This window comes from Aeromicrobium sp. UC242_57 (assembly GCF_044452305.1).
In the GTDB taxonomy this organism is placed as follows: Bacteria; Actinomycetota; Actinomycetes; order Propionibacteriales; family Nocardioidaceae; genus Aeromicrobium.
In genome coordinates this window covers 53,097-157,899 of the sequence record NZ_JBIOAM010000003.1, presented here as the reverse complement: position 1 = coordinate 157,899, position 104,803 = coordinate 53,097, and the positions used below count along the sequence as shown (strand labels likewise).

Genomic DNA, 104,803 nt, shown 5'->3' with positions numbered 1-104,803 from the left:
GAGCGATTTCGAGACGACCGTCACCGTCACCCCGCCGTCCGGCGCCCAGACGTCCGGCACCTTGGTCGGTCCCTTCGTGGTCCACACCAATCAAGCCACCGCCAGCGTGACCGTCGCGCCGGGGATCGACCTGGTGAACGCTTCTGGCGACCCGATCAACGCCGCCGCCGTGACCGATGGGCAGGAGCCTTCCTCGATCTGAGGAACACGACATCGGCCGGGAACGCCACGATCACCGCCACTGCCAAGGGCTCGAGCGGCAACGGCCTCGTGGTCTCCGTCCCGAACACCGCAGGCGGCACTCCCACCGCTGGCAATCATGCTCAATCCATCATCATGGTCGCGGCCGGCAAGGGAACGACCACCGCCGAGGCTTCCACCCAGTGGTCCGCCCAGGCTGTGAACGAACGAAGCATCGGCACGACCTTGACCGATGACGCCGACGGCGACAAGCACATCGTCCAAAGCGGCGGGACCGTGACCGACACCGTCGCCTACGAGAACCTCGAGCCCAACACCGAGTACACCGTGTCGGGTGAGCTGTGGGACAAGGCGACGAACAAGGCAACGGGCATCGTCGGAAGCACGACGTTCACGTCCTCTGCGACGGGCAAGGGAACGGCGAAGGTGACCTTCGACATCCCTGCGAAGTGGGCCGGAAGCACCCTGACGGCTTTCGAGGTCCTGTCCCTTGACGGCGCAGAGGTGGCCTCGCACGAGGACATCAACGACGTCGCGCAGACCGTCTACGTCGCCGACCTCGGCACGACGCTCGTCGATGAGGCAGATGGCGACAAGCAGATCGCTGCTGAGGGCGGGGACAGTCATCGACACCGTCGAGTACACCAACCTGCTGCCCAGCACCGAGTACACCGTCTCTGGTGAGCGTGGACAAGGCCACCGGCGACAAGACCGGCATCGTCGGCACGAAGACCTTCACCACGTCGGAGTCCGGCAGTGGCACCGTCGAGGTCGAGTTCACGATCACCGCGAGATGGGCCGGGCACACCCTGGTCGCCTTCGAGACGGTCACCGAGACGATGTAGAAGTCGCGAGCCATGAGGACATCAACGACGAGGCGCAGACTGTTGTCGTCGACGATTCTGACGACGACGTGACCACGCCGTCCGACAACGACTCGGACTCCGACGAGCAGGGCGCTCTCCCCGACACCGGGATGAGCTGCACAGTTCTGCCGCTGGCCGCTGGTGGAGTGCTGATCCTGCTGCTCGGCGCAGGACTGGTGTGGTGGAGCCGCCGACGAGGCGCACTTCCGCAGAACTAGCCCACCGATACTGAGCGCCCTCTCGAGAAGTCTCGAGGGGGCGCTCAGTACGCCGGGGTCAGGCCGAGGCCCGGCCGATCGCTGAGCACCGCACGCCCGGCGACGTAGTCGGGCCCTCCCGTGAACAGCTCGTGCGCCGGATCAAAGCGGTTGCCAGTCACGTCGAATGTCTCCACCGCCGTGATCGCGGGGTGGGCACCCGCCAGGTGCACCGAGACCTCGGGCAGATGTGCGTCGAGACCGAGACGCCCGTCGGCTCGAGGCGGTCGAGCAGCCGGACGGCGGCGGTGATCCCGCCGATCGTGGCGACGTCGATCCGGAGCAGGTCCATGCGGCTGTGCTCCACGAGCCGCACCAGCGTCTCGGGGTCGGTGACCTCGTCGCCGGCCGAGACCGGGACGGGCGACCGCTCGACGAACCGCCGGTACTTCTCGGACGCCTCGGCCGGGAACGGGTCCTCGATCCAGGCGACTCGCTCTCGCGGCCACCGGCTGACCTCGGCGAGCGGCTCGTCGACCAGGCCGAAGGCCCACGAGCCGTCAACGATCACCCGGGCCCGCTCGGGCAGCACCCGATCGACCTCGGCCAGCACCCGCGCGGTGACCTGCGGATCAGCGCTGCGAGCGATCTTGATGGCTCCAATCCCTGCTCGCCAGCACTCGTCACAGCGGCGACGGTCTCGTCGACGTCATCAAGGATCGACGGGTAGCCAGCGACGAAGATCGCCGGCACCTCGTCACGCATCCCGCCCAGCAGCCGATGCAGAGGCAGTCCGGCCCGCTTGGCCTGGATGTCCCACAGGGCGATGTCGACCAGGCTGATCGCCCGCATCACCAGACCGGTGCGCCCCACCCCCAGGTCGATCCGAAGCACTGCTGCCAGCGTGCCTTGATCGATGCGGAGTCCCGACCGACCAGCACGGGCGTCAGCAGCCGTTCGATGATCTCGGCGACCGGTGCGCCCCTGGTCTGCGAGTACGCGTAGCCCGTCAGTCCCGACTCGGTCTCGATGCGGACCACCGCGTAGGTACGTCGGGCGACCGTGAAGGGCCCCAGCCGCAGCTCACGCGGCAGGGTCTTGTCGACCAGGTCGACGTAGACGGCGACGATCGGATCAGAGGTGCTCATAGGTGTCCTCGGGTGCTCAGTAGAGAGTGCTCAGTAGAGGGTGTTGCCGCCGGAGACGTTGATCGTCGCCCCCGAGATGAACGAGGCGCGGTCCGAGCACAGGTAGACCGTCGTGTCGGCGATCTCCTCGGGCCGGCCGAACCTCCGCAACGGTGTGGCCGTCTCCATCGCGAGTCGTTGGTCGGCAGCCAGGCCCTCGCGCATCATCGCCGTCTCGATCAGGCCCGGCGCGATCGAGTTGACACAGATCCCGTCAGGGCCGTACTCCTTGGCCAGGCTGCGGGTCATGGTGGTGACCGCCCCCTTGGTCGTCGCATACGGCAGTCGGGTCGGCATGCCGCCAGACAGCCAGGCACCCGACGACATGACCAGGATGCGTCCGCGTGTCCCGGCTGCCCGCATCGCCTCGGCGGCGGCCCGCGTCAGGAAGAACGTCGCGCTGACGTTGACGCTCATGTGTTGGTCCCACTGCTCCTCCGTGACGTCAGCCACGGCCACCGTCTCGAGCATCGCGGCGAGGTGCGCCACGACGTCGACGCGACCGTGCACCTGCAGCACCTCGGCGATCACCGCCTCTGCCGTGGCCCGGTCGGACAGCGTCGCCGCGACCTGGCTGTGGCCGGTGCCGGGCAGCTGCCTCCAGCAGCGCTTCCAGCGCGGCTGCGTCGCGATCGACGGCAACGACCGTGGCGCCCTCCTCTGCGAACCGGAGCGCCGTGTGGCGACCGATGCCGCCCGCCGCGCCCGTGAGCACGACGACTTTGCCGCTGAGTCCAAGATCCATGGTGTCAACCTAACTTTCTAGCGTGGGGGGTTCACGGCTGCGTCGCAGCGGGCGAAGCAGCACGTCGCAGCAGCGAGTCGAGCTCGTCGATCTTCGACGTGACGTCGGAGACGTCGACGTCCTTGACCACGAACCAGCGGTCCTGCACGAAGATGCCGAGCGCGCGGGCCCGCGCATCCTCGTCAGGCGTCAAGGATCGGGAGACCAGGTAGGCCAGCTCGCATAGCGACGGGTCGTCGGGATGGACGCAGAGACTCTCCTCGTCCCAGCCGATGACAGTCAGCGCCCTCGGCGCACCTCCCGGAGCCTGGTCAGGCATCGGCCTGCTCCAGGGCGACCAGCGCACGGACGAAGGACGAGTCCTCCAGCAGAGTCTTGACCGTCGTCAGGAACCGGGCCGCATCCGCGCCGTCGACCAGGCGATGGTCGTACGTGAGCGCGAAGTAGGCCATCGACCGGATCGAGATCGACTCGTCCCCGCTGGGCAGGCTCACGACGACAGGACGTCGTGTGATGGTTCCGGTCGCCAGGATCGCCACCTGCGGCTGGTTGATGATCGGGGTGTCGAACAACGAGCCACGGCTTCCGGTGTTGCTCAGGGTGAACGTGCCACCGCCTGCTCGTCTGCCGTCACGACACCGTCACGCGTGCGGGTCGCGAGGTCGTCGATCGCCCGTCCGAGCGCGTCGACCGTCATGTCGCCGGCGCCGCGGACCACAGGTGCCAGCAGGCCACGCTCGGTGTCGACGGCGATGCTCAGATCGACGACCGGATGGTACGTAGCGGTCTTGAGATCGTCAGCAATCGACGCGTTCAGCTGCGGGTGCGAGGCCGAGTGCCCTGACCACCGCAGCGGCGAAGAACGGCATGAACGACAAGCTTCACGCCATTGCGCGCCAGGTACGACGCTCCTGCCTTCTTGCGGGTGTCGGCGACGACGCTCACGTCGATCTCGATGACGGACGTCAGCTGAGCCGAGGTCTGCAGCGACTCGACCATCCGGCGGGCGATCGTGCCGCGCAGCCGGGACAGCTTCGATGCCTGCGGCAGTGGACGGCTCGACCTCCGAGACGGCTGGCAGCGACGCAACGCTCCCGTCCGGCAGCACCAGTGCCGGCAGCGGCGCCAGCTCGGGAAGCTGCACGACGAATGGCGGCCGTGGCGGCTGGGCCGTCAACGTCGACTGCGCACCCTCGACATCGGCCAGCCGGATGCGGCCACCCACGCCCGTCCCGGCGACCTTCGCGAGATCGACGCCTCGCTCTGCTGCCCGACCCGCGACCAGAAGGCTGACCGGCACCTCGCCCTGCGTCTCGAACGCCGAAGTAGGCGCCTGCGGCTCGACGACAACGGGAGCAGCGCCGGATCCGACCGTGGCGAGCACGGCGCCGACGGCGACGACGGTGTCCTCGGCGGCCACGATCGACAACACGGTTCCCGTGACCGGTGACGGCACCTCGGTGTCGACCTTGTCGGTCGACACCTCGACCAGAGCCTCACCTTCGGCGACCTCGTCACCCACCGCTTTCAACCACACGCTGATGGTCGCCTCGCTGACGCTCTCGCCGAGCTCAGGCAGCGTGATCTCAGTGGTCAAGGGTCGTCTCCTTCGACGTCGTGGCCGGCGATCCGGGATCGCTGGGGTGCGGATCGAGACGGTGGACCTCGATCTCCATGTAGGGATGCAGCGGCAGGCTCGCCAGGGCATCCATCAGGCTCGGCTCGTCGGGAGCCGTCCACAGCCCCCAGTTGGCCCACTGTCCGGGAACCCGCCACACCCGGTTCAGGAAACCGCTCTCGGCGAGCTCAGCGGCGCGAGTTGCTTCACGTCGACGCAGCTCGTCGACGTCGGCCGCCGCCATCGTGTCGGGCGTGGCGATCGAGATGTTGACGAGGAACTCCATCTTCAGCGCCCGACCAGCTTGCGGGCCGCGTCGACGACGTCGCCGCTGGTGGGGAGCAAGGCTTCCTGCAAGACCGGCGCCGACGGCATCCGGACCTCAGGCGTTCCGATCCGGACGACCGGTGCGACGAGTCGGTCGAAGTGCGACTCGGTGATGCGTGCGGCCACTTCGGCACCGAGACCGCCGGACAGCGTGGCTTCGTGCACCACGACGACCCGGCCGCTCGTGGCGGCGACGACCCGCGCGATCGACGCGTCGTCGAGGGGGCGCAGCCAGCGCAGGTCGAGCACCGTCGCCTCGATCCCGGCTGCTGCCAGCTCGTCGGCGGCGGCCAGCGAGGGCTTCAGCATCGAGCCCCACGTGATGATGGCGACGTCCGCACCTTCCCGGCGCACCCGGGCGCCCTCGGCCCGTTCCATCTGTCCACCGAGCACGACCTGGTCGCTGTCCTGGTACATCGCGCGATGCTCGATCAGGATCGTCGGATCCGGGTCGTCGATCGCGGCCCGCGTCATGGCGTACCCGTCCTGCGGGGTGGCCGGCATGCCGACCTTGATGCCGGGGATGTGGGTCAGGATCGCCTCGATGCTCTGCGAGTGCTGCGCGCACGAGCCGGGCGTGACGCCCTGCTGCATCCGGATCGTGAGCGGTGCCGTGGCTTCGACCGGCTGACGTAGCGGACGTTCGAGGCCTGGTTGATGATCTGGTCGAGAGCCACGAAGACGAAGTCGGCCCACATGATCTCGACGACCGGGCGCATGCCCTCCATGGCGGCACCGACGGCGGAGCCCAGGATCGCCGCCTCGGCGATGGGCGTGTCGAACACCCGATCGGCGCCGAACGTCTTCTGCAGACCTCGGGTGACACCGAAGATCCCGCCAGCGAAGGCGACGTCCTCGCCGTAGACCAGCACCTCGGGACGCTCCTCCAGCGCTTCCTTGAGCGCCGCGTTGATCGCACGCAGGTAAGCTAGGTCCTTGGCCGGCTCGACGGCACGCGCCAGATCGGCGACCTGGTGGTCGAGGTCGTAGACGTGGTCGTGCGCCGTGGCCGGGTCAGGAGCCGGCATGGCTCGCACCTCCGCGGCGATGCGCGCGATCTCCTCGAAGACCGACTCGTCGAGCGCGTCGATCTCCGCCTTGGACAGGCGGTCCTGGTCGGCGTACCGGGTCAACGGGTCGGCGGCGCGCGCGTCGTCGGCATCCCCCTCGGGCCGGTAGTGCTGGACGTCCTTGTTGTAGTGGCCCGAGAGCCGCACGGTCTTGCACTCCAGGAAGACCGGTCCCTCTCCGCGGCGGCAGGTCTCGGCGGCTGCCCTGACCGCAGCCTCCACGGCGAACGGGTCACCGCCGTCGACTAGGTGGCTCTCGATGCCGATGCCCTGGGCTCGCTGGGCGACGTGCTCGTGCTTGATGGTCTCGACCGTCGGCGTCATCTCGGCCCAGCCGTTGTTCTCGCACAAGAAGATGACCGGGAGACGTCGCGCCAGCGCGAAGATCATGCCCTCGGTGGTGCTGCCCTGGTTCATGGCGCCGTCACCGATCGACGTCAGCACGACCCGGTTGGTCCCCTGCGCCTTCGACGCGAGCGCCACGCCGTCGGCAATCGGCACGCCCGCGCCGATGATCGAGTTCTCACCGAGGAAGCCCACCTCGGGATCGCTCAGCAACGGCGAGCCGGCCCGGCCACCGTTGACGCCGGCGGCCCGCTGGGCGATCTCGGCCAGCAGCGCCAGCGGATCGGATCCGGCTGCGAGCGCCCATCCGTGACCCCGGTACGTCGACAAGACGCGATCCTGCGGCTGAAGCCCCGCGACCGCACCGACGGGGATGGCCTCCTGGCCGAGGCACAGGTGGACGGAGCCGGCGACGTGCCCTTCCCGTCCGAGCTCGAGGCACTGCTCCTCGAAGCGCCGGATCAGGGCCATGCGGCGGTATGCCGATGAGTTGGTCAGGGAGCCGGTGTTCATGAGCGCATTTCCTTCTGTCGTGGGTGCGAGGTGCTGCTGGTGCCAGAGAGGACGTCGGTGGCCTCGGCGGCGACGGTGCGCACGTCGTCGACGAGCGAGTCCTTCGACGTCGTGAGTCGTTGCATGGGGACGGAGACGGAGATCGCTCCGAGCAGGTGCCCGTCGACGAAGATCGGGGCGGCGATGCAGCCGACGCCCGACTGGTACTCCTCGGACTCCAGGGCGTACCCCTGGGTCCGGACGTCGTCGAGGACCTGCACCAGCTCGCTGTCGTCGGTGATCGTCCGCTCGGTGACGGCGATCAAGGGGTGGCGTTGCAGGTACAGGTCGCGTGCCTCGTGCGTGCTGTGGGCCAGCAGCACCTTGCCGGTGGCCCGTGCGTGCGCGTGGGAGTAGTCGCCCGTGGAGACCGAGACGCGCACGGGACGGGTGCCCTCGACGATCTTCAGCATCCTGATCTCGTCACTTCGCCACGCGGCGAGGTACGTCGTCTCCCCCGTCGCGCTCGACAAGCTTGCGAAGCGGCTCGTCGAGGTAGGCGGGCGCCGCCGTGGCCCGCAGGTGAGCCTCGGCCACGATCGCGGCCCGCGGGCCGACGTAGTACCGCGACGACTCGCTCTTGGCCAGCAGGCCCTCGGCGACCAGCGTGCTGAGGATGTGGTGCGCGGTCGGGACGGCTAGTCCGAGTGCTTCAGCCAGCGCCTTGCCGCTGCCGTCGGTCTCGCCCGAGGCGACCGCGATCAGGAGCCGGGACGCCCGTGCGACCGAGCGCACTTCGGTGCTCGCCCTGCCCTCGACTCGCTCCGTCATCACGCCTCCATGATTTCACCATCTGAATCCCAATTTCAAATAGCATCACTTGCATGGCGGATCGCTGTCAAGTCCGAAGGACTGACAGGGACGTGCGGGCGGGGCGACTCAGGTCAGCCGAGGTGCTGCTGGGCGACCTGCCGCAGGACGGCGACGACGTCGTCACGACGCTCGTCGAACCGCTGGGACGGGATCGAGACGGTGATGCAGGCCTGCACCCGGCCGTCGTCGAAGATCGGCACCGCGATGCAGTCGATCCCGATCTCGAACTCCTGGCGATCGAAGGAGAGCTGGGCCTCGCGGATGGTCTCGGAGCTCAGCCTGCAGCCGCTCGAGGTCGGTGATCGTGTGAGGTGTCCGCGCCACGAGCGGCTGAGCGGCGAGAGCCGCCTCGCGGTGCTCGTCCGTCGCCAGGGCCAGCAGCAAGCTGCCCGCTCGCCCGGGCATGCAGGTCGCCGGAGTAGCCAGCGCCGAGTGCTGCCACCCGTACGGTCTGGCTGCCCTCGACGGTGTCGAGCACCCGCACGGAGACCCGTGCCACGCACTCAAGTAGGCCGTCTCCCCCGTCAGGTTGACGACCTCACGCAGGGCAGCGCGGTACGACAACGGCACCGCCGCCATGCGGTCGTAGGCCCGGGCGACGACACCGGCCTGCGGGCCGAGGCGGAACACCTTGCCCTCGTCCTTCGACAGCATCCCGTCGGCCCACAACGTCGTGAGCAGGTGATAGGTCGTCGGCAACGACAGTCCGAAGCGTTCGGACAGCTGCTTGGCCGTCGCGCCGTCCTCGCTCTCGGCCACGGCCATCAGCAACGACATGGCGCGAGAGCCGACTGAATGCGGGTCTGCGAGCGCGGTTCGCTTCCTGTGTCGGCCATCGGCCCCACTCTAGCGACCAGCGGGCCGACCCCGGCTCCTAGCCTGACAGCGCAGCATCGGCAGCATCGGCGGCGGCCGACTTCAGCAAGGCGAGCAGCTCGGTCTTGGTGCGGTCGAAGCGCTCCTTGGGGCACGAGACGGTGAATGTGCCCAGCACGCGACCCGCCACGATGATCGGCGCAGCCACGCAGCACACTCCGAGGTTGAACTCCTCCTCCTCCACCGCATGCCCGCGTCGACGAATCCGGTCGAACTCCTCGCGCAGGTCGTCGTGCGTGACGATCGTCATCGGGGTGAGTTGCTCGGCCGTGGGCTGCCAGGTACCGCTCTCGCTGCCCGTCGAGGGCGAGGGCCAGGAGCACCTTGCCCGAGGCACGAGCATGAGCCTGCCCGTACGCCCCGCGCTTCAGGCTCCCCACCCGGACGGCATGACTGCCCTCGGCGGTGGCCACGACCTCGATCTCGCCGTGGCGCCACGTCGACAGGTAGGCGGTCTCTCCCGTCGCCTCCGCGAGGTGGTGCAGCGGCGCCAGCAAAGCCTCGGTCGGCTCGCCCTGCTCGCGGTAGGCATCGCTGAGCGCACCGATCCGAGGCCCGAGGCGGTACCCCCGGTCCCGACCCTTGACGAGTGCGCCCTCGGCCACCAGCGTGCCCAGCAGGTGGTACGTCGTGGGAAGCGGCTGGCCCAGGAAGGTGCTGACGTCCTTGGCCGTCACCCGGAACTCCTCAGCCTGCGACGTAGCTGAGGACGGCCAGCGCCTTCGAGACCGAGGCGACCCTCCGTTCGGACGAGTCGCCGCGCGCCGGCGGCGAGCCTGGAGCCGACGTCATTCGTCAGTCGGGGGCAGCGCGGCCGACGCTGCCCCCGCGATGGTGCCTCCGAAGCGCGGCTCCGGCACCCCACCGATGCCGAGCCCCGTGATCGCGAACAGGCTGCCTCGCGCGACAGGGTCACCCGGAAACCGCGGGAAGCGGCGGCTCGGCCATCGACGTGACGTACAAGACGTCCAGGTCGGGTCCACCGAACATGACGCTCGTGACCTTCTTGACCGGCATGTCGATGACACGGTCGAGCGTGCCGTCGGGCGCGAACCTCGCCAGCTTCCCCTCGTAGACGAAGGCATTCCACACGAATCCCTCGGCATCGACCGTCGAGCCGTCATGGGCGCCGAGCCCCTCGGCTTCGACCGCCGCGAACCGCCGCCGGTTGGCGACGCCGCCGGTCTCGATGTCGTAGTCGTACGCCCAGATCTCGCCCGACCAGGAGTCACAGAAGTAGAAGGTCTGGTCGTCCGGCGACCAGCACGGACCGTTGGAGCAGATGATCCCCTGATCGAGCACGGAGAGCTGCCAGTCAGGACTGAGGCTGTACAGCCGGCCCGTCGCATCGGTCTCGGCCGTGTTCATCGAGCCGAAGACGAAACGTCCGCGTCGATCGACCTTGCCGTCGTTGAGCCGGTTCTCGTCGAGACCGGGCTCGGGATCCATGACCGGGACGATGTCTCCGGTCCGGAAGTCGATCGTGTGGATGCCGGTGGAGAGCACGATGACCGCGCCCTCGCCATCGCTGGTCAAGGCCATGGAGCCGATCGGCGCGGGGACGGTCCACGACCGCAGCTCCGTGCCCTGGGCCGTGCAACGGAAGATCCGCATGCCGAGGCTGTCGATGAAGTAGAGGCGTTGCTGCTCGACGTCCCAAAGAGGACCCTCGCCAAGCAGAGGCTTCACGTCGAGCAAGATGTCGATGTTCATGGATGAGCTCCCGTGTTCGTGTGGTCGTCGAGCGCCTGGTCGGACGCCGGCCGTGTCCCACGGTGCGCAGCGCACCGTGGGACACGACGTCGTCAGGAGGCAGTCTTGCCGGAGATGACCTCGTCCAGCGTGATGCCCGTGGTCCACTTCTCGTTGTACCAGTCGGCGAAGAAGCCGGCCGAGACCTTGTCGCTCGTGAAGGCGTTGCAGCCTGCAGCGAGCTCTTCGGCCGTGCCGTCGGCGCGGCTTGATCTCGTCCTGCGTGAAGTAGTCGTAGCCGATGTCGATCGTGCTCTCGAGCTTCGTGCCGTTGGCCAGCGAGTCCACGGCCAGGTGCAGGGCAGCTGCACCCTGGTACGGCGGGGATCCGTAGGAGACGCCCTTCAGGCCCTTGGCGACGTACTTCGGGTTGATCAGGTCGAGACGCCACTGGTTCTCCGACTCGCCGACGATGGGCATGTAGTCCTTGCCCTTGGCGTCGAGCGCCTCGAGGATCGCCGGTCCGCCAGCCTGCGCCCAGACGCCCTCGATGTTGTCGAACGAGGCCAGGAACTGGCTCATGCACTGACCCGACGGCCCCTGCGCCCAGTCGCCGGCGCACTTGCCGAGGACCTTGATCCCGCGCTCCTTGAAGACGGCCTCTGCGGCCTTGGTGCGCTGCTCGTCGGCGTACGTCCCGGCCACGCCCGTGATCATCACGATGTTGCCCTTGTCGCCCATCAGGTCGGCCAGCGCCTCAGCCGTGGTCTTGCCGGCGTCGGCCTGGTCGAAGGTGACGTTGTGCGCGCACGGCTCGGTGACCTGCGAGTCGTAGGTCATCATCGTGATGCCGGCATCGCAGCCCTGCTTGATGACGCCGTTGAGCGCAGTCGTGGAGATGGGGTAGATCAAGATGATGTCGAAGCGCTGGGCGATCATCTGCTGGATCTGAGAGATCTGCTTCTGCGCCTCGGTGCCCGCGACGAACACCTTGACCTCGTCGACCTTGTCCTTCAGCGGAGCCTTCTTGGCGGCGACCTTGATCAGGTTCGTCGCCTCGCCCTGCCAGTCGTTGCCGGAGTAGCGCATGCTCAGCGCGACGCGGTACTTTCCGTCGGCCTTGCTGGAAGCGCCACCACTGTCGCTGCTCGCGCAAGCGCTCAGCGCGTGAGCGCGAGGGCCAGCCCCACGGTCGCGACGAGACGGGTCTTGATACTCATGTTGCCTCTTTCCTTGTGCGGTTCTTGCAGGGGTTCATCTGCGGTTGGTCCCGGCTTGGCTGCGATGACAGCGAGGAGGATCACGACGCCTTGGACGATGACGCGCCATCCTTCGGCCAGGTGATAGGTCGTGAGCAGGGTGGCGAGCAGGCTCAGGAGCAGTGCGCCCCCGAGGGTTCCCAGGAAGTTTCCGTGCCCTCCGGCGAAGGAAGCACCTCCCAGGGCGACGACCGCCACCGACGTCAGCAGGTAGGGATCGCCCATCGCGAGGTAGCTCTGGCCGGCGAGACCGGCGACCATGACACCGCCGAGGGCTGCGCACAGCCCCGAGATGACGTACGTGCTCGTCGCTGTCGCGGTGGAGCTCACGCCGCCGAGGCGGGCCGCGACGGGGTTGAGCGCCACGGCCTGCAGCCGCCGACCGTAGGTCGACTGGCGCATCACGAACGTGACCACGATGGCGAGCACCACCAGGGCGACGAGGACCATCGGGAACGACCCGCCTGATCCGCGCATGAAGTGGCCGACCGACTTGGGTGGCGACCCCGTGACGAGTCCGCCGGTGTAGCCGAGCGTCGCCCCGGAGATGATCGCGCTGGACGCGAGCGTCATGACCACGGGATGGATGCCGAGGACGACGCTGCCGAGCCCGTTGGCCAGGCCGGCGACGATGCCGACGGCGACCGACACCAGCAGGGCGATGACGAGCCTGCTGGGCTGGCCGTCCGCCGTGGCGGCGAACAGGACTCCGCTGACCGTCATGACAGCTGGGATCGACAGGTCGATCCCGCCGACGAAGATGACGGCAGACTGACCGAGGCCGACGACCGCGGTGACAGCGGCGACTGAGCGATGATCTGCAGGCTGGACAGGCTCGCCAGGGCGGGGCGCAGGGCAACCGTGAGCAGCAGCAGGACGGCCAGCGCGATCCACACGCCGTAGACGCCGCGGCGGACGTCTCCCAGGTCGACGATTCCTCGCCGCACCGCGCGGGGTGCCGGACGAACGATCTGGCTGGTCATGACAGGTCCCCGATCTGGATAGGCCTGGTGCGTCGCGAGGCGCGCACGAGACAGACGATGAGTGCGGCTTGCGCTCCGATCGCGAGCAGCAGGAGCAGCCCCCGGGCGATCGTCGACCAGTAGGTGCCGAAGCCGAGCGACAGCAGGACGCCGTCGCTGATCGCGATGGCCATGGCTCCGAAGATCACCCCGATGACCGATCCGGACCCGCCACCGAGGCGGACACCGCCGACCACCACGACCGCGAACGAGGCGAGCAGGTAGCTGGCTCCGAGCTGGGCGTCGCCGCCAGCGGTCTGCGACGTGACGACCACACCGGCCAGGCCGTACAACGCCCCCGCCATCGCGAACGCGACTATGCGGGTGCGCCCGACCGGGACCCCGGTGTAGGCAGCGCCGTCGCGGTCACCACCCACCGCCATGATCCAGGTGCCGAGCCGACTGCGGCGCAGGACGACCCACGCTGCTGCGACGAGCAGGATGATCAGGAGACTGACCGGGACCCCGGCCAGCGTCGAGGTCAGCCGAGCACGATCGACGTGCCCGGCACCGACTGCAGACCACCCGGCTGCGGAAGGATCAGCAGCGCCGCTCCGGTGAGGATGAATCCGCTGGCCAGCGTCACCACGACGGGCTCGAGCTCGAACCGGTGGATGATGTAGCCGTTGGCGGCGCCGAAGGCGGCACATGCTGCGACGGTCACGAGCAGCCACATCAGCCAGTGCCGACACCTCCCCCGTAGTGCACGGTCAGGAAGGCGTTGACGACCGCGACGACGCCGCCTGACGACAGGTCGAGACCGCCGACCATGACCACGAGCGCGAGACCTGCGGCCACCAGGACAAGCGCGACGCTCGCGTTGAAGAGCGTGTAGCGCAGCTGGTCCGGGTCCAGCGCGCCCGGCGTGCGGGCGGCATAGACGGCGAGGAGGGTGACCAGGAAGACGGCGGGAACGACGATACCGTCCTCGGCCACCCGCCGGAGCCAGGCCCCAGCCTGGGCCTGACGCCCTGTCGTGCTCACGGTGGTCATGCGGACTCCTCCAGGCCGATGGCGGCGCTCATCGGCTCGGACTCGGACAGCCGTCGGCGGCGAACTCCCGCACGACGCGTCCGCCGTACCAGGCCACGGCGCGATGACACAGGTTGACGATCTCGGGGATCTCGGTCGAGTACAGGAGGACGGCTGTTCCTCAGCCGCGGCCTGCTGGATGAGCTTGTAGAGCTCGAACTTGGTGCCCACGTCGACGCCGCGGGTGGGGTCGTAGAGCAGCAGCGCTGGCGATCCGCTGGCGAGTGCCCGCGCGAAGGACACCTTCTGCTGGTTGCCGCCGCTCAGGGACCGGACCGGATGGTCGAGACGGACGCGTTCGAGGGTCACCATGTCCATCAGCGCGTGGACGGCAGACTCCTCACGCCGATCGTCGACGATCCCGCCGGTCGAGACCCGGTCGAGCACGGGCAGGCTGATGTTCTTGCGGATCGTCATGTCGAGCACGGTGCCGGACGTCTTGCGATCTGCTGGCACGAAAGAGATGCCAGCGCGGATCGCCCGGCGCGGCGATCCGAGACGGATGGGCCGCCCCTCGAGCTCCACGGCACCAGACGACGGCCGGATGTCGCCGGCGAGGGCTGAGAAGAGCTCGGCCTGCCCCTGCCCGTCGAGCGCGGCGATGCCGACGATCTCACCGGGCCGCACCGCCAGGTCGACACCCCGAACGGCGTCGCCCACGGTGAGGTCGCGGGCCCTCAGCGTGACCTGGTCGGTCGTCGGCATGACTGCTCGCTCGGGGAACGCAGCGTCGAGGGATCGACCGATCATCTGCTCGACGAGGGCCTTGCGGTCGAGCCCGGGCGAGGTGTGCGAGGCGACGATGCGTCCGTTGCGCTGGACCGAAACCTCGTCGCAGAAGTCCTCGACCTCGTCGAGCATGTGGGAGATGAACAGGACCGATGCCCCATCGGCGATGCGACGGCGCGTGACGGCGTGCAGCCAGCGGGTGTCCTCGGGGAGGAGCGAGGAAGTGGGTTCGTCGAGGACGAGGAGCCGGTGGGGCCGGTCGATCGCACAGAGGATCTCGAGGATCTGCCGGTCGCGCAACGTGAGCGCGCCGACCTTGACGTGAGGGTTGATCGCGTCGATGCCCACCGCTGCGCCAGGTTGGCGACGCGGCGGATCCGCTGGCGGCGGCCGCGTTCCCACGGGTCGCGTGACTGCAGCGCGACGTTCTCGGCCACGGTGAGGTCGGGGATCAGCGTCAGCTCCTGGAACACCGTGCTGACTCCGGCGACCCGAGCCACTTCTGGCGTGGCGAGCATCGTCTCGACGCCATCGACGCTCAACGCGCCGCTGTCAGGAGCGGTCACCCCCGAGAGGATGCGCACGAGGGTCGACTTGCCGGCGCCGTTCTCTCCCACGAGACCGTGGACGGTCCCCGGTCGGAGAACCAGGTCGACGGCGACCAGCGCCTGGGTGTGCCCGTAAGCCTTGGCAACTCCCGACAGCTCGAGCAGGGCCGGGCTGGAACCAGCGTCGACACGGCCCTTTTCGTACACCTGTTGCTGCATGTGGACTGCCTTCTCTCTCACGATCAACTGCAGAGGAAGTGTGCCAAGCGCCACATCAAAATGTCAACTATATGAAAGGTTCTTTCACATAGCGATAATTTTAGGTGGTGTGTCATCGTCGTGATCGCGGCCTCGAAGTGATGCCCGCCGAGCCGTGGCCGAGCCCTGATGCTCCTATAGATCGTCAAGCGGCGATCGGGGTTGGTTGGTCCTGGTCCTGCTGATGCGGGGCGGGCTGGGCGAGTGCTTCGCGGATGACGGGGAGGAGCTCGCGGGCTATGTAGCGTTTGAGGCAGCGCATGATTTCGGGTTTGGTCAATCCCTGCGTGGTGCGTCGTTGGACGTAGGCGCGGGTGCGCTCGTCATAGCGCATGCGGACCATGGTCACGGTGTAGAGCGCGCAGTTGGCGGCCCGGTCTCCCCCGCGGTTGAGGCGGTGGCGGTCGGTGCGGCCTGAGGAGGCGGGCAGTGGTGAGACCCCACAGAGCGCGGCGAATGAGGCTTCGGACTTGAGCCGGTCGGGGTTGTCACCAGCGCTGACCAGGAGGCTGGCCGGCGACTTCAGGGCCAACTCCGATCTGTTCGAGTAGTCGGGGCGCGGCCAGCGTGATCAGTGTCTTGAGGTCAGTGTCGGCATCGTCGATTTCGTCGGCCAGATATTGGCAACGTTTGGCCAGTCGACGCAGCGCCAACTTGAGGGCTTGGTGTGGGTCGTGTAGGTCTGTTGTCGGGCGTAACCGCGCACAGGTTTCTACCAGCATTTTGCTGCGCATCGAGGTCAGCTTTCCCCGCTCGAGCTCCGGGGCGGTGATGACCATCTGGTGCAGCGTGTTGACTGCGGCGGTATGTGCTTTGAGCGCGCCGCGTCGTGCTACCCGTAGTGCGCGGATCGCCTCGACGATGCCGTCGCGGGTCTTTGGTGTCCCGGTTGCGACACCGGACTGGACTGCGCGGGCTGCGGCGATCGCGTCGGCGGGGTCAGATTTGCCGTGTTTGCGGCGGGCACGACGATCGGGGCGGTCAACCTGACCAGGTTGATGCCGTGGGTCCGTAGAAACCGTGCCAGTGCGGCACCGTAGGAACCGGTGCCTTCGATACCGACCATGGCGATCTGGCCATGGTTGGCCAGCCAGGCCAGCAGGTGCGTGTAGCCGGCCCGGGTCGTGGGGAATGTCGCCGTGTCCCAGCAGCCTTCCTCGTTCATCTAGCGCTGCCGCGGTGTGGGTGTCGGCATGGGTATCGACCCCGCCGGTGATCTCGTGCTGGACCGATTGCGTCTCTAACATTGGAAGTGATCCGTTCTCTCGTACCGATAGGACGGCACACACCGCCGGTCGGGCGGACAGCACAGTGACGAGGCGCGGCCAAGCTCCCTATCAGGTCACGCTCCGTCCGGCCGGTGCGTGCGCCCCCAGACGCCGACGGATCAGGTCAAAGACACGAAGCCAGTGGACAACAGGGTCAGACGCCCGAGGACTTCCGCACCATTCTGCCGAACTATGCGGCCCCACCATCATCACTGTGGACAACTTTGTCTGGTCGACTGGGGTGTCTGTGGCGGCTCGTAGAGTGATGGAAACACTGCAATACGAGGGGTTTCCATGCTTGGCACGACGCTCGACGACCGAGAGACGATCGATCAGATCGTCCTACGTCGCCAAGCCCTCGCCTCAGTCGAAGCAGCCGAGGCCGCCGACCTGCTCGACTACGTCGACCACGCCCGCACCACCGGCGAAGAACACGGCGGCGTGGCCCAGGGACGACGCCGCGCCGACGCCGCAGTCCACGAGCTGTCCCTGGCACTGAAGCTCCCCGTCCCGACCGTTGAACGACAGGTCGCCCGCGCCCGCCGACTCCGCACCCAGCTCCCCACGGTGTGGCAGGCCTGGCACGACGGACACCTGGCCACCACCACAGTTGAGGCCATCGACCGGGCAGCCCGCCGCCTCACCCGGCCCGAATCCTTCGGACTGCTTGACGACGTCGCCGTTGACCGTGTGGGCACCCTGACCCCCGGGCAGGCTGTCCGGTGGCTCGACCGGTGGGTCGACCGCACCGAACCCGATGCCGCGGCCGACCGCCCTAAGGCCGCCTTCGCTGACCGCAGCGTGACCCTGCGTCCGGCCGGGGACTCGATGACCCGCCTCACCGCTGTCCTGTCCGCCGCCGACGCCGCAGCGATCATGCAATCACTCACCGGCGCAGCCCATGCCTTCCCCGCGTCCGACCCGCGGACCATCGACCAGGCCCGAGCCGATCTGCTGGCCGACACCCTCCTGAACCGCAAGACCGGTGGGCTGGGGTACCAGGCCGTCATCGGAATCACCGTCCCCCTGTCGTCCCTCATGGGATTCAGCGATGCACCCGGTGAGCGACAGACCGGTCCGCGACCATCCCCGCCCACATCATCCGCGAAGCCATGAAAGACCCACAGTCGCTGCTCTACCGCCTCGTCACCGACGACATCGGCAACCTCATGACCATCACCTGGCTCGGCCGCTTCGCCCCCACCCGACTCAAGCAAGTCCTCGAATTCCGTGACGGAACATCAGTGTTCCCGACCAGCAGTGTGCCGGCGCGGATGTGCGACACCGACCACACCAACCCCTGGCCCGCTGACACCAACGCAGCCAACACCGGCCCACTCAACCGCAGAGCCCACAACCTCAAAACCGAAGGGCTCATCCAGCTACGACAACCCCAGCCCGGAACGTTCCAATGGACCACACACACCGGGCACACCTACACACAAACCCCAGACCCCGTACCCACCGCAGGATGGGACACCGACTGGGACACCGATCGAGAAGTCCCGATCTAGTCGCGCCGGTACAACCGCCAGCGCGACCGGTCCGGGTCGACCTCGGACGCCGTCCAGCCCTCGTTGTCGAACCGCTCTCCGGGTGCCAAGGTGGCGATGTTGGAGGCGATGACGCGGTTGCTCGCACCGACCAACGCCGCCGGGCCGTCGAGCTCTCGCAGGATGCGCACGACCTGGATCTCGAACCGGTCGACCACCAGGTCGACGCCGGCCACCCCGACGAACCTCCCGCCGACCACGACCGGCTCGGCACACAGGATCACGGCTGGTTGACACCGGCGAAGTCGACGAAGGGCCCGAAGACGCACGGCCGACCGGCCTGACCGTCCCTGAACCACTGCATCGACTCGTAGGCGTAGTCCGCTCCAGCGGCTGCGGTGCGCGGCGGGTGCAGGCGCTCGACCCCACTCGGCCCTGGCGCTCGCGACCACCACTCCCAGAACCGGTGCTCGGTACCGACGGTGTCGAGCGCCGCGACGAAGCCGCCGCCACCAGTCCACGGGATGTCAGCGACCAGGTCCGTCACGACATCCTCGACCCCGGACAGCCCATCGACCGACAGGCGGGCCTCACCAGCAGGCGCCGACGCCGTCACCACGCTCCGCAACGAGTCGACGTGGACGTACACCGCGTCCAGGAGACCTTCAACGGAAGCCACAGCCACCTTCTCGGCCCCGGTCACCTTCTCACTCATACACCTATCTCCCATCGGTGCTCGACGATGAGTCGAGTGTTGTCGGCGACCTGGCTCTCCGCGAGAGCACGGGAACGTTCGGAGTCACCGGCTCGAATCGTGTCGGCCAGCGCACGATGCTGGCTCGCGCGTGTCACGGTCGACAGCCCGACAGCCGGCAGCCACAGCAAGCTCGCTGTACTCGGCCTGCAACGAGACCATGCGTCGGGTGAGCCGCTCCGACTGGCTGGCAACAGCGAGCTCGACATGGAATCGACTGTCGATCATGAGTGACAGCTCCGGCGAGTCGGCGACCTCCAACGGCTGGCCAGGTCTTCGAGCCGGACCAGGTTGTCCTCGTCGTACCGCTTGGCTGCCAAGCCGGCCACGACCCCCGTGACAGCCATCAGCCGTAGCCCAGATCGCGCAGCTGCGAGGGTCCGAGCGAGGCGAGACGTTCGGTCGACTTGACCGACGAGTAGCCGCGCGGCGCGCAGATGAAGCTTGCCACCGTTGCGACCCCTGCGCGTCTCGATCAGCCCTTCCTGCCTCAGGATCGCCAGCGCGGCACGCAGCGAGACTGTTGAGATCTCCAGCTGCGCTGCCAGGTCGGACTCGCTCGGCGAGCTGTTCGCCGTCGGCGATGAGTCCCATCGAGATCGCCTCCGAGAGCCGCTGCGCGACGGCAGAGGCTAGCGCACCACCGCCACCGATCGAGGAGAACAGGGTGACGCCGACGTTGGACGACCAGGGCTGCGTCATCGGGCTCCTTCCGGCTCGTTCAAAAGAATGTTATCTCAGGCCTTGCGCTATTACCTATAAAAACATATGTTAAAGCGCTAGCACGTGATTGGCGTCACTCCGACCCTCTCCGCGCCTCCACGAATCCCGATCAGAAGGACCCCCATGACCACGACTGCCACCCAGCTGATGACCCGCGCTCTGATCGACGGAGCATGGGTCGATGGCGAGAACGGCACCTTCACCGCCCGGTCGCCGCACTCCGACGAGGTCATCGCCGACGTCGCCCAGTGCAGTGCCGCCGATGTCGATCGTGCCGTCGCCTCGGCCAAGCGCGCACAGCCCGGATGGGCCGCGACCCCGGTCATCGAACGCGTCAAGATCCTGCGCCGCATCAACGAGCTGTTCAAGCGCGACGCCGAGAAGATCGCCCTCGTGCTCGCCAACGAGATCGGCAAGCCCATCAACGACTCACGCGAAGAGGTCATCGAGTACTCCGCCCCGTCGTGGCAGAAGGCCGGCGAAGAAGTGCTCCGCCACCGAGGGCTGTCCTTCCCCTCGACGCAGGAGCAGACGACCAACAAGCGCATCGTCATGACGCACCGACCCGTCGGTGTCATCGCGGCCGTGACGCCCTACAACTTCCCGACCGACATCTCCTCGATCGCACTCGCCCACATCATCGCCGCCGGCAACACCGCGATCTGGAAGCCGTCCGAGCATGCCGCCGTCAGCTGCACGATGGTCGCCGGCTTGTTCGACGAGGCGGGCCTCCCGCCAGGAGTCATCAACGTCGTGCACGGCGCGGGCGACGTCGGAGCAGCCCTCGTGGGGCACGACGACGTCGACGGCGTCTTCTTCACCGGCTCCACGGCCACCGGCGAACGCATCGCGTCGTCGATCCCGCTCAAGCCCATGCTGCTCGAGCTCGGCGGCGACGGCCCGTTCATCATCCTCGAGGACGCCGATGTCGACGCGGCCGTCGAAGGCGCCATCCAGGGCTGCTTCTACTACTCGGGCCAGGTCTGCACCTCGGCCGAGCGCCTCCTCGTGCACGAGAAGGTCTACGACGAGTTCGTGGAGAAGTTCCGCGCCAAGATGCTCCAGCGACGTTGGCGACCCGATGGACGAGTCGACCGACATGGGGCCGGTGTGCACGGCCGGAACACGCGAACGCATCAGCGAGCACGTCGAGGACGCTCGGGCCAAGGGCGCCACGGTCGAGCAGCACGGTCGCTCCGACGGCCTGTACTTCCCCGCGACGCTGCTGACGAACGTCACGACCGACATGCGAATCATGCGGGAGGAGACGTTCGGGCCGGTCGCCCCGATCCTGAAGGTCTCGTCTGCCGAGGAGGCAGTGGCCATCGCGAACCAGAGCGAGTCGGCCTGATCGCCTCGCTGTGGACCCGCGACCTGTCGACCGCGTGGCGAGTCGCCGAGGCGCTCCCCCACGGATCGGTCAACATCAACGAGACCAGCAACTACTGGGACCAGCCGCACCCTTCGGCGGCACCGGACGCAGCGGCGTCGGCCGCGAGCTCTCGCAGTGGTTCCTCGACTCGTTCACCGAGGCCAAGCCATCGTCTTCGACCTGGGGGACGGGGAGGTGAAGAACAACCGCCGCGCAGAGGGCGGCTGGTGACCATGACACGCCACCTCATCAACGACCCCATCAGGAGCACGACATGACGACTGCAACCCCCAACCCACCAGAATCGCAGAACGACGAGGGTCACCTCGCCTCGCTCGGCTATGCCTCGGAGTACAAGCGCGAGATGTCCTTCTGGGCAACTTCGCGCTGGGCTTCACCTATCTCTCGCCCGTCGTGGGCGTGTACTCGCTGTTCGCCTACGCCCTCGGCACCGGCGGCCCGCCGATGATCTGGGCCGTCGTCCTCGCGGCGCTCGGCCAGCCTGCTCGTCGCCCTCGTGTTCGGCGAGGTCGTCTCGCAGTTCCCGGTCTCCGGCGGCGTCTACCCGTGGGCCCGGCGCCTGTGGGGCAAGCGATGGGCCTGGATGACGGGCTGGATCTACATGCTCGCCCTCGTCGCGACGATCTCGAGCGTGACGTACGGCGCAGGTCCGTTCGTGGCCATGCTGCTGGGCATCACGCCGTCGACCCACGTCACGGTGATCTGTGCGATCGCGCTGATCCTGGTCGTCACGGTGCTCAACCTCGGCGGCACCAACCTGCTCGCCAAGGTCGCCTTCTTCGGCTTCGTGGCCGAGCTGCTCGGCGCACTCGTCGTCGGCGGCTGGCTGCTGATCGCCGAGCGCAACCACGGACTGGGCGTCATCTTCGACTCCGCCGGAGCTTGCCGGCACCGGCTCGTACCTCCCGGCGTTCTTCGCTGCAGCACTGATCGGCGTCTACCTATACTTCGGCTTCGAGGCCTGTGGCGACGTCGCCGAAGAGGTCATCGACCCGGGCACCCAGATCCCCCGGGCGATGCGCATGACGATCTACATCGGCGCCGCGGCCTCGGTGTTCATCACGCTGGCCCTGATCCTCGCCGTCCCCGACTTCGGTGCGGTCATCTCGGGCGAAGACGCCGACCCGGTCACCGCCGTGCTGTCGAACGCCTTCGGCGACGTGGGCTTCAAGGTCGTGGTCGCCGTCGTGCTGATCTCGTTCCTTTCGTGCGCACTGAGCCTGCAGGCCGCCTCGAGCCGACTGATCTACTCGTACGCTCGCGACGACATGATGCCGGGCAGCTCGAAGTTCAAGCAGTTCTCCGTCGCACGGGCCGTGCCCCCGTACGCCCTGCTCCTGTCGGCGACGATCCCGATCGTGATCATCTTGGTGTCGCAGGTCTCGGACAACGCCCTGACCCGCATCGTGTCGTTCGCCTCGCTCGGCATCTACACCGGCTTCATGATGGTCGTCATCGCGGCGCTGCGAGCCCGGCTGAAGGGCTGGGAACCGTCCGGTCGCTTCACGCTCGGACGGTGGGGACTGCCCGTGACGCTGGCGGCGCTCGCCTACCAGCTGGCCGCCGCCGTCAACATGGCGTGGCCGCGCACGCCGGACGCCGCCTGGTACGACAACTACCTCGTGCTCCTGTCGCTGGCGATCGTCGTCGGCGTGGGACTCGTGTACCTGACGGTGGTCAAGCCTCACCTGACCAGCGACGCTCCTGCTGCGGACGCCATCCCGCAGTAGGCAGGGCCCGTTCACGGCTCCTGGCTCGGTTCACCCGACCGGGAGCCGTGACTGGTTTCGGAGAAGGATTGTCACCATCGTGACGATCCTCACGACGCTCAGTTCGTCCTGACCCGTCTGCGGGTCTACCCTTTAATTTAATCGGGACACCCGAGGGAGACGTAGGAGCACCAAGGGGATGGTGGAACCTGCGGTGGACTCAGTGACCCATCGCCATTCACTTCTACGATCGATGGGTCACCGTGCACGACTTCGCGCTACAGGACAGGCAGGTGCTCCGGGACCTCGCTGACTGGATCGCTGACCGTCGAACCTCCCCCAGCCCGATCCGTCCCCCGCGCTCAGCACAGCTGCCTGAGGTCACGACAACGGGCATCGGCATCAACGCCACCTGGGCGGCACTGCGCGACGCGCTGCTGCCCACGGCCTTCCCGACCGACCACCCCCGCTACCTCGCCTTCGTCGGAGGTTCCCCGACCCCCGCCGCAGTCATCGCCGACGCGGCCTTGTCGGCGGCCTCGATCTACGGCGGCAGCGAGCTGGAGGCCGGTGACGTCGTCGCGGCCGAGCGCGTGGCGATCCAGTGGTTGTGCGACACGGTCGGCTATCCCGACACCGCCCACGGCGTCTTCGTCAGTGGCGGCTCGCTCGCCAACCTCAGTGCACTGGTCACCGCCCGGCACGGCAGAGTCGCGCCCGACGGGCGTGCCCCGGCATCGTCGTCGCCGGTGGTTCGGCCCATGCCTCGGTGGGCGCAGCCGCCGCCATCATGGGCTGCCGGGTCATCTCGGGTCGGATCGCCCGATCATCCCCTGCGAGGCAGTGACCTCGCGGCCGCCCTCGCCGACGTGGACCCCCGCGACGTCGTCGCAGTCGTCGCCAGCGCCGGCGCGACCAACACCGGCGCGATCGACTGCCTCGCCGACATCGCCGACGTGTGCGCCCAGCACGGAGTCTGGCTGCACGTCGACGCCGCCTACGGAGGCGCTGCATTGCTGTCGCCCGGCCGGCGCGCCGACTTCGACGGCATCGACCGTGCCAACTCGGTCACGATCGATCCCCACAAGTGGCTCTTCACGCCCTTCGACTGCGCAGCGGTGCTGTACCAAGATCCTCTCGTGGCTCGTGCCGCCCATCGGCAGCGCGCCGGATACCTCGACGCGGTCAACGACGCCGACGTCGACAACCCCGCCGACTACGCCGCCCACCTGTCGCGGCGAGCCCGCGGCCTGCCCGTGTGGGCCTCGCTCGTGGCCAATGGCACCGACGCCTACGTCGAGGCCGTCGAGTGCTGCCTCGCCACCGCCGAGTACGCGGCCAAGCAGATCGAGTCGAGCCCGCACCTCGAGCTCGCGAACGATCCGCATCTGTCAGTCGTGCTGTTCCGGCGACGCGGCTGGAGCGCGGAGCAGTACGCTCGCTGGTCAGAGCGAGCGCGAAGCCGTGGCATGGCACTCGTCACGCCGACGACGTTCGCCGACGAGACAGTGCTGCGGCTCTGCTTCGTCAACCCCCTGACCACGACTGCGGACGTCGACCTCGTCCTCGAGAGCCTGGAGTGCGATGCGCCCACCACTTAAGCCGACGGTCGCCTGGGTCACGCGGGCACACACCGTCGTGGCGCGGTTGTCGTGGGCCGTGCTGATCCTCGGTCTCCGGCCAACCAGTTCGCGCAGTCGGTCGCTCATCAGAGAAGCGCCGCGATCCTGCTGACCTCGCTCTCGGTCTTCTTCCCGCTGCTCCTGCTGCGCATCGCGCTGGCAGTGAGCCTGTATCCAGGACGCCGTACGGCGCTGTTGCTGCTGCTGGGTGCCGTGGCCACCTGGTCACTGGGCTCGATGTCGGTCAACGCCGCACGGATGGACGCCCAGGCTCACTTCCCGGCTCGCGGCGAATGGCTGTTCCTGGTGTCGTACCTCGGCATGGCCGGCTACCTCCTGTCGGGACGTCGATCGACGTCAGCGCCGGCCTGCCCGCAGCCGGTTGGACATCGCGATCATCTGCGGGGCGACGTCCTGTCTCGCGTCGCTGCTGCTCGTGACCCCGATCCAGCTGGCCTCCGAGCAAGAGGGACTCTCGCTTCTCCTGGCCCTGATCTACCCCATGGCCGACGTCATCTTGGCACTCGTGGTGCTCGGGCAGGCATTGCTCCTCGCGCGGACCGACCGACGCAAGTCGATCATGCTCGGCACGGCCTTCCTGCTGCTCGCCGGAGCCGACTCGGGCTTCGCCCTGCAGGTCTCGGCACGCACCTACGACTTCGGCAACTTCAGCAACGTCCTGTGGGGCGTGTCCTTCGCGATGCTGGTGGCAGCAGCGTGCCGACCCGAGCAGTCCGCGATCCGGGCCGTGCCCAAGGCCGCCGGCACCGCGATCCTGGTGACCGCCGGCATCGTGGCGCTCGCGGTGCTGACGATCCGCCCCGACGACTCGATGGCGTTCTACACGCTCCCTCCGGCGGTGCTCACGATGGGCGCCGTCGCCGCCCGCATGGCCCTGGCCCTGCGCGACGCCAACCGGGCCGAACGAGGCATTCGCCCTGTCGCAGACCGACGACCTGACCAAGCTGCCCAACCGGCGGGCCGTGCGCAGCTGGCTGGGTGATGGGCTGACCGATCGCAAGCCGTTGTCGCTGATGCTGCTCGACCTCGACGGCTTCAAGGAGATCAACGACTCGCTGGGGCACCGGGCCGGCGACACTGTCTTGATGCTCGTGGCGGTACGGATGCGGGAGGCCGTCGACCCTCACGTCCGGGTCGCCCGCCTCGGCGGAGACGAGTTCGCGATCATCCTCGACACGACCGACGAGATCGAGCTGATGGAGACGGCGCACAGCGTGCTCAGGGAACTCGCCAAGCCGATCATCGTCGACGAGATCGAGATCTGTCCCTCCGGCTCGATCGGCGTCACGATCGCCCTCAGCAGCGACGAGGACAGCAGCGACATCCTCCGACGGGCAGACGTGGCGATGTACCAGGCCAAGAACTCGGGCCTGGGCGCGGCGCTGTACGACGCCGAGCTCGACCAGTTCTCCCGCTCCCGCCTGCAGCTCGCCGAAGAGCTCCGCCGAGGAATCAGCGACGGCCAGATCGAGGTCTGGTACCAGCCGCAGCTTGACGCAGCCACGATGGAGGTGTCCGGGCTCGAGGCCCTCGTGCGCTGGCGCCATCCCACGCAAGGCCTCATCAGCCCGGTGTCGTTCCTGCCTGCCGCCCGCCGGGCCGGTCTGATGGGCCAGCTTCTCCCGACGTCGTGGCGACTCAGGCCATCAGCGACTTCCACGCACGACTCAAGGAGGGTCTCGACCTGCGGGTCGCGATCAACTGCGCCCGCCAGAGCTGCTGGGCCCAGCTTCCTGCCTCAGCTCTACGCCACGATCGCGGCGGCCGACATCCCCGTCGACCGCCTGGTCCTCGAGGTCACCGAGGACTCGTTCCTGGCCGATCCGCAGCACACCCGCGAAGTGCTCCTCGAGCCGAGGAGCAACGGCGTGCAGGTCTCGATCGACGACTACGGCACCGGCTTCTCCTCGCTCACGTACCTGCGCAACCTGCCGGTGCAGGCTAAGATCGACCGCACCCTCATCGCGAACGTCGCGACCGACGACCGCAGCCGGATGATCGTGGCCTCCACGATCCAGCTCGCGCACGCCCTCGACATGCGCATCGTCGCCGAGGGCGTGGAGAACGCCGCCGACCTTGCAGCGCTCGTGGCGATGGGGATCGACATGGTGCAGGGCTACCACCTGGCACGTCCCATGCCACCGACGCGAGTCACCCGAATGGGTGCGTGACTGGACCACCACAACGACTCGTCCGTGTCCCTGCCGCCGGCAGTAGACGCACGAGGACCTGAGCAAGACAGAGAGGAATCCCGATGACTGCTGCTCCCTTGCAGTTCGTGTTCGACCCGGTGGGCGAGCAGCTGCCGCCGCCCTGAGGTGCGAGGCCCAGGTCTTCTTGGAGACCTACGGCAACACGCCCGAGGAGTTCGACATCGAGTACGGGCCCTACGCAGACTCGACCGGCTTCATGACAGTCCTGCAGGACGATGGAGAAGCGATCGCCACGGCCCGCTTCATCGCTCCCGGATCAGCCGGGCTCAAGACGTTGAACGACGTCGGCCGCCCGCCGTGGCAGGTCGACGGCCTGCGGTCGGCACGGGCCGCAGGCGTCGATCCGGCCGTACGTGGGACGTCGCGACGATCGCGGTCCGCAAGGGTGCGGGGCGCGGCGGGCTGTGCGCCGGAGCGCTGTACCACGGGATCGTCACGGCCGCCTTCGCCAACGACATCGACTACATCGTGATGATCATGGACTCCCACGCCCGCCAGCCCTGACCGGTCTGGGCATGCAGACACAGGCGTTGCCCGGCACCAAGACCGGCGAGTACCTCGGCTCCCCCAGCAGCACCCCGTTGTGGGCCAACCTGCACCGGATGTTCGAGCGGCAGCGCATGGACAATCCCGACGCATATCGACTGATCTTCCAGGGAATCGGTTTGGACGGCATCGCCCTGCCGACCGACTGGACCTGGAATCCGGTGGCTGTGGCCACCTGACCCCTTGCGGGGGCCTGCGGCGACGCTCGGTAGTGTGCGTCGGGGCCTACGGCCCCCTATTGGGAGGTTGATCCAACGATGTTGCACGCCAGCTTGCAGGCTGTCCACGACGAGATGCTCATCCGCAATCCGGGCGAGACCGAGTTCCACCAGGCCGTGTCGGAGGTGCTCGACAGCCTCGGGCCCGTCGTCACCAAGCACCCGCAGTACGCGGATGCGGCGATCATCCGCCGCCTGTGCGAGCCCGAGCGCCAGATCATCTTCCGCGTCCCGTGGGTCGACGACGCTGGCCAGGTGCAGATCAACCGCGGCTTCCGCGTCGAGTTCAACTCCGCCCTCGGCCCCTTCAAGGGCGGGCTGCGGTTCCACCCCAGCGTCTACCTCGGCATCGTCAAGTTCCTGGGCTTCGAGCAGATCTTCAAGAACGCCCTGTCGGGTCTGCCGATCGGCGGCGGCAAGGGCGGCTCGGACTTCGACCCCAAGGGTCGCTCCGACGCCGAGGTCATGCGGTTCTGCCAGTCGTTCATGACCGAGCTCTACCGCCACATCGGCGAGTACACCGACGTCCCGGCTGGCGACATCGGCGTGGGCGGTCGCGAGATCGGCTACCTGTTCGGCCAGTACAAGCGCATCACGAACCGGTACGAGTCCGGCGTGCTGACCGGCAAGGGTCTGACCTGGGGCGGCTCGCAGGTCCGCACCGAGGCCACCGGCTACGGCCTGGTGTTCTTCGTCGACGAGATCCTGAAGGCCGGCCGCGAGTCGTTCGACGGCAAGCGCGTCATCGTCTCGGGCTCGGGCAACGTCGCGGTCTACGCGATCGAGAAGGTCCGACCAGCTCGGTGGCACCGTCATCGCGTGCTCGGACTCCAGCGGCTACGTCGTCGATCCGTCCGGCATCGACCTCGAGCTGCTCAAGGAGATCAAGGACGTCCAGCGCGAGCGCATCAGCAAGTACGCCGAGGCCCGTGGCGGCGACGTCCGCTTCATCGCCGACGGCACGATCTGGGACGTCCCGTGCGACATCGCCCTGCCGTGCGCGACGCAGAACGAGCTCGACGAGCAGCACGCCAAGACGCTCGTCGCGAATGGCTGCAAGATCGTCGCCGAGGGCGCCAACATGCCCGGTCACGCCCGACGCCACCAAGCTGCTCGTCGAGGCCGGTGTGACCTTCGCTCCGGGCAAGGCGGCCAATGCCGGCGGCGTCGCGACCAGCGCGCTGGAGATGCAGCAGAACTCGTCGCGTGACTCGTGGAGCTTCGAGCACACCGAGGAGCGCCTGGCCGACATCATGAGCGGTATCCACCAGCGCTGCCTCGAGACCGCCGACGAGTACGGCACCCCGGGCAACTACATCGCCGGCGCCAACATCAACGGGTTCACCCGGGTCGCCGACGCGATGCTGGCCCTCGGCGTCATCTGACCGACCGTCTCGTTGGTCGCGCCCTGCGTCACTCGTGGCGCAGGGCCCGGCCGAGGATGCGGAGCCGCTCGAGCAGGCGGCCGACCTCGACATGTGCCTCAGGTGTGTCGACGACCGCAGAGACCACCGCTCGCCATCGACCTCGTCGACGACCGCGAGTGCGGGATCGACTCCTTCCCGTGCCAGCGACAGCACGTCGTCACCAGCCTCGGGCGCAGGGAACCCACGCAGCCTCGTCGCCGTAACCGGCCGCGACCAGCACCGCGTCGCGCGAGCCCGAGTCCGAACAGGTCGCCGTCCTCGTCGCGGATCAGGGCCGACGCACCCGGCGCACCGGGATCGAACCACTCACGCGGCAGGCCCCGCACGATCACGACGGGCCGTCCGCCGAGCTTGCCCGCAACCAGGTCGGATGCGCTGGCGATCTCGTCGGCCACCGCGGGCGCCGTCACCGCCAGCACGTTGCCATAGGCGTCGACGACCCCGTCGAACGACAACGACGGCACGATGCCAGCCGCCCCGATCGCCAGATCGGTCTGACCGACCCGCCACGCACGCCCTGCCGTGTCGGTGATGATGACACCGACCTCGGCCCCCGTGAGCCGCTGCAGCCCCGCGCGGATGTCGCGGGCATCGCCGTCCGGATCTCGCGGCAGCGGGATGACGGTGCCGGCCTCGAGGTTCGAGGCGTCGATCCCAGCGGCCGCGAGGGTCAGGCCGCCGTGCGTGCGCACGATACGTGTCGGTCCGCGCCTGGCCACGACCCGGTCGGTCTCGGCCACCAGCAGGTCATCGCGGTTGCCCGTCGTGGCTTGCCCGGCCGCCTTGCTGACGATCTTGCTCGTCACGACGACCACGTCACCGGTCTGCAGCGGCCCGTCGAGGTGGGCGACGATGACCGCGGCCAGGTCGTCGCCGCTGCGGATCTCGCCGATTCCGTCCAGCGCCCAGATCTGCAGCGTCATCAGTCGACCAGCTCTGCGGCCAGCGCGAGCGTGTCGCGGGCCAGCTGGGCCGTCAGCACGTCGTCCGACATGTAGAGCGGAGCCGCCTGTCCCACCAGACCCGCGTCCTGCACGGCCGGCAGCTCGGCCGCATCGGCGGTGTCGAGCAACCAGCCGTCGAGCAGACCACCGGCCGACCGGGCGCCGAAGTGCCGTGCGACCCCCGAGGCGCTGATCTCGAGCCCCAGACCAGTCAACAGCTGATCGGCCATGCCGCGCACCGCGGCACCCCCGATGATGGGCGACACCCCGACGACCGGTGCCGGTGTCTCGCGCACGGCCTGAGCCACCTCGGCGACCGAGAGGATCGCCCCCGTCGACACGATCGGGTTCGACGGCGGCAAGATGACCCGGTCGGCCGTCATGATCGCCTCGACGACACCCGGCCCCGCCGTCGCCTTCTCGGCGCCGACGAACTCGAGCCCCCGCACCGGGACCGTCGCACGGAGCCGGATCCAGTACTCCTGGAAGTGCATCACGCCGTCGTCGGTCGTGATGTGGGTCTCGACCTCGTGCTCGGTCATCGGCAGCAGCCGGACTCCCGGCTGCCACCGCTCGCACAGCCGCTCGGTGACGGCGGCAAGACCGTGGCCCTCACGCAGCATCTCGGTGCGGATCAAGTGCGTCGCGAGATCGCGGTCGCCGAGACCGAACCACGTCGACCGAGCCCCCGTACGCCGTCAGATCTTCCTTGGCGTGCCAGGTCTCGTCGGTGCGGCCCCACTTGCGCTCGGGGTCGATGCCGCCGCCCAAGGTGTACATCACGGTGTCGAGATCGGGGCACACCCGCAGACCGAAGACCCAGATGTCGTCGGCCGTGTTGCCGATCACCGTGACCTCGTCGTCGGGCGCCGCCACCGCCAGCAGGCCGGAGATGAACCGAGCGCCGCCGACGCCACCTGAGAGCACCGTGATCTTCATGCGTTCATTCTGCCGGAGTGCCGCTGATGTCAGAGCGCGGACTCGATCGCCCGCCAGAACGTCGGGTAGGCGTAGATCGTGTTGCGCAGCGTCTCCACCGGGATCTCGGCGCGCACCGCGAACGCCAGCCCGGCGAGCGTCTCGCCGCCCATCGGGCCCGCGCTCGTCGCCCCCACGATCACGTCGCGCTCGGAGTCGATCACGAGCTTGACGATCCCCTCGTTGCCGACCTTGTGCAGCCACCCTCGGCTGCTCTCGGGAATCTTCGCGATGCCGATCCTGACGTCGATGCCGCGGTCGCGCGCCTGCGACTCGGTCAAGCCGACCGCCCCGATCTCCGGATCCGTGAACGTGACCCGCGGCAGGCTCGCGTCGTACGGTCCGAGCTCCTCGCCCAGGATCGATCGCGCCGCCCGCTCCGACTGGTACATCGACACGTGCGTGAACGCCCCGCGCCCCGTGATGTCGCCGATGGCCCACAAGCCGTCACGGACCTGCATCGTGTCGTCGACCTCGAGGAACCGACCCCGGCTCGACCCCGACCGTGTCGAGCCCGATGTCGTCGAGGCGTGACCTGCGTCCTGCGGCGACCAGCACCTGATCGGCCTCGAAGGTCTTGTCTTGTCCTGAGCCTGTCGAAGGGTCGCCGCAGGTCACGTGGAACCGCTGGCCGTCGTGAGCCACCGCATCGATCGAGATCCCCGCGTGCACGCCGATCCCCTCCGCCGTGAGCACGCCGGTAATCAGCCGGAGGCCTCCGGCTCTTCCACGGCGAGGATGCGTGGCGCGACCTCCAGCACCGTGACCTCGGTGCCGAACCGGGGAGAATGCCTGGGCCAGCGAGCCCGATCGCACCTCCGCCGATCACGACCATCGATGCTGGAGCCTGCTCGGCCTTCAGGATGTCGCGGTTGGTCCAGAACGGCGTGTCGGCCAGGCCCGGGATCGGCGGCGCCGAGGCCGTCGTGCCGGTGTTGAGGACGACGCCCTTCGCCGCGACGTAGGTGTCGTCACCGACGACGACCGTGCGGTCGCCGGACAGCCGGCCGTGACCGCGGACGAGACGCGCGCACCGGCCGCCGTGACCCGATCGGCGGCGACCGTGTCGTCCCAGCTGTCGGTCGCCTCGTCTCGGATCCGGCGCGCCACGACCGAGAAGTCGGGATCCACCGTCGCCGTGCCCGCCAGCTGCGCGACCCGGCGCGTCTCGGCGATGACATTGGCAGCCCGGATGATCATCTTCGACGGGATACATCCCCAGTACGGGCACTCCCCGCCACCAGCTCGGCCTCGACCGCGACGACATCGAGCCCTGCGGCAGCAAGCCGCGCCACGAGGGCCTCCCCTCCGGGACCGAGACCGACAACGACGACATCACAGGTGTGCTCAGACATGAGTTCATCGTCTGCCACGGCGCCCCTGCGCGCCAGTCATCAGCCCTCTCGAGGGCCGTGAGTCTGCAGGAACAGCACGGGGCCGTCGAGATTCGCGCCGAGGCTCCGGATCGCGCCGAGCGCCTTGGCGGTGTAGACGGGCTCCAGCTCCAGTCCGAGGCGGGCGGCCACGTCGATAGCCTCGGTGCCGGCCTGCGTCGTCGCCCCGTACGTCTCGCCCATCCACTCGTCGCTCGCCACCAGGTCGTCGGGCGTCAGCTCTGACCGGCACGTCGGCGCCACGCTCGCGCAGGAGCCTCGCAGTCCGGTTGGCCAGATCGCTGATCGTGACGGCGTCGAGCCGGAACGAGTTCGTTGACCACGACACCCAGCACCCGCGTGCTCAGCCCGGCCAGTCGCAGCCCCAGCAGCAGACCGGCCGCGGTGCCACCAGAGCCCACCGCCGTCACGATCGTGGCCGGCTCGGGCATGACCCCCGCCTCGACCTGGGCAGCGATCTCCAGCGCGGTGTCGACATACGCCAGGCTGCCGACAGGTGACGAGCCCCCTGCCGGAAGGTAGTACGGCAGGCGCCCGCGCGTCGAGTAGCGGGCGAGCAGCCACGGCGCAGCAAGCTTGAGCCTGCCGACCGTCCGGTACCGGTGCAGGACCGCCCCCGACTCACCGAGCCGGCGCAGCTGGTCGCGCACGTGGTCGTCGACCGGCTGGTCGACCAGGCCCAGCACGGTGCGCAATCCGTGCTCGCGGCCGTAGAGCGCGGCGGCGAGACCCCAATGGGTGCCGATCCCACCCACCGTGAACAGCGTCGAGCGGCCACGCCGATGGGCCTCCGGAATGATCCACTCGAGCTCGCGGACCTTGTTGCCTCCCCATCCGCCGTCACCGAACCCGCTCTCGTCCTTGACCCAGACATCGTCTCGATCAGGAAGCTCCAGCCGCTGCACCGGTGTCGGCCCGGTGCCTAGCCGGAAGTGCGGCAGATCAGCGGCGGGAAAGCGTCCACCCAACAGGCTCATCGGAGATCTTCGGAGCGCGCTCGCGGTTCGCGCCACCGGATGATGCTGTAGACCAGCAGCCCCAGTGCCGCGGCAGCTGACGTGAAGATGCCCAGCGCGGTGACCCAGCCGGCCGCCGGCAGGCCCGGACCGAAGCCGACGCCCAGAACCTCGAACTCGGGGATCGTCGGCTCGATCCACCACACGACACCCAGGAACACGAGCCAGAACACGCCGAGCAGGCTGAACAGGATGCGGGGCCAGGTGGCGACACCGAACTTGGCTGCAGCGATCGCACTGCGCTCGAGCGGTTCGAGCAGACGCTGCGCCCACACGTAACGACGGGCCAACAGAGCGATTCCGGCCATCAGCACCAAGGTGCCCGGACCCGGCGCCGGCATCATGATGATGCCGACCGGCACCAGGATCCAGCCGAGGATCTCTGTGCCCGTTCGCTGGAGCCAACCCTTCGCAGCAGCCCCGAAACTCATGAGGACAGTCTGCCGCATACCCCACAATTCAGATGGCGCAACCCGCCGTGTGCCGGTTGACTTGCACCTGTGAACATCGCCTCATCCTTGCTCTCCCTCGCCGAGGAGACCCTCGGCCTCACCCTTCCCATCCGGCTGCGCGCCTGGGACGGCAGCGAGGCCGGTGTGCCCGGCGCACCGGTCGTCGTGATCGCGAACAAGCGCGCCCTGCGCCACATCATCTGGCAGCCCGGCGAGCTCGGCGTCGCCCGCGCCTACGTCCAGGGAGACCTCGACGTCGAGGGCGACCTCGGCGACGGCCTCCGTGCCATGTGGAATGCCGTGCGCGACGCCCGCACCCTCGACGCGTCCGCCGGCCGGCCGAAGATCGGCCCCCGGCAGGCTGCCAAGGCTGCTGCCCTGGCGCTGCGACTCGGTGTCATCGGTCGACGTCCGCCGGCTCCGGCCGCCGAGTCGGCCTTGACCGGCGAGCTGCACAGCAAAGAACGCGACCAGGCAGCGATCTCGCACCACTACGACCTGTCGAATGACTTCTACGAGCTGATCCTCGACCCGAACATGGCGTACTCCAGCGGCTTCCACGTCACGCCGGAGATGACGCTCGAGGAGGCACAGACCGGCGAAGCTGCACCTGATCTGCAGGAAGCTCGGCCTGCAGCCCGGCATGCGGATGGTCGACATCGGCTCCGGCTGGGGCTCCCTGACGCTGTTCGCCGCCGAGCACTACGGCGTCCACGTCACCGGGGTGACTCTCTCGGTCGAACAGCGCGACTACGTGCTGGCCCGCGCAGCCGAGCGAGGACTGTCCGACAAGGTCGACGTGAGCCTGCTCCACTTCCGTGACCTCGAGGCCTCGGGCGTCCACGACGGCGAGATCGACGCGATCGCCTCGATCGAGATGGGCGAGCACGTCGGCGACGCCGAGTACGTCGTGTTCACCAGCTCGATCTTCCGCTACCTCAAGCCCTGCGGCCGGGTGCTGATCCAGCAGATGTCACGCAGCAACGATGCCCCCGGCGACCGGCCCGGCGGCGGGCCGTTCATCGAGACGTACATCGCCCCCGACATGCACATGAAGCCACTGGCCAAGACCATCGGGCTGATCGCCGACTCGGGTCTCGAGATCCGTGACGTGCAGGCAATGCGCGAGCACTATCCGCAGACCGTCGCCGGGTGGGCAGCCAAGCTCGAGGACAGCTGGGACACCGCGGTCAAGCTGATCGGCGAGGAGTACGCCCGCGTCTGGCGGTTGTACCTCGTCGGCGGCGCGCTGGCCTTTGAGGAGAACCGCATGGGCGTCGACCAGATCCTGGCGGTCAAGCCGTCGCCGCGCGGCGTCAGCAACATGCCGGCCACCCCCCTGGCGTGGCTCGCATGATCGACAACGACCTCTCGCAGACCGTCGCGAGCCTGATCGGCGGTCTGTCGACCGTCGTGGCGTTCATGGCGCTGGGCCTGGGCCTCGCGCAGCTGCAGAAGAAGCTGACCGTCGTCGACACGATGTGGGGCATCGGCTTCGTGCTCGTGGCCCTCCAGGCCGCTTTCGTCGCCTCGGGTGGGGACGGCGACTCGTCGATCCGCTGGATCCTGCTCGCCATGGTGGGCGTGTGGGGACTACGGCTCGCCTGGTACCTGCACCGCCGCAACAACGGTCAGGCCGAGGACCCGCGGTACGCCGACCTCGCCGAGCGCGATGGCCGCTCGTTCACCCGGGTCGCCCTGACGCGGGTGTTCCTGCCCGAGGGCATCGCGATGTTCCTGGTCGCGACGCCCATCATGGTGGGTGTCAACAATCTCGAGGTCTCGACGCCGCTGCTCGTCCTCGGCGTCCTCGTGTGGGCTGTCGGGCTGTTCTTCGAGGCGGTCGGCGATGCGCAGCTGGCCGCGTTCAAGGCTGATCCTGCCAACAAGGGCAAGATCATGGACCAGGGACTGTGGCGCTACACCCGGCACCCGAACTACTTCGGCGACGCCTGCGTGTGGGCCGGCATCTGGATCGTCGTCGCCGGCTCCTCGGTGGGCCTGGCCACGATCATCAGCCCGCTCGCGATGACGCTCTTCCTGACCAAGGTCACCGGCGCATCCCTCAACGAGAAGGGCATGAAGAAGACCAAGCCAGGCTACGACGAGTACGTCCGCCGCACCTCCGGCTTCATCCCCCTCCCACCCAAACGCTGACGAGGTAGTTACCGCCCCTTGGGGAGGTGGTTATCGCCCTACGGGAGGGCGAAAACCCACTCGCCGCGGGGCCATAACCCCCTCCTCAGCGGGGATTAGGCGGAGACGAAGATGTGGATCGCGGCTTCGGTGTCGATCTCGGCGGTCTCACCCTGACGGGCGACGACGACGCCGTCGTGTCCCTGCGAGACCAGGACGTCATTGCCGGGCAGGACGCCCACGCGACGCAGCACCGACATGACGTCGGTGTCGGTCTGCAGCGGCTCGCTGATGCGACGGATCACGAGCCGCACCGGCTCGGTCGCCCCCTTGACCGCGACCGTCATGGGCACGACGCCATCGAGGTAGTCGGGCTCGGCGGCCGGCTGGCCCAGCTCGGCCAGGCCGGGGATCGGGTTGCCGTACGGCGACTCGGTGGGGTGCTCGAGGATCTCGATCAGGCGACGTTCGACCTGCTCGGACATCACGTGCTCCCAGCGGCACGCCTCTTCGTGGACGTACTCGATCTCGAGACCGATGATGTCGGTCAGCAGCCGCTCGGCCAGCCGGTGCTTGCGCATCACGCGGGTCGCGAGCTGACGGCCCTTGACCGAGAAGCCGAGGTGACGGTCGCCCTCGACTGCCAGCAATCCATCACGCTCCATGCGTGCCACGGTCTGGCTGACCGTCGGTCCGCTCTGGTGGAGGCGTTCGGCGATGCGCGCACGCAGCGGGACGATGCCCTCCTCCTCCAGCTCGTAGACCGTGCGAAGGTACATCTCTGTGGTGTCGATGAGGTCGCTCACGCGCCCATTGTTCCATGCCCTGCGAACATTGCGACCAACTATGAGAATGGGACCCATGACAACGTCCGTGATGTGGTTCCGGCGCGATCTGCGCATCGACGACAACCCCGCGATTCTGGCGGCCGTCGAGGCCGGCAGCGACGGCGTGGTCCCGCTCTTCGTGCTGGACGACACACTCTGGGCTTCGGGCACCTCCGTGCGAGCGGCCTACCTGTCACACCTCCTGGCCGAGCTCTCCGACCGCATCGGCGGGCTGCACGTCGCGCACGGCGATCCGGTCGCCGAGGTCGTGCGCATCGCACGGGCAGTGGGAGCGTCGAGCGTCCATGTCGCAGCCGACTACGGGCCGTACGGCGCCGCCCGCGACCGCGCCGTCGAGGCCGAGCTCGACCGCCACGGCATCGCGCTCGTCCGCACCGGTTCGGCGTACGCCGTCGCACCCGGCCGGGTCACCAAGGACGACGGGACAGGCTACCGGGTCTTCACGCCGTACTTCCGCGCCTGGCAGCAGCACGGGTGGCGCGGCCCGGCCGAACCTGCGCGTGACGTGCCCTGGATCCGTCCCGACGTCGAACCCGTCGTCCTGCCCGAGGTCGAGGCCCCCGAGGGCATGTCGTGGCCGGCAGCCGGCGAGGACGCAGCACGTGAGCGGTGGCGCGAGTTCTTGGCCGACGACGTCGCCGACTACGACTCCGCCCGCGACCTCCCTGGCCCCGACCGGACGTCCCGCATGTCGGCCCACCTGCGCTGGGGGACGATCCACCCGCGCACGATGCTGGCCGATCTCGCACCGCTCCGCTCTGCCGGCGCACAGGCGTACGCCAGGGAGCTGGCCTTCCCGCGAGTTCTACGCCGATGTGCTGCACCAGCGGCCTGACTCCGCGTTCGGCTACTACAACCGGACGTTCGAGCACATGGACTACGACCTGCCCGGTGACGACTTCGTGGCCTGGCAGCAGGGACGGACCGGGATCCCGATCGTCGACGCCGGCATGCGGCAGCTCCTCGCCGAAGGCTGGATGCACAACCGGGTCCCGGATGATCGTGGCCAGCTTCCTGGTCAAGGACCTGCACGTCGAGTGGCAGCACGGCGCCCGGCACTTCATGGACCTGCTGATCGACGGCGACCTGGCGTCCAACCAGCACGGTTGGCAGTGGGTCGCCGGATCAGGCACCGACGCGTCGCCGTACTTCCGCATCTTCAACCCCATGACGCAGGGCAAGAAGTTCGATCCGGACGGCGAGTACGTCCGGCGGTGGGTTCCCAGCTCGCTGACGTCGGCTCACGACACGTCCACACCCCCTGGGAACTGACCGGCCGCCGGCCGACTACCCGGCGCCGATCGTCGACCACGCGGAGGAGCGCGTCGAGTCGCTGCGGCGCTACGACGCGATTCGTCCGGCTCGGTAGGGTCGGGGCATGGTGACGATCCCGGCACAGTTCAACGGTCCCGACCATTCCGGCAACGGCGGCTACGTCGCGGGCATGATCGCGCACGAGCTGGGTCGGGACACCCCCGTGACGTCGACCCTGAGGCTGCCACCTCCTCTCGACGTCCCCTGAGCTGGGAGCACGACGGTGACACCGTGCGGCTGCTGACCGCCGGCGGTGCAGTTGTGGGTGACGCCCAGCCAGGCAGCTTCGCCCGCGACGTCCCGCCGTCCCCGACGCTGCAGCAGGCCGAGCAGGGACTGGCCGACTACCCCGGATTCCACCAGCACCCCTTCGACCGTTGCTTCACGTGCGGCGTGGCCCGCGACGAGGGCGACGGTCTGCGGATCTTCACCGGCCGATCGACGACCGCCGAACCGCAGCTCTTTGGAGCCCGCACGCCGCCTTCGGCGGAGCAGATGGACTCCTCGACGAACCCACGACGTGGGCGGCCCTCGACTGTCCCGGCGGCTGGGCGGCTGATTTCATTGCCCAGCCCATGGTGCTCGGACGCATGACCGCCCAGGTGCTTCGTGCACCGCATGCCGGCGAGCAGCTCATCGCCGTCGGTGAGCTCGACACCCGCGACGGTCGCAAGTTCCTCACCAACACTGCCCTGTACACCGTCGACGGCGAGCTGCTCGGTCGCGCGGAGCAGGTCTGGATCCAGATCGACCTGGAGCACTTCCGCTGACGCCGTGCCACGTCGTGCCGGACCGCGAGGGCAGGCGTAACATCGGCTGACGTGCCGCGGCTGTCGATCTCTCATCTCCTCGCGGACACCCGCCCCCTGCGCAACCAGCACTTCCGGCGCCTCTGGGTCGCCAACATCATCACGGTCATCGGCGCCCAGCTGACGGTCGTGGCAGTGCCGGCTCAGCTGTACCTCGACACCGGTGAGTCGTTGTTCGTCGGGCTCGCCGGTGTCTTCGGTCTTGTCCCTCTCGTGTTCTTCGGGCTGTACGGCGGCGCGCTCGCCGATGTCTTCGACCGGCGCACGATGCTGATCATCACGACGGTCGGCCTGATCGTCACGAGCGGGCTGTTCTGGCTGCAGGCTGCGCTCGGCAACACGAATCCGTGGCTGCTGCTGTCGCTGTTCGCGGTCCAGCAGGCCTTCTTCGCGGTCAACCAACCGACGCGCGCGGCGATCATCCCCGAGCTTCGTCCCGGTCGAGCCTCCCCTGCCGGCCAACTCGCTGCAACATGACCGTCACGATGGCCGGCGCCATCGCGGCCCCCTCGTCGCCGGGGTCCTGATCCCGATCATCGGCTTCGAGTGGATGTACCTGCTCGACACGTTCTCGCTGTTCGCGACGCTCAGCGCCGTCATGGCGCTGCCGAGCCTCAAGGTCATCGACGCAGCCACGAGCGTGCCGGGGTTCCGGGCCGTCGTCGACGGATTCGTCTTATCTTGCGCACCCAGCCGGTGCTGCTGATGTCGTTCGTGGTCGACCTGATCGCGATGGTCTTCGGCATGCCGCGCGCGCTGTTCCCCGAGATCGCCCACAAGTCGTTCGACGGCCCGGATGCCGGAGGCCTGGTGTTCGCGCTGCTCTTCGCTGCGATCCCCGCCGGTGCCGTGATGGGCGGGGTCTTCAGCGGCTGGGGTCTCGCGCGTGCACCGTCAGGGGCTCGCGGTGGTCGTCTGCATCGTGATCTGGGGACTGTCGATGACCGGGTTCGGGGTCGCGGTCGCCCTGGCCGACCGCTGGTTGACCCCGATGCTCGTGATCGCCCTGGTGATGCTGGTGATCGGCGGCGCGGCCGACATGGCGTCGGCCGCGTTCCGCACCAGCATGCTGCAGGCCGCGGCCGACGACGCGATGCGAGGACGGCTGCAGGGCGTCTTCATCGTGGTCGTGGCCGGCGGCCCGCGCATCGCCGACACCCTGCACGGCGCCACCGCCGCGGCTGTCGGGACGGCGGCAGCCGCAGCCGGCGGGGGCGCGCTGGTAGTCGTCGGCGTCGTCGTCGCGGCGCTGGCCGTCCCGTCATTCGTGCGCTACCGCATCACCCGCTGACCTCCTGCGGCCGGAGTCGCAGCTCGCGGCGACATCCCGGCGGCGACGACGGCCGCGACGAGCAGCGCGGCGACCGAGAACCACCAGGTCGCGACGAATCCGTCCATCGCCGCAAGCCCCTGGTCGCTGCCGATGATCGCGAACAGGACGCTGACGCCGATCACGAAGCCGATCTGCCGCGACATCGTCACGATCGCGCTGCCGGTCGCCGACTGGTCGGGGCGTAGATCGTGAGTGGCACCGGCCATCAGGTTGGGCAGGGCGAACCCCACCCCGATGCCGCTGAGCAGCCATCCCGGCAGGTAGGACGTCAGGTACTCCGGTGAGTTGCCCATCCGGGCGACGAGCCAGATGTTGCCGAGCGCGCAGAGGACCGAACCGATCGCCACGAGCCTGGCCGCCGACATGGACGGCAGCAGCCGGTGTGTCAGGACGGCCGTCACCGGGACGAGTGCCGGACCGGCCGCGATCGCAAAGCCCGTGCGCAGCGCGGAGTACCCCCAGATCTGCTGCAGCCACAGGATCCCGACGAGCAAGCGGGCGGCGAAGGCGATGTTGAACGTGAGCATCGCGAGATTGGTGTACCGGAACGTCCGCACCCGGAGCAGCGCCGGGTGGATCACCGGCGAGACGTGCCGGCGAGACTGCCAGACGAATGCCGCGGCAAGTGCGGCGGCCGCAGCGAACGCACCGGCGGTTCGTCCGCTGGTCCAGCCCCAGTCGTTGCTCTTGGTCAGTCCGAGCGCCAGCAGACCGACCGCCCCGGCGAACAGGCTCGCCCCGACGAGGTCCGGCCGCGGTGCGTCGCTGTCGGCCGCCGCCTCGTCGACTGCGGTCACGGCAAGCCACAGCAGGACAGCCCCGACCGGGATGTTGATCAGGAAGACCCAGTGCCACGAGACCTGGGTCAGCACGCCGCCCACGGTCGGGCCGAACGCGGCGGCCAGCGCACCGGTCGCGGCCCACAGCCGGACTGCTCCGACTCGCTTCTCCGGAGGTAGGGCCGCCATCAGGATCCCGAGGCTCGCGGGGGTCATGGCTGCTGCTCCGGCTGCTTGGGCCGCCCGGAACCCGACGAGCGACCACACGTCTGCGCTGACCGCGCACGCGGCGCTGGCGGCGACGAAGACGATGAGCCCGGCGATGAACAGGCGCTTGCGACCGTAGCGATCGGCCAGACGTCCGAACGGCACCAGCAGCGCGGCGTAGACGACCGCATAGGCGCTCAAGACCCAGCTCAGGTCGGCGGCGGTGGGCCCGCCGGACGTGCCGACGCCGAGGTCTCGACCGATGTCGTCGAAGGCCACGTTGACGACGAACAGATCGAGGCTCGACATGAAGGCGGCACCGATCGTCGCGAGGACCACGAACTTGGTCCGTCGCGAGCTCATTGGCTGACTAGATATTTGCATAGTCAGAGACTGTATCGGCTGACTATGGTTTTGCCTAGCCAGTCCTGTATCGTCAGACCATGCCGATGCAGCTCGCAGGTCGCCTCGCCGCGACCGACCGCACCTCCCCCGGAGACCACTGCCCCGTTGATCGCGCCATGCAGGTCGTGGGCACCCGCTCCGCGATGCTCCTGATGCGCGAGGCCGCCTACGGCACGACCCGGTTCGACGAGTTCGCGACGCGCGTCGGCATCAGCGACGCGATCGCGTCATCGCGACTGCGCGAGCTCGTCGACGCCGGGCTGCTCGAGCGACGCCCCTACCGCGAGCCGGGCCAACGCACCCGACACGAGTACGTCCTGACCGAGAGTGGCAACGACCTCGTCCCCGTCGTGCTCGCCCTCGCCGAGTGGGGACGCAAGCACGCTCCCGCTCGCTGGTCACCGCGCTTCACCCACGCCGGCTGCGAGGCCGACGTGACCGTCACGGTCGGCTGCACCGCCGGTCACCAGCTCGACACCGAGGACGTCGTGGTCACGGGCTGACTGGCCGCATACTGGGTGTGTGCCCAGACGCGAGCTCAGCATCGAGCAGGTTCAACGGTGGGTCATCTCGTTCCTGATCCTCGCGGTGTCGTCCTTCCCCCTCGGAGCGATGACCGCCGCGATCGCGATGCTGGTCGACGACGACCGCCGCAGCGATGCGATCTTGCTGCTGGTCGTGATGGCCGTGATCGGCGTGCTGGCGCTCGGCGCGATCAGGCTCGTGCACCGGCGCCCGCCGCTGTCACCGTGGATCGCGTTCGGGTCGCTCCCCGCAATCGCTGCTGCAGCCTGGGTGTTCAGCAGCTAACGTCGCTCCCACGAGCTGAGCACCGATCGGCCGAATCGCCTCACTTCAACCGGTCGGAACTCCTTGGACAGGCCCTGAAACTCGATTTCTTCGCCCTTCTCGCCTGGGGCATAAAAACTCGTCGTCCACACTCGTTCAACATGATCGGGGACCGAGTCGAAGCGAAAGATCTGCATCGTCTGGAAACGGCCCACCATAGGCGCCGAAAAACGGAAGTGAGCTCGTCCACACCAGGACGAGCGCATCACCCGGATCGGCCGACTGCGCCAAGTCATGCGTCAGGGCGCGCAAGTTGTCCAGATGCGACGCGGGTTGCCTCAGTGCACGCTGCTCATCGAGGCCGAGCAACGCGACCAACGCCACAACCACTGCCACGACCATGGCGACGACAGGTGTTCGCGCGCGCGACCTCCACCGCTCGGCAACCCGGCCAAGCAGCTGGGCAGCACCGACCACTCCCGCGCCGACCAGCAGGCACCACGCCGGAAGGACGAACAACAGGTACCGTCCGATAAACATCGGGAGGTACTGCGAGACCAAGAAGCCGACCAGGATCGGCGCCAATGCCCACGACACGAGCAGAGATCTGCCACGAATGAACCCCAGCCCGATCACGCCAGCCACCACCAACACCGTGTTGAGGCCACGTGTTGTGCCGTAGAACTCGAACTGCTGCAGCAAGCCTCCCACCCCGGCTTGGCGATCCAGCCGATCTGACCACTTTGGGACGAGCCGATCAGGATCATGGGGAGCAGCAGCACCAGCGAGCACGCCCATGCCGGCACCACACGTCGCAGCGCTGCTCGCGCCTCCCACAAGACATACGTGCCATGCGCCAGCAGCAGGAGCAGCGCATAGATGTTCAGGTAGCCCAGCACTGTCGTGATCAGGACGTAGGACGCGAACCGTTCCTTGGTCAGTCGCTCACTCAGCCTCAGCAAGGCAAGGGTCGAGAACACTGCTGCCGCGCTGACCAGCGCGTACGGTCGGGCCTCCTGGGCATACCGTGAACCAACCGGAATGAGTGCGTACACCACGCCTGCACAGGTACCTGCGACCTGTCCGGACAGCCGACGGCCCAGCAGGACGATGCCCAGCGCTGTGAGCGCAAAGGCGACCACCGACGGCAGCCGCACACCAACCTCGATCGGACCAATCCAGGCCGTGGCCCTCGCGATCAGGTAGTACAACGCGTGCACCGCGTCCTGGTCGCCCCAATCGCGCAACGCGTCACCCAGGGATGAGTCAGTGAAGTACACCGTCACCGACTCGTCACGCCACAGCGACGGAACCGTGATCGACCAGAACCCCACCACGGCCGCCAGGGCTGCCGGCCCCAGCAGAGCAACCAGCCTCCATCGCTCAAGGGCCGGGCGCGACAGTTGATTCACGTCGGTGGACCCTACCTGAGTCAGCCGGGACGTGCTCCCTCTTCGTCAGATCCGGGTCTCCCCGACCAGCGCCATGAACGTCGGACGACGCGGCAGGACCCCGGTCGCCAGCCGAGGGACGCGACGTCCGGTGCCGCTCGTGCCGGCCGGACACCGATCACCGCGCGGACGACCAGCACCGGCAGGACCACTGCAGCGACCAGCACCACGATCAGCCAGGTCGCCCGCCCCGTCGAGGCCAGCACCGCGGCGACGAGTGACCCCCCTCCGACGTACACCGCTGCCCACAGGGCCGAACCGGCCAACGAAGCCGGCAGGAACCGCCGGTAGGCCAGTCCCGATGCCCCGGCGACCGCCGGCGTGACGGTGCGCACGACCGGCACGAGACGGGTCAGGAAGATCGCTGCACCGCCCCGCCGGCGCAGGACGCCGGTGGCACGGTCGTAGTGCTGCTGGCCGAGCCGCCGCACGAGTGTCGTCTCGCGCAGTGCCTCGCCGTAGCGTCGTCCCAGCAAGAAGCCGACATGGTCACCGAGGCAGGCGCCGGTCATGACGGCCGCCCCCAGCAGCACGGTCTGCCACGGCGAGTCCATCGTCGCGGCCAGCACGACGACTGCGGTCTCCCCCGGAACGAACATCCCGAGGCCGAGGCCGGACTCGGCGAACGCCAGGGCAAGGCCCAGTCCGAGCGTCAGCGTGACACCTGTCATGCCTCCACGATCGGCCGCCAAGGCGACCAACCGTCATGGTCAAGGTGACTGGCAGATGAACCTCAGTCGTCGAGCAGACCCAGCAGGTAGGCGCCGTAGCCGCTCTTGGCATAGGCCGCAGCCTGCGCCCGGAGACCGTCGTCGGACAGCATGCCGGTGCGCCAGGCAGCTTCTTCGGGGCAGCCGATCGACAGACCCTGCCGCTTCTGGACCGTGCGGATGAACTCACCCGCCTCGCCCAACGAGTCGAACGTCCCAGTGTCGAGCCAGGCGACACCGCGCTCCAGCACGTCGACCCGCAGTCGTCCCTCTTCGAGGTAGATGCGGTTGAGGTCGGTGATCTCCAGCTCGCCGCGAGCAGATGGCTTGAGGTCTGCCGCCTTCTCGACGACGTCGTTGCCGTAGAAGTACAGGCCCGGAACGGCGAAGTGGCTGCGCGGCTCCTCGGGCTTCTCCTCCAACGAGATCGCCTGTCCGGTCGCGTCGAACTCCACGACGCCGTATGCCTTCGGGTCATCGACGCGGTAGCCGAAGATCACGGCACCATCGACGTCGGTGAACCTCGACAGCTGGTGCCCGAGCCCGGCCCCGTAGAAGATGTTGTCGCCCAGCACCAACGCGACGGACTCGTCACCGATGTGGTCCGCACCGATCACGAAGGCCTGCGCGAGACCGTCAGGGCTCGGCTGGACGGCGTACGTGATGGAGATGCCGAGCTGCGAGCCATCTCCCAGCAGGCGCTGGAACTGCTCGGCGTCGTGCGGCGTCGTGATCATCAGGACGTCCGACACGCCCGCCAGGATCAGCGTCGAGAGCGGGTAGTAGATCATGGGCTTGTCGTAGACCGGCAGCAGCTGCTTGCTGACCGCTGTCGTGACCGGGTGGAGACGTGAACCGGTTCCACCGGCAAGAATGATTCCGCGCATCCGGACATGGTAGCGAGAGCCAGGACCTCACTGACTAGGCTGAGGGTATGCAGACTGTTCTCGTGACCGGTGGCGCCGGCTTCATCGGTTCCAACTTCGTACGTCACCTGATCGAGGCAACTGACGTCTCGGTCACGGTTCTCGACAAGCTGACCTATGCGGCGAGCCGCGAGAGCATCGACGACCTGCCGCTCGATCGCTGCAAGCTCGTCGTCGGTGACATCGCGGATGCCGCCCTGGTCGACGAGCTCGTCAGCCGTCATGACGCCGTCGTGCACTTCGCCGCAGAGTCCCACAACGACAACTCGCTCAACGACCCGAGCCCGTTCGTGCAGACCAACCTGGTGGGAACCTTCGTCCTGCTCGAGGCTGTGCGCAAGCACGATCGTCGCTTTCACCACGTGTCGACCGACGAGGTGTACGGCGACCTCGACCTCGACGACCCGAGCCGGTTCACCGAGTCGACCCCCTACGAGCCGTCGAGCCCGTACTCGGCGACGAAGGCCGGCTCCGACCTGCTCGTCCGGGCCTGGGTCCGGTCGTTCGGCGTGCGCGCCACGATCAGCAACTGCTCCAACAACTACGGCCCCTACCAGCACGTCGAGAAGTTCATCCCGCGACAGATCACCCAGCTCATCGACGGTTCGCGACCGAAGGTCTACGGAGACGGCCTCAACGTCCGCGACTGGATCCACGTCGAGGACCACAGCCGGGCGGTGCTGACGATCCTCGACCGGGGCCAGATCGGCGAGACCTACCTGATCGGCGCCGACGGCGAACGCAACAACCGTGACGTCGTCGGCACAGCTGCTGAACCTGTTCGACCGCGAGGCCGACGACTTCGACCACGTCACCGACCGGGCCGGTCACGATCGCCGCTACGCGATCGACTCCACCAAGCTGCGCGCCGAGCTCGGCTGGCAGCCGACGTTCGCCGACTTCGAGGCAGGCCTGGCTGCGACGGTCGACTGGTACCGCGCCAACGAGTCGTGGTGGCGTCCAGCCAAGGCCACGACGGAGTCGATGTACGAGCGACAGGGGCAGTGACCGTGACGACCGTCCTCACGTACGGCACGTTCGACCTGTTCCACATCGGGCACCTCAACCTCATCAACCGGCTGTCCGCGTTGGGTGACCGCCTGATCATCGGCGTATCGACCGACGAGTTCAACGCCGGCAAGGGCAAGACCTCCGTCGTGTCGTACGAAGATCGGGCCCAGATCATCAGCAGCATCAAGGGCGTCGACCAAGTCATCCCCGAGACCTCGTGGGAGCAGAAGATCACCGACATCAAGAAGCACGGTGTCGACGTCTTCGCGATCGGTGATGACTGGCGCGGCAAGTTCGACGAGCTGAGCGAGCTGTGCGAGGTCGTCTACCTGCCGCGCACCGACGGCATCTCCAGCACCGAGATCAAGCAGATGCTCCGGGTCCTCGACCCTTCGCACATCACCGAGATGCAAGACGCCCTCGCGGTCATGAGCCGCCTCCTCGAGCACTACCGGGATCTCACATGAGCGAATTGACCCTCACCACCACGCCCATTCCTGGTCTGGTGGTCCTGCGGCTGCCCGTCCACGGCGACAACCGCGGCTGGTTCAAGGAGAACTGGCAGCGCGAGAAGATGATCGCCGCCGGGCTGCCCGACTTCGGCCCCGTGCAGCACAACATCTCGTTCAACACGTCGGCTGGCGCGACCCGTGGCATCCATGCCGAGCCGTGGGACAAAGCCGTCTCCGTCGCCACGGGCCGCGTCTTCGGCGCTTCGGGTCGATCTGCGGGCGGGAGACTCGTTCGGTGCGACGTTCCACGTCGAGATCGATCCGTCGACCGCAGTGTTCATCCCGCGCGGTGTCGCCAACTCCTTCCAGACGCTCGAGGACGGGACCGCGTACACGTACCTCGTCAACGACCACTGGAGTCCCGACGCGAAGTACACCAACGTCAACCTCCTCGACGAGACCGCGGCGATCCCGTGGCCGCTGCCGCTGGCCGAGGTCTCCGACAAGGACAAGGCGCATCCGCGCCTGGCCGACGTCACACCGGTTGCGGCGCGCCGCACCCTGATCATCGGGGCCGACGGCCACGGACGGGCGTTGCGGGCGCTGCTGCCCGATGCGCTTGCCCTGACTCGTGCCGAGCTCGACCTGACCGATCCGGCATCCTTCGACTCGGTTCCGTGGCGTGACGTCGACACCGTCATCAACGCTGCGGCCTACACCAACGTCGATGGCGCCGAGACTCCCGAGGGCCGCACGACGGCGTGGGCGGTCAACGTCACGGCGGTCGCCGAGCTCGCCAGACGGGCCATCGCGCACGGTCTCACGCTCGTGACGGTGTCGTCCGACTACGTGTTCGACGGGACCGCCGAGGTCCACCAGGTCGACGAGCTGGTCTCGCCACTGGGCGTCTACGGCCAGACCAAGGCCGCAGGTGAAGCAGTCACCTCGACCGTCCCGAAGCACTACATCGTGCGGACCAGCTGGGTCGTCGGCGATGGACCCAACTTCGTCGCCACGATGCAGCGGCTGGCCCGGGGCGGCGTCAGCCCGTCGGTCGTCGACGACCAGCACGGGCGTCTCACGACCGCCGACGAGCTCGCCGCCGGCATCCTCGACCTGGTGCGAGGTGGCGCTCCCTACGGCATCCACCACGTCACAGGCGGCGGGCCGGTCAAGACGTGGGCCGACATCGCCCGCGAGGTGTTCGTCGCCGAGGGCCGCAGCGCCGATGACGTCACCGGCGTCAGCACGTACGAGTACACCGCGAGCCAGCAAGCCGGCCAGGACAATCCCCCGCCGATCTCCCCCCGTCCCAAGTACAGCGCCCTCCACTAACCCTGACGAGGCACTTGTTGCCCCTTGAGGAGGCCGTTACGGCCCCCTGAGGAGGCCGTAACCCCCTCGCCGAGGGGCGGCAACTACCTCCTCAGGGGTGTGGGGTCAGGGGGCGAGGCGTACGCGTGACCAGGTGGCGCCGACGCCGTCGCGGGTGAAGAGGATGCGGTCGTGCAGCCGGCTCGTGCGACCCTGCCAGAACTCGATCGACTCCACGCTGATCCGGTACCCCACCCCACGACGACGGCCGGACGACGTCACGACCCGCGAAGTCTCGCTCGACCGCGGCCACCCGCTGCTCCAGGGCCTCCCGCCCGATGATGGGACGCGACTGCGGCGACGCGACGGCACCGATCTGCGATCCCCGCGGACGTGAGGCGAAGTACGCATCTGACTCGGCCTCGTCGAGCCGCACCACGGCGCCCTCGACCCGCACCTGACGCTGCAACGGGTGCCACAGCATCGTCGCCGCCGCGAACGGATTGGCAGCGAGCCGCGGCCCTTGCGCGACTCGTACCCCGTGAAGAAGGTCAACCCGCGGGCGTCGAATCCCTTGAGCAGCACGATCCGCACCGACGGTCGGCCATCGGGCGTGGCCGTGGCCAACGCCATCGCATTGGGCTCGTGCACGTCCGCATCGACGGCGTCGTCGAGCCATCGGGCGAACAGCGACAGCGGATCGTCACCGGCTGCCGATTCGTCGAGTCCGGCACGGGAATAGTCCTCACGCATACGAGCCAGATCCGGGGTCTCCATGCGCTCACGATATCGACGCAGTGCAGAATGCCAGGTATGACTGAAGTGCATCATGGCCTAGAAGGCGTCATCGCGTTCGAGAGCGAGATCGCCGAACCTGACAAGGAAGGGTCCGCGCTTCGCTACCGTGGCGTCGACATCGACGACCTCGTCGGTCGCGTTCCCTTCGAGAAGATCTGGGGACTGCTGGTCGACGGGACGTACGAGCCCGGCCTCCCGCCCGCAGAGCCGTTCCCGATTCCCGTCCACTCCGGTGACATCCGCGCCGACGTGCAGAGCGCCATCGCGCTGACCGCACCCGCGTGGGGCATGAGGCGGCTGTACGACATCGACGACGTCCAGGCCCGCGAAGATCTCGCCCGCGCCGCCGTCATGGTGCTGTCGTACGTCGCACAGGCCGCCCGCGGCGTCGGTCAGCCCTTCGTCCCGCAGAGCGAGGTCGACAAGGCCGGCACGATCACCGAACGCTTCCTGACCCGCTGGCGCGGCGAGGTCAACCCCGACCACGCCAAGGCCATCGACGCCTACTGGGTGTCGGCAGCCGAGCACGGCATGAACGCCTCGACCTTCACCGCCCGGGTCATCGCCTCGACCGGCGCTGACGCCGCCGCTGCCCTGTCAGGTGCCGTCGGCGCGATGTCGGGTCCCCTGCACGGCGGCGCTCCGGCCCGTGTGCTCACGATGATCGAAGAGGTCGAGAAGTCCGGCGACGCGACGAAGTACGTCAAGGACCTGCTCGACTCGGGTGAGCGCCTGATGGGCTTCGGCCACCGCGTCTACCGCGCAGAAGATCCGCGGGCCCGCACGCTGCGTCGCACGGCCAAGGAGCTCAACGCTCCCGCGCCGAGGTCGCGGTCGCGCTGGAGGAGGCCGCGCTGAAGGGAGACTGCGCGAGCGCCGCCCCGACCGGGTACTGGAGACCAATGTGGAGTTCTGGGCGGCCATCGTCCTCGACTACGCCGAGATCCCGCCGCACATGTTCACCGCGATGTTTACGTCGGCCCGCACGGCCGGCTGGAGCGCGCACATCCTGGAGCAGAAGCGCACCGGACGTCTGATCCGACCGTCGGCGATCTACACCGGGCCCGCCGCCCGTCGCGCCGACGAGGTCGACGGCTGGAACCCTGACTGGGCCAACGCCTGAGCAGCGACGTCTCGAGCCTGCGCTGCAACCCGGACGACCGGGTGCGGCGCAGGCTTCGCCGTCGGTTCCGCTGGGCGCTGACTGGCCGCTGGATCCTGTGGTCCGTCACAAGCGGGATCGCGCTGGTGTGGTGGACGCTCACGGTCGACGCGTCGCTCACGGTCGACTCTGCCATCGCGCAGGACTCGACCGTGGTCGGCACGATCAGTCGGATCGACGACTCGGACGACGACAACGTCAGAACTACGCCACCGTCGACGGCCGCGAGTACTACCTCGACGACTTCCCACCTGTGTGGGACTGGGGCCAGTTCTTCGAGAGCGACGTCAGCTACGACGTCGGACAGCGTGTCGAGATCGCGCTTGACCTCGATGATCCACGCGATGTGTCGGCCTACGATGTGTCGCGGTACGACGGCTTCTCGTGGTGGCGGGCGATCGCCGGGCTCGCGTTCCTGCTCGGACTGGCCGGCCTGGCCAGGCAGTGGCTGACCCGCAACACGCTCCTGACCGATGGCGCCCGCTGGCAGCTGTGGCGCACCGGCCGGACGTTCACCGTCACCGTCGTCGAGGTGCGCGAGCGCAAGCCTCATCGACTCGCGCGGTTCGTCGAGGCCGTCCTGGAGTGGTTCAGCGATCACACCCACGAGCACCATCACCTCGTGCTGGAGGGCAACGGGCGGGTGTTCTACTGGGAGGCCAAGTCCGAGGACGACACCACGATCGAGCCGGGCATGACCTTCGAGGTCGTCGGCCGGCTGCGTCGCCGCGGCTGGATCGTCGCGCTCACCGAGCCACGGCTCTACCCCGCCGCTCGTCTCGACTGACTGCGATGGCACCGGTCGGAGCCCGGCTGGCCATCGGTTCAGTACGATGACAACGACGCCTACCCTTGTACAGGGTGTCAGAACGGATCCTGCACGCATGAAACCTCACGCCTCTCGGCGCGCGGGCCTGTGGAACCGGTTGTCCTGCCTGGTTCGACGGATGCCGACGACCTCGTCGCAGCAAGTCGCACCGTTGTCAGAGCATGATGCGATTGCGGCAAGCGGCCTGTTCGACCTCGCCTGGTACTCCGCCGAGGCGGGCGAAGAGTTCACCGAGCTTGACGAGGCGATCAGCCACTACCTGAGCATCGGCTTCACCCACCGCTACTCCCCCAATCCGTTGCTCGACCGCGTGCCCGAGATCTTCACGGCCGACCGTGACCCCGATGGGAACGTTCGTCCGAGGGCCATTCCCCAACAGCCTGGCACCTCACCCGGCGTGGTCGGCCAAACGCTATCTGAAGGTGCATCCACAGGCTGCGGACCATCCCTACGGAGTCCTCGGCCATCTCTACGACGACTTCGGTCCGCACACGCAGTTCCACCTGCTCGGCCCCGACCGCCGAGTCAAGGTGCGCTGGGCGGAGGTCGAGACCACCTGGCGTGATCTGGCGACGACCTGGACCCGGCATCGGCGCAGGCTCATGCCGGCTTGGCTCGACTCGTTGCCCGAGGGCCACGACCAACCATTGTTTCCTGAGGACATACCGACGCCCGACATCACGGTCTCGGTGATCATCCCCAGCTGGAACCGCGCCCATGTGCTGCGCACCGCAGTGGAGTCGGTGCAGGCGCAGACCTGGAGCAACTGGGAGATATTCGTCATCGACGACGGCTCGACCGACGAGACCATCTCGGTCGTGAATTCGATGGCGAAGCTGGACTCGCGCATCCACCTCATCACCCGCCCCCACGAAGGGGTGTGCGCCGCGCGCAACAGCGGTATCGACGCGTCGCGCGGCGAGCTGATCGCCTTTCTCGACAGCGACAATGCCTGGCGACCAGACTATCTGCGGCACATGGTTCTCACCATGACTCATCGAGACGTCGACGTGGCCTACGCGACGCTGGAGACCCTGACCGACTCCGGCCTTCGCTATCGCGCCCGTCAGGTGACCCGTGAGATCCTGCTGGCGCACAACCACGTCGACTTGAACGTGCTGGTCGTCCGGGCCACCACGCTACGATCCATCGGCGGATTCGACCCCAGTCTTCGCCGAACCGTCGACTACGACCTAGTGCTTCGACTGTCGGAGGTGGCCGAGCTCGTCCACGTACCCGTCGTAGGCGTGCACTACGACGGTGCCGACGACCGGGACGACCGCATCAGCACCCAGCAGCCGATGACGTGGGCTGACGTCGTTCGGCTCAAGCACCTCGTCGACTGGGACGAGCTGGCCGCCGCCGATCGCATCGCAGAACAGATCAGCGTCGTCATCCCGGCAGGCTTGAGGGCCCGCGACACGCTGGAGCGCGTCAAGACGGTACGAGCCGAGCTCGGCTCGCAGCCCTGGGAGATCGTCGTCGTCGACCACACCGTTTCGCGGCGCACCCTCAACACCTTGCTGCCGACTCTCGTCACTGATCCCAGGGTCCGCTATCGGCGGGTCGCCGAGCCGGCATCGTTCGCGTTCACGGCCAACTTGGGGTTCAGCATGACCCATGGCGCCCGGGTCCTGTTTCTCGACTTCGACACCCAGCCCGAACCTGGGACCGTCACAGCGTTGGTCGAGGCGTCACGTCGTGTCGACGGGCCGCACGTCGTGCAAGCAGTGTCGCCCTCGGACGGGCCAGCAGGTAGGACGTTCATGACCCGTGCCGTCGATTTCATCCAGCTGCGCGGACTGCAGGTCTTGCTGCACAACGAGTTCGAGCTGGCCGACCTGGTACTGCGCCTCGACGAAGCTGAACCCGGCTACCAGCTTGAGCAACCCGACCTGGCGACCGTCACGCGTGTGTCAGTGTCACGCGAACATGCCCGTCACGCCGCCAACCTAAAGCTGTTCGTCGAGCGGCACGGCCACGAACCCACCGCCGACCTTCAGCGACTGTGAAGGTGAGCGGGCCGGCCATCCCCCCGAGACGGCCGGCCTCGCATCACTGATTCCCTGCGTCTCATTCGACCACCCCCCAGGTGCCAGCAATGAGCGCCAAGACGACTGTAGCGCGATCTCTAGTCAATTAGAACTAGATGGACTAGTTCTTGTGGATATATTTTCGCGTCTTGAGCGCAGTCGGCTCTCAGCGCAGCTGAGCGCTGGGCCCGATCATCGTGCGGCAGCCCGTCGACGACGGCCGTCACAGCAATCCGGCGAAGGTCCACCGCAGCGCCGTACTGGGACAGGAAGGCCGTGCCGGCGGCATCTTGACCCGTCGCGATCCGCAGCATCGAGCCACGCGGAGCGAGGCCGGTCGCGTCGACCACGTGCCACTCGCCCTCGACATAGGCCTCGGCAACCGCATGGAAGTCCATCGGCGACAGGCCCGGCGCATAGACCGACGCCAGGCGTGCCGGGACGTCGAGCGCACGTAGCAGCGCAACGACCAGGTGGGCGAAATCGCGACACACGCCCGCGCGGGCCAGCAACGTGGCCACCGCGCCATCGGTCGGCTGGCTGGCACCCGAGACGTAACGGACCCGCGCACCCACCCAGGTCACGACCCGATCGACGAGCTCGTGGCCCGTGGCACCCCCGAACTCCGACCGAGCCGTCGCGAACAGGGTGTCGGACTCGCAGTAGCGGCTCGGCCGCAGATAGTCGATGACGTCGAGCACGTGGGTCGGCACCGTCGCAGTGTGGCCAGATACCTCGGCCGTGTAGTCGAGCACGAGCGGTCCTGGGGCAGCCTGCAGCCGGTGCAGCCGGGTGCCGTGTCGCCCGATGATCTCGTGGGCCTCGACAGGCTCCCCGTTCGACGTCAGGGTCAGGGCCTCGTCGACCTCCGCCCCGCGGGCGACCGCGATCGAGAAGATCAGATCAGCCTCACCGTGGAGAAAGAGCTCGAGATGGGCAGATACGGATCGCTTCACTGCCCGATCCTCCGCCATTTCGTCGAGCGGCGCAAAACGGCCCGATCCCGGACCGGGATGCCTACGCATCTGCACCGCTCGCGATCAGGAGTCGTAGGCCTCGAGGAGCTTGTCTGCTGCGGCCGCTGCCGGGAAGCTCGCCGCTCAGGACGGCTTCCTTGATCTCCTCGCGCATCGCAGCGACGTTCGGATTGGTGCGGAGCCGCTGGGCGAGCCGTCCCGCACGAGCGTCCAGGTGAAGTCGGCTTGCTGCTGGGCGCGCTTCTCCCGCAGGCCGGCACGGCCCAGGAACTCGCGGTGCCGGATGATCCGGCTCCACACCGTGTCGATGCCCGTGCCGGTCAACGCCGAGCAGGTCAGCACCGGAGGCACCCAGTGCTGGGTGCCGGCGTACACGAGCCGCAGCGCGCCGGCGAGGTCCTTCGACGTCACCTCGGCCTCTTGTGCCCGGTCACCGTCGGCCTTGTTGACAGCGATGACATCGGCGATCTCGAGGATGCCCTTCTTGATGCCCTGCAGCTGATCGCCCGTGCGCGCGATCGTCAGGAACAAGAACGTGTCGACCATGCCGGCGACCGTGATCTCGGACTGCCCACACCGACGGTCTCGACCAGGATCACGTCGTACCCGGCGGCTTCGAGCACCGTCATCGCCTGGCTCGTCGCGCGCGCCACGCCACCGAGCGTCCCCGCGCTGGGCGACGGGCGGATGAACGCGTCGGGGCTGACCGACAGCTGGGCCATCCGGGTCTTGTCGCCCAGCACCGAGCCACCAGTGCGGACGCTCGACGGATCGACCGCCAGCACGCCGACGCGATGGCCCTCCTCGATGAGGTGCGTGCCGAGCGCCTCGATGAAAGTCGACTTGCCGACACCGGGCACGCCCGAGATGCCGACCCGGATCGCTCCCCCGCCGCTGCCGAGACCTGTCGAAGGGTCGTTGAGGATGCTGAGCAGCTGACGCGCCTGCACCCGGTGGTCGGCCCGGCTCGACTCGACCAAGGTGATGGCGCGCGAGATCGCCGCGCGCTTGCCGACGCGCACGTCGTCGGCAAGCCGCACTCACGTCGACCATCAGCTGGTCAGGTTGGAGCGCAGCTTGTCGAGCAGGTCGAGCGCCGAGTCGGCGATGACGGTGCCGGGCGGGAACACCGCAGCAGCCCCCATCTCGAGCAGGGTCGGCACATCGTCAGGCGGGATGACACCACCGATGACGACCATGATGTCGGGCCGGCCCATCTCGGCGAGGCTCTCCCTCAGCGCCGGAAGGAGGGTCAGGTGACCGGCAGCCAGGCTCGAGACGCCCACGATGTGCACGTCGGCATCGATCGCCTGCTGGGCGACCTCTTCCGGCGTCGAGAACAGCGGGCCGACGTCGACGTCGAAGCCCATGTCGGCGAACGCCGTCACGATGACCTTCTGGCCGCGGTCGTGCCCGTCCTGGCCCATCTTGGCGACCAGGATGCGCGGACGGCGTCCTTCGGCCTGCTCGAACTCGTCGGTGGCCTCGATGACCCGGGCGACGTTCGACGCCTGGCCGGCTTCGGTGCGGTACACACCTGAGATGGTACGGATGACCGCCTGGTGGCGCCCGTAGACCTTCTCCAGTGCATCCGAGATCTCACCGACCGTCGCCTTGGCACGCGCAGCGTTGACCGCGAGGGTCAGCAGGTTGTCGTCGAGCGAGCCGTCATCGGACGATCCACGCTCGGCGCTGCGCGTCAGGGCTGCCAGCGCCGCGTCGACGTCGTCCTGGTTGCGCTCGGCGCGCAGCCGTTCGAACTTGGCGATCTGCGAGGCGTACACGGCCTTGTTGTCGACCTTCAGGACGTCGAGCGGATCTTCGTCGGCCAGCCGGTAGGTGTTGACCCCGATGACGGCCTGCGTGCCGGCGTCAATACGGGCCTGCGTGCGGGCCGCAGCCTCCTCGATGCGCATCTTGGGGATGCCGGCCTCGATGGCCTTCGACATGCCGCCGGCCTTCTCGACCTCCTGGATGTGCGCCCAGGCGCGGTTCGCGAGGTCGTGGGTCAGCTTCTCGACGTAGTACGAACCGCCCCACGGATCGATGATGTCGGTCGTGCCCGACTCCTGCTGCAGGAGCAGCTGGGTGTTGCGGGCGATGCGGGCGCTGAAATCGGTCGGCAGGGCGATGGCCTCGTCGAGCGCGTTGGTGTGCAGCGACTGGGTGTGACCCTGCGTCGCGGCCATCGCCTCGATCGCGGTACGCCCGACGTTGTTGAAGACGTCCTGCGCCGTCAGCGACCAGCCTGACGTCTGGCTGTGCGTGCGGAGGCTGAGCGACTTGGGGTTCTTGGGCTCGAAAGTCGGCGACGAGTCGCGCCCACAGGGCACGAGCGGCCCGCATCTTGGCGATCTCCATGTAGAAGTTCATGCCGATGGCCCAGAAGAGCTTAGGCGCGGCGCGAACGCGTCGATGTCGAGGCCCACGTCGAGACCAGCCCGGATGTACTCGACCCCATCGGCCAGCGTGTACGCCAGCTCGAGGTCGTTCGTGGCTCCGGCTTCCTGGATGTGGTAACCCGAGATCGAGATCGAGTTGAACCGCGGCATCTTCTGCGCGGTGTACGCGAAGATGTCGGAGATGATCCGCATCGACGGTGCCGGCGGGTAGATGTAGGTGTTGCGCACCATGAACTCTTTGAGGATGTCGTTCTGGATCGTGCCCGACAGCTTCTCGGGCGGCACGCCCTGCTCCTCGGCCGCGACGATGTACAGCGCGAGGACCGGCAGCACCGCACCGTTCATCGTCATCGAGACGCTCATCTCGTCGAGCGGGATGCCCTCGAACAAGCTTGCGGGTGTCGTAGATCGAGTCGATCGCGACACCGGCCATGCCGACGTCTCCGACGACGCGCGGGTTGTCGGAGTCATAGCCGCGGTGGGTCGCCAGGTCGAAGGCGACTGACAGTCCCTTCTGACCGGCCGCCAGGTTGCGGCGGTAGAACGCATTGGACTCTTCCGCGGTCGAGAAGCCCGCGTACTGACGGATCGTCCACGGCTGCGTCGTGTACATCGCGGGGTACGGGCCGCGCAGGAACGGCGCGAGTCCGGGGTAGGTGTCGAGCCCGTCGAGACCTGCGAGGTCGTCCGCGGTGTAGAGGCCGTCGACGGAGATGCCCTCGGGCGAGGCCCACGGCTCAGCGCCGTCGGTCGCCCGGGCGTACGTGTCGGCGTCAGGCTCGTAGGGCTGTTCAGGATCGAGCGGGAGACCGTGGAAGCTCTGCGGGATGCTCATGCGAGCTCCTCTCGGATCGAACGAAGGAAGGCCAAGGCATCGAGGCCCACCGCGATGGTCGAGTCGGCACCCACGTCGGCCCGGCCTGCCAGGACGACGTGCTTGGCCCCGGCGTCACGGAGCGCACCGACCAGGTCGGCTCCCCACGCCTCGTACGCCTTGTCGTTGCCGACGAGGCAGGCGACGGCGGGCGTGCCGGCCTCACGGTAGGCGGCGAGGACGTCGTCGACGCCGTCGGTCGGTCCGGCCACGGTGGCGTCGATCCCGCCGGCGGCCAGCAGGTTCGCGGCGAAGGTCGAGCGCGCGGTGTAGCCGGCGACGGTGCCCATCGAGGCCAGGAAGACCGGCGCTGCGGCGGGCTCGTCGCGCAGCGCCTCGAACTCGCCGGCGTAGCGGTGCACCGTCAGCGGCGCGGGGTACGGGCGCCGCTCGGGGAGCTCTTCGTGCAGGTTCGGGAACTCCGAGACCCCCGTGATGGGCCGCTGGCGCTTCGCGATCGCGAGGGCACGTTCGGCGTTGGTCGCGTCGATCTGATCGCGCAGCCGAGCGAGACCCGTCGCGAAGTCGCCGTCGAGCTCGCCGAACAACGTCCACGCCGCCCGGGCGAGGTCGTCGGTGAGCTTCTCGACCGCGTGCGCGCCACCAGCCGGATCAGTCACCGCGGCCACGTGGGACTCGCTGATCAGCAGGCTCGACGTGTTGCGGGCAATGCGCCGGCTGAACGCCTCAGGCAGGCCGAGCGGCTCGTCGAAAGGCAGCACCGTGACGGCCGCGGCCCCACCGACACCGGCCGCGAACGCGGCGACAGTCGTGCGGAGCATGTTGACGTAGGGGTCGTACTTGGCCATCATCGGCCGCGACGTCACGGCGTGCTGCAGCTGACCTGCAGCGGCCGAGGTGACGCCGCTGCAGCTCGGCCACTCGGTTCCACAGCCGGCGGGCGGCGCGGAGCTTGGCGATCGTCGGGAACTGCTCGTCGGTCGCGGCGTAGCGGAAGTCGATCAGCCCGGCGGCCTCGTCGACCGAGAACCCAGCCGCAGTCAGGGTGCGCAGGTAGGTCGCACCGGCCAGCAGCGAGTACGCCAGCTCCTGCGCATCGGAGGCACCCGCGTCGTGGACGCTCGTCGCGTCGACGGTGACACCGCGGATGCCGAGCGGAGCGGCGAGGCGAGCCACCTTGACGGCCGCCTCCAGGTCGGTCACGCCGCGTTCGCGGACCTCGGCGCCGAGCGGGTCTGCGCCGAGGCTCGTGCCGGGGGGCTGCGGTGACTCCCTTGTCCTTGATGACCGCAGCCAGGGCGGTGGCGGCCTCGACAGGCTCGAACGGCGCATCGATCGCGACGGCGGCGAGGTCGACGAACACCGGTTCGAGGATCGTGGCCAGTGCCTCGATCGGGACGCCGCCGGTGCCCGCCGAGATCCACAGCGAGTTCACGCCGTTCTCGAGATCGGTCACGACATCGCGTGCGGTGCGTTCTGCGTCGGGGTCGACGAACCAGGCCCGGACGTCCCAGCCGTCGAGCTCGCGGGTGGCGGTCGCGCCGCGGGTGAAGGGCGCCTGGCCGGGCAGTCCGCCGTCAGGAAGGTCTGCACTGAGCTTGCGGGGTGCCGAGCGGGGTGACGGCGATGCCGTCGAGGGTCGTCGTCGAGAGCGTCGCCCAGGCGTCGGAGTCGGCAGCGTCGTCGGTCAGCTTGCGCGCCTTGCGCAGGACCGCCGCAGTCGCTGCTTCCCACTCGTCCTGCGTGTGCTCGAGCCCCTCTGAGAGGAGAACCTCGACCGTGCCTGTGTTCCCCGAGCTTGTCGAAGGGTCAGATGCCATAGGGGGCATCGTACGAAACCCAACGTGACTCAGGCCACCCAATGTGACATAAGTGACGACCGGCTAACTCGGGGCAATCTCCACGTCGACGAGAAAGCCCGCCAGGTCGAGGACCTGCACGTGCTCGGCGGGAGTGGCGGTGATCTCGAACGCCGTCGTGCGGCGGCGGCCCGTTGCCATGAGGATCGTGCGGATCGTTCCGTCGATCCAGGTGTCGCCGTCGTCGTCGGCCACGGTGTCGACAGGTCCGTCGAAGTCCGGCGGCAGGACGGGGCAGCAGCTCGGCGAAGTCATCGCTGAGCACCTGCCAGCTGATCTCGTCGCCGACCGCGAAGCCCGGGTCAGCCGCAATGTCCTCCGCGCCGTCCACCCATGTCCACATGCCGTCAACCTTAGGGCCGACACCTCCTGAGACACTGGGCGCGTGAAGATTCCCGCTGAGCTGCTGCCTCAAGACGGACGTTTCGGGTCCGGCCCCTCCAAGGTGCGCGTCGACGCCCTCGACGCCCTCGCCGCGACTGGTACGACCCTGATGGGCACGTCGCACCGCCAGGCACCGGTCAAGAATCTTGTCGGCAGCCTGCGCGAAGGGCTGGGCTCGCTGTTCGACCTGCCGGACGGCTACGAGGTCGTGCTCGGGCTCGGTGGTTCGCACGCCTTCTTCGACGCCGCGATGTTCGGTCTGGTCGAGCGCCGCTCCCAGCACCTCGTGCACGGCGAGTTCACCCGCAAGTTCGCGCGCGCGGTCGCAGCCGCCCCGTTCCTCGACGACCCCGAGATCATCGAGAGCGATCCGTCGACCCACCCGCTCCCCCACGCCTCCGATGGTGTCGACGTGTACGCCTGGGCGCACAACGAGACGTCGACAGGCGTCATGGTCCCGGTCGCGCGGGTCGACGGAGCCGATGACGACGCGCTCGTCCTGGTCGATGCCACGTCAGGCGCCGGCGGCCTGGCCGTCGACGTGTCGCAGACCGATGTCTACTACTTCGCGCCGCAGAAGGGATTCGCCTCCGACGGCGGCCTGTGGATCGCGCTGATGTCACCGGCGGCGATCGAGCGGGCCGACCGGATCAAGGCGAGCGGCAGGCACATCCCCGGCTTCCTCGACCTGCCAGCCGCGATCGACAACTCGCGCAAGAACCAGACCTACAACACGCCGGCCCTGGCCACGCTGTTCCTGATGGACCACCAGACCCGCTGGCTCAACGAGCAGGGCGGGCTCGACTGGGCGGTCGAACGGACCGCAGCTTCGTCGGCACGTCTGTACTCCTGGGCCGAGGCCTCGTCGTACGCCTCGCCGTTCGTCACCGCCCCGGCCGAGCGTTCGCAGGTCGTCGGCACGATCGATCTCGACGGCGTCGACCAAGCAGCAGTCACCGGCGCGCTGCGCGCCAACGGCATCGTCGACGTCGACAGCTACCGAGGCCTCGGCCGCAACCAGCTGCGGGTAGCGATGTTCCCCGCAATAGACCCAGACGACGTAGACAAGCTCACGCAATCAATCGACTACGTAGTAGAGCAACTCTAAGAACCGCGAGTGGTGCGGACTGGACGTTTCAGGACGGCGTGTTTGTCCAAGACGCACCACTCGGCGACAGGTTTGCACCACTCGGTTCAGTTCACGACGGTGCCGGCGCGGTGCAGCTCGCGGTGTTCTTCGTAGATCCTCGCGTTGTTGTGGAGCTTCTCCACTTCTTCATCGCTGAGCTCACGACGCACCTTGGCCGGGACTCCGGCGACGAGCGAGCGCGGAGGCACGACCATGCCCTCGGTGACCAAGGCGCCTGCCGCGATCAGTGACTCGCTGCCGATGACGGCCTCGTTCATGATCGTCGCGCTCATGCCGATCAGGACGTGATCGCCGATCGTCGCACCGTGCACGACGGCCCCGTGGCCGACGGAGACGCCCTCGCCGAGCGTCAGGGGCTTGTCCTTGTCGACGTGGAACGCGCAGTTGTCCTGCACGTTGCTGCGTGCCCCGATCGTGATGGGCTCGTTGTCGGCGCGCAGCACCGCTCCGTACCAGATGCTGGCGCCCTCGCCGATCTCTACCGAGCCGGCGAGCACCGCGGTCGGCGCGATCCACGCGCTCTGCGCGATCTGGGGAGTCCGGTCACCGAGTGCGATCAACATGACGCCAACCTATCGACGTCCCCGCCCCCGTGAGCAACCAGACTCCCCCAACAGATCAGCTCACCCAGCGGCTGATCGGGTCGATCGCAAAGTAGAGCACGAACATCACGCTGATGATCCACATCAGCAGGTGGATCTGGCCGATCTTGCCCTTGACGATCTTGAGCAGGACGAACGAGATGAAGCCCGCACCGATGCCGGCGGTGATCGAGTACGTGAACGGCATCAGGGCGATCGTGAGGAACGCCGGGATCGCGATCTCGTCGTCCTTCCAGTCGATCTCGGCGACCTGCGTCATCATGAGGAAGCCGACCAGCACGAGCGCAGGCACGGCGGCCTCGCTCGGGATGTGCTCGACGATCGGGGTGAAGATCGTGGCCAGCAGGAACAGGACACCCGTCACGACCGAAGCCAGGCCCGTCCGCGCACCGTCGCCGACGCCCGAGGCGGACTCGACGTACGACGTGTTGCTCGAGACGCCGGCTGCACCGCCGGCTGCTGCCGCGATGGAGTCGACGATGAGGATCTTCTGCGCACCGACCGGCGCACCCTCCTCGTCGTTGAGACCCGCTTCGGCGCCGATCGCCGTCATGGTGCCCATCGTGTCGAAGAAGTCGGCCAGCAGCAGGCTGAAGACCAGCAGCACGATCGTCACGAAGCCGACGCGTTCGAACGAGCCGAACAGGCTGAACTCGCCCAGCAGGCCGAAGTCGGGGGGTCTTGGCGACCGAGTCGGGGATCGACGGAACGTTGAGGTTCCAGCCCTTGGGGTTGGTGGTCTCGGGATCGACGACCGTGGGGCCGGCCTCGACGATCTTCTCGACGATGATCGCGAGAACCGTGGTGGCAGCGATACCGATCAGGATCGCGCCGGGCACCCGGCGCGCGTGCAACGCGATCATCAGCAGCAGGCCGATGCAGAAGACCAGGACGGGCCAGCCCGAGAAGCTTGCCGCCGATGCCCATGCCGATCGGCGGAGCACTCATGCCGGTCGTGCGCACGAAGCCGGCGTCGACCAGGCCGATCAGGGCGATGAACAGGCCGATGCCGACCGCGATCGCGGTCTTGAGCTCACGTGGCACCGCGTCGAAGACTGCCTTGCGGAAACCGGTCAGCACCAGCACCAGGATGATGAGGCCCTCCAGCACCACGAGTCCCATCGCGTCGGCCCACGACATCTGGGAGGCGATCGAGTACGCGACGAAGGCGTTGAGGCCGAGGCCTGCGGCGATCGCAAGCGGGAAGTTCGCCACGACACCCATCAGGATCGTCAGGACGCCGGCCACGAGTGCCGTGGCCGCGGCGATCTTGGCGAGATCGGGAGCGGCTCCGCCACCCAGGAACTGGCCGTCGGCATCCTGGACGTAGCCGAGGATCAGCGGGTTGAGCACGATGATGTAGGCCATCGTCAGGAAGGTCACGACTCCGCCGCGAACCTCGCGGCTGATCGATGACCCCCGCTCGCCGATCTTGAAGTATGTGTCGAGTGTTGTACGCATGGAGCTCCCGATTCGCGCTGGGGGTGAACCCGTAGAGCATGCCAGTAGCCCGACGCAACCGTTCGGCGAGGTCGGTCAGCGGCGGCGATTCGCCAGCACGGCGACTGCTGCCAGCAATGCCACGGCGACCGAGGCCCACAGCCACGTGCTGCCGGCGAAGCCATTGCCTCCGCCAATCGGCTCTGGACTCGGCTTGCGCGTCGTGGCAGGCGAGGGGGTCGTCTGCTCGGCTGACGGCTGGGTGAGGGCGACTCGGTCGATCGGCGAGTCGGCGCCTTCGCTGCCGACCAGGAAGGACGTGCCGGCGGGCTCCATCGCCAGCGTCTCCCCCTGCTTGACGGCGGGCAGCCGCACGGAACCGACGCTCTTCCAGGTCTCGGCGTCGAGCACGCTGGCCTTGACGTAGTTGCGGGCGACGACGTGGCGGCCGTCGGGCGTGAACGCGGCATCGGTCATCATGCCGGGCACGGTCGCGTCGACGGCGGTGACCCGGTTGGGCTGGTCGGCCTTCAACGGTTCGGGCAGGGCGAAGACCTCGCCGCCGAGCAGGCCCTTGGTCAGCAGGAACTTCGCGTCGGTGCGCGGGTCGATCACCAGTGCCTCGACGTCGCGCGGCCCTTCGGGATAGACCAGCGGGTAGCGCGTGGTCGCGACGGCGGCGTCGCGCGGACCGGGCTCGGCGAACGCGTACAGCGCGACGTCGGAGCGGACCCGGTTGTTGTCGCCGGTGTCGGCGACCCAGAGCGTCGACTCGCTGTCGATCGACAACGCCTCAGCATCGACGAAGTCGCGATCTGGGGTCGCCGTGCCGACCGTCTTTCCGGTCGAGAGCTGCACGGCGAACACCAGGGAGTCGTTGCCCGAGTCGTTGATCGTGTAGACCAGGTCGTCGTGATCGCGGCTCACGACCAGGCCGCTGGACTCGGTGATCCGCGGATCGGTCAGCTGGCTGACCCGTCCTGGGCCAGCTGCATCTGGGCTGGCTGCAGCGTCGGCCTTGTTCGCCAGCGCACTCACCACGACGACGATGAGCAGGGCGAGGAGCAGGCCGGGGAACAGCAGCCGGCGATGTCGCGGATTCATTGCCACTCAGCATGCCAGCAGCCGCCGGGCGCGGCGATGCGGGCGGGTAGTCTGAAGGGGTGAGCGACAGTGATGACTGGGTGATCAACTCCGGCGACGGACCCGAGACCATCGAGCGCAAGATGGGTCATCGTGAGATCGCACGCCTCGAACGAGCTGCCCGACGTCACGAGTTCGGACGTCCTGACCTCACCGAGCTCGAGATCGGCAAGAAGACCCACCGCGTCGCCGAGGTCGAGCCGATGGACGTCGACGGCGTCCGCACCATGACGGTCGGCACGATCGTGTGGGCTGCCCTGGCCATCGGCATGCTGCCCTTCCTGGGCCGCCTCGAGGAGGATGGTCGTACCTGGTGGTTGTGGACCGCGGTGGCCGGCTTCGGCCTCGGCCTCATCGGTATCGAGTACTGCCGCCGGCGCCGCAACGCCCTGCGCATGCAGCCGGGACGTCGCCGCCTCGGCGACTGATCCCGCACTGCCCCGCCGGCGACGGCGACCGCCCCCGGCCGGATCAGGCGTCGGACTTGTGCACCGTGGTGCGCAGCGGGACTTCCTTCATCAGCAGCGCAGCAATGATGCTGACCACGGCGATCCCGGCCGCGACCAGGAAGATCGTGCCTGTCGCATCGCCGTACGCCGCCCGGACGACCTCGGCGACCGGCGCCGGCAGGTGCTGCGTGTCGAGCAGCGACGTGCTGCCGTCACCGGCGGGGTTGATGCCCAGCGCAGCGAGCTTCGAGGTGACGTCGGTCTTGACCTGCGCGGCGAGGATCGCGCCGAGCAGGGAGACGCCGATGGCACCTCCGAGCGAGCGGAAGAACGCGACGACGGCGCTGGTCGCACCGACCTGCGAGACGTCGACCGTGTTCTGCACCGCGAGCACGTAGTTCTGCATCAGCATGCCGGTGCCGAGACCCACGAAGGCCATGAAGACCATGGCGTGCCACTCGGGCGTGTGGTGGTCGATCGTCGACAGCAGCCCCATGCCGATGACCAGCAGCACCGAGCCGAGCACGAGGAAGCGCTTCCACAGGCCGGTGCGTGTGATGAGCCGGCCTGAGACCGTCGTGCCGACGAGCGAGCCGAGCATCAGCGGGATGGTCAGGAGTCCGGCCGTGGTCGGCGTGTGCCCACCGGCGACCTGGAAGTACTGGCCGATGAAGACCGATCCGCCGAACAGCGCGACGCCGACGGCGATGCTGCCGATGATCGCGAGGGCCGTCGTCCGCTCCTTGACGACCCTGAGCGGGACCATGGGCTCGGGGTGGCGGCTCTCGACGCGGATGGTCGCCAGGACCGCCACGAGGGTTCCGGCCCAGAACGCCGCGGTCTGCCACGAGAGCCAGGCGAAGCTGTCGCCGGCGAAGGAGACCCACACGAGCGGCAGGCTCGCCGCAATCGCGATCAGGACGGCTCCGACGTAGTCGATGCGCACGGAGCGGCGCACTGTCTCGATGTGCAGGTACTTGTGCAGCACCACGAGGCTGATGAGCGCGAGCGGCACGCAGACGTAGAACGTCCAGCGCCAGCCGAGCCCGGGGGTGTCGACGATGATGCCGCCGAGCAGTGGCCCGCTCATCGTCGCGACGGCCATCGTGGCGCCCATGTAGCCGCTGTAGCGGCCGCGCTCACGCGGGGGAATGATCGCGCCGATGATGGACTGGGCGTTCGCGGTGAGACCGCCCATGCCGATGCCCTGGACGACGCGCATCGCGATGCGCTGGGGAACGTTCTGCGAGATTCCAGCCAGGATCGAGCCGATCACGAAGATCACGATCGAGGTCTGCACCAGCAGCTTCTCGTTGTACAGGTCGGAAACTTGCCCCACACGGGCGTCGACACGGTCATCGCGAGCAGCGACGCGGTGACGACCCACGTGTACTGCGTCTGCGAGCCGTTGAGGTCGGCAATGATCGTGGGCAGCGCGTTGGAGACGATCGTCGAGCTGATGATCGCGGTGAACAGGGCTGCCAGGAGTCCGAAGAGGACTTCGAGGATCTCTCGGTGGGTCAGCTGGGCGGGAGCGGCTGATGGCCGCTCGACCGTGTCGGATGTTGGTTGCACACTACAACTATAAACGGAAAGTTGTATGGCGCAACTAATAAAGGCCCGACGTGAGCGGACTCACGACAGGCCTCGGGCGGAGCGGACGAACGGCGAGGAGCTTACAGGCCCTCGACCTCGTCGACCGTCACGGTGTCGAACACCGGCGGGGGCAGCTTCTGGGCGCTGGCCGCCCGGCTCAGCCGGGCACCCGAATGAGCTCCGCAGCCGTGATCGAAGGAGACGACCTTGCCGTCGTCATTGGCCATGCCGTTGGCGCACACCCCGAAGCGGCTCGACAGCGGGCCAGCCAGGCTCACCATGAATCCGCACGAGTGACACACGCCGGACGCCTGCTGCGCCAGCGCGGTCTCGGGGCCCTGCTCACCGTCCTGCCAACGATCTGCCGCCAGCTACGACCCTCGAGCGAGAGCACCCACTCGCGACCCAGCCCCACCTCGCGGGCGAAGAAGCGGTCGTCGGTCTGCTCCTCGCCGTCACCAGCCGACCAGGACGGGACCAGCCGGACGTCGTCCTCGTCAGGAGGCAGGACGTCGCCAGGGCTCAGGTCGCCCGGACGGATGCGGTCGCGGTAGGGCGTCCACGTCGGCGCCGTGATCGCGTCATCGCCCGGCAGCAGGACGACGTCGTTGACCGTCACCCGATCGCTGTCGGGTGCGCGCGAGATGCTGACCGACCAGTACCAGCCGACGTAGCCGGGCTTGAGGCAGCCGAAGTGGTGCGACACGAGGCCGTCACCGTCGTCGACGACGCGCAGGTGCTGACCGACCATGGCAGCCTCGGTCGCCGAGGCGGCCGCCGCGCGGGCGGTCTCGACAGCGGCGCTCAACTGATGGTCGATGGACATTCCTCAATTGTGACCCATGTCCGGGCACGCACGCTTCCCGGGGTGAGGCAGGATAAAGAGCATGGAGGAACCCGAGGGACCGTACGACTACGCGAAGGATCCTGCCTACACGCACGATCGCACCGAGCCGGTCACTCCTGCGCCCTCCGGGTTGAGCCGAACCGCCCAGGGCATCGGCAGGGCCTCCCGCAGCACGGCCCGGGCCGTGGCCCGCGGCAGCACCGCTGCCTACACGGGTGCCCGCAAGTTCACCCACTCCGGCGGCGCCGGAGAAAGTGGCTTCTCCCGGCTGCTCGAGCTGCACGCCTTCAACACCGCCGGTGACGCCGCCGTGGCGATCTCGCTGGCCGGCACACTGTTCTTCACGGTCCCGACCGGCGAGGCCACCGGCCAGGTCGCCCTGTTCCTGGTGCTGACGATGCTCCCGTTCGCGGTGGTCGCCCCGCTGATCGGCCCCTTCCTCGACCGGTTCCGACGCGGTCGACGCTGGGCCATCGGTGCGACGCTGGCCATCCGGGCGTTCTGCTGCTGGGTGCTCGCCGGAGCCGTCGTCGACGAGTCGCCTGCGTTCTACTTCGCAGCGCTGGGCTGCCTCGTCGCCTCCAAGGCCTACGGCGTGACCCGCGCCTCGGCGGTACCCCGGCTCCTGCCGACCACGTTCACGCTCGTCAAGGCCAACTCCCGCATCTCGCTGACCGGCACCGGCGCCGCTGCGATCTCAGCACCGCTGGCGGTCGGCGCAGCGACGATCGGCGCCGAGTGGGCCCTGCGCTACGCCGCCGTGCTGTTCGCCGTCGGCACAGTGCTGGCGATCCTGCTCCCCGCCAAGGTCGACTCGAGCGAGGGCGAGGAGCAGGTCGACCTGACGCCTGATGCCGAGTCACGACGCAAGGGCCTGGCGATCACGCGGGCCGTCGTCAACGGGTTGCGCAGCAACTCCGGCCTTCGCCTGCTGTCGGGCTTCCTGACGATCTTCATGGCCTTCACGCTGCGCGAGCCGCCTGCCTCGATGGGCTGGACCGCCGACCCCATGATCTTGCTCGGCCTGGTCGTCGGTGGCGCGGGTGCCGGCAACACGATCGGCACGCTGATCGGCTCGGCGGCCAGCTCGAAGGCCCCCGAGAAGGTCGTGATCGGCGTGCTGTTCCTCGACGTCGTCGTGCTCGCCACGGTCGGGGTGTTCTTCACGTGGTGGACAGCGGTGATCCTCGGCCTGACGGTCGGCATCTGCCAGTCGCTCGGCAAGCTCAGCCTCGACGCCATGATCCAGCGCGACGTGCCCGAGCGCGTCCGCACGAGCATGTTCGCCCGCTCCGAGACGCTGCTGCAGCTCGGCTGGGTCACCGGCGGCCTGATCGGCATCGGGCTGTTCTCGCTCGACGCATCGCCCCAGATCGGCCTGCTCGTGATCGGGGCGCTGCTGATCGCCTGGCTCGTGCTGGTCGTGACGAAGGCACGCCGGCCCGAGCTGGGCCACGCCACGACGCCGCCGGCACGGCCTGCGCCGTCAGCTCAGGACGACACCCTCCGCGACTGGTGAGCCGAGCTCAGAAGCCGAAGCTCGGTCGCCACCGCGCGCAGCACCTGAGCGATGGGCTTGGCCTTCTTGGCGTCAGGGTGGCGTCCGTGGCGGTAGCCCTCGCCGACGACGTCGAGCATCCGGATGAGGTCTTCGACGATCACGGCCATGGCCTCGGGATCCTTGCGGCGTGCCTGTGACTGCGAACGCGACACCGAACCGACCCGGTCGAGCACCCGCACTTGCAGGGCCTGGTCGCCGCGGCTGCCCTGAGCGATGCCGAACTCGACTCGGGTGCCCGCCTTGAGCGAGGTCACTCCCTCGGGCAGCGCGTCGGAGCGCACGTGGACGTCAGGGCCGTCCTCCTGGCTCAGGAAGCCGAAGCCCTTGTCTGCGTCGTACCACTTCACTTTGCCCGTGGGCATGATGCCACCTTCATGTCGCTGATCTGGACAACCGTCACTTGTCGGGCAAGCCTAGTGCTCGACTCCTGCAGAGGGGAACCAGGTGCACGCTCAGCCCTGATTGGTCGGGGCGTCCTGGGGCAGGCGCTCCTCGAACGTCACCTCGACGGACTGGAAGCCCTTGTGCCGCTGCGACTTGGCGTACGACGAGTAGGCCAGCTGATCGGCCTCGGTCAGGATCACGTTGTCGGTGAACGGAGTCAGCAGCGCCCGCGGGTAGAGCTTGCGGCGCAGGACCACGTTGACCTCGAGCCCCAGCACGACCATCATGGCCGCGATGTAGACGAAGGCCAGCAGACCCAGCACCAAGGCGAAGGTCTGGTTGACCTGGTTGGCCTTGCCGATGACCTCGCGGACGTACGTGTTGCCGATGTACTGCAGCCCCTGCCACAGGATCGCCGTCACGACCGCCCCTGGAAGCACGGCACGGGTCTTGGCCCGGCGCAGGCTGATCAGCCGGAACACGGCGACGAAGATGCCGAGGGTCAGCAGGAAGCCGATGATCCGCGACGCCCAGCCGATCGTCGACTGCAGCTCGGTGCCGAACGAGTTCGGATTGGCCAGCAGCGAGGTCGCGATCGCCAGCAGCAGGATCCCAATGCCGGAGATCGACAGGAAGATCAGGCTGCGCAGCCGCAGGATGAACGGGTTGGCGCGGCTGTTGCGCGGCACCGACCAGGCGATGTTGGCCGCGTTCTGGACCGCCTGGCCAAGGCCCATCGCACCGTAGATCGCCGTGATGGAACCGATCACGATCGCCGACGTCGACCCTTGCAGGCCCTGCGGGGTGCCCAGCTCGGAGCCGATGATCGGGAACTGGCTCAGGGCAGAGTCGAGCAGCCGGTCACGCAGCGCGTCGTCGCCCTGCACCAGGAAGCCGAGGATCGAGGTGCTCAGCAGCAGCAGCGGGAAGATCGCGATGAAGGCGTAGTACGTGATGATCGCCGCCAGGTAGGCCCCCTGGTCGTCGAAGTACTTGTAGATCACCGCGATGGGGAAGCCGATGAAGGGGTGCTTGCGCTGGAAGGCGTCGACGCGACCGACCGGCCGCGGGTTCTCGGCGCTCACGAGCTGGCCTGCTGCCGCGGGAGGTAGGGCTGCAGCGCGGCGACGACGGCTGCGAACCGCTGCTCGTCGAGCACCGATCCCTCGCGCCGGACGTCGGCGACGTCGACGGCGATCAGCCGGTTCAGGCGCACCTCGCTCGGCCGACCCTGGCTGTCCCACGGACCGGGGCCGAGATCGAACCAGAACCGTCCTGCCCGGGCTTCCTGCTCGACGTCGCGATCGTGGTCCTTCGAGGTCAGCATGAGCCCCACGAGCTCGGTGCCCTCACGGCCGATCAGCAGCACCGGGCGGTCCTTGCCCTGGCTCGGATCATCTTCGTAGGGGACCCACGCCCAGACGACCTCTCCCGGATCGGGTTCACCATCTGGATGGGGGTCGTACTCGATGTCCACCCGGCAAGCGTGCCACAGCTGTGCACAGACCGGGGGCAACCCGGTTGGACAACTTCTGCGGTCGCCAACAGACTGACGAGATGGAGCCGCTGACGCTGACCGAGCTGGGTCGACGTGTCGCCGCCCGGTGGGTCACGCTCGCCGTCGTGGCGGGGATCGGCCTGGCTGCGGGAGTGGCCTTCCACCAGCTGTCCGCGACTCGCTTCGAGGCGGAGTCCGTCATCCGCGTCGACGCCGCCGATCCCGGGCTCGTCGACATGGAGGCCGAGATCGCCCTCGCGTCATCCCGGCAGGTGTCTGCTGAAGCTCTCGACGCCCTGGCCGACGAGCAGCTGTCGATCGACGAGCTCGAGCGGGCCGTCACCGCGGCGTCGGTGGCGAGGTCACGTGTCCTGAGGATCTCGTACGTCGCGGACTCCCCCGTCGCAGCGGCGCGTGGGGCCGACGCGGTCGCGCACGCCTACCTGGCGGTGCGGGAGATCGACGTCGAGCGCCGGCTCGCAGCTGAGAAGATCGCCGCGTCGACCTCCGACCTCATCGACCCGGCCCGGCTGCCCCGCACCCCGGTCGGACTCGGCCTGACGTCGACGGCCGCCGCCGGCCTGGTACTGGGAATGCTGGTCGCAATCCCCGTCGCGGCCCGACCCAGCCGCCGAACGGCCGAGCCGGTGCCGCCGTCAGTCGAGTGAGGGCAGGTTGCGCTTCATGACCTTGCCCGTGGGGTTGCGCGGCAGCCGTCGAGGAACATCGTGCGGCGGGGCACCGCAAACCGGGCGACCCGTTCCTTGGCATAGGCCACGATCTCGTCCTCGCTCAGCGTGGCTCCCTCCCTGACCACGACATAGGCGGCCAACGCCTGCCCGAAGGCATCGTCGGCGACGCCCTGCACCACGACGTCGGAGACGTCGGGATGGTCAATCAGTGCGTCTTCGAGCTCGCGCGGGAAGACGTTCTCGCCGCCGGAGATGATCATGTCGTCATCGCGCCCCGACACGAACAGCCGGCCGGACGCGTCGAAGTGGCCCAGGTCGCCGGTGTTCATGAGCCCGTCGGCGAACGACTTGGTGTTGCCATCGGTGTAACCGCCGAACGGCATGTCGTTGCCGACGTGGATGACGCCGGTCTCGCCCTGCGGGACCTCCTGGCCGCCGGCGTCGAGGACCTTGACGACCGTGCGGAACGGTGGCCGTCCGGCTGTGCCGGGCGCATCGCGCAGGTCGGCGGGGCCGGCGATCGTGACCCAGCCGGTCTCGGTCGCCCCGTAGAAGTTGTAGACCGAGTCGGTGAACAGGTCCATGTACCGGTTGGCCAGCTCGCCGCCGAGCGCCGAGCCGCTGCTCGCGGTGATCTGCAGCGACGACACGTCGTGGCGGGCGATGATCTCAGGGTCGAGGTCGACCATGCGCTGCATCATCAGCGGGACCACGACGAGCACCTGCGCCCGGTGCCGCTCGATGTCGCTCAGCACCGTGGCGGCGTCGAAGCGGCGCCGCAGGACGTACGTGGGGGCGGTCGAGAGGCCGAAGGCGAAGTTGATCAGCCCCCACGAGTGGAACAGCGGTGCTGCGATCACGACCGTGGAGTTGCCGCGGTAGGGGATCGCGCCGAAGAAGGCGACCAGCGGCTTGAGGTCCTTGGGCTCCTCGCGGCGGGCACCCTTGGGCAGCCCGGTCGTGCCCGACGTGAAGATGATGATCTGACCGTGGCGGGCCGGTTTGGGGTGCGCGGACGTCGACTTGCCCTGCATCAGCCAGGTGACGCTCAGCAGGTCGGTCGGGGCGTCAGCATCGGCCCAGCCCAGCACGAGCTTGCTGCGGTCGACGTCGTGTGCGACGTCGAGGAACTCTTGGTCGACGATCACGAGGCTTGCGTCCTCGCGCTGCGCGAGCTCGCCGAGCTGGCTGCGGCTGGCCATCGTGTTGAGCAGCAGCACCCGACCACCGGCCTGCATGATCGCCACGATCGAGATGACCATGAACCGGTGGTTGCGGGCCAGGACCGCGATGGAGTCTCCCGGCTGGATGCCACGGTCCTTGAGCGCCTGGGTCAGCTGGTTGATCTGGGCAGCGAGATCGGACCAGGTGATCTGGCCTGCGTCGTCGATGATCGCGAGCTGCTGGGGGAATCGCTTGGCGACCGCGTGGACGCCCGACGGCAGGCGCCGGGCCCCCACTTGGCCAGCTGGAGACCGGCACCGACCAGCCGATGCGGCGGCAGGGGCTTGAGCAGCCCGATCTGCCGGAAGACCTTGAGGGTGAAGCCGAGGTCGTGGGTGCGCTGGCTCATCCGTGCTCCATTTCGGCGGGGTGACCGGGACGTGGTCCCGCGTAGGCGTCAGGTGGAGTGTAACAACGAGTTACACAACCGTCCAAGCAGTCGCGGCCCGTCTAAGAACCCTCTCACTGACGCCTCATCCGCGCCTCATCCACGACCGGTCATATGGGACTTACCAACGAGACGTACCGACCTACGAACTGATCCACCCAAGACTGGAGAAATGCCATGCGCACACGAATCCGCACCACCGCCCTGCTGTCCGTCGCCGGACTCGGCCTGACGACGATCGCCGCGATGGGGCTGTCCTCCCCCGCCCAGGCCGCCACGAACCACAAGTGCGCCGGTGTGACCGCCACGATCGTCGGCACCTCGGGCAGCGACGAGATCGAGGGGACGTCCGGCCGCGACGTCATCGTCGGCCTCGGCGGACATGACGAGATCGATGGCAACGGCGGCAACGACCTGATCTGCGGCGGCTCTGGCAACGACGAGATCGACGGCGGTTCGGGCCACGACCGCATCTACGGCAACGCCGGCCGCGACGAGATCGACGGCGACTCGGGCCGGGACCGCATCTGGGGCGGATCGGGCAACGACGAGCTGCAGGGCGGATCGGGCAACGACCGGATCTGGGGCAACAGCGGCCGTGACCTGCTCGAGGGCGAGCGTGGCAAGGACAAGCTCAACGGCGGCTCGGGCAAGGACCGCGTCTACCAGGGCGAAGAGCCCGACCGCGACGACGACTGATCTGACCGACGACGGAGGGGCCCCGGCGGGGCCCCTCCGTCGCGCTACAGGGCGCCGGTCCGGCTGAGCACGGCCCGGACCGTGCGAGCCAGGATCGCTGCGTCGAGGCGCAAGTTCCAGTTGTTGACGTACTGCAGGTCGATGCGGATCGAGTCGTCCCACGACAGGGCCGACCGTCCGCTGACCTGCCACAGCCCGGTCAGGCCCGGCTTGACGTGCAGCCGTCGCCAGACCCACTCGCTGTACTGCGACGTCTCGGCCGGCAGGGCCGGCCGGGGGCCGACGAGCGACATCTCCCCCCGCAGGACGTTGACCAGCTGGGGCCGCGTCGAGCGATGTGCGACGCAGGATCGCCCCCAGCCGGGTGACCCGCGGATCGTCCCGGCTTGAACAGCGGGCCTGCGCCCTCGTTGCGGTCGAGCAGCCCCGCGAGCCGCTCTTCGGCGTCGACCGTCATGGTGCGGAACTTCCAGATCGTGAACGGCACGCCGTCACGGCCCGAGCGCACCTGACGGAAGACTGCCGGCCCGCGCGACGTCAGCCGCACCAGCAGGGCGATCAGCACCAGCAGGGGTGCCAGCACGATCAATGCCAGCAGCGCCGTCACCCGGTCGAAGACGGCCTTGGCGGCCACCGACATCAGGTGGTCGTTGGGGGGCCCGCAACGACAGTGCGATCTGGTCGCCGACCCGCCGCGGGCGCAGGTACTCGACGTGGTCGTTCATGTCGGCGATCACGAGGCACTCGACCTCGGCCCGCTGCAACCCCCAGGCCAGGTGGCGCAGCGCCGGGCTCGTGAACGCCCGCCCGGTAGCGATGACGACCGACGTGGCTCGGTGCCGGTCGACCTCGACGAGCACCTCTGCGACGACGTCGCGCAGACCCTGGTCGGATATCGCGCCAGCGGGTGCCAATTCGTGCGGGGCGCGCCACGAGCACGATGCGACGACGTCGACGTCCGATCGCTTCGGCCCATCGAGACTCCAGCCGGCGCACCGCGTCGACATGACCGACCAGGACGGTCGGGGTCCGGCGCAGGAGCTGTCGGTGCAGCAGCGCCGAGGCCGCCAGGAATCCCGCAGCGGCAACGATCGAGACCACGACATGACGCAGCTGCGCGGTGTTCTCGATCTCGGCGACGAGGCACCCGACCGAGATCACACCGACGGCCTCGACGAGACGGATCGACGGCTTGAACGAGCGGGCTCGCTCATAGGCGGGCAGTGCGGCGAAGCTGTAGAGCAGCCAGCCCGCGACGAACACCGTGACGCCGTACGTCCAGCTCGCCGGCAGGACGAAGTGGCGTCCGGCGAGGAACCACGCGACCACGAGGGTTCCGGCGTAGCCCAGCACCCCCTGGCGGAGCAGCGCAGCGGGCAGTCGCCGAAGCGGCCATCGCGGCGTCTCCGCCCGGGCGGACTGGCTGCGCGGCCCGCGCAGAGGAGCGTCGACGTCGAGCACCGCCATCGTCAGATGCCCTTGCCGAACAGGTTCGCGACCCGCGCCACGCCGTCCGCCGACAGCAGCCGTAGCGAGATCAGCAGTCCGAGCCAGGCTCGCGCGTTGAGCGGCTGGCTGCGCAAGGCGCCCCACAGCCAGGTGCGCGAGGCCTTCCGCTGACCAGATGCGGCCAGGGCGAAGCCCACCTGCGAGCCGACACGAGCAGCTGCCGCCCGGTCTTCTCGCAGCTCGGGATGCTTGTCGAGCAGGTAGATCAGCCCTTCGGCATACTGCGCCCACTTGCCGTAGAAGAACGACTGCCCCGACCAGCGGACCGACACCAACGGCTCGTCGACCAGGCGGATCGGGACGACTCGCGAGGTGCGCAGCAAGATGTCGTAGTCCTCGCCGTAGGCCCCGGGCAGGTCTTCGTCGATCATGCCGACCCGGTCGACGAGCACGTCTCGGCGGAACACGAAGCTGCTGGAGTGCAGGGCAGCGATGCGGTCACGCACCAGATCGGCATGCCGCACGTAGGTCAGCGGAACCGGGCGATCGTGGGTCGTCCGGCCGTCGTCGACCTGCATCGCCGAGCCGACCAGCCCGACGTCCGGATGCTGCGCGAACACGTTCATCTGCGCTTCCAGCTTGCCGCTGAACCAGTGGTCGTCGTCGTCGAGGAAGGCCACGAAGTCGTGCTGGGCCTCGAGGATGCCGGTGTTGCGCGCCCCCGCCAGGCCGCGGACGCGATCGTTGACCACCCCGCGGACGCTGCGCGCAGGCCCCGTCACGACATCGGGCAGCACCGGATCTGTCGCGTCGAAGACCACGATGACCTCGATCTGGCCGGGATAGTCCTGGTCGACGATGCTCTGCACTGCGCGGCGCATCGGCTCGGGCGTCGATGCGTCGGCACGACCGCTGTCACCGCCGGCGCCACCGTCACTCGTCTCCCCCGCTCAGGAAGGTCCGCAGCATCGAGCTCGACGTGTGCCGCGTGTAGGGGAAGTACACGACCTCGACGCCCAGCTCGCCCATGGCCCGTTCGAGCCGGTAGCCCTTGGGCGTGCCCTGCCAGTCATTGCCCTTGAAGATCGCGTCGAAGGGCCGTTGCTGCCACACCGCGACCTTGTCCTCGGAGCGGTCGATCACGACCTCGTCGACGATGCCGAGCGCCGAGATGATGTCGATCCGTTCATCGCACGGAACCACCGGCGGGCGTCCTTTGAGGTTCTCGACGTACTCGTCGCTGCCCACGCCGACGACCAGGTGGCGGCAGTAGTTGCGGGCCCGGCGCAGCAGGTTCAGATGCCCCACGTGGAACATGTCGAACACGCCGCTCGAATAGCCGACGTCGAACGTGGTGCGTGCATCCATGACAACTCTCTTCGCTCGGTCCTGCTAGGAGAGAGCGACCTGGCTGCCGATCGTGACGGTGAAATCCCCGACTATTCGTGGCGAGCTGCTTCAGCTGCGGCGCTTCCCATCGTCCGGACCGTCTCTCGGTCGACCTCCACGAGCTCGGCGTGCACCTGCCGGCAGGCTTCGCACGTCTCGAGGTGCTGGGCTACGGTGTCGATGACCCGTCTCGCCGCGCTCTGGCGCACGACGGCCGAGAGCCTCGACCGGACGGTGCGGCACTGCTCGCCGTCGACCGGGGCGTCGCGCTTGACGTGCTGCTGCAGGTAGGCCTCGCGCAGTCCGGACCGGGCGCGGTAGACCAAGGCCGAGACGCTGTTGGCCGACAGCTCCAGCAGCGGTCCGATCTCGACTGCTCCACGCCCTTCGACGTCGACGTGCCACAGCACGGTGCGCCACCGCGGCGGCAGTGACTCGTAGGCCGCCCGGATCGTGGTCCGCTCGAACACGTCGAGCTGACCGTCGCCGAACCGCACCGCCTGGTCGATCTGCTCGACGTCGTCGGTCGGCACGACCCGTTGACGCGCCTTGGCCCGGCTGGCCGCCTCGTGCCGGATCGTCGTGAAGAGATAGGCCCGGAAGGCCGTCTCCGGCCCCTTGCCTCGGCGCAGCAGGGCCAGCACCCTGGCGAATGCCTCCGACACGACGTCATCGGACTCGTCGCGCTGACCCAGGTGGCGGGCCAGCCGGTAGGCCGGATAGCTGTAGCGGTCGAACAGTGCCGCGTACGCGTCTTGCGCGCCGTCACGCGCCAGCCTCAGCAGCTCGCTGTCACCGAGCTCGTCGAGCGAGGGCGCCGCAGGGCAACCGTCGGCACGATGTGTGTTCGGCATGGAGGTCCCCCCGGACTGTGAGATCGAAGCTCGTGGACAGCTCTGTGGCGATCCGTCACCTGCATGACAGGTGCAGGCAGCATGACACGCGCTCGGCGGCATCGTCCACGGATCCGTCGGCGTCCTGTGGAAAGCCAGGTGAAGACGGCACCAACGAAAATAAAACTGCTGGAATGCCGTCATGTCCGCCTCGCTGGTGACTCCCTTCAATGAGAGGTCCCCGCCGGAGACCTGCCCCGACCCAAGGACTCCCAGATGGCCACCGAAGCGCAGCCAGCGCAGCTCACCGACATCGCCAGCTCGCTCCGGAGCCGTTGGCCCGTGCTGATCCTCGGCGCGCTCCTCGGTCTGGGACTGGGCGTGCTCGCCTCATACGCGATCCCGGCGAAGTACGACGCGACCACGACGGTCTCGGTCAACCCCATGAACGCCGGACCGCTTGCCGCTTCGGCCGATGCCGCCAAGTCGGTCAGCATGCCGACCGAGGCCGGTCTGGCCACGTCGCGGAAGGTCGCCACCGCTGCGTCCGAGGCACTGGCTCCGCGATACGTCATCTCTCCCGCGACGATCACCGACTCGACCAGCGTCACCTCGCCGGACGACTCGTTGATCCTGAACATCTCGTACTCCGGCACGACGGCCGCCCAGGCAGCCGCGGGTGCGGACGCCGTGGCCGAGGCCTATCTGCAGACCCGTCGGACGCAGGCCGCCGACTCGGTCACCCGGCTCGCGACGGCGGCCCGCAACCAGATCGCCGCGATCCAGGTGCAAGCCAAGCGTCCGGTCAACGCCTCCGCGATCAGCCAGCGCACGTTGCAGGTCCAGGCTGACTCGCTCGCCGTCAAGCTCGCAGACCTGAACAATCTCGACCTCAACCCCGGACAGGTCGTCGGTAGCGCCGTGGTCCCGACGAAGCCGTCGACCCCGGGCATCGTGCCGATGGGAGCTGCCGGGCTGGTCATCGGGCTGTTCGCGGCGATCCCCTTCGCGCTGCTGCGCAGGAAGCAGGAGGATCCCGAGATCGGCAGCGTCGAGAGCATCCACTCGATCGGCGACTCGATCGTCCTCGACGGCACCAAGGACACGCACCGGGCCGACACCTGGGACATCGCCGCGTTCATGCTCAAGATCCCGAAGCAGATCGGCCCCGACGCCCCGTTCACGATCATGGTGGATGCCGAGGAGAGCCCGGGCCGCGACATCACCCCCGGCCAGGAGCTCGTCGACGCACTGCAGCGTCGCGGCCGTCCGGCGCGGTTCGTCGACGCCAGCGCGATCAACGAGGGCAAGATCAGCCGCGGCTGGCCGACCGACAAGAAGCGGTTCTCGTGGGGTGGCGAGATCGTCATCATCGACACGACCAATCTCAGCTCGGACGCCAACAAGGTGGCCCTCGCCACGCGATCGGACTCGCTGCTCCTGGCTCGCACGACAGCTGACGACGCGGCAGCGCTGCGCCGTTTCAGCAGCCTGCTGAAGTCCAAGAGCGTCGACATCGCCCTGACGGCACTGTTCCCGGCACCCGAGCAGGCGTTGCACCGCTAGGGCGGACCGCTCGTCAGTCGGAGCGGTGGGCCAGCAGGGCCGTCAGCCCGAGCCGGTGCCGTAGCCGGTAAGCTGACTGCCAGGTACGCCGCACCGACGACCGCGACGGTGGCCAGCATGACCGGGACGGTCGAGCCGAACACCAACCGCGATCCGAGGATCGGCACACCGGCGACAAGCACCGACACCGCCGCAGCCGTCGCGAGCAGGCGCAGGTCTGGCCGCACGTCCATGAGGTGCTGCACCTGGTAGATCACGATCACGGTGTCGACGACGATCGTGACGGCCCAGGCCACCGCAGCGCCCTCGATGCCCCAGACCGGGATCAGGGCGAGGTTGAGGGCGACGTTGAGGGCCAGCGCGATCGACTTGTCGGCCAGCTGCCAGCTGCTCCGTCCGCCCATCAGCAAGATCGTCTGCACCGTTCCGGCAGCCAGGGCCACGGCCATCGCGACGGCGAGGATGCCCAGCGACGTCGCGCCGTCCTCGAAGCCCGGTCCGAAGATCGACAAGACGGAGTCACCGAACACGATCAGGACGAGGAAGAACGGCCAGCCCAGCCAGATCATCGCCGCCGTCGTCAGGCTGTAGATCTCCCCGCGCCTGCCTGCGGGCCCGGGTCGCCATCGCCGCAGCGATCTGCGGACCCACCGCGATACGTACCGCCTGATGGATGACCTCGCTGGCCCGGGCGCACCTGGTCACGACGGCGTAGATACCTGCCTCCCGTGGCGAGGTCAGGAGTCCGACGAGCAGGACGTCGACCCACTCGAGCAAGATCTCCACTGCCGCAGAGACACCCCGGGCGGCGCTGAAGCCCAGAACTGCCGGGTCAGCCGCGACTGCTCGGCGCTCGAGGCAGCCCTGCCCGGTGATCGGGACGCGTGCGACGTGAGCCTGGCCGCGACCAGCGAGGCGAGGGCCAGCACCACGACGACGGGGAGCATCCAGGCCAGGAGCACCTGGGTCACGCCGCCCCCAGCAGCCAGCACGACGGCGACACCGATCAGCCGCAGACCGGGCAGAGTGATGTTCTGCAGCAGCGGGTAGGTCACGACGTCGCCGAATCCACGTGACACCGAGACCATGACGACGTTGAGCGAGCCGAGCACGGCCAGCACCGCAGCGAGCACCATGAACCCCGGACTCACCTGATCTGTCAGGTCTGCGCCTCCCGCAGCCGCAACGCCGACCGCGACCGTCACGCACAGCCCGCACCACAGCACGGGACGCACGGCGATGCGCACCAGGTGCGGCACGTCGACGAGCCGATCAGTCGCCCGTGCGGCCGCGACGAACCGCACCAGGCCGGTGTCGGCGCCGAGCTCGGCGACGTTCGAGACGATCATGAACACCGCGACGACCAGGAAGTACGTGCCGGCGCCCGACGGCCCGAGCTGCCGACCGACGAGCCCGGCCAGCAGCAGCCCGATCAGCGAGCCCGACACTCCGCCCACGAGGTTGATCGCGCCGGCCCACGCGATACCCCTCGTCGGCCGCTCAGTCGCCGACATCGTCCGCATCGAGTCCGTACCGTCGGCGCAGCAGCACCGCCGCCACCAGCAGGACGGTCAGCATCTGCATCACGTCGAGCCCGTAGACGAAGATGATCAGGCAGGCCACGACCAGGACGCTGTGCAGGGCCAGGTCGACGTCGCCCTGGGCGCGCCAGGTCCGCAGCGTCGTGCCCCACAGGAACGTCAGGAAGAGCGCGAGACCGACGAGCCGAAGCTGAACATCACGGTCCAGAAGTAGCCTTGCGTGCCGACCGAGACGATGTTGTCGTACGACGGCCGCGGCGCGCCGAAACCGAGCAGGGGTGAGTCCAGCGTCCGGTCGATCGTCTCGCGGTACAGGCGAGAACCGGGTCTCCGACAGGCTGCCGTACGACTGCCGTTCCTGGATCTGGGTGAGCAGGCCGTTGCCGACCAGCACGAGTCCACCGACCAGGCCCAGGACGCCGATCGTCAGCACCGGAGCAGCGCGGTTGCGCAAGGCCATCCGGATCACGACGTAGACCGCTGCCAGGCCGAGGCCCGCGAACATGGCCCGGTTCGACGTCGCCATCGCCGGCGGGATCATCGCACCCAGGCCGAGGACGATCGCGATCCGGAGCACGAGCGACTTGGTCTGCAGGAAGCAGGCCACCGCGACCGGCGACAGCAGGACGATCGCGACTCCCAGCTGTTGGCGTACGGGAACGGGGCCGATGGACGCAACAGGTCTGCGGGCGCGCCGAAGGGCTGCTGGATCTCGGCGAACGGTGGGAAGAACAGGTCGTGGACGTACTCGTTGCTGGTCAGCGAGCCCGGCATGAACAGGCCCACCGGGGTCGAAGCCGCACGCGCGAAGGAGCGAGACCCAGCAGGCCACCGCAGATCGTGAAGAACCACACGAACGTCAGCCCGTTGACGATCTTGCGTCGGCTGAGCCGGTGTCCGGCGCTGAGCGTGTAGACGAACGCCGTCGCCACGATCATCAAGATCGAGTAGCGGTAGACGAAGCCGAGCATGCGCGAACCGGAGTCGATCATGAGTCCGCACGGGATGACCCAGGCGACGAAGGCGAGGTAGGCGTACGCGCCCGGGGACGAGTCGGGCGGCGGCATGGTGCGCGAGGTACGACAGCATCACGATCGTCAGCAGCACCCCCGTGATGACGGTGGCACCGAGCGGCCAGAAGAGCCGGGAAGCCCCGCCAGCAGCGCCAGGACCGGCCACGCGGGCAAGGCGTCGCCGGGCGAGCCTGCCTGCTCCTGCTCCTGCACCGCGATCTCGACGGACGGCACGGCGCTAGGCCCCCTGGTGCAGCTGGGTCTCGTGCAGCGCGACGAGCTCGCGGTGGCGGCGCAGCAGCGTCGCCGCCGGCGGCAGCGCGTTCAGTGCGGCCATGATCCCGTAGACCCCAGACGAATGCTGTGGTCCACGGCCACGGCGAGCACGGGTCAGGTTGAGCAGCCCGGTGTCGGCAGGGGCCTGGATCCAGGACGCCGAACCGCGGCACCGACTACCGGCCCCGCGACGGGGTCACGGCGGGCCAGCTGCTCGGCGAGGATCTGGGCGAAGAACCGCACGGTCAGACGAGCGCGAACCCGAGCGGGATCAGCAGCACCACGTCCGACACGTCGGTGAACCGGTAGAGACCGATCAGGATCGCGAGATGGAACAGCAGGTGCCGACCGGAGTCGACGACGTGGTCGAGCCACTCGCCAGCCGGCGACCCCGAGCCACGCAGTCGAGCCAGCTGCCCGTCAGCGGAGTCGAAGGCGAAACCGAGCTGCAGCAGCAGCATCGAGACGACCGCCATCGCGGCACCCGGCTCGGCCACGACCACGAGCCCGGCCCCGAGCACGAAGGCGACGAAGCTTGCGGCTGTCATGTGATCGGGCGTCGCCCGGGTCTGCGCGGCACCGGCCGCGATCAACCGGCCCAGACGCCGATTCACTGCACGCATGTACCACGGGACACCTGCCCCGCTCTTCTGCGCGGCAGCCAGCGCACGGTAGGCGGCGCGCGCGCCGCGCGCCTCGGTCAGCTCGGTCATGGTGCTCCTACGACCTCGCCGTCAAGGTCAGGTCCATGCTCGTGTTCGGCGTCGACCGGTAGTTGGAGTGCACCTCGACCGCGATGGTGTTGCTGCCGTTGCGCAGCAGGCTCACCGGCACGTCGAACGTCACGGGGCTCGCGAGTGCATTGCTCGTCGAGACGGCCGACGACGCGTACGTGCCTGGCGTCAGCGGCCCGTTCGGCAGGTTGGAACGCCCCACCTCGACGCCGTTGACGTGCACCGCGACACCGTCGTCCGCGCGGGTGACGAGCGTCAGCCGTTGCACCGCTGCGGCGTTCGCGACGTCGAAGGTGCGTCGGTAGTACGACGTCAGGGCTCGGGTCGTCCCGGCCGGGACGTCGATGTTGGTCGAGATGGGCCCCGTTGCCCCAGCCCAGCGCGGCCGGTCCGGTGGGCCAGCCGGCTGTTGCGCTCGCAGACGTCGTCCAGTCGGCGGCAGGTGGTCGGGCACTGTCGAACAGGTACGACCAGGTCGCTCCCGACCTGATCAGCGGGGTCGTGGTGCTGGCCGGTTGCGGCGTCGACGATCCGCCCTGCGCCACGACGGTCAGGTCCATGCTCGAGTCAGGGGTCGCCTTGTACATCGAGTGCACCTCGACGGCGACCTGGTTCGTGCCGATCTTGAGCGCCGACACCGGGACGGTGAACGTCACCGGAGAGGCGACCGCCGTCGCAGTGCGCGGTGCGCTCTTGGCGTAGGTCGTGGCGGTCAGGTTGCCGTCCGGCAGGTTCGCGCGTCCGACCTCCACTCCGTTGACGTGCACCGCCACGGCGTCATCGGCTCGCGTGGTCAGCGTGACGGTCCCGAAGGTCGATCCGGGCTGCACCTCGAACGAGGTGCGGTAGTACGAGGTGACGGCGCGGGTCTGCCCTGCCGGCACGTCGATGTCGGTCGCGACGGACCCGGCACCGAAGCCCAGCGGAGCGGCACCGGAGCGCCAGCTGCCGTCGTCGAAGGCTTGCCCCTTCCAGTCACTCGGCACTGCGGTGGCACCGTCGAAGTAGTAGCGCCACGTGCTGCCCGCCGGCAGCAGGGTCGTCGTCGCGGCCTTCACCGTCGGCGCGACGGCCGCCGAGGAGGCTGAGCGGTTGCCCCACCCGTCGGCGACGCGGACGAAGAAGCGGTCGCTCTCCTGTGAGCCGGGGACCGTGACCGTCCGGCTCGAGGTCGTCGCCACGACCCGGTCGTTGCGCAACACCTCGTACGTCACGGCACCGCTTGCCGCTGCGTCGAAGCTGACCTTGACGTCCGTGCCGTCCAGCTCGGCCTTGACGTTGCTGACCCGTTTCGGTGCCGTGTGTGCGGGCGGGTGCGTCAGCGCACGAACCCGCCCGACCCACCCGTTCTTGCCGTTCTCCCCTGACTGCCGAGGTCAAGGTGCCGCCGGCCCACAGCGTTCCGTCGGAGGCGACGTGCAGCGCCCAGACGCCTCGACCGATCCGGGCCCGCATCTCAGGCGTCCACTCCTGCGCGAGGTCGCCGGTCACGGCGTCATAGGCTGCCGCGTAGTAGACCTTGTCTGCCTGCGACCAGGTGATGTTGGTCGAGCCGGGGCTCGTCGAGTCGTATGCCGCAGTGTCGGAGTAGTTCCAGTTCTCGCAGTGGCAGCCGGCGAACACCAGGCCGTTGCCGCCCGTGATCGCCTGCACATCACCGCCGGCCTTGGTGATGTGCTTGTTCTCCAACGCGAACGTCGAGGTGTTGTACGAGAACATGCTGTGCTGCGAACCCCCGAGCCACACCTTGGAGCCCACCTGGCCGATGGCCTGCTGGTAGCGGGCGGAGCCGGCCGTGCTGAACGTCGGCTGCCAGGCCGGGTGACCCGCGGCGCACCGGTCTCGGTCGTGAACGCGGCCGCACGATCGGCTGTCGTGCCGCCCCGCGCCGTCGTGAAGTAGCCCGCGAAGTAGACCCGGGACTTGTCGTCGCTGACGTCGATCGCGGTGCCGGTGTCGTTGAACTCCGGATTCCAGCCCCGTCCGCGACACCCGTCGACAGCAGGATGCGCGCCCCGCCCTTGGCGTAACGGGTCGTGGTGCCGGTCCGGACGAAGTGGGTGAAGGCGCCTGTCAGGTACAGGTAGGTGCCATCGGTGTCGAGGCCGCGCACCGAGACCGTTCCGCCGGTGGAGTTGTTCTGCAGATTGGTCGTCCAGGTCGGGTCGAGGGCACCCGTGGTCGGATCCAGCACGACCAGGCCGGTCCGGGCGGTTCCATCGACCTGGGTGAACTCGCCACCGACCGCGAGCTTGCCGTTCGGCAGCGCCTTGAGCGCCTTGACCTGGCTGTTGAGCCGCGGGGCGAACGACCGGATGTAGTCGCCCGTCGTGGCGTTGAACGCCGCCAGGTAGGGCTGCGAGACCCGGTCGCTGCCCGTCGCGTCCGCACCCTTGAGCACCGTCGTGAAGTTGCCACCGACGTACATCGTGCTGCCGATCTGGGCGAAGGCCTGCACCTCGGAGGCGTTCTCGCTCGATCCGCCGTTGCCGATGCCGCTGACTCCCCACGACGAGGTCAGCGAGCCGTTCTTGGGCACCGCGCGGATGGTCTCAGCTGGCGTGCCCGACGCGGAGATCGGCGCGAACGTCAGATCGCTCGACATCAGCTTGGGCCTGATGAAGACCTGGCTGAACGGCGTGCCGTACTGACCGCCGCCCGCCGACGAGAAGATGTAGCTGTCGGCGGAGGTCGTCCCGTAGCCGTACTGGCCGAAGTTGAAGCCGCGGACGTAGTTGTTGCGCGAGCTCTCGTACGTCCACAGCCGGCGATAGGCCGTGTCGGCGCCGAACTCGTACGTCGTCAGGTTGCTGCCCGCTGACCCGCCGATCACGACCGACGCCAGCGGGAAACCGGCGCCGAACGACCAGTTCCAGCGGTCACGTGAACCGCCCGGTACGTCCATCGGGTCTCCTGCCAGTCGGTGCCCTCGGTGTTGACGGCTCGACGGATGCGGACGCCGCCACCGTACGTCGGATCGTCGAACCGCTTGCCGCCGAGCAGCCCGTCCACGACGACCGAGTCGAGCTGCTTGGGCGCGAACGCGGCCTGGCCGGTCACGGTGCCCGACACCTCGGCCGGGGTCGCGTTGCCGTTGTACGACAACGACCAGCCCTCGCGCCCACGTCCCACGAGCGCCCAGCCGCCACCGTCGGTGGTCTGGTCGCAGTAGATCTGCGTGGGCACCTTCAGCTGTGGCGTCAGGATCCAGTAGACGCCGTCAGCTGCGGCGGGATCGTTCTGCTTGATCTCCCAGCAGGATGCCGCCGCCGTCACGGGTGCCAGCCCGTCGGCCGGCGCGGCAGCGCTCGCAGACGGTCCCGCCGCCACGAGCCCGGAGATGACGACAGCGGGGGCCAGAACTGCCAGGACGGCCGTTCGGACGCTCATGGGAGTGAGCAGGCGCACGATGGAAACCTCGGTTGTCTCGGGAGAGGATCGCGGCTGGACGCCACGCCCTTCTACCCATGAGAGTTGCCATTGCACCGAACATGACGAGAAACGGGCCGAGGATTTTCGATCTGCCAGTCAGCGCGCGGGCTCAGTCGCCAGCGCCGCAGTCTCCTCCTCGGTGAAGATGCGCGACCGGATGATGAACCGGTTGCCGGTCGGCCCCTCGATCGAGAATCCTGCTCCTCGCCCCGGCACCACGTCGATCGTGATGTGGGTGTGCGACCAGTAGTTGAACTGCTCGCGGGAGATCCACACCGGCGCGACCTCGTCCGCCCCGTAGTCGAGGTCACCGAGGTGCACGTCCTGGTGTCCGGTCAGGAACGTGCCCTGCGTGAAGCACATCGGCGCCGAGCCGTCACAGCACCCGCCCGACTGGTGGAACATCAACGGCTTGGCGTGCGAGGCCCGGAGGCTGCGGAGAAGCTCCGCAGCCTCCGGGGTGATCGCCACGCGATCAACACTCATCTGCTCACCATCTCAGAAGAAGCCGAGCTTGTTCTCGTCGTACGAGACCAGGAGGTTCTTGGTCTGCTGGTAGTGGTCGAGCATCATCTTGTGGTTCTCACGGCCGATGCCCGACGACTTGTAGCCACCGAACGCGGCATGCGCCGGGTACTGGTGGTAGCAGTTCGTCCAGACCCGACCGGCCTGGATGTCACGACCGGCGCGGTACGCGGTGTGGGTGTTGCGCGACCAGACGCCCGCTCCAAGTCCGTAGAGCGTGTCGTTGGCGATGTCGATCGCATCGGCGTAGTCGTCGAAGCCCGTGACCGAGACGACCGGACCGAAGATCTCCTCCTGGAAGATGCGCATCTTGTTGTGGCCCTGGAAGATCGTCGGCGCCACGTAGTAGCCGCCCGACAGGTCGCCGCCCAGGTCGACACGCTCACCGCCGGTGATGATGCGGGCGCCTTCCTGCACGCCGATCTCGAAGTACGACAAGATCTTCTCGGCTGCGTCGTTGCTGGCCTGCGCGCCGATCATGGTGTCGGTGTCGAGCGGGTTGCCCTGCTTGATGGCCTTGACCCGTTCGGTCGCTGCGGGCAGGAACTGCTCGAGGATCGAGTTCTGGATCAGACCGCGGCTCGGACACGTGCAGACCTCGCCCTGGTTGAGCGCGAACATCGCAAAGCCTTCGAGCGCCTTGTCGTAGAACGCGTCATCGGCCGAGGCGACATCCTCGAAGAAGATGTTGGGGCTCTTGCCGCCGAGCTCGAGCGTCGCCGGGATCAGGTTCTGGCTCGCGTACTGGGCGATCAGGCGTCCGGTCGTGGTCTCACCCGTGAACGCGATCTTGCGGATGCGGCTGCTCGATGCCAGCGGCGCACCGGCCTCGACGCCGAAGCCGTTGACGATGTTGACGACACCGGCGGGCAGCAGGTCTCCGATGGGTCCTCGATCAAGAGCATGATCGATGCCGGTGTCTGCTCAGCCGGCTTGAGGACGACCGCATTGCCGGCCGCGAGGGCCGGGGCCAGCTTCCACGTCGCCATGAGGAGCGGGAAGTTCCACGGGATGATCTGGCCGACGACGCCCAGCGGCTCGTGGAAGTGGTACGCGACGGTGTTGTCGTCGAGCCTGCGACAGAGCGCCCTCCTGCGCGCGGATCGCTCCGGCGAAGTAGCGGAAGTGGTCGACGACCAGCGGCAGGTCGGCAGCCATGCACTCGCGGACCGGCTTGCCGTTGTCCCACGTCTCGCCCACGGCCAGCATCTCGAGATTCTGCTCGATGCGATCGGCGATCTTGTTCAAGATGTTGGCGCGCTCAGTCACCGACGTCTTGCCCCACGCGGGCGCGGCGGCATGCGCAGCATCCAGGGCGGCCTCGATGTCTTCGGCCGTGCCACGCGCGACCTCGCAGAAGACCTTGCCGTTGACCGGCGACACGTTCTCGAAGTACTCGCCCTTGACTGGCGCGACGAACTCGCCGCCGATCCAGTGGTCATAGCGCGACTTGTAGGTGACGACGCTGCCTTCGGTACCGGGCTGGGCGTACACAGTCATGAGAGCTCCTTGCATTCGGGGTTGCTGTGACCGTAGTCACAGGAGCGTTGCATCGCCGTTGCATCGCGCGACTCCCCGGCTGCGGTTTCCCACGAGGCCTAGGGACTTCGTCACGTACCCAGCGCTGTAACGCGAGGTGCGTGCCAAAGAGGCCAGGCCTCGTGGGAAACCGCAGCGGGTTAGCTGCGCTCGTCGTCGAGAGCTGCGACGTGGGCCTCGACCTGGGTGTAGCGGGGCGAGGTGCGCGGCAGGATCGAGAGCGTGCGCTCCCACACCTCGAAGTCATCGCGCCCGTGCGCCGTGTCGGCGAAAGACAGCAAGGCGTCGACGTCATCGCTGACCAGCAGGCACGACCGCACGTACATGTGCAGCTCTTCGCGCAGCTGCTCGACGCCCGGCGCCCCCGAGGCCGGCAGGACGGGGCCGCGATACCTGGCGACCGCGCTGCGCAGCCGTCCTGCCTCGAGGTCCCTGCGCACCTGGGCGACATCGGTGTCGATCGCGCTCTCCAACCGGTAGGGACGCGAGCCCAGCTCGATCGGTCCGAGGACGCCGCGCAACCGCGACAGCTCGGCGCGCACCGTGACCTGCGCCTGGTCTTCCTCGCTGAGCTCGATGCCCAGCTCGGCGGTCGTCAGCCCGTCGGCCGACTCGGTCAGCAGCAGCAACATCTCGCTGTGCCGCAGGCTGAGCCGCGTCGTCGTGGTGCCGTGCCGCAGCGTCGCACCATGACCGCCCAGGACGTCGAGCGTCGGCATCGTCCAACCGGCAACCGCGACCGCTCCGTGCCGCGCGGGGCTGAGCCGCTCGATCCGCAGCTCGGCCTCGACCGCAGCGACCGTCGCCCGCACCAACGTCAATGTCTGCGGGGTAGCGACCTCGTCGCCGCCAGTCAGGTCGAGGACCCCGAGGATCGCTCCGGTGTCGGGATCGTGGATCGGGGCCGCTGAACAGCTCCACGGGGTGACCTGCCTGGCCAAGTGCTCGGCTCCGAAGATCTGCACCGGCCGATCGAGCGCGAGCGCCGTGCCAGGAGCATTCGTGCCGATGCTCGACTCACTCCAGTCGGCGCCAGGAAGAAAGTGCATGCCCTCGGCGCGGGCCCGCAGTGCCGCATCGCCCTCGACCCACAACAGGCGACCAGCCGCATCGCTGACCGCGACCAGCAGACCGGAATCGGCTGCGGTCTCGACCAGCAGCTTGCGGATCACCGGCATCCCGGCCGCCAGCGGGTGCGAGTCGCGGACGTCGGCAAGTGACTGGTCGTCGAGCCTGATCTGCGCCGTCACCTGCTCGGGGTCGAGTCCACCCTCGAGGCTGCGACGCCACGAGTCGAGCACGAGGCTCCGCAGTGCCGGGTCTCCGCGGCCCGACGCGATGAACGCATCATGGGCGGCGTTGAGGTATCTCGACAGTGCAGCCGGGTCTTCCCCGGGCGGCACGGCAAGCTCTCGGCGTTGACCCATGCGGTGAGTGTACGTCCCGTCGAGCAGGTCAACCACCCCGAAATTGCAGGCGAACGCCGCTCAGCTGGCGGGCTCTGCGATCACAAGTATTCGCACAGGTACGACGTCGCATCCGCTACCTGCAGGTCGAAGCCGCTGTCACCGGGCACCTCGAACGACGTCCCGGCCGGGTAGGCGACCCAGTCGGTCGAGCCGGGCAGCCGCACCGTCAGCTCGCCGTGCACGACGGTCATGCGCTCAGGCGCTCCGGTGCCGAAGTGGTACTCGCCGGCAGCCATGACGCCGACGCTCGACGTCGCGCCGTCCCGCTCGTAGGCCAGGCTCTGGACGCCGCCGTCGAAGTAGACGTTGTGGGTGAGAGTCATGACAGAACTCTCCCACGCGGCCGACCCGCGACGTGTGCCTGGTCAGGGCAGGTCGTCGTGGCTCCAGGTGACGCCTTCGCGCACGATCCGGGCCGGTGAGCCGGCTGCGACGGTGCGCTCAGGGATCTTCTGCCCACGCACCATGCTCCGCATCCCGACGACCGCGCCTGCGCCGATCTCGACGTGCCCCGTCAGCACCGCGTCGCGGCACAGCCACACGTGCGAGCCGAGCCGGATGTGCGCGCCGAACGGGTTGATCCGCTCCCCCGTCACGGCGTCCTCGAGCCGGTGCATGTCGTCGGTCGCGATGTAGACGTTGGCTGCCCACAGCTGGTCGAGGTCGGCCACGACGCTGCCGCCGTTGCGGGCGTCGACGATGGCGCTGCGCGTGCCGAGGACCTTGCCCTGCAGCACGATGCGCGAGTCGGCACCGCAGTAGAGCGCACCGGCGGTGATCGCACATCCTCGTCCGACGAACACGATCGCATTGTCTCCCCCGACGAGCAGGGAGGTCAGCCAGTCGAGGTCTGAGCCGATCACGATCAGGACGTCCCGCACCGGGAACATCACGAGAGACTCCATGACCTTCGCTGGCAGGCGGGCGCCCTTGCCGAAGTAGAGCGCGTTGCCGCAGTCGTGCCACCACTGTGGCAACGCATCGGTGACGGCCGTACCTCGTGGCGTCCAGCGACGCAGCGGTGACTCCGGCCGCCCGCAGGCGGTCGTGATGTTCGGGGGTCACGGCCTAGGCGTCCCGACGCCGGAACAAGATGTACCCGATCAGGAGCAGCGCGCCGACGAACACTGCCATGACGATGCCGCCGCCGACCGGGCCGAACGGCGTGAAGCCGAAGAACGACAACAGGTCGTCGAGGGATGCGCGGGTGTAGAGCTGTCCGCCGGCGTCATAGGGCAGGAACTTCAAGATGGAGATGACGCCGCCGTCCTCGCCGGGGTTCTCCGACGCGCCCTTGATCGCGATCACGATGGCACGGATGATCGTCTCGACCAGGGAGGGCACGAGCAGCAGCAGCGCGACCGCGGCCGTCTGGTTGCGGGTGATCGCCGCGAAGGCCAGGCCCGACAGCGCGAACAGCACCGTGAACAGGGTCGTGCCGATCGTCATGTTCACGAACTCGTCGATCGTCGGCAGGTCGAGCCCGAACGCCACAAGGCTCAGCAGGGCGATCAGGATGCACGCCAACGAGGCCAAGGTCGAGACCACGACGGTCGACAGCATCTTGGCCACGAACACGTGCGTCCGGTTGGGCACTGCCGTCAAGGTCGCCCGGATCATGCCGTGCCGGTACTCGTGACCGAACGTGAAGACGCCGATCATGCCGATGATGTACGCGATGAACAGCGGGGCGACACCCGTCGAGGCACCGATCGTCGCGATGATCTCGAACGGCACCTCGGAGAACGAGTCGGACCGGGCGATCACGATCGCCAACAGCACCGACAGCACGATCTGGAACGTCATCGCCATGCCCAGCAACCAGTAGGTCGACCGGATCGTGCGCAGCCGGACGTACTCGTAACGCAGCGCGTCGATCATGCGGCACCTCCCTGAACTCCTCGGACAGCCCGGTCGCTTCGAGGAAGGCCTCTTCGAGCGTCGCCTGCCGGGTCGCCAGCTGGTGAAGCCGTGCCCCCCGCCCGCGTGCGCCGCGTCGCCGACCTGTTCGGCCGTGACACCTCGCACGACCAGGGCGCCGTCCTCGTGGTCCACCTGGGCGCCAAGCGCGGCGAGCGCCGGCTGCAGCAGGGCACCGTCGGGGGTGCGCACCTCGACCGAGCCGAGCTTGCTGTGCGAGATGAAGTCGTGGACCGGACCGTTGGCCAGCATCCGTCCTCGCCCGATCACGACGAGCCGTCGGCCAGCACCGCCATCTCCTGCAGGAGATGGCTGGAGACGAACACCGAGCGCCCCTCGGCGGCCAGGTGCTTGAGCAACGTCCGGAGCCATTGGATTCCCTGCGGGTCGAGGCCGTTGCTGGGCTCGTCGAGGATCAGGGTGTGCGGGTCGCCGAGCAGGGCGCTCGCGATGCCGAGCCGCTGCCCCATGCCGAGGCTGAACTTGCCCGGCTTGCCGCGGGCGACGCTCTGCAGACCGACCAGCTCGAGCACCTCGTCGACCCGACGGTCGCTGATGCCGTTCGACACCGCCAGCATGCGCAGATGGTTGCGGGCCCGTCTGGTCGGGTGGAAGGGCTTGGCCTCCAGCAGCGCACCGACGTGACGCATGGGGTGCTCCAGGCTCGCAAAGGGCTGACCGTCGAAGGTCGTCACGCCGTCGCCCCGGTCGAGGCCCAGCATGAGTCGCATCGTGGTCGACTTGCCTGAGCCGTTGGGGCCGAGGAACCCCGTGACGCTGCCGGCGAACGACGAACGACAAGTCGTTGACGGCACGGGTGTTTCCGTAGGTCTTGCCGAGGGACCGTGCCTCGATGAGGGCCATGGTTACACCCTGCCATGCACCCCTACGGCATACCGTGCAAGGTATGACCGAGTCCTTTCGCCCCATCGAAGCCGGCGTCGCCACCGATCTACGCGGCGAGATGACGTACGCGAGGTGACCTCCAGCTGCCGACCTTGCTGTCGGCGCAGCTGCCGGTGACCGACCACCACGACGAGATGCTGTTCATCATCCAGCACCAGGTCACCGAGCTGTGGCTCAAGCAGCTGGTCCACGAGCTGCGGTCGGCGATCGCCCTGATCGCCGCCGACGACCTGTCGCCTGCACTCAAGCGGCTGGCCCGGGTCAAGGCGATCCAGAAGCAGATGTTCGAGCAGTGGTCGGTCCTGGAGACGCTGACCCCCGTCGAGTACGTGCAGTTCCGCGATGCGCTCGGCAAGTCGTCGGGCTTCCAGTCGGCTCAGTACCGGACGGTCGAGTTCCTGCTCGGCAACAAGAACCCGCAGATGATCATGGTGTTCGACCACGACGTCGTGCTGCACGACGCGCTGCTCGCCGATCTGCACGCGCCCAGCCTGTACGACGCCTTCCTGCAGCTTCGAGCCGTCAGGGGCATGCGGTGCCGGCCAGGGTCCTCGACCGCGACGTGTCGATCCCCTACGTCGCCGATGCCGGGGTGGTCGAGGTGTTCCGGCGTATCTATGCCGAACCGCACGCGTTCTGGGACGCGTACGAGATGTGCGAGGAGCGTCGACGTCGAGGAGAGCTTCAGCTGTGGCGCTTCCGCCACCTCAAGACCGTCGAGCGCATCATCGGCCACAAGACCGGGACCGGCGGCAGCTCTGGCACCACGTTCCTGGAGAAGGCACTCGGCCTGACCTTCTTCCCCGAGCTGAAGGACGTCAGGACCCACCTCTAGTGGTGGACGGAGGTGCTGGTGTCCACGAGTCGCTGCCCGGTTCCTCCCCAGCGCAGCGCGATGATCTCTGCGGCGATCGACACGGCGGTCTCCTCCGGCGTCCGGCCGCCGAGGTCGAGCCCGATGGGGCTCGACAGCCGCCTCAGGTGGTCGTCGCCCCAGCCCCACCTCACGCAGCCGTTCCATGCGGTCGACATGCGTCCGGCGAGAGCCCATCGCGCCGACGAAGGCCGGCTGCTGGTCGCCGTCGAGCCGCAGCGCGACGTCGAGCACCGGGACGTCGAACTTCGGGTCGTGGGTCAGGACGCACAGCACGGTGCGCCGGTCGAGACGTCCGGCCGCGGCCTCGGCCTGCAGGTAGCGATGGGGCCAGGCCACGACGACCTCATCGGCCTGGGGGAAGCGGGCCTGCGTCGCGAACACCGTTCGGGCGTCGCAGACCGTGACCTGGTAGCCCAGCAGCGCGCCCTGCCGGGCGAGGGCTGCAGCGAAGTCGATCGCACCGAACACGATCATCCGGGGTCGGGGCTGGAAGGACGCCACGAAGACCCGCATGCCCGCTTCCATCCGCTGGCCGGCCGGACCGTACGTCAGCTGCGTGCTGGTGCCGACCGCCAGCAGCCCACGAGCGTCGTCGGCCACGGCGGCGTCCGCACGCAGATCACCTAGGCTTCCCTCGATCGAGTCAGGACGCACGATGAGCCGGCGGCCGAGCCACGCCGGGATCGGGATGCTCCAGGACCGTCGCCAGCGCCACGGGCCGTCCGGCCTGCACATCGGCCGCCAGCCCGTCCAGTCCGGGGAAGCTGTCGCGTGACACGGCCTCGACGAACACGTCGATGATTCCCCGCAAGTCAGTCCGACCGCGAATGCCTCGGCGTCGCTGAATCCGTAGCGCTGCAGGACGGGACGGCCGTCCGATGCGACGGCGGTGGCCAGCTCGTACACCGCGCCTTCGACGCACCCGCCTGACACCGACCCTGAGGCCGAGCCGTCCGGCAGCACGAGCATCGCGGCACCGGCCGGACGTGGCGCCGAGCTCTGCGTGCCGACCACGGTCGCCATGGCCACGGTGCCACCGTCCGCCCAAGAGGCGGTCAGCTGCTCGAGCACGTCACGCACCGGACACACCGGCCCTCGGTCGGTCGACGTCGCGTCCTGCTGCCAGGTCGGAGCAGTCGACCAGGAGCACCTCATGGCTCTCGAGGTAGTCACGTGCACCGCGGTCGGCGACCGCAGCAGCACGGACGCCGTCCCAGTGAGCGCGTCCGATCAGGACGGGGTGGCCCGGCTCTGCACCGTAGTCGGCCCTGGCGAGCGTGTCCGGCCCGGCGGTCTGCACGAGGCGAGCCACGACGTCGCTGCCGACGTCGGGCAGATCGACCAGGTGCACGATCGTGGCATCAGCGTCCGTCCTTGCGGCGGCCTCGAGCCCCGCTCGCAGCGAGGCTCCCATGCCGGTCGCCCACGACTCGGCGATCACGACCTCGACGTCTGGGTCGAGCGTCTCGATGACTGCCTTCGCGGCGGCGCCGACGACCACCACGACCTGATCGCAGCCGCCTTCGCGCAGGACGCGCACCGACGACACGACCCAGGGCTCGCCGTTGGTCTGGGCCAGCGCCTTGGGCCCACCGAAGCGACGGCCCGCGCCCGCCGCGAGGAGGAGTCCGATGACAGCCATGGCTCCAGTATGCCGAGACCACGTCTCGCATTGTCATGTGACCCCGCACACATGACCGCGCGTTGGCTGTTCACCGGCATGGCAAAGGCCCCGCGCTGCCGGGAGCTTGCGCGGGGCCTTCGAGGCGGTGCTAGGTGGTGCGAGGTGTTGCTAGGTGCGACGAGGACTAGAAGCCCATGCCGCCCATGTCACCCATGTCCGGGGCGCCACCACCGGCAGCAGCCGGCTCGGGCTTGTCGGCGACGACAGCCTCGGTGGTCAGGAACAGGGCTGCGATCGAGGCTGCGTTCTGCAGCGCCGAGCGCGTGACCTTGGCCGGGTCGATGATGCCAGCGGCGATCAGGTCGACGTACTCGCCGGTCGCGGCATTGAGGCCGTGTCCGTCGGGCAGGTTGGTGACCTTCTCGGCGACGACTCCGCCTTCGAGACCGGCGTTGACCGCGATCTGCTTGAGCGGGGCCGAAAGCAGCGACGCGAACGATGTTCGCGCCAGTGGCCTCGTCACCGGTCAGGTCGAGCTTCTCGAACACGGCGGCAGTGGCCTGGACGAGCGCGACGCCGCCACCGGCGACGATGCCCTCTTCGACAGCGGCCTTCGCGTTGCGGACCGCGTCTTCGATGCGGTGCTTGCGCTCCTCGAGCTCGACCTCGGTGGCTGCGCCGACCTTGATGACGGCGACGCCGCCGGCGAGCTTGGCGAGACGCTCCTGGAAGCTTCTCACGGTCGTAGTCGGAGTCGCTGTTCTCGATCTCGGCCTTGATCTGGTTGACGCGGCCGGCGATCTGATCCTCCGAGCCACCGCCTTCGACGATCGTGGTCTCGTCCTTGGTCGTGACGACCTTGCGAGCCGTGCCGAGCAGCGTCAGGTCGGCGTTCTCGAGCTTGAGACCGACCTCTTCGCTGATGACCTCACCACCGGTCAGGATGGCGATGTCGGCCAGCATGGCCTTGCGGCGGTCGCCGAAGCCCGGAGCCTTGACGGCAACCGACTTGAACGTGCCACGCATCTTGTTGACGATGAGCGTCGCGAGGGCTTCGCCCTCGATGTCCTCGGCGATGATGACGAGCGGCTTGCCCGACGCCATGACCTTCTCGAGGACGGGGACCATGTCCTTGACCGACGTGATCTTGGAGTTGACGATCAGGATGTAGGGATCGTCGAGGACGGTCTCCTGGCGCTCCGGATCGGTGACGAAGTAGCCCGACAGGTGACCCTTGTCGAAGCGCATGCCTTCGGTCAGCTCGAGGTCGATGCCGAACGTGTTCGACTCCTCGACCGTGATGACACCTTCCTTGCCGACCTTGTCCATGGCTTCGGCGATGATCTCGCCGACCGTGGTGTCAGCGGCGGAGATCGAAGCGGTCGAAGCGATCTGCTCCTTGGTCTCGACGTCCTTGGCCATGCCGAGCAGCTGGGCCGAGATGGCCTCGACAGCCGTCTCGATGCCCTTCTTCAGACCCATCGGGTTGGCGCCGGCTGCGACGTTGCGCAGACCTTCGCGGACCAGGGCCTGGGCGAGGACCGTGGCGGTCGTCGTGCCGTCACCGGCGACGTCGTCGGTCTTCTTGGCGACCTCCTTGACGAGCTCGGCGCCGATCTTCTCGTAAGGATCTTCGAGCTCGATCTCACGCGCGATGCTGACACCGTCGTTGGTGATCGTGGGAGCGCCCCACTTCTTCTCCAGGACAACGTTGCGACCCTTGGGGCCGAGGGTGACCTTGACGGCGTCGGCGAGCTCGTTCATTCCCCGCTCGAGGCCGCGACGGGCTTCCTCATTGAAAGCAATGGTTTTTGCCATGTGTACGTTTCTCCGACTGGTTGTCGACGTGGGTGTGGTCAGGCGATGCCCGCGACGGACGGCTGCAGCATGCGGCGAACCCTTCTCGCCACAGCCCACAACCTCATCGTTCTGACCAAGGTGTTCTCAAGTGCTTGTCTAGCACTCTCACTATACGAGTGCTAATCAACGTGGCGCAACGAGACCGGTCATCCGACGTCGTAGGTCAGCTCGGCGAACTGTCCTTTCTGCACGGCCGACACGAGCGTCAACCGGTCAGAACGAATGTCGCGAGGCAGCAACGGCGCACCCGCACCGAGGGTCACGGGGGCGATCGTGGTGACGATGCGGTCGAGCAGCCCCGCGTCGGCGAACTGCCCCACGAGGTCACCGCCGCCCATCAGCCAGATGTCTTTGTCGCCGGCGGCTCGGCTGGCCTCGGCGTGCACCTCTTCGACCGACGCCTGGGTGAAACGGATGTCGGCACCGGGCACGACGGCCAGCTCACGGTGCGTGAAGACCCAGGTCGGACGGTCGGCGTACCAGGCCGTCCAGTGCTCGGGTGCTCGAGCAGCTGCTCGTGGTCGACGACCCACTGATAGGTCGACGACCCCATGACGAGCGCTCCGACACCAGCCAGGAACTCGGGCATCGCCGCCTCGGCCTCGTCGGCCGTGGGGACCTCGAAGAGCCAGTCGAGGGAGTGCTCGGTGGTCGCCAGGTAGCCGTCGAGGGTCGTTGCCGTGTTGTAGATAGTCGCCATCGTGGCAACCTACCGATCGCCACCGACATTTCCCGCTCCACCGTCCGCCTCTCCCCCGGCGCGGTGGATCCTCAACCTCATCCGCCGACCTCGACCCCGGCGCGGTGGTTTATCAACCTCATTTGGCGTTTTGAGGTTGATAAACCACCGCCCCACCACGATGACGTTGCCGATCCACCGCCAGGGGCGGCGTCACACCGAGAACAGCAGGTACAGCCCCGTGAACGTGTAGGCGACCATCAGCACCAGCATCGCGAGCTGACCGGTCAGGCGGTGCGACCGAGGCAGCAGGACGAGCGCCCGGTCATGGGCGGCGATGACGGCCAGCACATGGCCTGCCACCACGAACGTGACCTTCAACGCCGCCAGCAACGACGTGTGCTCGGTCAGGAAGTACGCGACGTCGGGCTCGCCCAACGGCGTCCAGCCCCGGCCGAGCGGGTCGAGCAGTGCGAAGAACGCCGCCTGCCCCTTCTCGGTCAGATACGTCAGGTAGTGGGCGAAGATGTAGCCGATCACGATCGGCACCAGCGAGTGCGCGGGCTGTCCGGGCATCGCCCGCCGTTGCTCCCTGGTCACTCCCCCGGTAGCCATGGCGGCTGCGACGAACAGCGTCCCGACGATGACGCAGAAGCCCAGCAACGTCGCTGTGTGCTGCCACCCCGACAACGACTTGGCCTGCCAGAACGAGGAGGCCGAGAAGCTGTCGTACGCCGTCGACCCGAGCAGCACGGCCAGGACCGCGACGAGTCCCGGGGCGACCGGCAACGTCGTCAATCCACGCAACGGATTGCGCGAAAGCCGACCATCACGGACGGTCGGAGACATCCGGGCGACGATCGCGCTGTAGACGTCGAAGGGGTCGGCACGATCGAACCACCGCGGACCGAACGCAACTCCGCCGGCGAGCATCGCAGCGACGTAGATCGCCACCCAGGTGCGCACGGCCTCGACCGAACCGGGGTCGTCCGAGGCGGCTCCGAGCCAGACGAAGGCGAACAGCCCCGCGGCAGCCGGCCAGTATCCGAGACGTTCGGGATAGGCCCATCTGCCGCGCCCGGTCAACGTCCGCCACGGCGACAGGTCGCGCCAGACATGACCGGCCAGCAGCGCCAGCGGGACCAGCCCGACCCACACGAAGATGTAGAACGCCTGCACGCCACCGTTCGAGGAGTCAGTCGGTCCGCCGTAGAGCGCGAGCAGCAGCCACGCCGTGAGCAGCAGGCCGACGACCGCCAGCCAGGGCCGCCGGCGGGGAGGGTCGCCGACTGCCCAGGTGCCCTGGAAACGAGGTTCTTTCCACGCCAGGGCCAGCACCGCGAACGAGATCGTCAAGGCCCATGAGGCGCCGACCATCGCATAGATGAACGGGATGGGCAGGTCTGTCGCGCCGCCCACCCCGTGCTGGGCGAGCCCGGCCCCGATCACGGACGGACGACGAGCTGCACGATCGTGACGCCTAGATGATGCGCCTCGACCGCGACCTGACCTGGACGATCGAGCGTGATCTCTTCAGAGAGGAGCTCGCCGGGCACGGCTGGAAGGTGTGCTCCGGGTCGGAGTGCACGTGGATCTCCTCGGCGACGTCGCTGGTCATCACGAGACGCACCCGCTGACCCGACTTCACCTCGACCCGGTCACCCTGCGGGCTGGCCTTCCCGTCGGCGATGTCGATCTTGACGATCTTGCCCCGGGCACCCGCCGCCTCGTCAACCACCTTGGCCAGCCTCCTCGAGCCTTCTCAACCTGCTCAGCCTGTTCCTTGGCTTGCTGCCTGGCGTCGTCCTCAGCAGACCGCGTGGCGGCTGAGGTCGCCTTCGGCTCGGCCTGGTCGTCCGAACCACTGCATCCCGCGATGAGCAGGGCCGCAGCAGCCAGGGTCACGATCAGCTTCTTCATTCAGACTTCTCCTCGTCTTCGAAGGCACGGCCCAGGGCTCGTGCTCTTCTCGTTCGGCAATGCGGTCCTTGCGGGCGATGTACAGGACGACTCCGACCACGACCACGGCCGGCACGATCGCCGGGATGGCGAGCAGCGCGACGTGATGGGCCAGGAGCTCTTCGCCGGGAGTCATGACGACAAGGTAGTGGCTCGCGTCGACTCCGTGGCGGCTTCGTGCTCCTCGATCTTGCGGGCGACCCGGGACACCGAGACGCAGATCCCGAGGATGATGCCCAGGCTGCACAGCAGCACGACCAGGTTGGCCAACGTCCACACCCAAGCAGGATGGTCGTCGGTGCGTTCACGCTGCAAGATGTCGATCTCGGGCACGAAGTCGCGGGTGAACGACGCCTCGGCAGGCAGCTCCTCAGCATCGAGCGGCGCATCTGCGGGCAGGAAGATCGGCACTGCTGCGAGCGTCCGTCCGTCCTGGACGCGCAGCAGCGTCTTCCAGTTGCCACCGACCGGCACCGGCTTGGTCGACTCGAAGGTGTTGGTGCCGGTGCGCCGCAGCCGGTCGGTGACGACCCCTTCTCCGCCGCCCTGCCAGGCCGTGATCTGCACCCAGGTCGGATGCTCGTCGATGACGCCGTCGGACAGCGTGACCTGAGCCAAGACCTCGGGGGCGTCGTCGGAGCCGACCTGGGTCAGGGCGAACTGGGCGGTGGCGCCCTGCGGCACCGTAGCGTGCAGGCCATTGGCGACAGCCCCCGAAAGCACGAGCACCGAGCTCACGACGATCGCGCGTCCGACGTTCTTGGCTGGCAGCTTGCCCTTGGAGTCCCAGCGCGAACAGGGCGCCGCACAGTCCGAACCGATCGCGACCGGCACGGCCATCAGCAGGCCCTCGACCCACATGTCCTGCGTCCACGGGAACGCGAAGACTCGGTCGTTCCACAGCTTCTCGATGACCAGACCGACCGTTCCGATCAGCAGACCGCCGACGGCGCCGAAGGCCAGCGCATTGCGCCGCAACCGGGTCAGTGCCAACAGCTCGATGATGATCGCGCTGCCGAGGTACAACGGGAAGACGTGGTGCGCCTCGCCCATGACGTCGGTGACGACGAACGAGATGATGCCGCGCATCAGCAGGAAGAACACGGCAGCTGCGACGGCGGCTCCAGGACCCAGGTAGAGCCGAGCGGCGACGAGGGTCAGGCCCGCGGCGGCGACGATCATGACCGGGGCGAAGACCATCCGGAACTGCGCGATGCCGAAGTCGAACTCAGCCTGGAACACCGACAGACCGATCAGCAGACCGCCGAAGGCGATCGAGACCATGACGGTGCGGAACCACGCCGGCACCTCGCGCCCCTGGAGGCGCATCGCGATCTCGGCCTCACGGTTGAGCAGGATGATGCCAGCCGTCGAGAGCCCTGCGCCGCCGATCAGCATCAGGTGCGTGGGACCCCACAGGGTCACGTCCTGGCCGAACATCCGGTGCCAGACGTCATCGAGGGGAAAGCCGATCAGGGCGTAGAGACCGCAGGCTGCGATGAAGATGCCGCTGACCGGGGCATACCAGGTGCGGGTGATGCGCACGGCTGCGATGCCGGGCTTCTCGCCGTCGCGCGGGTAGACGATTGCCGACATTCCGGCGACGAACAGGGCGAAGAGTCCGTACAGGATGAGGTAGTGAGCGGGGTTGGCGAGCGGTCCTGCGTCGCGACCGCGGCCGGCGTGCAGGCTGACGTCCCACATGAAGCCCAGGAGCGCGACGATCAGGGCTGGCGACGAACATCGTGGGGGATCGTCGACCAGCCGGGCTCGCCGTACTGGGCGCCGAGCCGGCGGCCGAGCTTGTCGAACCAGTCGATGCGGTGAGTGCGGTGCGCCCAGGCGATGACGAGCAGGACACCGGTCACGACCGTGGCAGCGATGGAGAGCCAGATGACTTGTTGGAGCTCGGCGCCGCCCACCGGGGGTGGTGACGGGATCAGCAGCAGCAATGAACATACCCGCGAGTATGCTCAGCGAGCATGTGTCATGGCAAGTGACACATAGATGCTCGACGCATCTGCCGCTCGATATCGGCATCGCTTTTCCGCAATGTCGCCGAATAGGAATTTCCGTCTATTCGGCGCGATATTGATTCCGTGGATACGATTCACTTCACGCACGACATGCAATATCACCATCAATGACGAAGGGTTACTGCTTGTGGCCAGCAAAACCATCACCCTGTACGTGGACGACCTCGACGGCACCGAGATCGAAGAAGGTCACGGCGGACCCGTGTCGTTCGCTCTCGACGGACAGGACTACAGCGTCGACCTGACCGACGAGAACGCCGCTGCATTGCGCGACGTCCTGCGACCCTACGTCGAGGTTGCCACGAAGGTCGCCCGAAAGACGGCCGGGACCAGGGCGAAGAAGACCGACAGCGGCCCTTCACCGGCAGAGCTGTACGTGCCTGGGCTGCCGACAACGGGATCGAGGTGCCCACGCGCGGTCGCATCCCTGCCAGCGTGCGCGCCGCGTGGAAGCCAAGTAGCGCGAAGAGCTTCCCGCTCACCGCAGGTGAGGACCGTCCTGGACATGCTGCCCTGGACGTGAAGAGACCCGGTCCCCCGGACCGGTCTCTTCATCTGCCTGTGCCGCTGTTGTCAGTTCCCGATGACCTCGTGAGCCTCTCGACCTTTGGGACCATCGACGACCTCGAACTCGACCTTCTGGCCGTCTTCGAGAGTCTTGTAGCCATCGGACGCGATCTTGGACCAGTGGACGAAGACGTCGTCCTGGCCCTCGACCTCGATGAACCCGTAGCCCTTGTCAGCGTTGAACCACTTGACGGTGCCTTGCACCATGCCGCCACTCCCACCTGTCACCCGAAGGACCCACCTGCCGAGGGTCTTCCCAGAGCCTATATGGCTCAGCAGCCTCCGGCTACGGCGGGACGACGCCCCCACCGCGACCAATTTCTGGCTGCAACCCCCGGCGACGGCGGGGATAATCGAGACCTGGGCACCAGCAGGCGTCGCGGTGTTCAGGCCATCGGCGAAGCGGCACGTTTCTTCGGCCACGTAGATGTTGACGAAGCGGCGCAGCTTGCCCTCGTCGTCGATGACACGGGCCTTGATGCCCGGGAAGTCGCCTTCGAGGGACTCGATGACTTCACTGAGGTTCGCGCCTTCGGCGGTGACCTGCTGACTGGTCCTGCGTGTAGGTGCGCAGGATCGTGGGAATTCGAACGTTGATGCTCACGGTGCTCCTTGAAGACGGTCTCTTGAATCAGACGAGTGGCTCAGACGATGCCGGCGGCGACGAAGGCGTCGTACGTCGGTGCGATGGTGGCGGCGGGGCCGACGAGGTCGCTGACGGCGTCCAACGTCTTGAGCCCGTGACCGGTGTTGATGACGACAGTCTCGAGCTCAGGATCGAGCGCACCGGTCTCGACGAGCTTCTTCAGGACGCCGATCGTCGTGCCACCGGCGGTCTCGGTGAAGATGCCCTCGGCGCGGGCCAGCAGCACGATGCCCTCACGGACCTCGTCGTCGGTGATGTCGGCGATGGCCCCGCCGGTCTCGCGGCAGATGTCGAGGACGTAGATGCCGTCGGCGGGGTTGCCGATCGCCAGCGACTTGGCGATCGTGTCGGGCTTGGTCGGACGGATGACGTCCCAGCCTTCGCGGAACGCCTCCGAGACCGGCGAGCAGCCGGTGGCCTGGGCGCCGAAGATCTTGACCGGCTTGTCCTCGACCAGTCCGCCCTTGACGCCTACGGAATGCCTTGTGCACCTTGGTCAGCTGCGAGCCGGATGCGACCGGGATGACGACCTGGTCGGGCAGTCGCCAGCCGAGCTGCTCGGCGATCTCGTAGCCGAGCGTCTTGGAGCCCTCGGCGTAGAACGGACGGACGTTGACGTTGACGAACGCCCAGCCGTCCTCTTCACCGGCGATCTCGCTGGCGGCTTGCTTGACGTCGTCGTAGTTGCCCTCGACCGCGACGAGGTTCTCGGTGTAGATCGCCGAGTTGACCTTCTTGGCGTCTCGAGGTTGCTGGGGATGAACACGACGGTCTTGATGCCGGCTCGGGCACCGGCCGCGGCGACGGCATTGGCCAGGTTGCCGGTCGAGGGGCACGCGAAGACCTTGCTGCCGAGCTCCGCGGGCGGCGCTGAGGGCGCAGGCGACGACGCGGTCCTTGAACGAGTTGGTGGGGGTTGGTGCTGTCGTCCTTGACCCAGAAGCTTGGTCAGGCCCAGCTCTGCCGGCGAGGTTGCGCGCGTCGAGCAGTCGGGTGAAACCGGGTTCGAGGTTGGGGGCTCGGCTCCATGTCGCTCGGGACAGGAAGCAGCGCCTTGTAGCGCCAGATGTTGGCGGGGGCCGGCTTCGATCTGCTCACGCGTGATCGCAGGGAAGTCGTAGGCGATCTCGAGCGGGCCGAAGCAGTCGGTACACACGTAGTGCGGACCGAGCACCTGAGTTGCACCGCACTCGCGGCAGATCAGCCCGGTTGCGTGGCCGAAGGCGCCTTCGCGGATCGTGGTGCTGGTGGTCGTGTCGGCGGTGATGGTCACGCGTGTCTCCTGGTCATCTTTCCCGGATCGACTGTCGTCCGGGGCACGGATTGAGCACCTGGTCGCATGTTGCGTCTGGTTGCTGGGTGTCGTCGGGCCGTGTCCCTGTACCCCTCTGGATGAGTGATCTCAGCCTACGCACGCGTCTCACGATGTGTCCACTCGGTCCATATCGTGGACATGCTCGGCTCAGCATGCGGTCACCGCCCGCTGCGGGACGTCAGGAGCGGCGGGAGAAGCGCGACCTCGGCGACGGATAGCCCCCGTCGCTCAGGCTCGCGAGACGCTCGAACGGGTTGTACGACGAGTGATCGCCGGCCAGAACCCACGAGATCCCGGCGCAGGCGACGTACAGCGGCAGCATCACGACACCGAGCACCCAGGCGTACTGCGTGCAGTGCCGGTCCTCGTGCCGCAGCAGCAGGGGACGCTCGACGAGATACGCCAGGTCGTGCTTGCTCACGATGACGCTGCCGACCGTGAACGCGCTCGCGACCGGAAATGACCACCGGTACCCCGTCGCCAGGTAGGTCCCGCGGCCATGCCGACTGATCGTCGCGCCGCCGAGCCGTGCCACCAGCAGGCCGAGCGCCGTGCTGAGGTTCAGCCAGTTCAGGACTGTGCGCACCCGAGTCCACCGAGTGTGCGGCAACAGCCCCGACTCGGCTAGAACTCATCCGCGAGGGCCTCCAGCCACTCAGCCACAGCATCAGGACCGGCCAGCACCAGGTCGGCGCGGGACACGAGGGCGTCCTGCTCCGGAGACGCCGAGCAGATCAGCAGACCTGCCACCCCATCAGCCCTCAGGGCATCGACGGCGTCGAAGGCCGGCAGGTCGCCGAGATCGTCTCCGGCGAAGATGATCTGGCGAGCACCCAGGTCGTGGGCGAGACGACGCACGGCCTCACCCTTGTTGCTGCCCGGTGCGCGCAGCTCGACGACCTGACGTCCTGGCTCGACCGACAGGCCCAGCTCTTCGGCCAGCCGGTAGATCGGCTCGCGCAGCGCGTCGAGCGCCTCAGGACCGCTCTCCCGGGTGTGGATCGCGACCGCCAGCCCCTTGTCCTCGATCCGCAGATCGCCCAGGCCACGATCGGCCAGCCAGCCAGGCAGCAGCTCAGCCAGCCGGGCGATCCCGTCTGGACGCTCCGGACGCGCGCCACCGCTGCCATCAGCGTGCCAGGACTCCGCGCCGTACTGGCCGTAGATCACGAGCCGCTCCAGGCCGGGTCGTCCCTCGAAGCCGCCGAGCGCGACTGCCTGGTCGACAGGACGTCCGGTGACGATCGCGACCTGGCCCAGCACCGCGCCGAGGCGACCCAGCGCGGCGACGGCACGCGGATGGGCGAAGGCCGACGTCGGGGTCGTGGACGATGTGCGCGAGCGTGCCATCGAAATCAAGGGCCAGCAGAGTTCCGTCGGGATCTGCCACGACGGCAGCGCGAGTTGACGAGGGCATACCCTCCATCATGGCTGAGGCCGTTATGAACGCGGCGAGAGGATGACCGTCAGGCGGTCCATGCGCATCGGCGCGATGCTGGGCCTGACCCGATCGATGTCGACGTCCTTGGCCAGCAGCTCGGCCTGGGCCTGCAATCCCGGCGGATAGTAGACCGTGTTGCCGTCGATCACGCCGGACCAGTTGCCGATGCCGCCGAGCGTCCAGCCCGCGTCGGTGACCTTGCCGGAGAATGCCTTGGCTGCGCCGACGATGTTGGAGTTGTTGAGCACCGAGACGGCCGCCTC

135 protein-coding genes, 27 pseudogenes and 1 riboswitch (2 of these 163 only partly in view) are annotated in these 104,803 nt (G+C 68.2%); of the genes and pseudogenes, 50 read left to right on the top strand and 112 right to left on the bottom strand.

Going from position 1 to position 104,803, the window contains the following annotated elements; genetic code table 11:
• From ACHMWU_RS10265 to ACHMWU_RS10245, 5 genes and pseudogenes are all read left to right on the top strand, one after another.
• On the top strand, positions 1-202 hold the end of the coding sequence (locus ACHMWU_RS10265) for a thioester domain-containing protein (protein WP_396043432.1). The gene continues 545 nt to the left of window position 1, outside the view; the window shows 202 of its 747 coding nt (coding positions 546-747); its start codon lies off the left edge, out of view; it ends in the stop codon at positions 200-202.
• A gap of 134 nt (positions 203-336) precedes the next feature.
• Positions 337-801: pseudogene (locus tag ACHMWU_RS10260) on the top strand (VaFE repeat-containing surface-anchored protein); the annotation flags it as partial.
• Positions 779-853 (top strand): annotated as a pseudogene (locus tag ACHMWU_RS10255) (hypothetical protein); the annotation flags it as partial. The pseudogenes ACHMWU_RS10260 and ACHMWU_RS10255, both read left to right, overlap by 23 nt.
• Before the next feature lie 28 nt (positions 854-881).
• The gene (locus tag ACHMWU_RS10250) at positions 882-1,046 is read left to right on the top strand and encodes a VaFE repeat-containing surface-anchored protein (protein WP_396043430.1); all 165 of its coding nucleotides are present in this window, start codon (positions 882-884) and stop codon (positions 1,044-1,046) included.
• A 68-nt stretch (positions 1,047-1,114) separates the two neighbouring features.
• A complete protein-coding gene (locus ACHMWU_RS10245) occupies positions 1,115-1,285 on the top strand; it encodes an LPXTG cell wall anchor domain-containing protein (protein ID WP_396046628.1) in 171 nt (56 codons plus the stop codon).
• A 157-nt stretch (positions 1,286-1,442) separates the two neighbouring features.
• Here the strand turns inward: ACHMWU_RS10245 and ACHMWU_RS10240 are convergent, their stop codons facing one another.
• The 15 genes and pseudogenes from ACHMWU_RS10240 to ACHMWU_RS10170 form a co-directional block, all read right to left on the bottom strand.
• The gene (locus ACHMWU_RS10240; RefSeq protein WP_396046626.1) at positions 1,443-1,913 is read right to left on the bottom strand and encodes an enolase C-terminal domain-like protein; all 471 of its coding nucleotides are present in this window, start codon (positions 1,911-1,913) and stop codon (positions 1,443-1,445) included.
• Complete coding sequence (locus tag ACHMWU_RS10235; RefSeq protein ID WP_396043428.1) at positions 1,832-2,137, bottom strand: hypothetical protein; 306 nt, start codon at positions 2,135-2,137, stop codon at positions 1,832-1,834. The genes ACHMWU_RS10240 and ACHMWU_RS10235 overlap by 82 nt, the downstream gene beginning before the upstream one ends.
• The gene (locus ACHMWU_RS10230; protein ID WP_396043426.1) at positions 2,116-2,412 is read right to left on the bottom strand and encodes a hypothetical protein; all 297 of its coding nucleotides are present in this window, start codon (positions 2,410-2,412) and stop codon (positions 2,116-2,118) included. The genes ACHMWU_RS10235 and ACHMWU_RS10230 overlap by 22 nt, the downstream gene beginning before the upstream one ends.
• Positions 2,413-2,442: 30 nt before the next feature.
• Positions 2,443-3,093, bottom strand: coding sequence for an SDR family NAD(P)-dependent oxidoreductase (locus tag ACHMWU_RS10225; protein WP_396043424.1), 651 nt, complete (start codon positions 3,091-3,093; stop codon positions 2,443-2,445).
• A gap of 4 nt (positions 3,094-3,097) precedes the next feature.
• Positions 3,098-3,196, bottom strand: a pseudogene (locus ACHMWU_RS10220) (SDR family NAD(P)-dependent oxidoreductase); the annotation flags it as partial.
• A 31-nt stretch (positions 3,197-3,227) separates the two neighbouring features.
• Positions 3,228-3,515: a hypothetical protein gene (locus tag ACHMWU_RS10215; RefSeq protein ID WP_396043422.1), complete on the bottom strand. Its 288-nt coding sequence runs from the start codon at positions 3,513-3,515 to the stop codon at positions 3,228-3,230.
• Positions 3,508-4,793 (bottom strand): annotated as a pseudogene (locus ACHMWU_RS10210) (2-oxo acid dehydrogenase subunit E2). The gene ACHMWU_RS10215 and the pseudogene ACHMWU_RS10210 overlap by 8 nt, the downstream one beginning before the upstream one ends.
• Positions 4,783-5,100, bottom strand: coding sequence for a muconolactone Delta-isomerase (locus tag ACHMWU_RS10205; protein ID WP_396043420.1), 318 nt, complete (start codon positions 5,098-5,100; stop codon positions 4,783-4,785). Before ACHMWU_RS10205 ends, ACHMWU_RS10210 begins: the two are co-directional and overlap by 11 nt.
• A gap of 2 nt (positions 5,101-5,102) precedes the next feature.
• A complete protein-coding gene (locus tag ACHMWU_RS10200; protein WP_396043418.1) occupies positions 5,103-5,735 on the bottom strand; it encodes a transketolase C-terminal domain-containing protein in 633 nt (210 codons plus the stop codon).
• Entirely contained in the window at positions 5,672-7,069 is a 1,398-nt protein-coding gene (locus tag ACHMWU_RS10195) for a thiamine pyrophosphate-dependent enzyme (protein WP_396043416.1), read from the bottom strand. The genes ACHMWU_RS10200 and ACHMWU_RS10195 overlap by 64 nt, the downstream gene beginning before the upstream one ends.
• Positions 7,066-7,521, bottom strand: a complete 456-nt coding sequence (locus ACHMWU_RS10190) for an IclR family transcriptional regulator (RefSeq protein WP_396043414.1) — start codon at positions 7,519-7,521, stop codon at positions 7,066-7,068. The genes ACHMWU_RS10195 and ACHMWU_RS10190 overlap by 4 nt, the downstream gene beginning before the upstream one ends.
• A gap of 10 nt (positions 7,522-7,531) precedes the next feature.
• A complete protein-coding gene (locus ACHMWU_RS10185; protein ID WP_396046624.1) occupies positions 7,532-7,879 on the bottom strand; it encodes a helix-turn-helix domain-containing protein in 348 nt (115 codons plus the stop codon).
• A gap of 113 nt (positions 7,880-7,992) precedes the next feature.
• Positions 7,993-8,424: an IclR family transcriptional regulator C-terminal domain-containing protein gene (locus ACHMWU_RS10180; protein ID WP_396046622.1), complete on the bottom strand. Its 432-nt coding sequence runs from the start codon at positions 8,422-8,424 to the stop codon at positions 7,993-7,995.
• A 148-nt stretch (positions 8,425-8,572) separates the two neighbouring features.
• Positions 8,573-8,698: pseudogene (locus tag ACHMWU_RS10175) on the bottom strand (helix-turn-helix domain-containing protein); the annotation flags it as partial.
• Positions 8,699-8,795: 97 nt separating this feature from the next.
• Positions 8,796-9,047 carry an IclR family transcriptional regulator C-terminal domain-containing protein gene (locus ACHMWU_RS10170; RefSeq protein ID WP_396043412.1) on the bottom strand — a complete coding sequence of 84 codons (252 nt, stop codon included), beginning with the start codon at positions 9,045-9,047 and terminating at the stop codon, positions 8,796-8,798.
• Here ACHMWU_RS10170 and ACHMWU_RS10165 point away from each other — a divergent pair.
• A complete protein-coding gene (locus ACHMWU_RS10165; protein WP_396043410.1) occupies positions 9,034-9,504 on the top strand; it encodes a hypothetical protein in 471 nt (156 codons plus the stop codon). The genes ACHMWU_RS10170 and ACHMWU_RS10165 overlap by 14 nt on opposite strands.
• Positions 9,505-9,709: 205 nt before the next feature.
• Here the strand turns inward: ACHMWU_RS10165 and ACHMWU_RS10160 are convergent, their stop codons facing one another.
• From ACHMWU_RS10160 to ACHMWU_RS10115, 10 genes and pseudogenes are all read right to left on the bottom strand, one after another.
• The gene (locus tag ACHMWU_RS10160; RefSeq protein WP_396043408.1) at positions 9,710-11,578 is read right to left on the bottom strand and encodes an SMP-30/gluconolactonase/LRE family protein; all 1,869 of its coding nucleotides are present in this window, start codon (positions 11,576-11,578) and stop codon (positions 9,710-9,712) included.
• 71 nt (positions 11,579-11,649) lie between these two features.
• Entirely contained in the window at positions 11,650-12,495 is an 846-nt protein-coding gene (locus tag ACHMWU_RS10155) for an ABC transporter permease (RefSeq protein WP_396046620.1), read from the bottom strand.
• Positions 12,468-12,731 (bottom strand): hypothetical protein, encoded by a 264-nt coding sequence (locus ACHMWU_RS10150; RefSeq protein ID WP_396046976.1) that lies wholly within the window; start codon positions 12,729-12,731, stop codon positions 12,468-12,470. Before ACHMWU_RS10150 ends, ACHMWU_RS10155 begins: the two co-directional genes overlap by 28 nt.
• Positions 12,728-13,243 (bottom strand): hypothetical protein, encoded by a 516-nt coding sequence (locus ACHMWU_RS10145; protein ID WP_396046618.1) that lies wholly within the window; start codon positions 13,241-13,243, stop codon positions 12,728-12,730. Before ACHMWU_RS10145 ends, ACHMWU_RS10150 begins: the two co-directional genes overlap by 4 nt.
• A gap of 8 nt (positions 13,244-13,251) precedes the next feature.
• Complete coding sequence (locus tag ACHMWU_RS10140; protein ID WP_396046974.1) at positions 13,252-13,446, bottom strand: hypothetical protein; 195 nt, start codon at positions 13,444-13,446, stop codon at positions 13,252-13,254.
• The gene (locus tag ACHMWU_RS10135; protein ID WP_396043406.1) at positions 13,446-14,879 is read right to left on the bottom strand and encodes an ATP-binding cassette domain-containing protein; all 1,434 of its coding nucleotides are present in this window, start codon (positions 14,877-14,879) and stop codon (positions 13,446-13,448) included. The genes ACHMWU_RS10140 and ACHMWU_RS10135 overlap by 1 nt, the downstream gene beginning before the upstream one ends.
• A gap of 17 nt (positions 14,880-14,896) precedes the next feature.
• Positions 14,897-15,298: pseudogene (locus tag ACHMWU_RS10130) on the bottom strand (ATP-binding cassette domain-containing protein); the annotation flags it as partial.
• 184 nt (positions 15,299-15,482) lie between these two features.
• Positions 15,483-15,869, bottom strand: a complete 387-nt coding sequence (locus tag ACHMWU_RS10125) for a transposase (RefSeq protein ID WP_396043404.1) — start codon at positions 15,867-15,869, stop codon at positions 15,483-15,485.
• Positions 15,826-16,116: a hypothetical protein gene (locus ACHMWU_RS10120; RefSeq protein WP_396043402.1), complete on the bottom strand. Its 291-nt coding sequence runs from the start codon at positions 16,114-16,116 to the stop codon at positions 15,826-15,828. The genes ACHMWU_RS10125 and ACHMWU_RS10120 overlap by 44 nt, the downstream gene beginning before the upstream one ends.
• 53 nt (positions 16,117-16,169) lie before the next feature.
• Entirely contained in the window at positions 16,170-16,502 is a 333-nt protein-coding gene (locus ACHMWU_RS10115; RefSeq protein ID WP_396043399.1) for a hypothetical protein, read from the bottom strand.
• Positions 16,503-16,899: 397 nt separating this feature from the next.
• Between ACHMWU_RS10115 and ACHMWU_RS10110 the strand changes: the two genes are divergently transcribed.
• Together ACHMWU_RS10110 and ACHMWU_RS10105 are read left to right on the top strand one after the other, a co-directional pair.
• The gene (locus tag ACHMWU_RS10110; RefSeq protein ID WP_396043397.1) at positions 16,900-17,721 is read left to right on the top strand and encodes a DUF222 domain-containing protein; all 822 of its coding nucleotides are present in this window, start codon (positions 16,900-16,902) and stop codon (positions 17,719-17,721) included.
• Complete coding sequence (locus ACHMWU_RS10105) at positions 17,718-18,119, top strand: hypothetical protein (protein ID WP_396043395.1); 402 nt, start codon at positions 17,718-17,720, stop codon at positions 18,117-18,119. Before ACHMWU_RS10110 ends, ACHMWU_RS10105 begins: the two co-directional genes overlap by 4 nt.
• Here ACHMWU_RS10105 and ACHMWU_RS10100 read toward each other — a convergent pair.
• The 5 genes and pseudogenes from ACHMWU_RS10100 to ACHMWU_RS10080 form a co-directional block, all read right to left on the bottom strand.
• Positions 18,116-18,382 (bottom strand): hypothetical protein, encoded by a 267-nt coding sequence (locus tag ACHMWU_RS10100; protein ID WP_396043393.1) that lies wholly within the window; start codon positions 18,380-18,382, stop codon positions 18,116-18,118. The two genes, ACHMWU_RS10105 and ACHMWU_RS10100, sit on opposite strands and share 4 nt — an antisense overlap.
• Complete coding sequence (locus ACHMWU_RS10095) at positions 18,379-18,813, bottom strand: hypothetical protein (RefSeq protein ID WP_396043391.1); 435 nt, start codon at positions 18,811-18,813, stop codon at positions 18,379-18,381. The genes ACHMWU_RS10100 and ACHMWU_RS10095 overlap by 4 nt, the downstream gene beginning before the upstream one ends.
• 84 nt (positions 18,814-18,897) lie before the next feature.
• The gene (locus ACHMWU_RS10090) at positions 18,898-19,080 is read right to left on the bottom strand and encodes a hypothetical protein (RefSeq protein WP_396043389.1); all 183 of its coding nucleotides are present in this window, start codon (positions 19,078-19,080) and stop codon (positions 18,898-18,900) included.
• Positions 19,077-19,199 carry a hypothetical protein gene (locus ACHMWU_RS10085; protein ID WP_396043387.1) on the bottom strand — a complete coding sequence of 41 codons (123 nt, stop codon included), beginning with the start codon at positions 19,197-19,199 and terminating at the stop codon, positions 19,077-19,079. Before ACHMWU_RS10085 ends, ACHMWU_RS10090 begins: the two co-directional genes overlap by 4 nt.
• Before the next feature lie 120 nt (positions 19,200-19,319).
• Positions 19,320-19,481, bottom strand: a pseudogene (locus tag ACHMWU_RS10080) (GntR family transcriptional regulator); the annotation flags it as partial.
• A 217-nt stretch (positions 19,482-19,698) separates the two neighbouring features.
• Here ACHMWU_RS10080 and ACHMWU_RS10075 point away from each other — a divergent pair.
• The 6 genes and pseudogenes from ACHMWU_RS10075 (at position 19,699) to ACHMWU_RS10050 (ending at position 24,278) form a co-directional block, all read left to right on the top strand.
• Positions 19,699-20,926 (top strand): annotated as a pseudogene (locus ACHMWU_RS10075) (aldehyde dehydrogenase family protein).
• Positions 20,927-20,960: 34 nt separating this feature from the next.
• Entirely contained in the window at positions 20,961-21,146 is a 186-nt protein-coding gene (locus ACHMWU_RS10070; RefSeq protein ID WP_396043385.1) for a hypothetical protein, read from the top strand.
• A gap of 75 nt (positions 21,147-21,221) precedes the next feature.
• Positions 21,222-21,416, top strand: a complete 195-nt coding sequence (locus tag ACHMWU_RS10065) for a hypothetical protein (RefSeq protein ID WP_396043382.1) — start codon at positions 21,222-21,224, stop codon at positions 21,414-21,416.
• Between the two features lie 48 nt (positions 21,417-21,464).
• A pseudogene (locus ACHMWU_RS10060) lies at positions 21,465-21,725 on the top strand (amino acid permease); the annotation flags it as partial.
• A 169-nt stretch (positions 21,726-21,894) separates the two neighbouring features.
• The gene (locus tag ACHMWU_RS10055; protein ID WP_396046616.1) at positions 21,895-22,698 is read left to right on the top strand and encodes an APC family permease; all 804 of its coding nucleotides are present in this window, start codon (positions 21,895-21,897) and stop codon (positions 22,696-22,698) included.
• A gap of 272 nt (positions 22,699-22,970) precedes the next feature.
• The gene (locus ACHMWU_RS10050; RefSeq protein WP_396043380.1) at positions 22,971-24,278 is read left to right on the top strand and encodes a pyridoxal phosphate-dependent decarboxylase family protein; all 1,308 of its coding nucleotides are present in this window, start codon (positions 22,971-22,973) and stop codon (positions 24,276-24,278) included.
• Between the two features lie 107 nt (positions 24,279-24,385).
• On the opposite strand, the gene ACHMWU_RS10045 is transcribed toward ACHMWU_RS10050, so the two are convergent.
• Positions 24,386-24,547 carry a hypothetical protein gene (locus ACHMWU_RS10045; protein ID WP_396043378.1) on the bottom strand — a complete coding sequence of 54 codons (162 nt, stop codon included), beginning with the start codon at positions 24,545-24,547 and terminating at the stop codon, positions 24,386-24,388.
• 134 nt (positions 24,548-24,681) lie between these two features.
• Between ACHMWU_RS10045 and ACHMWU_RS10040 the strand changes: the two genes are divergently transcribed.
• The 5 genes and pseudogenes from ACHMWU_RS10040 to gdhA all read left to right on the top strand — a co-directional run bounded on the left by ACHMWU_RS10040 (position 24,682) and on the right by gdhA (position 28,682).
• The gene (locus ACHMWU_RS10040; protein WP_396043376.1) at positions 24,682-25,302 is read left to right on the top strand and encodes a hypothetical protein; all 621 of its coding nucleotides are present in this window, start codon (positions 24,682-24,684) and stop codon (positions 25,300-25,302) included.
• Positions 25,283-26,491, top strand: a complete 1,209-nt coding sequence (locus tag ACHMWU_RS10035) for a putative bifunctional diguanylate cyclase/phosphodiesterase (protein WP_396043374.1) — start codon at positions 25,283-25,285, stop codon at positions 26,489-26,491. Before ACHMWU_RS10040 ends, ACHMWU_RS10035 begins: the two co-directional genes overlap by 20 nt.
• 339 nt (positions 26,492-26,830) lie before the next feature.
• Positions 26,831-27,037, top strand: coding sequence for a hypothetical protein (locus ACHMWU_RS10030; protein ID WP_396043372.1), 207 nt, complete (start codon positions 26,831-26,833; stop codon positions 27,035-27,037).
• An 11-nt stretch (positions 27,038-27,048) separates the two neighbouring features.
• Entirely contained in the window at positions 27,049-27,258 is a 210-nt protein-coding gene (locus tag ACHMWU_RS10025; RefSeq protein ID WP_396043370.1) for a hypothetical protein, read from the top strand.
• A 78-nt stretch (positions 27,259-27,336) separates the two neighbouring features.
• Positions 27,337-28,682 (top strand): annotated as a pseudogene (gene gdhA, locus ACHMWU_RS10020) (NADP-specific glutamate dehydrogenase).
• Between the two features lie 98 nt (positions 28,683-28,780).
• Here the strand turns inward: gdhA and cofE are convergent.
• From cofE to ACHMWU_RS09970, 10 genes and pseudogenes are all read right to left on the bottom strand, one after another.
• Entirely contained in the window at positions 28,781-29,647 is an 867-nt protein-coding gene (gene cofE, locus ACHMWU_RS10015; protein WP_396043368.1) for a coenzyme F420-0:L-glutamate ligase, read from the bottom strand.
• Positions 29,647-30,306, bottom strand: coding sequence for a 2-phospho-L-lactate transferase CofD family protein (locus ACHMWU_RS10010; RefSeq protein ID WP_396043367.1), 660 nt, complete (start codon positions 30,304-30,306; stop codon positions 29,647-29,649). The genes cofE and ACHMWU_RS10010 overlap by 1 nt, the downstream gene beginning before the upstream one ends.
• A complete protein-coding gene (locus tag ACHMWU_RS10005) occupies positions 30,281-30,607 on the bottom strand; it encodes a 2-phospho-L-lactate transferase CofD family protein (RefSeq protein ID WP_396043366.1) in 327 nt (108 codons plus the stop codon). The genes ACHMWU_RS10010 and ACHMWU_RS10005 overlap by 26 nt, the downstream gene beginning before the upstream one ends.
• A gap of 29 nt (positions 30,608-30,636) precedes the next feature.
• Complete coding sequence (locus ACHMWU_RS10000) at positions 30,637-31,107, bottom strand: hypothetical protein (RefSeq protein ID WP_396043365.1); 471 nt, start codon at positions 31,105-31,107, stop codon at positions 30,637-30,639.
• Entirely contained in the window at positions 31,094-31,342 is a 249-nt protein-coding gene (locus tag ACHMWU_RS09995) for a hypothetical protein (RefSeq protein WP_396046972.1), read from the bottom strand. Before ACHMWU_RS09995 ends, ACHMWU_RS10000 begins: the two co-directional genes overlap by 14 nt.
• 166 nt (positions 31,343-31,508) lie before the next feature.
• Positions 31,509-31,862: pseudogene (locus ACHMWU_RS09990) on the bottom strand (hypothetical protein); the annotation flags it as partial.
• The gene (locus ACHMWU_RS09985; RefSeq protein ID WP_396046970.1) at positions 31,843-32,001 is read right to left on the bottom strand and encodes a hypothetical protein; all 159 of its coding nucleotides are present in this window, start codon (positions 31,999-32,001) and stop codon (positions 31,843-31,845) included. The gene ACHMWU_RS09985 and the pseudogene ACHMWU_RS09990, both read right to left, overlap by 20 nt.
• Before the next feature lie 39 nt (positions 32,002-32,040).
• The gene (locus ACHMWU_RS09980) at positions 32,041-32,241 is read right to left on the bottom strand and encodes a hypothetical protein (RefSeq protein WP_396043363.1); all 201 of its coding nucleotides are present in this window, start codon (positions 32,239-32,241) and stop codon (positions 32,041-32,043) included.
• A gap of 14 nt (positions 32,242-32,255) precedes the next feature.
• Positions 32,256-33,017: a pyridoxal-phosphate dependent enzyme gene (locus ACHMWU_RS09975; RefSeq protein ID WP_396043361.1), complete on the bottom strand. Its 762-nt coding sequence runs from the start codon at positions 33,015-33,017 to the stop codon at positions 32,256-32,258.
• A complete protein-coding gene (locus tag ACHMWU_RS09970; protein ID WP_396043359.1) occupies positions 33,014-33,487 on the bottom strand; it encodes a PGPGW domain-containing protein in 474 nt (157 codons plus the stop codon). Before ACHMWU_RS09970 ends, ACHMWU_RS09975 begins: the two co-directional genes overlap by 4 nt.
• Before the next feature lie 309 nt (positions 33,488-33,796).
• On the opposite strand from ACHMWU_RS09970, the pseudogene ACHMWU_RS09965 reads away from it, so the two are divergent.
• The 3 genes and pseudogenes from ACHMWU_RS09965 to ACHMWU_RS09955 form a co-directional block, all read left to right on the top strand.
• Positions 33,797-34,045 (top strand): annotated as a pseudogene (locus ACHMWU_RS09965) (SAM-dependent methyltransferase); the annotation flags it as partial.
• A gap of 106 nt (positions 34,046-34,151) precedes the next feature.
• Positions 34,152-34,865, top strand: a complete 714-nt coding sequence (locus tag ACHMWU_RS09960) for a class I SAM-dependent methyltransferase (RefSeq protein WP_396043357.1) — start codon at positions 34,152-34,154, stop codon at positions 34,863-34,865.
• Complete coding sequence (locus ACHMWU_RS09955; protein ID WP_396043355.1) at positions 34,862-35,665, top strand: DUF1295 domain-containing protein; 804 nt, start codon at positions 34,862-34,864, stop codon at positions 35,663-35,665. Before ACHMWU_RS09960 ends, ACHMWU_RS09955 begins: the two co-directional genes overlap by 4 nt.
• Positions 35,666-35,760: 95 nt before the next feature.
• Here the strand turns inward: ACHMWU_RS09955 and ACHMWU_RS09950 are convergent, their stop codons facing one another.
• Positions 35,761-36,450 (bottom strand): metal-dependent transcriptional regulator, encoded by a 690-nt coding sequence (locus ACHMWU_RS09950; RefSeq protein WP_396043353.1) that lies wholly within the window; start codon positions 36,448-36,450, stop codon positions 35,761-35,763.
• A gap of 55 nt (positions 36,451-36,505) precedes the next feature.
• Between ACHMWU_RS09950 and ACHMWU_RS09945 the strand changes: the two genes are divergently transcribed.
• The 9 genes and pseudogenes from ACHMWU_RS09945 to ACHMWU_RS09905 all read left to right on the top strand — a co-directional run bounded on the left by ACHMWU_RS09945 (position 36,506) and on the right by ACHMWU_RS09905 (position 39,906).
• Positions 36,506-37,327, top strand: a complete 822-nt coding sequence (locus ACHMWU_RS09945; RefSeq protein ID WP_396043351.1) for a deoxyribodipyrimidine photo-lyase — start codon at positions 36,506-36,508, stop codon at positions 37,325-37,327.
• Positions 37,308-37,424 (top strand): annotated as a pseudogene (locus ACHMWU_RS09940) (hypothetical protein); the annotation flags it as partial. The gene ACHMWU_RS09945 and the pseudogene ACHMWU_RS09940, both read left to right, overlap by 20 nt.
• A 70-nt stretch (positions 37,425-37,494) precedes the next feature.
• Entirely contained in the window at positions 37,495-37,764 is a 270-nt protein-coding gene (locus ACHMWU_RS09935; RefSeq protein ID WP_396043349.1) for an FAD-binding domain-containing protein, read from the top strand.
• Between the two features lie 106 nt (positions 37,765-37,870).
• Positions 37,871-38,014: a hypothetical protein gene (locus ACHMWU_RS09930; protein ID WP_396043347.1), complete on the top strand. Its 144-nt coding sequence runs from the start codon at positions 37,871-37,873 to the stop codon at positions 38,012-38,014.
• 23 nt (positions 38,015-38,037) lie between these two features.
• Positions 38,038-38,400: a hypothetical protein gene (locus ACHMWU_RS09925; RefSeq protein WP_396043345.1), complete on the top strand. Its 363-nt coding sequence runs from the start codon at positions 38,038-38,040 to the stop codon at positions 38,398-38,400.
• Positions 38,397-38,576 carry a hypothetical protein gene (locus ACHMWU_RS09920; RefSeq protein ID WP_396043343.1) on the top strand — a complete coding sequence of 60 codons (180 nt, stop codon included), beginning with the start codon at positions 38,397-38,399 and terminating at the stop codon, positions 38,574-38,576. The genes ACHMWU_RS09925 and ACHMWU_RS09920 overlap by 4 nt, the downstream gene beginning before the upstream one ends.
• Positions 38,577-38,627: 51 nt before the next feature.
• A complete protein-coding gene (locus tag ACHMWU_RS09915) occupies positions 38,628-39,092 on the top strand; it encodes an MFS transporter (RefSeq protein WP_396043341.1) in 465 nt (154 codons plus the stop codon).
• 73 nt (positions 39,093-39,165) lie between these two features.
• Positions 39,166-39,321, top strand: coding sequence for a hypothetical protein (locus tag ACHMWU_RS09910; protein ID WP_396043339.1), 156 nt, complete (start codon positions 39,166-39,168; stop codon positions 39,319-39,321).
• A 201-nt stretch (positions 39,322-39,522) separates the two neighbouring features.
• Positions 39,523-39,906: a hypothetical protein gene (locus ACHMWU_RS09905; protein ID WP_396043337.1), complete on the top strand. Its 384-nt coding sequence runs from the start codon at positions 39,523-39,525 to the stop codon at positions 39,904-39,906.
• On the opposite strand, the gene ACHMWU_RS09900 is transcribed toward ACHMWU_RS09905, so the two are convergent.
• Positions 39,888-41,273: an MFS transporter gene (locus ACHMWU_RS09900; protein ID WP_396043335.1), complete on the bottom strand. Its 1,386-nt coding sequence runs from the start codon at positions 41,271-41,273 to the stop codon at positions 39,888-39,890. The genes ACHMWU_RS09905 and ACHMWU_RS09900 overlap by 19 nt on opposite strands.
• Before the next feature lie 104 nt (positions 41,274-41,377).
• Between ACHMWU_RS09900 and ACHMWU_RS09895 the strand changes: the two genes are divergently transcribed.
• A complete protein-coding gene (locus ACHMWU_RS09895) occupies positions 41,378-41,842 on the top strand; it encodes a winged helix-turn-helix transcriptional regulator (RefSeq protein ID WP_396043333.1) in 465 nt (154 codons plus the stop codon).
• A gap of 19 nt (positions 41,843-41,861) precedes the next feature.
• Positions 41,862-42,149 (top strand): hypothetical protein, encoded by a 288-nt coding sequence (locus tag ACHMWU_RS09890; RefSeq protein WP_396043331.1) that lies wholly within the window; start codon positions 41,862-41,864, stop codon positions 42,147-42,149.
• Positions 42,150-42,284: 135 nt separating this feature from the next.
• Here ACHMWU_RS09890 and ACHMWU_RS09885 read toward each other — a convergent pair whose 3' ends face one another.
• The 4 genes from ACHMWU_RS09885 to rfbA form a co-directional block, all read right to left on the bottom strand.
• On the bottom strand, positions 42,285-42,764 hold the full coding sequence (locus ACHMWU_RS09885; protein WP_396043329.1) for a hypothetical protein: 480 nt from the start codon (positions 42,762-42,764) through the stop codon (positions 42,285-42,287).
• Positions 42,761-43,540, bottom strand: a complete 780-nt coding sequence (locus ACHMWU_RS09880; RefSeq protein WP_396043327.1) for a glycosyltransferase family 39 protein — start codon at positions 43,538-43,540, stop codon at positions 42,761-42,763. Before ACHMWU_RS09880 ends, ACHMWU_RS09885 begins: the two co-directional genes overlap by 4 nt.
• A 20-nt stretch (positions 43,541-43,560) precedes the next feature.
• Positions 43,561-44,250, bottom strand: a complete 690-nt coding sequence (locus ACHMWU_RS09875) for a DedA family protein (protein WP_396043325.1) — start codon at positions 44,248-44,250, stop codon at positions 43,561-43,563.
• 62 nt (positions 44,251-44,312) lie between these two features.
• A complete protein-coding gene (rfbA, locus tag ACHMWU_RS09870) occupies positions 44,313-45,176 on the bottom strand; it encodes a glucose-1-phosphate thymidylyltransferase RfbA (protein WP_396043323.1) in 864 nt (287 codons plus the stop codon).
• 47 nt (positions 45,177-45,223) lie between these two features.
• Here rfbA and rfbB point away from each other — a divergent pair.
• The 4 genes and pseudogenes from rfbB (at position 45,224) to ACHMWU_RS09850 (ending at position 48,013) form a co-directional block, all read left to right on the top strand.
• Positions 45,224-46,223, top strand: a pseudogene (gene rfbB / locus ACHMWU_RS09865) (dTDP-glucose 4,6-dehydratase).
• Positions 46,166-46,693 carry an adenylyltransferase/cytidyltransferase family protein gene (locus ACHMWU_RS09860; protein ID WP_396043321.1) on the top strand — a complete coding sequence of 176 codons (528 nt, stop codon included), beginning with the start codon at positions 46,166-46,168 and terminating at the stop codon, positions 46,691-46,693. Before rfbB ends, ACHMWU_RS09860 begins: the two are co-directional and overlap by 58 nt.
• A pseudogene (locus ACHMWU_RS09855) lies at positions 46,690-46,878 on the top strand (dTDP-4-dehydrorhamnose 3,5-epimerase family protein); the annotation flags it as partial. The gene ACHMWU_RS09860 and the pseudogene ACHMWU_RS09855, both read left to right, overlap by 4 nt.
• A 7-nt stretch (positions 46,879-46,885) precedes the next feature.
• Positions 46,886-48,013 carry a sugar nucleotide-binding protein gene (locus ACHMWU_RS09850; protein WP_396043319.1) on the top strand — a complete coding sequence of 376 codons (1,128 nt, stop codon included), beginning with the start codon at positions 46,886-46,888 and terminating at the stop codon, positions 48,011-48,013.
• A 105-nt stretch (positions 48,014-48,118) separates the two neighbouring features.
• Here the strand turns inward: ACHMWU_RS09850 and ACHMWU_RS09845 are convergent, their stop codons facing one another.
• Entirely contained in the window at positions 48,119-48,769 is a 651-nt protein-coding gene (locus tag ACHMWU_RS09845; protein ID WP_396043317.1) for a pyridoxal 5'-phosphate synthase, read from the bottom strand.
• 36 nt (positions 48,770-48,805) lie between these two features.
• Between ACHMWU_RS09845 and ACHMWU_RS09840 the strand changes: the two are divergent.
• The 3 genes and pseudogenes from ACHMWU_RS09840 (at position 48,806) to ACHMWU_RS09830 (ending at position 52,793) form a co-directional block, all read left to right on the top strand.
• A pseudogene (locus tag ACHMWU_RS09840) lies at positions 48,806-49,913 on the top strand (citrate synthase 2).
• Between the two features lie 130 nt (positions 49,914-50,043).
• Positions 50,044-50,739 carry a hypothetical protein gene (locus ACHMWU_RS09835; RefSeq protein WP_396043315.1) on the top strand — a complete coding sequence of 232 codons (696 nt, stop codon included), beginning with the start codon at positions 50,044-50,046 and terminating at the stop codon, positions 50,737-50,739.
• Between the two features lie 386 nt (positions 50,740-51,125).
• Positions 51,126-52,793 carry a glycosyltransferase gene (locus ACHMWU_RS09830; RefSeq protein WP_396043313.1) on the top strand — a complete coding sequence of 556 codons (1,668 nt, stop codon included), beginning with the start codon at positions 51,126-51,128 and terminating at the stop codon, positions 52,791-52,793.
• Between the two features lie 119 nt (positions 52,794-52,912).
• Here the strand turns inward: ACHMWU_RS09830 and ACHMWU_RS09825 are convergent, their stop codons facing one another.
• From ACHMWU_RS09825 to ACHMWU_RS09790, 8 genes and pseudogenes are all read right to left on the bottom strand, one after another.
• Positions 52,913-53,770, bottom strand: coding sequence for a transglutaminase family protein (locus ACHMWU_RS09825; protein ID WP_396043311.1), 858 nt, complete (start codon positions 53,768-53,770; stop codon positions 52,913-52,915).
• Positions 53,771-53,914: 144 nt separating this feature from the next.
• Positions 53,915-54,741, bottom strand: a pseudogene (gene meaB, locus ACHMWU_RS09820) (methylmalonyl Co-A mutase-associated GTPase MeaB).
• A gap of 102 nt (positions 54,742-54,843) precedes the next feature.
• Positions 54,844-57,028 (bottom strand): annotated as a pseudogene (scpA, locus tag ACHMWU_RS09815) (methylmalonyl-CoA mutase).
• The gene (locus tag ACHMWU_RS09810) at positions 57,025-57,849 is read right to left on the bottom strand and encodes a methylmalonyl-CoA mutase family protein (RefSeq protein ID WP_396043309.1); all 825 of its coding nucleotides are present in this window, start codon (positions 57,847-57,849) and stop codon (positions 57,025-57,027) included. The pseudogene scpA and the gene ACHMWU_RS09810 overlap by 4 nt, the downstream one beginning before the upstream one ends.
• On the bottom strand, positions 57,755-58,360 hold the full coding sequence (locus ACHMWU_RS09805; protein WP_396043307.1) for a methylmalonyl-CoA mutase family protein: 606 nt from the start codon (positions 58,358-58,360) through the stop codon (positions 57,755-57,757). The genes ACHMWU_RS09810 and ACHMWU_RS09805 overlap by 95 nt, the downstream gene beginning before the upstream one ends.
• Positions 58,353-58,598 (bottom strand): annotated as a pseudogene (locus tag ACHMWU_RS09800) (methylmalonyl-CoA mutase family protein); the annotation flags it as partial. The gene ACHMWU_RS09805 and the pseudogene ACHMWU_RS09800, both read right to left, overlap by 8 nt.
• Before the next feature lie 7 nt (positions 58,599-58,605).
• Positions 58,606-58,848, bottom strand: a complete 243-nt coding sequence (locus ACHMWU_RS09795) for a hypothetical protein (protein WP_396043305.1) — start codon at positions 58,846-58,848, stop codon at positions 58,606-58,608.
• Between the two features lie 63 nt (positions 58,849-58,911).
• Complete coding sequence (locus ACHMWU_RS09790) at positions 58,912-59,142, bottom strand: hypothetical protein (RefSeq protein ID WP_396043303.1); 231 nt, start codon at positions 59,140-59,142, stop codon at positions 58,912-58,914.
• A gap of 130 nt (positions 59,143-59,272) precedes the next feature.
• Here ACHMWU_RS09790 and serC point away from each other — a divergent pair, with 130 nt between their 5' ends.
• Positions 59,273-60,379: a phosphoserine transaminase gene (serC, locus tag ACHMWU_RS09785; RefSeq protein WP_396043301.1), complete on the top strand. Its 1,107-nt coding sequence runs from the start codon at positions 59,273-59,275 to the stop codon at positions 60,377-60,379.
• A gap of 86 nt (positions 60,380-60,465) precedes the next feature.
• Here serC and ACHMWU_RS09780 read toward each other — a convergent pair whose 3' ends face one another.
• The 3 genes and pseudogenes from ACHMWU_RS09780 to ACHMWU_RS09770 form a co-directional block, all read right to left on the bottom strand.
• Positions 60,466-60,984 carry a gamma carbonic anhydrase family protein gene (locus tag ACHMWU_RS09780; RefSeq protein ID WP_396043299.1) on the bottom strand — a complete coding sequence of 173 codons (519 nt, stop codon included), beginning with the start codon at positions 60,982-60,984 and terminating at the stop codon, positions 60,466-60,468.
• A gap of 55 nt (positions 60,985-61,039) precedes the next feature.
• Positions 61,040-62,391: pseudogene (locus tag ACHMWU_RS09775) on the bottom strand (NCS2 family permease).
• A gap of 168 nt (positions 62,392-62,559) precedes the next feature.
• Entirely contained in the window at positions 62,560-63,573 is a 1,014-nt protein-coding gene (locus ACHMWU_RS09770; RefSeq protein WP_396043297.1) for a hypothetical protein, read from the bottom strand.
• A 53-nt stretch (positions 63,574-63,626) separates the two neighbouring features.
• On the opposite strand from ACHMWU_RS09770, the gene ACHMWU_RS09765 reads away from it, so the two are divergent.
• Positions 63,627-64,034 carry a DUF2530 domain-containing protein gene (locus ACHMWU_RS09765; RefSeq protein ID WP_396043295.1) on the top strand — a complete coding sequence of 136 codons (408 nt, stop codon included), beginning with the start codon at positions 63,627-63,629 and terminating at the stop codon, positions 64,032-64,034.
• A gap of 43 nt (positions 64,035-64,077) precedes the next feature.
• On the opposite strand, the gene ACHMWU_RS09760 is transcribed toward ACHMWU_RS09765, so the two are convergent.
• From ACHMWU_RS09760 to ACHMWU_RS09745, 4 genes are all read right to left on the bottom strand, one after another.
• Positions 64,078-65,394, bottom strand: coding sequence for an MFS transporter (locus ACHMWU_RS09760; RefSeq protein WP_396043293.1), 1,317 nt, complete (start codon positions 65,392-65,394; stop codon positions 64,078-64,080).
• A complete protein-coding gene (locus ACHMWU_RS09755; protein WP_396043291.1) occupies positions 65,337-65,630 on the bottom strand; it encodes a hypothetical protein in 294 nt (97 codons plus the stop codon). Before ACHMWU_RS09755 ends, ACHMWU_RS09760 begins: the two co-directional genes overlap by 58 nt.
• 101 nt (positions 65,631-65,731) lie before the next feature.
• Positions 65,732-65,974 (bottom strand): DUF3027 domain-containing protein, encoded by a 243-nt coding sequence (locus tag ACHMWU_RS09750; protein WP_396046614.1) that lies wholly within the window; start codon positions 65,972-65,974, stop codon positions 65,732-65,734.
• Positions 65,926-66,459 carry a DUF3027 domain-containing protein gene (locus ACHMWU_RS09745; RefSeq protein WP_396043289.1) on the bottom strand — a complete coding sequence of 178 codons (534 nt, stop codon included), beginning with the start codon at positions 66,457-66,459 and terminating at the stop codon, positions 65,926-65,928. Before ACHMWU_RS09745 ends, ACHMWU_RS09750 begins: the two co-directional genes overlap by 49 nt.
• Positions 66,460-66,538: 79 nt before the next feature.
• Between ACHMWU_RS09745 and ACHMWU_RS09740 the strand changes: the two genes are divergently transcribed.
• A complete protein-coding gene (locus ACHMWU_RS09740; RefSeq protein ID WP_396043287.1) occupies positions 66,539-68,017 on the top strand; it encodes an MFS transporter in 1,479 nt (492 codons plus the stop codon).
• On the opposite strand, the gene ACHMWU_RS09735 is transcribed toward ACHMWU_RS09740, so the two are convergent.
• The 3 genes from ACHMWU_RS09735 to ACHMWU_RS09725 form a co-directional block, all read right to left on the bottom strand.
• Positions 67,990-68,421 carry a cold-shock protein gene (locus ACHMWU_RS09735; RefSeq protein ID WP_396043285.1) on the bottom strand — a complete coding sequence of 144 codons (432 nt, stop codon included), beginning with the start codon at positions 68,419-68,421 and terminating at the stop codon, positions 67,990-67,992. The genes ACHMWU_RS09740 and ACHMWU_RS09735 overlap by 28 nt on opposite strands.
• 90 nt (positions 68,422-68,511) lie before the next feature.
• Positions 68,512-69,528, bottom strand: a complete 1,017-nt coding sequence (locus tag ACHMWU_RS09730) for a YihY/virulence factor BrkB family protein (protein ID WP_396043283.1) — start codon at positions 69,526-69,528, stop codon at positions 68,512-68,514.
• On the bottom strand, positions 69,525-69,920 hold the full coding sequence (locus ACHMWU_RS09725; protein WP_396043281.1) for a type II toxin-antitoxin system PemK/MazF family toxin: 396 nt from the start codon (positions 69,918-69,920) through the stop codon (positions 69,525-69,527). The genes ACHMWU_RS09730 and ACHMWU_RS09725 overlap by 4 nt, the downstream gene beginning before the upstream one ends.
• Before the next feature lie 80 nt (positions 69,921-70,000).
• On the opposite strand from ACHMWU_RS09725, the gene ACHMWU_RS09720 reads away from it, so the two are divergent.
• Positions 70,001-70,609, top strand: a complete 609-nt coding sequence (locus ACHMWU_RS09720) for a hypothetical protein (RefSeq protein ID WP_396043279.1) — start codon at positions 70,001-70,003, stop codon at positions 70,607-70,609.
• Between the two features lie 14 nt (positions 70,610-70,623).
• On the opposite strand, the gene ACHMWU_RS09715 is transcribed toward ACHMWU_RS09720, so the two are convergent.
• Positions 70,624-72,093, bottom strand: coding sequence for an AMP-binding protein (locus ACHMWU_RS09715; RefSeq protein WP_396043277.1), 1,470 nt, complete (start codon positions 72,091-72,093; stop codon positions 70,624-70,626).
• 329 nt (positions 72,094-72,422) lie between these two features.
• Between ACHMWU_RS09715 and ACHMWU_RS09710 the strand changes: the two genes are divergently transcribed.
• On the top strand, positions 72,423-72,944 hold the full coding sequence (locus tag ACHMWU_RS09710) for a calcium-binding protein (RefSeq protein WP_396043275.1): 522 nt from the start codon (positions 72,423-72,425) through the stop codon (positions 72,942-72,944).
• 44 nt (positions 72,945-72,988) lie between these two features.
• On the opposite strand, the gene ACHMWU_RS09705 is transcribed toward ACHMWU_RS09710, so the two are convergent.
• The 6 genes from ACHMWU_RS09705 to ACHMWU_RS09680 form a co-directional block, all read right to left on the bottom strand.
• Positions 72,989-73,237, bottom strand: a complete 249-nt coding sequence (locus tag ACHMWU_RS09705; protein WP_396043273.1) for a sugar transferase — start codon at positions 73,235-73,237, stop codon at positions 72,989-72,991.
• Complete coding sequence (locus tag ACHMWU_RS09700; protein WP_396043271.1) at positions 73,144-73,584, bottom strand: sugar transferase; 441 nt, start codon at positions 73,582-73,584, stop codon at positions 73,144-73,146. The genes ACHMWU_RS09705 and ACHMWU_RS09700 overlap by 94 nt, the downstream gene beginning before the upstream one ends.
• On the bottom strand, positions 73,584-74,411 hold the full coding sequence (locus tag ACHMWU_RS09695; protein WP_396043269.1) for a hypothetical protein: 828 nt from the start codon (positions 74,409-74,411) through the stop codon (positions 73,584-73,586). The genes ACHMWU_RS09700 and ACHMWU_RS09695 overlap by 1 nt, the downstream gene beginning before the upstream one ends.
• A 2-nt stretch (positions 74,412-74,413) precedes the next feature.
• Positions 74,414-75,274, bottom strand: coding sequence for a glycosyltransferase family 2 protein (locus ACHMWU_RS09690; RefSeq protein WP_396043267.1), 861 nt, complete (start codon positions 75,272-75,274; stop codon positions 74,414-74,416).
• 52 nt (positions 75,275-75,326) lie between these two features.
• Complete coding sequence (locus ACHMWU_RS09685) at positions 75,327-75,761, bottom strand: adenylyltransferase/cytidyltransferase family protein (RefSeq protein ID WP_396043264.1); 435 nt, start codon at positions 75,759-75,761, stop codon at positions 75,327-75,329.
• 71 nt (positions 75,762-75,832) lie between these two features.
• Positions 75,833-76,636: an RNA polymerase sigma factor gene (locus tag ACHMWU_RS09680; protein WP_396043262.1), complete on the bottom strand. Its 804-nt coding sequence runs from the start codon at positions 76,634-76,636 to the stop codon at positions 75,833-75,835.
• 255 nt (positions 76,637-76,891) lie between these two features.
• Between ACHMWU_RS09680 and ACHMWU_RS09675 the strand changes: the two genes are divergently transcribed.
• Positions 76,892-78,181, top strand: a complete 1,290-nt coding sequence (locus ACHMWU_RS09675; protein WP_396043259.1) for a hypothetical protein — start codon at positions 76,892-76,894, stop codon at positions 78,179-78,181.
• On the opposite strand, the gene ACHMWU_RS09670 is transcribed toward ACHMWU_RS09675, so the two are convergent.
• The 10 genes from ACHMWU_RS09670 to ACHMWU_RS09625 all read right to left on the bottom strand — a co-directional run bounded on the left by ACHMWU_RS09670 (position 78,178) and on the right by ACHMWU_RS09625 (position 82,199).
• Entirely contained in the window at positions 78,178-78,750 is a 573-nt protein-coding gene (locus ACHMWU_RS09670; protein WP_396043257.1) for an oligosaccharide flippase family protein, read from the bottom strand. The genes ACHMWU_RS09675 and ACHMWU_RS09670 overlap by 4 nt on opposite strands.
• Positions 78,701-78,958 (bottom strand): hypothetical protein, encoded by a 258-nt coding sequence (locus ACHMWU_RS09665; protein WP_396043255.1) that lies wholly within the window; start codon positions 78,956-78,958, stop codon positions 78,701-78,703. The genes ACHMWU_RS09670 and ACHMWU_RS09665 overlap by 50 nt, the downstream gene beginning before the upstream one ends.
• Complete coding sequence (locus ACHMWU_RS09660; RefSeq protein WP_396043252.1) at positions 78,919-79,695, bottom strand: hypothetical protein; 777 nt, start codon at positions 79,693-79,695, stop codon at positions 78,919-78,921. The genes ACHMWU_RS09665 and ACHMWU_RS09660 overlap by 40 nt, the downstream gene beginning before the upstream one ends.
• Positions 79,682-80,299: a hypothetical protein gene (locus ACHMWU_RS09655; RefSeq protein ID WP_396043250.1), complete on the bottom strand. Its 618-nt coding sequence runs from the start codon at positions 80,297-80,299 to the stop codon at positions 79,682-79,684. The genes ACHMWU_RS09660 and ACHMWU_RS09655 overlap by 14 nt, the downstream gene beginning before the upstream one ends.
• On the bottom strand, positions 80,260-80,496 hold the full coding sequence (locus tag ACHMWU_RS09650; protein WP_396043248.1) for a hypothetical protein: 237 nt from the start codon (positions 80,494-80,496) through the stop codon (positions 80,260-80,262). The genes ACHMWU_RS09655 and ACHMWU_RS09650 overlap by 40 nt, the downstream gene beginning before the upstream one ends.
• A complete protein-coding gene (locus ACHMWU_RS09645) occupies positions 80,481-80,789 on the bottom strand; it encodes a hypothetical protein (protein ID WP_396043246.1) in 309 nt (102 codons plus the stop codon). The genes ACHMWU_RS09650 and ACHMWU_RS09645 overlap by 16 nt, the downstream gene beginning before the upstream one ends.
• Before the next feature lie 30 nt (positions 80,790-80,819).
• Positions 80,820-80,969: a hypothetical protein gene (locus ACHMWU_RS09640; RefSeq protein ID WP_396043244.1), complete on the bottom strand. Its 150-nt coding sequence runs from the start codon at positions 80,967-80,969 to the stop codon at positions 80,820-80,822.
• Positions 80,970-81,125: 156 nt separating this feature from the next.
• Entirely contained in the window at positions 81,126-81,254 is a 129-nt protein-coding gene (locus ACHMWU_RS09635; protein WP_396043242.1) for a hypothetical protein, read from the bottom strand.
• Between the two features lie 2 nt (positions 81,255-81,256).
• Positions 81,257-81,724, bottom strand: a complete 468-nt coding sequence (locus ACHMWU_RS09630) for a CDP-alcohol phosphatidyltransferase family protein (RefSeq protein WP_396043240.1) — start codon at positions 81,722-81,724, stop codon at positions 81,257-81,259.
• A 7-nt stretch (positions 81,725-81,731) separates the two neighbouring features.
• On the bottom strand, positions 81,732-82,199 hold the full coding sequence (locus ACHMWU_RS09625; protein WP_396043238.1) for a beta galactosidase jelly roll domain-containing protein: 468 nt from the start codon (positions 82,197-82,199) through the stop codon (positions 81,732-81,734).
• Between the two features lie 47 nt (positions 82,200-82,246).
• Here ACHMWU_RS09625 and ACHMWU_RS09620 point away from each other — a divergent pair, with 47 nt between their 5' ends.
• Positions 82,247-82,447 (top strand): hypothetical protein, encoded by a 201-nt coding sequence (locus ACHMWU_RS09620; protein WP_396043235.1) that lies wholly within the window; start codon positions 82,247-82,249, stop codon positions 82,445-82,447.
• A gap of 273 nt (positions 82,448-82,720) precedes the next feature.
• Here ACHMWU_RS09620 and ACHMWU_RS09615 read toward each other — a convergent pair whose 3' ends face one another.
• From ACHMWU_RS09615 to ACHMWU_RS09570, 10 genes and pseudogenes are all read right to left on the bottom strand, one after another.
• The gene (locus ACHMWU_RS09615) at positions 82,721-83,464 is read right to left on the bottom strand and encodes a hypothetical protein (protein ID WP_396043233.1); all 744 of its coding nucleotides are present in this window, start codon (positions 83,462-83,464) and stop codon (positions 82,721-82,723) included.
• Complete coding sequence (locus ACHMWU_RS09610) at positions 83,400-84,650, bottom strand: hypothetical protein (RefSeq protein ID WP_396043231.1); 1,251 nt, start codon at positions 84,648-84,650, stop codon at positions 83,400-83,402. The genes ACHMWU_RS09615 and ACHMWU_RS09610 overlap by 65 nt, the downstream gene beginning before the upstream one ends.
• Positions 84,575-85,153: a fibrinogen-like YCDxxxxGGGW domain-containing protein gene (locus ACHMWU_RS09605; RefSeq protein WP_396043229.1), complete on the bottom strand. Its 579-nt coding sequence runs from the start codon at positions 85,151-85,153 to the stop codon at positions 84,575-84,577. The genes ACHMWU_RS09610 and ACHMWU_RS09605 overlap by 76 nt, the downstream gene beginning before the upstream one ends.
• Positions 85,154-85,273: 120 nt before the next feature.
• Entirely contained in the window at positions 85,274-85,663 is a 390-nt protein-coding gene (locus tag ACHMWU_RS09600; protein ID WP_396043227.1) for a DUF779 domain-containing protein, read from the bottom strand.
• A 12-nt stretch (positions 85,664-85,675) separates the two neighbouring features.
• Positions 85,676-87,202, bottom strand: a pseudogene (locus ACHMWU_RS09595) (aldehyde dehydrogenase family protein).
• A gap of 179 nt (positions 87,203-87,381) precedes the next feature.
• Positions 87,382-88,668, bottom strand: a complete 1,287-nt coding sequence (locus ACHMWU_RS09590) for a GAF domain-containing protein (protein WP_396043225.1) — start codon at positions 88,666-88,668, stop codon at positions 87,382-87,384.
• Positions 88,669-88,748: 80 nt separating this feature from the next.
• Complete coding sequence (locus tag ACHMWU_RS09585) at positions 88,749-89,033, bottom strand: pyrimidine/purine nucleoside phosphorylase (protein ID WP_396043223.1); 285 nt, start codon at positions 89,031-89,033, stop codon at positions 88,749-88,751.
• Between the two features lie 42 nt (positions 89,034-89,075).
• Entirely contained in the window at positions 89,076-89,687 is a 612-nt protein-coding gene (locus ACHMWU_RS09580) for an acyltransferase (protein ID WP_396043221.1), read from the bottom strand.
• Positions 89,688-89,778: 91 nt separating this feature from the next.
• Complete coding sequence (locus ACHMWU_RS09575) at positions 89,779-90,882, bottom strand: ABC transporter permease (protein WP_396043219.1); 1,104 nt, start codon at positions 90,880-90,882, stop codon at positions 89,779-89,781.
• A gap of 14 nt (positions 90,883-90,896) precedes the next feature.
• Positions 90,897-91,445 (bottom strand): ATP-binding cassette domain-containing protein, encoded by a 549-nt coding sequence (locus tag ACHMWU_RS09570; protein WP_396043217.1) that lies wholly within the window; start codon positions 91,443-91,445, stop codon positions 90,897-90,899.
• Positions 91,446-91,670: 225 nt separating this feature from the next.
• Between ACHMWU_RS09570 and ACHMWU_RS09565 the strand changes: the two are divergent.
• A pseudogene (locus tag ACHMWU_RS09565) lies at positions 91,671-91,904 on the top strand (tryptophan 2,3-dioxygenase family protein); the annotation flags it as partial.
• Positions 91,905-92,188: 284 nt separating this feature from the next.
• Positions 92,189-92,371 (top strand): tryptophan 2,3-dioxygenase family protein, encoded by a 183-nt coding sequence (locus ACHMWU_RS09560; RefSeq protein ID WP_396043215.1) that lies wholly within the window; start codon positions 92,189-92,191, stop codon positions 92,369-92,371.
• Here ACHMWU_RS09560 and ACHMWU_RS09555 read toward each other — a convergent pair.
• From ACHMWU_RS09555 to ACHMWU_RS09500, 12 genes and pseudogenes are all read right to left on the bottom strand, one after another.
• On the bottom strand, positions 92,368-92,568 hold the full coding sequence (locus ACHMWU_RS09555; protein WP_396043213.1) for an XdhC family protein: 201 nt from the start codon (positions 92,566-92,568) through the stop codon (positions 92,368-92,370). The genes ACHMWU_RS09560 and ACHMWU_RS09555 overlap by 4 nt on opposite strands.
• 28 nt (positions 92,569-92,596) lie before the next feature.
• Positions 92,597-93,037: pseudogene (locus ACHMWU_RS09550) on the bottom strand (XdhC family protein); the annotation flags it as partial.
• A 19-nt stretch (positions 93,038-93,056) separates the two neighbouring features.
• Positions 93,057-93,224, bottom strand: coding sequence for a hypothetical protein (locus tag ACHMWU_RS09545; protein WP_396043211.1), 168 nt, complete (start codon positions 93,222-93,224; stop codon positions 93,057-93,059).
• A 95-nt stretch (positions 93,225-93,319) separates the two neighbouring features.
• Positions 93,320-93,436, bottom strand: a pseudogene (locus ACHMWU_RS09540) (XdhC family protein); the annotation flags it as partial.
• Positions 93,437-93,485: 49 nt separating this feature from the next.
• Positions 93,486-94,055: an NTP transferase domain-containing protein gene (locus ACHMWU_RS09535; RefSeq protein WP_396043209.1), complete on the bottom strand. Its 570-nt coding sequence runs from the start codon at positions 94,053-94,055 to the stop codon at positions 93,486-93,488.
• Positions 94,056-94,221: 166 nt separating this feature from the next.
• Positions 94,222-95,855 (bottom strand): annotated as a pseudogene (groL, locus tag ACHMWU_RS09530) (chaperonin GroEL).
• Between the two features lie 188 nt (positions 95,856-96,043).
• A complete protein-coding gene (locus ACHMWU_RS09525) occupies positions 96,044-96,430 on the bottom strand; it encodes a dihydrofolate reductase family protein (RefSeq protein ID WP_396043207.1) in 387 nt (128 codons plus the stop codon).
• 359 nt (positions 96,431-96,789) lie between these two features.
• Positions 96,790-98,025, bottom strand: coding sequence for a hypothetical protein (locus ACHMWU_RS09520; RefSeq protein ID WP_396043205.1), 1,236 nt, complete (start codon positions 98,023-98,025; stop codon positions 96,790-96,792).
• A gap of 31 nt (positions 98,026-98,056) precedes the next feature.
• The gene (locus tag ACHMWU_RS09515) at positions 98,057-98,314 is read right to left on the bottom strand and encodes a hypothetical protein (RefSeq protein WP_396043203.1); all 258 of its coding nucleotides are present in this window, start codon (positions 98,312-98,314) and stop codon (positions 98,057-98,059) included.
• 69 nt (positions 98,315-98,383) lie between these two features.
• Complete coding sequence (locus ACHMWU_RS09510) at positions 98,384-98,671, bottom strand: hypothetical protein (RefSeq protein WP_396043201.1); 288 nt, start codon at positions 98,669-98,671, stop codon at positions 98,384-98,386.
• Positions 98,668-100,239 carry a hypothetical protein gene (locus ACHMWU_RS09505; RefSeq protein ID WP_396043198.1) on the bottom strand — a complete coding sequence of 524 codons (1,572 nt, stop codon included), beginning with the start codon at positions 100,237-100,239 and terminating at the stop codon, positions 98,668-98,670. The genes ACHMWU_RS09510 and ACHMWU_RS09505 overlap by 4 nt, the downstream gene beginning before the upstream one ends.
• 20 nt (positions 100,240-100,259) lie before the next feature.
• The gene (locus ACHMWU_RS09500; protein WP_396043196.1) at positions 100,260-100,487 is read right to left on the bottom strand and encodes a hypothetical protein; all 228 of its coding nucleotides are present in this window, start codon (positions 100,485-100,487) and stop codon (positions 100,260-100,262) included.
• A gap of 211 nt (positions 100,488-100,698) precedes the next feature.
• Here ACHMWU_RS09500 and ACHMWU_RS09495 point away from each other — a divergent pair, with 211 nt between their 5' ends.
• Positions 100,699-101,094 carry an Lsr2 family protein gene (locus tag ACHMWU_RS09495; protein ID WP_396043194.1) on the top strand — a complete coding sequence of 132 codons (396 nt, stop codon included), beginning with the start codon at positions 100,699-100,701 and terminating at the stop codon, positions 101,092-101,094.
• 50 nt (positions 101,095-101,144) lie between these two features.
• Here the strand turns inward: ACHMWU_RS09495 and ACHMWU_RS09490 are convergent, their stop codons facing one another.
• The 7 genes and pseudogenes from ACHMWU_RS09490 to ACHMWU_RS09460 all read right to left on the bottom strand — a co-directional run.
• On the bottom strand, positions 101,145-101,345 hold the full coding sequence (locus tag ACHMWU_RS09490; protein ID WP_396043192.1) for a cold-shock protein: 201 nt from the start codon (positions 101,343-101,345) through the stop codon (positions 101,145-101,147).
• 183 nt (positions 101,346-101,528) lie between these two features.
• Positions 101,529-101,654 (bottom strand): annotated as a pseudogene (locus ACHMWU_RS09485) (molybdopterin synthase sulfur carrier subunit); the annotation flags it as partial.
• 128 nt (positions 101,655-101,782) lie between these two features.
• The gene (locus ACHMWU_RS09480) at positions 101,783-102,217 is read right to left on the bottom strand and encodes a pyridoxal-phosphate dependent enzyme (RefSeq protein ID WP_396046612.1); all 435 of its coding nucleotides are present in this window, start codon (positions 102,215-102,217) and stop codon (positions 101,783-101,785) included.
• Positions 102,218-102,320: 103 nt separating this feature from the next.
• A pseudogene (locus ACHMWU_RS09475) lies at positions 102,321-102,620 on the bottom strand (pyridoxal-phosphate dependent enzyme); the annotation flags it as partial.
• Positions 102,621-103,067: 447 nt separating this feature from the next.
• Positions 103,068-103,183, bottom strand: a riboswitch (SAM riboswitch).
• Between the two features lie 94 nt (positions 103,184-103,277).
• A complete protein-coding gene (locus ACHMWU_RS09470; protein ID WP_396043190.1) occupies positions 103,278-103,685 on the bottom strand; it encodes a hypothetical protein in 408 nt (135 codons plus the stop codon).
• A gap of 38 nt (positions 103,686-103,723) precedes the next feature.
• Positions 103,724-104,449, bottom strand: a complete 726-nt coding sequence (gene otsB / locus ACHMWU_RS09465) for a trehalose-phosphatase (protein WP_396043188.1) — start codon at positions 104,447-104,449, stop codon at positions 103,724-103,726.
• A gap of 90 nt (positions 104,450-104,539) precedes the next feature.
• A protein-coding gene (locus ACHMWU_RS09460) for a LytR C-terminal domain-containing protein (protein ID WP_396043186.1) crosses the window boundary here: on the bottom strand, positions 104,540-104,803 show its 3' end. 285 nt of this gene lie beyond the right edge of the window; the window shows 264 of its 549 coding nt (coding positions 286-549); its start codon lies beyond the right edge, outside the window; it ends in the stop codon at positions 104,540-104,542.

Excerpts from the sequence above, each read along its gene's own strand:
- ACHMWU_RS10230 (WP_396043426.1), bottom strand. The coding sequence starts at position 2,412 with ATGAGCACCTCTGATCCGATCGTCGCCGTCTACGTCGACCTGGTCGAC.
- ACHMWU_RS10215 (WP_396043422.1), bottom strand. The coding sequence starts at position 3,515 with ATGCCTGACCAGGCTCCGGGAGGTGCGCCGAGGGCGCTGACTGTCATC.
- ACHMWU_RS10205 (WP_396043420.1), bottom strand. The coding sequence starts at position 5,100 with ATGGAGTTCCTCGTCAACATCTCGATCGCCACGCCCGACACGATGGCG.
- ACHMWU_RS10200 (WP_396043418.1), bottom strand. The coding sequence starts at position 5,735 with ATGCAGCAGGGCGTCACGCCCGGCTCGTGCGCGCAGCACTCGCAGAGC.
- ACHMWU_RS10195 (WP_396043416.1), bottom strand. The coding sequence starts at position 7,069 with ATGAACACCGGCTCCCTGACCAACTCATCGGCATACCGCCGCATGGCC.
- ACHMWU_RS10190 (WP_396043414.1), bottom strand. The coding sequence starts at position 7,521 with ATGCTGAAGATCGTCGAGGGCACCCGTCCCGTGCGCGTCTCGGTCTCC.
- ACHMWU_RS10185 (WP_396046624.1), bottom strand. The coding sequence starts at position 7,879 with ATGACGGAGCGAGTCGAGGGCAGGGCGAGCACCGAAGTGCGCTCGGTC.
- ACHMWU_RS10170 (WP_396043412.1), bottom strand. The coding sequence starts at position 9,047 with ATGACGATCGTCACGCACGACGACCTGCGCGAGGAGTTCGACCGGATT.
- ACHMWU_RS10160 (WP_396043408.1), bottom strand. The coding sequence starts at position 11,578 with ATGCGCTACTCCGGCAACGACTGGCAGGGCGAGGCGACGAACCTGATC.
- ACHMWU_RS10150 (WP_396046976.1), bottom strand. The coding sequence starts at position 12,731 with ATGACCAGCCAGATCGTTCGTCCGGCACCCCGCGCGGTGCGGCGAGGA.
- ACHMWU_RS10140 (WP_396046974.1), bottom strand. The coding sequence starts at position 13,446 with ATGTGGCTGCTCGTGACCGTCGCAGCATGTGCCGCCTTCGGCGCCGCC.
- ACHMWU_RS10120 (WP_396043402.1), bottom strand. The coding sequence starts at position 16,116 with ATGGTCATCACCGCCCCGGAGCTCGAGCGGGGAAAGCTGACCTCGATG.
- ACHMWU_RS10115 (WP_396043399.1), bottom strand. The coding sequence starts at position 16,502 with ATGAACGAGGAAGGCTGCTGGGACACGGCGACATTCCCCACGACCCGG.
- ACHMWU_RS10110 (WP_396043397.1), top strand. The coding sequence starts at position 16,900 with ATGCTTGGCACGACGCTCGACGACCGAGAGACGATCGATCAGATCGTC.
- ACHMWU_RS10105 (WP_396043395.1), top strand. The coding sequence starts at position 17,718 with ATGAAAGACCCACAGTCGCTGCTCTACCGCCTCGTCACCGACGACATC.
- ACHMWU_RS10095 (WP_396043391.1), bottom strand. The coding sequence starts at position 18,813 with ATGAGTGAGAAGGTGACCGGGGCCGAGAAGGTGGCTGTGGCTTCCGTT.
- ACHMWU_RS10090 (WP_396043389.1), bottom strand. The coding sequence starts at position 19,080 with ATGATCGACAGTCGATTCCATGTCGAGCTCGCTGTTGCCAGCCAGTCG.
- ACHMWU_RS10085 (WP_396043387.1), bottom strand. The coding sequence starts at position 19,199 with ATGGCTGTCACGGGGGTCGTGGCCGGCTTGGCAGCCAAGCGGTACGAC.
- ACHMWU_RS10065 (WP_396043382.1), top strand. The coding sequence starts at position 21,222 with ATGACGACTGCAACCCCCAACCCACCAGAATCGCAGAACGACGAGGGT.
- ACHMWU_RS10025 (WP_396043370.1), top strand. The coding sequence starts at position 27,049 with ATGCAGACACAGGCGTTGCCCGGCACCAAGACCGGCGAGTACCTCGGC.
- cofE (WP_396043368.1), bottom strand. The coding sequence starts at position 29,647 with ATGACGCTGCAGATCTGGGCGCTGGACGGAATCGGCGAGATCCGCAGC.
- ACHMWU_RS10005 (WP_396043366.1), bottom strand. The coding sequence starts at position 30,607 with ATGAAGATCACGGTGCTCTCAGGTGGCGTCGGCGGCGCTCGGTTCATC.
- ACHMWU_RS10000 (WP_396043365.1), bottom strand. The coding sequence starts at position 31,107 with ATGCAGGTCCGTGACGGCTTGTGGGCCATCGGCGACATCACGGGGCGC.
- ACHMWU_RS09985 (WP_396046970.1), bottom strand. The coding sequence starts at position 32,001 with ATGTCTGAGCACACCTGTGATGTCGTCGTTGTCGGTCTCGGTCCCGGA.
- ACHMWU_RS09975 (WP_396043361.1), bottom strand. The coding sequence starts at position 33,017 with ATGAGCCTGTTGGGTGGACGCTTTCCCGCCGCTGATCTGCCGCACTTC.
- ACHMWU_RS09970 (WP_396043359.1), bottom strand. The coding sequence starts at position 33,487 with ATGAGTTTCGGGGCTGCTGCGAAGGGTTGGCTCCAGCGAACGGGCACA.
- ACHMWU_RS09960 (WP_396043357.1), top strand. The coding sequence starts at position 34,152 with ATGCGGATGGTCGACATCGGCTCCGGCTGGGGCTCCCTGACGCTGTTC.
- ACHMWU_RS09955 (WP_396043355.1), top strand. The coding sequence starts at position 34,862 with ATGATCGACAACGACCTCTCGCAGACCGTCGCGAGCCTGATCGGCGGT.
- ACHMWU_RS09945 (WP_396043351.1), top strand. The coding sequence starts at position 36,506 with ATGACAACGTCCGTGATGTGGTTCCGGCGCGATCTGCGCATCGACGAC.
- ACHMWU_RS09930 (WP_396043347.1), top strand. The coding sequence starts at position 37,871 with ATGGTGACGATCCCGGCACAGTTCAACGGTCCCGACCATTCCGGCAAC.
- ACHMWU_RS09920 (WP_396043343.1), top strand. The coding sequence starts at position 38,397 with ATGACCGCCCAGGTGCTTCGTGCACCGCATGCCGGCGAGCAGCTCATC.
- ACHMWU_RS09910 (WP_396043339.1), top strand. The coding sequence starts at position 39,166 with ATGTACCTGCTCGACACGTTCTCGCTGTTCGCGACGCTCAGCGCCGTC.
- ACHMWU_RS09895 (WP_396043333.1), top strand. The coding sequence starts at position 41,378 with ATGCCGATGCAGCTCGCAGGTCGCCTCGCCGCGACCGACCGCACCTCC.
- ACHMWU_RS09875 (WP_396043325.1), bottom strand. The coding sequence starts at position 44,250 with ATGACAGGTGTCACGCTGACGCTCGGACTGGGCCTTGCCCTGGCGTTC.
- rfbA (WP_396043323.1), bottom strand. The coding sequence starts at position 45,176 with ATGCGCGGAATCATTCTTGCCGGTGGAACCGGTTCACGTCTCCACCCG.
- ACHMWU_RS09850 (WP_396043319.1), top strand. The coding sequence starts at position 46,886 with ATGCCGAGCCGTGGGACAAAGCCGTCTCCGTCGCCACGGGCCGCGTCT.
- ACHMWU_RS09845 (WP_396043317.1), bottom strand. The coding sequence starts at position 48,769 with ATGGAGACCCCGGATCTGGCTCGTATGCGTGAGGACTATTCCCGTGCC.
- ACHMWU_RS09830 (WP_396043313.1), top strand. The coding sequence starts at position 51,126 with ATGGGAACGTTCGTCCGAGGGCCATTCCCCAACAGCCTGGCACCTCAC.
- ACHMWU_RS09810 (WP_396043309.1), bottom strand. The coding sequence starts at position 57,849 with ATGCTCCGCACGACTGTCGCCGCGTTCGCGGCCGGTGTCGGTGGGGCC.
- ACHMWU_RS09805 (WP_396043307.1), bottom strand. The coding sequence starts at position 58,360 with ATGCGCCGTTCGAGCCTGTCGAGGCCGCCACCGCCCTGGCTGCGGTCA.
- ACHMWU_RS09795 (WP_396043305.1), bottom strand. The coding sequence starts at position 58,848 with ATGGCATCTGACCCTTCGACAAGCTCGGGGAACACAGGCACGGTCGAG.
- ACHMWU_RS09790 (WP_396043303.1), bottom strand. The coding sequence starts at position 59,142 with ATGACTTCGCCGAGCTGCTGCCCCGTCCTGCCGCCGGACTTCGACGGA.
- ACHMWU_RS09780 (WP_396043299.1), bottom strand. The coding sequence starts at position 60,984 with ATGTTGATCGCACTCGGTGACCGGACTCCCCAGATCGCGCAGAGCGCG.
- ACHMWU_RS09740 (WP_396043287.1), top strand. The coding sequence starts at position 66,539 with ATGGAGGAACCCGAGGGACCGTACGACTACGCGAAGGATCCTGCCTAC.
- ACHMWU_RS09735 (WP_396043285.1), bottom strand. The coding sequence starts at position 68,421 with ATGCCCACGGGCAAAGTGAAGTGGTACGACGCAGACAAGGGCTTCGGC.
- ACHMWU_RS09720 (WP_396043279.1), top strand. The coding sequence starts at position 70,001 with ATGGAGCCGCTGACGCTGACCGAGCTGGGTCGACGTGTCGCCGCCCGG.
- ACHMWU_RS09710 (WP_396043275.1), top strand. The coding sequence starts at position 72,423 with ATGCGCACACGAATCCGCACCACCGCCCTGCTGTCCGTCGCCGGACTC.
- ACHMWU_RS09705 (WP_396043273.1), bottom strand. The coding sequence starts at position 73,237 with ATGTCGCTCGTCGGCCCCCGGCCGGCCCTGCCGGCCGAGACGTCGCAG.
- ACHMWU_RS09700 (WP_396043271.1), bottom strand. The coding sequence starts at position 73,584 with ATGTCGGTGGCCGCCAAGGCCGTCTTCGACCGGGTGACGGCGCTGCTG.
- ACHMWU_RS09695 (WP_396043269.1), bottom strand. The coding sequence starts at position 74,411 with ATGGCGGTGCTCGACGTCGACGCTCCTCTGCGCGGGCCGCGCAGCCAG.
- ACHMWU_RS09690 (WP_396043267.1), bottom strand. The coding sequence starts at position 75,274 with ATGCGCCGCGCAGTGCAGAGCATCGTCGACCAGGACTATCCCGGCCAG.
- ACHMWU_RS09685 (WP_396043264.1), bottom strand. The coding sequence starts at position 75,761 with ATGGATGCACGCACCACGTTCGACGTCGGCTATTCGAGCGGCGTGTTC.
- ACHMWU_RS09680 (WP_396043262.1), bottom strand. The coding sequence starts at position 76,636 with ATGCCGAACACACATCGTGCCGACGGTTGCCCTGCGGCGCCCTCGCTC.
- ACHMWU_RS09675 (WP_396043259.1), top strand. The coding sequence starts at position 76,892 with ATGGCCACCGAAGCGCAGCCAGCGCAGCTCACCGACATCGCCAGCTCG.
- ACHMWU_RS09670 (WP_396043257.1), bottom strand. The coding sequence starts at position 78,750 with ATGATCTGGCTGGGCTGGCCGTTCTTCCTCGTCCTGATCGTGTTCGGT.
- ACHMWU_RS09660 (WP_396043252.1), bottom strand. The coding sequence starts at position 79,695 with ATGTCGGCGACTGAGCGGCCGACGAGGGGTATCGCGTGGGCCGGCGCG.
- ACHMWU_RS09650 (WP_396043248.1), bottom strand. The coding sequence starts at position 80,496 with ATGCCGGGCTCGCTGACCAGCAACGAGTACGTCCACGACCTGTTCTTC.
- ACHMWU_RS09645 (WP_396043246.1), bottom strand. The coding sequence starts at position 80,789 with ATGCCGCCGCCCGACTCGTCCCCGGGCGCGTACGCCTACCTCGCCTTC.
- ACHMWU_RS09630 (WP_396043240.1), bottom strand. The coding sequence starts at position 81,724 with ATGACCGAGCTGACCGAGGCGCGCGGCGCGCGCGCCGCCTACCGTGCG.
- ACHMWU_RS09615 (WP_396043233.1), bottom strand. The coding sequence starts at position 83,464 with ATGTTCTCGTACAACACCTCGACGTTCGCGTTGGAGAACAAGCACATC.
- ACHMWU_RS09610 (WP_396043231.1), bottom strand. The coding sequence starts at position 84,650 with ATGGACGTACCGGGCGGTTCACGTGACCGCTGGAACTGGTCGTTCGGC.
- ACHMWU_RS09600 (WP_396043227.1), bottom strand. The coding sequence starts at position 85,663 with ATGAGTGTTGATCGCGTGGCGATCACCCCGGAGGCTGCGGAGCTTCTC.
- ACHMWU_RS09590 (WP_396043225.1), bottom strand. The coding sequence starts at position 88,668 with ATGGGTCAACGCCGAGAGCTTGCCGTGCCGCCCGGGGAAGACCCGGCT.
- ACHMWU_RS09585 (WP_396043223.1), bottom strand. The coding sequence starts at position 89,033 with ATGACTCTCACCCACAACGTCTACTTCGACGGCGGCGTCCAGAGCCTG.
- ACHMWU_RS09575 (WP_396043219.1), bottom strand. The coding sequence starts at position 90,882 with ATGCTGGCCAACGGTCCGGTCCACGACTTCATCTCGCACAGCAAGCTC.
- ACHMWU_RS09560 (WP_396043215.1), top strand. The coding sequence starts at position 92,189 with ATGTGCGAGGAGCGTCGACGTCGAGGAGAGCTTCAGCTGTGGCGCTTC.
- ACHMWU_RS09555 (WP_396043213.1), bottom strand. The coding sequence starts at position 92,568 with ATGTCGACCGCATGGAACGGCTGCGTGAGGTGGGGCTGGGGCGACGAC.
- ACHMWU_RS09535 (WP_396043209.1), bottom strand. The coding sequence starts at position 94,055 with ATGGCTGTCATCGGACTCCTCCTCGCGGCGGGCGCGGGCCGTCGCTTC.
- ACHMWU_RS09510 (WP_396043201.1), bottom strand. The coding sequence starts at position 98,671 with ATGACTCCCGGCGAAGAGCTCCTGGCCCATCACGTCGCGCTGCTCGCC.
- ACHMWU_RS09505 (WP_396043198.1), bottom strand. The coding sequence starts at position 100,239 with ATGTGGGACGTCAGCCTGCACGCCGGCCGCGGTCGCGACGCAGGACCG.
- ACHMWU_RS09490 (WP_396043192.1), bottom strand. The coding sequence starts at position 101,345 with ATGGTGCAAGGCACCGTCAAGTGGTTCAACGCTGACAAGGGCTACGGG.
- otsB (WP_396043188.1), bottom strand. The coding sequence starts at position 104,449 with ATGGCACGCTCGCGCACATCGTCCACGACCCCGACGTCGGCCTTCGCC.